Consider the following 115,343-nt stretch of genomic DNA (forward strand, 5'->3'; position numbering starts at 1 on the left):
TAGCATACTCTCCTTTCTTTAATTTAAGATTGATAATGCCCACTAAACATTCCGATAAGTTATATTTTTCTTTTTGGTCTTTTCTATAAATTTGAACCGCTTCTTCCAATAGCTTTTCTGATTCATCGAATCTACTTTGGTAGTAATACAACAGTGCTATATTCTTATTGATCGCTGCATAGGAAAAATGAGTTTCTCCTAATATTTTTTCAATTCTGTTCCTTATTTCCAACATCAATTGCTCTGATTGACTATACTGTCCATCTAGCATAAATGAGACAGCCAAAACCATTTGTGCTCTAGCATAATTGGCTGATTTATCCCAACCCTTATCAGCCAATACCTCCAACTCTTTTTCGATGATACGTATGGCTTCATCTTGACGGTTTGATGCATTATACAGCTTGGCCGTATATATTCTTAAATCAGAAAAATCGTTATCGAAATTAATATTGTTTTCTACCTTTTTGGCAAGGTCATTTGCCTGAGTAAAATAGTTTTCTGACGTTTCAATATCTTCCTCCAATAAGGATAATAACCCTTTGTTGGCATAAAAATGAACTTGATTTGTATTCGCTTCTCCTAAAGTATTGTCTAAAATACTCTGAATTTGAGGCATCAGTTTTTTAGGTTCAATTGTTCTTCCCTGAAGTAAGTAAGAGGTACATAGATAGTTGAGAGAAATGGCATAATCGGGAAACATCCATCCGGTCGTTTCATCAAAAATATCTAATGCATCCTGAAAGTTAACTGTAGCTTCCGAGTATTCCTGTCGGTTAAGACATATTCTACCTAAAACAATTAAAGGTACTGTATTATGAATACTCTTCGGTCCATGAATCTTAGTTTCATAATTCAGCCACTCTTTTGCTTTTGATTTTGCCTCATTTAAATTGCCCTTATTTGATAAGCTAATGATCTCTTTTGCTGAATAGGATTCTTTACTATTATCAGATGAATAACATAGTGAAAAGCTTAGTAAAAATGCTAAAAATAAGAGGAGTTTTTGATGCATAGTTTGAGTTTAATAGATTCATCTTCTTTACCTCATCTAAGATAGTAGTTTAGGTTTTTAAATTAAAATCAGATAGTCTTTCTTATTTTATTTTTTCGACGGTAACATTATGCTAATCAAAAAATAGATGAGTATTGTATCTTAAAAAACCAAAAAATGTTTACCCTCTAACAACTATTTTTAGATATGGTGCGTCAACCTTTGTAACGTATTAAATAATCGTAAATATAACTTCGGTTACTCATCTAAAATTATGCAACAAATAGTCACTATCATTTCCGGCTTGTTATTCATCATCTTTGGCAGTATCAAATTTACTGACATCTACTGTTATCTAGGCTTATTTAAGAAGGAAGCAATTGCTTTAAGTATTGTCACTTCTTTTTTATTGTTTGTTATTTTCGCCAAGATTGTCAGAGAATTGATTGTTATTTTTTAGTCTTCTTGATAGCAGATCGCAATCGTAATTTCATTACCGATCATTTTAGTATCGAACTTCCAAGAATGCGTATCTTCCACCTGAAGCTTCCATTCATTATCCACAAACCAAAAAGAAAAATCAGATAAGACAAAGGATTTATCTGTCGCTTTAATAAATGCCTCTTTCATGGTAAATAACTTGAATAGAGACATTTTTCGTTGGTTTTCGTCCGTTATAGACTCTACCTCTTTTAATTCCTGAGGAGACAAAAACCACTTTAGTTTCTTTTCGTCCAGTTTGGTGATAGGCTCCATATCCACCCCTAGTTCCTTATTGCTAATACCTACCACAAAGTACCCATTACTATGTGATAAATTAAAGAATACAGATGCTCCATAAATAGAAGAAAGATAAGGTTTACCATTTTTAGAATAACTAAATGATATTTGCTTGGGAGGTATGTTTAGATGTTTAGATAAACAATGCTTTAGAAACGTACGGCCCATTAGAAATTCTTCTTTCTTCTGATCAGTTAAAAAGCGTTTATAGCGTTTACGTTCGTCACCATCTAATAAATTGATATCACCTTTAAGACTATCTTCTGCTGTGGTATATAAATCGTAGGGTTTCTTGGTCATTTGGTTTCTGATTAAAATCGTAGCATCAAAAGTAAGAAAAATATAGTTGTTTGATATAAAAAATCCCTGCCATATCTAAACAGCAGGGAAATAATCTTGATATTTTAAACAATTTTCTAGTTCGGTAAAACTGCATAACCAATTTCTTCTCCGTCGGAATCAAGAAGTCTATAATGACCACCTTGTTCCATCATTTCATCGAAAGTGATTTCTTTGTTATTTGGATCCTCATAAGGTGATGTCTCTCTATATCCATGATAATAACGATCTATTGAGATCATATAAGCTACTTTTGATGATGATTGAGATTCATGATCTTTACCAGTATACAATTCAAGATCATGGAAAATATTATCATCAGCATAATCACTACCTTCAACTTCCAATAGAGTGAATCCATTTAAACGTTTATAGATTTTCACATTCATGTTCTCATTCATAAAATCGGGATGAGTAAATGTAATATCAGCCTCATACATTGTATCAGTCAATGCAGCCTGACCAATATCCGACACTGCATATACTTCTTTTCCATTATAATCTGGATCATTAGATTTATTCATTCTTACAGAATAGGTACCTTCAATGATTTGATCATAACTGATAGCACTACCATCTTTTAAACCTTTAACATCTGCATAAGTTACGCCTTCGAAGTTGGCAGGAAACTTTCCTAAACTTGCAACATTTTCACCATGTAGAATATAATTATTATCGTTTAAGTTAACTGCATATGTTGATGATGGAATCACTTCACCAGTCATTTGATATGAGAATAAAGTATTACCATTAACTCTTTCTTCTAATTTCACCCAACCATTAATTCTATCTTCACTACCTGGGCGATCAAAATCATAACTAATAGATCTACCTGTTAATTCATTCCCACCAATATCTGTTTTCGAATAATACTCCTCTCCTTGATGAGTTGGAACTCTATCAATTCTCAAGTAACCGTCTTCAATATCAATCGGTAAGGCATATCCCTCATCAAGGTTGGTATATGAATTCGATTTACTTGTTCTCTCGTTGATATCAATTAAATCGATCAATACATTTTCATTATTTCCTTCAAGGGCTGTACCCGAATAAATATCAATCTCATAACCATATTCAAAATCTTTATAATAAAGTGATACACCGACCATCATTGGTCCATTTTCTCTAGGAATAAAAGCTGATGTTCCCACTTCATCTCCATTGCTTACTATTGGATATGTTTTTATTTCTGATGCTTTGAAAGCATTTGCTCCCAAATCAGTAGCGGATTTTACATCATGATCATTATTTTGAGTCACTCTAAGGTGGATATTTGCTGACATTAATTCCTCATAAGAATACGTATTTGATACATCTGTACTAGAAATCGTATGACCTGATTCTATTGGGGATAAATCTAAAATGGATTGAACTTCAAGGTCAGCGTCCAACATTCCTTCATAAAGTTTTACTTCATAATGTTCTGAAGCAGGCTGAGATAATTCAACAATAATATTCACTGAACCGTCTTCGTTTTTTGCAATATCAACCACTCCATTTTTAGTAAAATCTGTAAACGAAAATAACGAGTTTATCTGAGATTCTACTGGTGCTTGATCAGGTGTTAAGTTTTCATCCTGACTACAACCAAAAAATATAAATGCAGAGATTAGGGTAAATAAAATTTTGATAGATTTCATAATAGTAATTTAGATTCGTGTACTTAATAAAACGCTAATGTTTTGTTTGAGTTCTAACTATTTACCATTATTTGCATTTGTTGTATTCTTCTAAATCAAATATATTCACTTAATTTTTTTAACTAAAACTCTTATTTAATGAACTATTTCAATCTAAAGCATCTTGTATTTTTACTTTTGATCTCTGCATTTTCTTTTTCATGTTCAAAAGAAAAATCTGATAAAGTCAATTTGAATGGCGTTTGGAGACTTACCAACATTAAAGTGAATCTAAAATCTTTTGCAGAAGATATGCCGCCTATGGAAAAGAAAATGCGTGCTCAGTTTTTTGAGGGGATGTTCGAAAACACAATCAAGGAGAACTATAATATCCTTGTATTCGAAAATGACTCTTTGCTGACAAATTACAGACGTCCGACTAATATTGATCCAGACGACTATATGCAGTATAAAAAAGAGTATCTCAAGGATTTTTCAGAACCTTATAAGATTTTGAAAAAGGAAGGCAAGTTTTATTTCAAAGTAGGTGAAAACATTCATCAGCCTAGAATTATCACTTTATCTTCAGATGAATTGGTTATTGAAAACTTTAATGACAACATCACCTACCAGTATTTTGAAAAAGTATCTGATGAGATTTAATCAATTTTGATTTATGAAAAAGACGAGGTGATTTTAATTTTAAATTACCTCGTTTTTTCATGAAAACTTACCATGATATAAACTATCTCCATCATTTAACTAATAAAAAGACCTCCATCCATTCGATTTTACCCTTTCCAAAATCCAACCCCTAGAAACATAAAATTCATCCCCCGACCTTTCCTCTCTTTCTTCTACATTTGATGTATTAATCATCACATCAATTTTTTGAAATGAAATATTACCAATTAGCTATCCTTACCTTATTACTTTTAAGCTTTTCTGTAAAGGCGAAAGATTACTCTATTTTTGATTTTGGAGCAAAGGGAGATGGTATCGCCTTAGATACTAAAGCGGTTCAGAAAGCCATTGACACATGTAATGCTGAGGGAGGAGGAAAAGTGATTATCCCTTCTGGAAAAATAGTTTTGATCGGCACGATTTATCTTAAAGACAATGTCACATTATACTTAGAAAATGGAGCAATTTTAAGAGGAAGTCCCGATATCAATCAGTATGCTTTAGATACGCATAAAAACATGTATAAAGATGAGCCACACATGGATCGATGTCTCATTTTTGCTAAGAATGCACACCATTTCAGTATTGAAGGAAACGGAACGATCGATGGAAATGGTCACCCTAAAAACTTCAACAATAAAACTGGAAGACCTATGCTTATTCGCTTTTTGGAATGTAGCAATATCAAAATGAGAAATGTAAATTTAATTCACCCTGCTGCATGGACGTCTGCTTGGATCAATTGCGATGAAATTGTTGTGGAAGGAATTCTTATAGAAAGTAGAGTCAACCACAATGGTGATGGTCTTGATTTCGATGGATGTAAAAACGTAATGGTTTCCAATTGTTCATTCGACACAAGCGACGATTCTATTTGTCTACAAGCTTCTGATCCAGAAAGGGGGTGCTACGATATTGTCATAAACAACTGTATTTTTGAAAGCAAGTGGGCAGGGATTCGTATTGGTTTGTTATCAAGAGGTAATTTTGAAAGAGTGAATGTATCGAACTGTACCTTCAAAAATATTCAGGATAGTGGATTGAAAATTCAAATGAATGAGGGTGGAATCATGAAAAATATGACGTTCTCTAATTTGACCATGACTAGCGTTCCAAGACCTATCTTCCTTACTTTTTGTCAGCAAAGAGCTTGTGTTGATGCTCATGAGGAATTGTACCCTATGAACTATATGGGTGATATTTCCTTCGAGAACTTCCAAATTGATAACAGCATGTTGGATAAAAATTCGGGAATAGTGATGACGGGGTTACCTAAAGGAATGGTAAAAAATATTTCATTGAATAATATTCAATTCACTATATCGGGTGAAGGAACAAAAGAAGATGCAGAAAAGACCAACATCAACGAATTAACTCCTGAAATTATGAAAGGTTGGTGGCCAGAATTTTCACTTTTAGGAACACTACCAGCTTCAGGAATTTATCTAAGACATATGGAAAATGTATATGTGAAGGACATCAAGTTGACTACTTTGAAAGAGGACCAACGCCCTCCAATTGTTAGTGATGATGTCTCTAAATTACATGTCGACAACTGTTATCTCAACGGAGAAATCATTCATTACTCTCCCATCAAATAATTTGATGTTAATTGAATAAATTAGCATCCATTCCAGCATTAGGGGCCTTTTGAGGTCCCTTTTGGTTTCCTCCACCAATTCTATATCTAAACATCAAACGGACTACTTTCGATTCCCACTCAAATACTTTGTGTTCTGAGAACGTCGGCTGATCTCTATACATCGTGTAGTGTTGAGAGTCCAGGATATCATCTACTGTTAAGATCAAACTTCCTTGCCCTTTATTTACGCTTTGAGATAAAGAGGCTTTCATAAAATAACGTCCATCTACTGTCCCTTGTGGGTTGAATGATGGGGAAATGTAGGTAAACTGCATTTGTAACTGACTCCCTTTCCAAAGCTCCATACTCGATGTTAAAGAGGTTCTCCAATTGACATTTTGTTGGTAATTTCCAGGATCAATTGATGTTCCATCGACTTCAGAATAGAATACAGTAAAATTACCATTCACATTCCACCAATCTAATAGCTTCACATCTCCTACTACTTCTACCCCAGCATCAATTGCATGATCCATATTGATGACAGTATTGACCATATAGTCTCCTTCACCATCGAAAGTATACCAACGTGCAGGATCGGTGTAATACTTGTAAAAGGTTGAAAATTTCAATTGATAATTTTCTTGATCAATACCATATCCTAACTCGACAATATCTAAGAAAGTGGCATCTAGATTTGGATTTCCTTTGTGGATATAATTAGGATTTGATGTGTCCTCAAACGGGTTTATCATTCGCATACTTGGTCGTTCCACTTTTCGAGTGTAAGAAAAGTACAAATGATCGTGTTCCGATAATCCTTGTTTCAAATTGATACTCGGATAAAGGTTAAAGTAGTCGTTTACATTTTTTGTTGCATCGGTTTCCAAGAAAGTATTGATGTATGTATACTCTCCTCTTACTCCTAATTGATAGGAGAACTTATTTTTCTTACCCGACAACATCAAATAAGCAGCGGAAACATATTCGTTGTATGTAAAAACATTGCTACGGTCTTCGTTTGGTAGAAAACCATCTTTGTTTTCACTGTAACCATACACCATCAGACCTTGAGTTTTATTTCTGTAGGTTTGCTTTACACCCGCTTCCCAAGTCATGCCGTTCTTTAACTTTTGCTGATAATCCAATTGGAAAGCAGCATCATTAAAAGTGACATCGGTATCGTTAATTTCGTGTTCTCCAATGTTTTTTTGATGTTCGACCTGACCTGTTGCCCAAGCCAAACTCGTCGCCAATTCCCCGTCGTTATTTGTTTTGTACACATAATCCAAACGGTTGTCCATCACTTGCTTTTCTCCGAAGTGATTGTTGTATTGACTAAAAATATTGTGATCATCACCTTCAAATTCTTCTGTGGCTAATGTTCCTCCTCTATAGAAATTTGTTGTTGCGAAGTTGGAAGAAACACTCAAAGAATGCTGATCATTAAAATCGTATTGACCTCCTACCTGAAAGTTATGTTTTTCGAAGAAGTTATCTCCATAATAATCTTGGTAAGTAGCCTTTTCATAATCATCATCAAAGTTTAGAAGTTCGGCATCCATGGTTTGATATCTATTCTCTTGCTTGTAATTGTAACCTGCATTAATAGATAGTTTTCCCGTGTTTTTGCTGAAGCCTAAACCTGCATCGTATTTATCGTTGTTACCAACACCTAACATCACATTGGTGGTGGTAGAATTCATGTTTTTACGATCAATCTCTAAATTGATAATACCCGCCGTTCCGTCTGCATCGTATCGAGCAGAAGGATTGGCAATGATCTCAATGTATTTGATATCCTGAATAAAGATCTGTTCCAATAAAGGTCCATAATCACCCGACTGACTTGCTGGTCGGTTATTGATAAATACCTGCACGCCTGTATTCCCTCTATAACTTACAATTCCATCTGCATCCACATCCACAGAAGGAATTAGCCTTAGAGCGTCTATTGCATTACCGTCAACTATTTTAATATCCTTACCGATAAAATATCGGTTATCGTCTTCTTGATCTTGTTTTTTAGCTTCTTCTAAATTTTGAGAAATTGAAAACAAAGGGATAAATAAAAAGAACAGTTGTATAATTATTCTTCGTAGCATAATAAATTAGTTTGTTTAAAACTACGAGAGAATTCACGTTAAAGCTACATCTGTTTAATCATATTAATGATTGAAATACAACAGTTAAAATTTAACAATATTCGATCATTATTTGATAAACTTAAAATGAGTGAAATTATATTAACCAACGGTAATTTAAACCATATTTCACTAAAATAATATCAAAAAGGTTTAAAAACACATTAACATATATAAAAAATAAAGTGATTTAATATATTTGTTTAACATCAAATCACTTTGTTCTTTATTTTACCTTTATGGCTTACCAAATTTTCCACCAAGGCTTTTTAACCTCTAGATTTTGATTAGAAACAGAAAAACATCAATACTGCAAATAGAATAGCAAAAAGACCATCCATAAGACCAACACCAGCGTTTTTATCATTTACTAGTTCGTGGTATAAAGCCGATTTAGGAATGATGACTTTATCAAATAAGTAAGTAGATACGAATAGCAAAATAGTAAGCAATGCACAATCAATAAACATGGTGACGAATGTTTCCTTCCATCCAATAAAATCATGTGATAATGTCAACATCACAATCAAACCTATTGCTATAATTTTACCTGTTACGCTTAAGGCAACCGCTACATTGTTATTCTTAATATCGTCTTGAATATGAAAACGAGAGAATTTGATATACCCTTTCAGGTAAGAAACTAAGAATGCTTGTCCAAAAATGAAGAACAAAATAGTTTCTTGCCATCCACCTGTATCTCCAGAAACAGAACTGCCAATCATTAAGCCTGTTGCGACATAAGTACCAAATTGAACAATACCTACTGAGATATTTTTATTATCAATAATTTCCTTCATGTTGTCCACACGATTGAAAATCATAAAATCGTTAATTAAACGAGAAATGAACATCGCTATGATACCTCCGAAGGCATATAAACCTACTGATATCAAATCGTTCATTAACCCTTGTGATGAACCAATGTTTGCTCCAAAAAAGATAATGGCCACCCCTAAAAAATATCCAGATATACTGATGCTATAGGCTAAATTATCTTTATCTGTTAGTTGTTTATTTACATTGTCTTTAATGAAGAGTCCTTTTAATAGTCGTGCTATAACGAGCATAACACTAAAAAGGATAATGTACGCCCCTCTGGCGATCCAAACGTCTAAATTAAATTCTGTAATGTTTTCCATGTCAGTCTATAAATTATGATTTAAGTTCTTGTACGGCAACTATACCGGAATCAATAGCTTCAACTAAAAAAGGTAAACGACCATTATCAACACCTGCAAACACAAAGTTTTTGTATTTACGATCGATATTAAGATCATTGCCCAAATACCCTACGCCTACTTTAGGCATTGCATGTCCCATGAGATGTACAAAAGATTGCTCAATTTTGGGAGTAATATCAGTTGTTTTTAAGTCTAAAAAAGAGGCTATTTTTTCCAAAGTATAACGAACCAATAAGTTAGGAGTTTTCTGTATATCTACCAATTTTTCTTTCTGTTGATGTGCAAAACAATAATAAGCAGTTAGAATTCTGTTTGCCTCCTCATATTGTGTGATGTTGTCCACAAACCCTAAATACTCCCCATCAAAAGTCTCAAGATTTTCGTTTTGCCATAGTCCGCCTAGGAATTCTACTCCTTCTTTAAAAACCAAATTTACAACCACCCAACCCGAGGTTTGCATCAGATAGTCTGTTTTATTTAAGACCTCACTGAAGGTAAACTTTAAGGTGTGTTTTGGGGCAGCGTAAATTACTTTATTTGCTATCACATTTTGAATCTCATTCTTCTCAAAATCAATCAATTCTATTTTAAAGTGATTATTCCTTTCATCAAATGCTATGGAACGACAAATATGGTTGAGATGCTTTTTTTTCTTTGGAATAGCTTGCTCAAATTTATCAACAAAATAGGCATTCCCTTGAGGTGGTGAAAAAACATCTGCCCATTCGTCTTCATGCGGTCGATTGCAATAATAGCTTATCCCTGCCAATGCACTCACTTCGTCTATGGTTGTTCCATAATCATCCAACATATGGTAATTGATTCCATCCCAAAATACATCTGAAAATTCCATTCCTTGTTGAATGAGCCAATCTTTAAACGTAATGTGATTTAAGTCTTGAATAGAGGCATCGTTAAGTCGTGAAGGCAATGTGATCTTGTCATCGAATTGATGCAGAAGTTGATAAAACTGTGTAGCTTCTTCCTCATTAAAGAGGACGTAATTGTGGTATTGATTACCGTATTTACACAACATCAAATCTTTTTGAGGGATGACGTACTTTTTATCTTTAAAATGATAGACCTGTCCTTCTTTCTGAATGATGTTTAGTTGCTCTAAGGACTGTAAGACTTCCTTACCAAACTTCTCCGGGTAACTTAAATCGTAGTGTGCTCCTTGTGCAAAGTAATTTTGGTGATATTTTTCCGCACTACTCGTTCCCCCCCAACGGTCGGATAGCTCAAAAATATGATAATCTTCCTCTCCCAAAGCAAATGCAGCAGACAAACCGGCAATTCCTCCTCCGATAATTATTGTATCTGTGTTTATCAAATGATCTTTATGTAGATAGGGCTTCTTTTGAAACAATGTATGACCTCTTTCCATATCAGAACGAAGTGTTATATCAAAAGGCAACTGATCATCAGAAGACGAACATCCACTTAAATAATACAATAATGCAGAGGAAGATAATTGTAAAAAATGACGTCTATGCATTAAAAAATTAGGAGTTAGAAGTTAGGAATTAGGAGTTTTAGTTTGCCTCCCACTGATATCGGATACAATTTATAGAAATTATCTTGATAAAATAAGTGAGGGTTCCTCCAAAATACTTATTGAAGAAACCCTTACTTTTTCTTTATTACCTATTAGTTATTACTTATTACCTACATTACCCTCTAGTAAACACCCAATCGTTTCCTTTAGACAAGTCTTCGTTATAGATATATCCATCATAATCGAAGCCTTTCAGTAATTCTGGGTCAGTAATGTTATGATCTGCAATATAACGCACCATCAAACCTCTTGCTTTCTTTGCAAAGAAGCTGATCATTTTATATTGATCTCCTTTTCTATCTTTAAAATTTGGAGTAATAATTTCAGCTTTTAACTGCTTTTTATCTACTGCTTTAAAGTACTCATTAGAAGCAAGGTTAATTAATACCTCACCCTTTTTCATTTCTTTGTTTAAAGCAGGTGCTAAAGTTTCTTTCCAATAAGAATATAAGTTCTTATGATCTTCCACACCGAACTTCGTCCCCATCTCTAATCGATAAGGTTGCATTAAATCCAATGGCTTCAACATTCCGTAAAGACCCGATAATATTCTTAAATTATTTTGAAGAAAGTCAATCTGATTTTCATTAAGAGTATAAGCATCTAATCCTACATACACATCACCTTTAAATGCAAAAAGTGCTTGACGTGCTGATTCAGGTTTAAACCTTCTTCTCCATTTATCAAATCGCTCTTTATTTAGATCTGCTAATTTGGGACTAATCGACATTAAATCACCTATCTGCTCAGCAGACAATGTTTTTAAAGAATTGACTAATACTTCAGATTGACCTAAATATTTTGGTTTCGACTCCTGTTTTGTTTGTACAGGTGTTTCGTAATCTAAACTCTTAGCTGGTGATATTACAATTTTCATAAATGTCTTTTTTGAATAATTAAGTTCCTTTGGCTTTATCATTGAACATTACAAAAGTAATTATATCAAACGCATAAAACCAATTGATAATTATGATAGAAGTATAAGTTTGATCTATTCTTGATGTACTACTTTTCCTCCTCCACTTTTCCATGCATCAAAACCACCTTCCAGGTCCACGACATTTTCAAAACCCATTTCTTTTAAAATGCTTTTCGCTTTTGCAGATCTAACACCGCCTTTACAGAAAACCATCACGGTTGCTTCTTTATCAAGATCTTTTACTTCTTCTTTAAAACTACTTGATTTCACATTTATGTTTTGAGCATTTTCCATTGTACCTTGCTCATATTCTCCAGGTGTTCTTACATCAATAATAATAGCATTAGGGTGAGTATTCTTGATTTCTGCAAATTCTGATACAGATACTTGTGGTTCGTTGGAAGATGTTGCACTTTCACAAGAGACCATAAAAATGAGTGAAAGAATGAAGCTGCTTGTCCTAAAAAAGTTTAAAAAAATATTCATACAAAATATAATTAACTGTTTCACAGTAATTTAAAATTAGTGGCATGATTTTAATTTTAATTCCACAACAAAAAGTCCTATTTTTCGTCTGTAATTAACAAAACCACGATGGTGTTGACCATTTTACTCATGCAATATAGTTAATATTTGTTTGCACAAGTATAAATTACCCATCACTTAACTGCTGTTAGCAGCTATTTTTAAGTTGTAATGATTAGTGATAGTTTTTATCAATAATCGTTCTAGAATTTTAAATTTTTTGACTTCAAGACCATGTTAAAACAGGCACAGAAGCTCAAGCAGACACAAACATTATCACCTCAACAAATCCAATTCATTAAACTGTTGCAGGTACCCACAATAGAGCTTGATAAGAGAATTCAAGAAGAGCTTATGGAAAACCCTGTTCTAGAAGAAGGGAAAGAGGCGGAGAAGGAAGATAATGAATTTGGAAATGATGAAGCTACACAAGACGATTTAGACTCTACCGATGACTTTGACATTGATGATGTTCCTGACATTGACCCAATAGATGAAGTAAATATCGATGACTACGTAAGTAACGACGATATTGCTGGTTACAAAATGTATGGCGATGGTGATGTGGCTGAAGATAAAGAGCTCCCAATCCCAATGATGGATACCTTGAGTGACTCTCTGTTATCGCAGCTAAGCTTTCTTAATCTGGATGATGTAGAGCAACAAATTGGTGAGCAACTGATTGGCAGTATAGAAGCTGACGGGTATATTCGTCGCCCTCTAGAAGCAATTGTAAATGATTTGGCCTTTCTACAAAATGTAGAAACTGATTTGAATCAGGTAGAAAAAGTGTTGGCCATGATTCAACATTTTGACCCTCCTGGAATTGGTGCTAGATCTTTACAAGAGTGTCTTGAAATTCAATTAAAAAGAAAAGATACTGAAGATAATATCGTGAAAATTGCCATTAAAATGGTGGTTTTATGTTTCGAAGAATTTAAGAAAAAACATTATACAAAGATTCAAAAACGTTTGGCTATAAACGATGAGCAAATGAAAGATGCCATCGATATGATCACTCATTTGAATCCAAAGCCAGGAGGTACCAACATGATGGTGGCTTCTGCACAATTCCTTACGCCTGACTTTATTGTGAAGGAGGTAAATGGAAGGATTAATATTTCGTTAAATGGTAAAAATGCACCTGACTTACGTGTAAGTAGACAATACGGAGACATGTTGCAAGCATTTGATAAAACGCCAAAGAAAACGAAAAAAATGAGAGAAGAGGTGCGTTTTGTAAAGCAAAAATTAGATGCAGCGAAATGGTTTATTGATGCCATTAAGCAAAGACAAGACACATTACTTCGTACGATGAATGCTATTATTGATTATCAAATGCCATTTTTCTTAAGTGGAGATGAAGGTAAATTAAAACCGATGATCTTAAAGGATATTGCTGAGATTATTCAAATGGATATTTCAACCGTATCACGTGTGGCAAGTAGTAAGGTAGTAGAAACTGATTTTGGTATCTACCCTCTCAAATATTTCTTCTCAGAAAGTATTTCTACAGAAAGTGGCGAAGATGTGAGTAGCAAACAGGTGAAATCTGTCTTGAAAGAAATGATTGATAAAGAGGACAAGCGTAAACCATTATCAGACGATAAACTAGAAAAACTTCTAAGAGTAAAAGGATACAATATTGCTAGAAGAACTGTTGCGAAATACAGAGAACAAATGAATATTCCTGTAGCTCGAATGAGAAAAGAACTTTAATGAACAATACTAAACTATTCCAAGGTATATCAGTATTGCTTCACCCCATTTTTATACCCTGCTTTGTGGCAGGGTTATTCCTTTTTGGGGCTCACGAAGCACCATGGCTAGACACTAAAGCACGATGGTCACTATTTAGTTTAATAGGTACAATAACGACTTTATTGCCTATTAGCTGTTTGTTACTGATGCAAAGATTTGGGATTGTACAAAGCCCACACCTTCACAATCGTGAAGAGCGTTCTTTTGCCCTGTCAATTATGATATTGGCTTTATCTATTGCCTGTTATATTTTACTTCTTAAAATTAATGTAAGCAACAATCTAAATATTGCTTTTATCACCATTACCATCACATTAATTGTTGCCACTATATTCAACTTTTTAGAGAAAATATCTTTGCATTGTATTGGCATGTCAGGCTTTATTGGATTATGTCTTTATTTTATCACTTCAAATATCAACGCCCCAATTGTGCTTTTTGATGCCCTTGGAATTGGTGTTATTTTACTTGGCATAGTCATGACAGCTCGTCTATACTTAAAAGCCCACACGAACTATCAGGTGTATTTAGGTACCTTTATTGGCTTATTCTGTGGTTATTTTGGAGCCATTTTAAGTGCCCTAATTTTAGAAGTTCCTCAATAAAAAAACTGAGCCGATATAATTGCATATCGAACTCAGTTCCGCATTTATTTATTGATTTCTATCTCACTATTATCAACAGTGGTATTAACATCATTTTCTTAGTGTATAATTACTATTCGGATTAATACAAGCTTGGATAATCTGTGTATCCTCTTTCATCCCTTCCTCCAAACAAAGTGTGTGTATCTGTTATTTCTTGAAGAGGTGCATTATGTAAAACTCTTTGAGGGTAATCTGGATTTGAGATGAATTTTCGACCAAAGCCTGCTAAATCAATCCAATCTTTTTCTAATAAATTTTCTGCTTTTTCTGGAGTCATATTCCCCGTCGCAATAATAGTTTGATGAAACTCTTTTCTTAAATCTATTCTAAACTGATCAGAAACTTGAGGCGCATCATCCCAGTCAGCCTCACATAAATGCAAATACGTAATTCCCATTCTATCCAAGTAAGGAACTGCATACATAATCGTATCTAATATTTCAGGATCATCCATATCTTTAAACATGATAAAAGGTGATAATCGAACCCCTACTTTTTCTGCTCCAATTTCGTCGACAACCGCTTGAGTTACCTCTAATAAGAAGCGAGCTCTATTTTCCTTAGATCCACCATACTTGTCCGATCTTTTGTTTGCATTACTTCTTAAAAACTGATCAATTAAATATCCATTTGCTCCATGAATCTCTACACCATCAAAACCAGCTTCTATGGCATTTCTTGCAGCTTTTCTAAAATCTATAATAGTCGTATCAATCTCATCTTGTGACATTTCTTTTGGAACATCCACATCAACAAAAGTGGCGTCTCTATTGTCTCCCTCAAAAACATACACACTTGTTTTATTTGCTTTTAATGCTGAAGGTGCGAGTGGTTGTAAACCATTTACTTTTTCGGACCCTACTCTACCAACATGCCATAATTGAACGAATATCTCTCCTCCTTTTTCGTGAACTGCTTTGGTCACTTTCTTCCAAGCATTCACCTGATCTTGATTATATATTCCAGGAGTTTTTGCATAACCTTGGCTCTGCAATGAAATTTGAGTTGCTTCTGTAATTTCTAACCCGGCACTTGCTCTTTGTTGATAATATAAAGACATCATATCAGTAGGAACTCCGTCCTCATTTGCTCTTGAGCGAGTCATAGGCGCCAAGACCATTCTATTTTTTAGTTGATCATTATTGAAACTATAATCCGAAAATAATTTTTGATAGATTGAATTTTTCATCTTTGTATTGTTTTTGTGATGATACAAAGGTGACTAATCATCTCAATCAATATATGGTATATTTCAAGGTTTGATTAGTATATTTAATGTTAATAATAGGTATATTTAATGGTGAAATAAAAAAGTATGAAGAAGTATCTATTATTTGAAGACATCAATTATCTAGAAATTGATAAAGAAGCTTGGGATCACCCCGTCCACAATCATGACCATTATGAGTGGATAATTGTACTCAAAGGTAATGGCATTCATCAAATAAATGGGGTGAATTATGATTATAACCCGGGAGATATTTTCTTTCTTCGACCCAATGATGCTCACTTCTTCACCTTCCACTCCCCTTCTCAACTTGTTTACTTTCAATTTAGTATTGATTTATCTGTCTTTGAAAATGAACTTGTATTAAAGAAAAAAATGCTATCGATCTTACAAATACATAAAGAGGAAAACGTAGGTAATCTAAAATCTGTTTTTAATAACGATTCTTTGATGTTGCATCAAATACAATGGGCATCGGAGGTGATAAAAACAGGTGATATCTCGAAAGACTTTCTGAGGTATCAATTATTCACCTTCTTGTCTTTCATCAAAAAGAATAATTCTGAAGGAAGTAGTTTACATGAAGAAATGGATGATATTATCATTTATATTAGAAGTAACATCAAGGAGGTTAAGAGACTTAGTGTAGTACATTTGGCTGCTCAGTTTAATAAATCGTCTACCTATTTTGGAGAATACTTTAAGAAAAATATGGGGATCAGTATTAAAAAATACATAGATCGACTTAGAAGTAATTATCTAGAAAAAGAACTTATCTTTAGTTCAAAATCTCTTTCTGAATTAGCCTATGAGTATCAATTTACCGATTTGAGTCATTTTAATAAGTTTGTAAATCAGCATTTACACAAAACACCTTTAAAGATTCGAAAGGATAGAGATCATGTGTAAATTGTTATTGAGGTATAAGTATGGTAAAAACAGAACCTAATCCAACTTCACTCGATACCTGTATATCAGCATTTAATTGAGACAATGATTGTTTGGTAAGATAAAGACCTAAACCGTTTCCAGGGATAGAATCATTCGCTCTTTTAAACATTTCAAATATCATATTCCCATATTTACTAAGATCAATACCCACTCCATTATCTGACACACTAATCTCTACAGCACCCTCTACTCTATGAGCTTGAATAATTAATTCTAATAATACATGTTGATTTCTATAACGAATCGCATTGGATATAAAGTTATCTAAGATGGTCGTTAACTGTTTTATTGAGGTATGTATAATTAAGTCATTGGGAATATCTATCTCCACATCTGCATTAACCTGAACCAATTCAGATTGATATACTTCGATAATATCTAAAACTACTTGTCTTAGAAGATGATCTTCATTTACGACCCCCAATTCACGCTGCTCTATAATTTTAACTAAATCATTGATTTTCGATTGGGCCATCTCTATAGATTTACCCATATAATGAATCGCCTGTTTTGATCTTTCATTTTTGATCTCCTCATCACTCTCTAAAAAGCCTAAGAACGATTGGATGTTAACTATTGGGCTTTTTATATCATGTGTTGTGATGTAGGCAAATTGTTTTAGTTCTTCGTTATGTTTTTCTAATACCTTTTCCTTCTCTTTTTGAGAAGTGATATCAATAAACATAATCATTACACCACCCACTTCTTTGGATATCAATTCCCAAGGATTAATCACTACTTTATAAAAACATTCTTTACCGTTAAATTGAACCAAAAGTTCATCCAATTCTGTTTTTTCATTAACATTAATCGATTGTATAATTTTTTCCTTTAGGTTCATGCCTTCTTCATAAAGGTCATCAAAATCAGCCCCTATTAATTCATTTTTCTGAATATTAAAACATTCTATCCATGCATTACTTGAAGCTATTATTCTTCTTGATGGATCTAACATTATTGTTGGAGCAGGAATATTTTCTACAAATGTTCTTAAGTCATGAATATTGGATTTCTTTTCAGAATGTAACTGTTTTGACCTTTTTAAAAGCTCTTCATCTTCAATAAGTCGTGATACTCCAACTGTGCTAACGATTTCACCAGAACAGTTTTTAATGGGATTTTTAATAGTATGGAAAAAGGACACATTACCTTTACCGTCAGTAACAGGTTCAGAAGGAATATTTAAAGTAATTCCTTTGGTAAACACCTTTTGATCATCAATGACATATTGTATAGTATTATCTGGGTCAGAATGATCTCCATCTATACTATTTTGTAACTCTTCATTCGTCATATTATAATAATCACAAAAGGCTTTATTAGCCCAAAGTAATTTAGACTTTTCACCCTTAACTAAGATTAAATCATTAATCGAATTGAGTACTGATAAATACCATTCTTTGGAATGAAGCATATAAAGAGAATGAGTAAGAAGTTTTTAATATAATTTTCAGGTTATTAGATACTTAATTTAAATAAAATAATATTTTAATCACAACAATAATAAGTTATATATCATTGTCCCTTTAAAAAGCACAAAAAAAAGAGGTCTCGTTAGAAACCTCTTTAAATATGTTTTTGTCGCTCGATTAACCTACAGAACCCTCTAAAGAAAGTGCCAAAAGTTTTTGAGCTTCTACTGCAAACTCCATAGGTAATTTGTTCAATACCTCTTTACAGTAACCGTTAACAATTAACGCAACCGCTTGTTCAGTATCGATACCTCTTTGGTTACAGTAGAAAATCTGATCTTCACCAATTTTTGAAGTAGTCGCTTCGTGCTCCACTTTAGCAGTGTTATTGTCCACTTCAATGTAAGGGAAAGTATGTGCACCACACTTATCACCCATTAGAAGAGAATCACACTGAGAGAAGTTTCTTGAATTCTCAGCACCTTTGATCACTTTTACCAAACCTCTGTAAGAGTTTTGAGATTTACCAGCAGAAACACCTTTAGAAACAATTCTAGATTTAGAGTTTTTACCGATGTGAATCATTTTAGTACCTGTATCCGCTTGTTGCATTTTGTTTGTTACAGCAACTGAGTAGAATTCACCTACAGAGTTGTCACCTTTCAAAATACAAGAAGGATATTTCCAAGTGACAGCAGAACCTGTCTCCACTTGTGTCCATGATAATTTTGCATTATCACCATCACAAATACCTCTTTTAGTTACAAAGTTATATACACCACCTTTACCCTCGTCATCGCCAGGATACCAGTTTTGTACGGTAGAATATTTTACTTCTGCATCTTTGTGAACAAAGATTTCAACTACAGCTGCGTGCAATTGGTTTTCGTCACGTTGAGGTGCAGTACAACCTTCTAAGTAAGAAACGTAAGAATCGTCTTCTGCAACGATTAATGTTCTTTCGAATTGTCCTGTACCAGATGCGTTAATTCTAAAGTAGGTTGATAATTCCATTGGACATCTTACGCCTTTAGGAATATAACAGAACGAACCATCTGAGAATACTGCAGAGTTCAATGCAGAGAAGTAATTATCAGTTACTGGGACTACAGAACCCAAGTATTTCTTTACTAATTCTGGGTGATCTTTTACTGCTTCTGAGAATGAACAGAAAATAATACCTTTTTCTGCAAGTGTATCTTTAAAAGTTGTTGCTACAGAAACTGAATCAAAAACTGCATCTACTGCAATGTTAGAATCTTTAACTCCTGTAAGTCTCTTTTGCTCATCCAATGAAATACCTAGCTTTTCGAAAGTAGCAAGCAATTCAGGATCAACTTCCTCTAAAGACTCAAGAGATGGTTTTTGCTTAGGTGCTGAATAGTAAATAATGTCTTGGTAATTTACTGCTTCATAAACAACATTTGCCCATTCAGGATTCTCCATCTTCTGCCATGCTTTAAAAGCATCTAATCTCCACTGTAAAAGCCATTCCGGCTCTTCTTTCTTAGCAGAAATAAAACGGACGATGTCTTCGTTTAATCCTTTGGGTGCTTGGTCAGCCTCAATATCAACTGTCCAACCGTGCTCATACTCTTTGGAGGTAAAATCCTCTAAAATTTTATTATCCTGATCTGCACTCATATTATTAGAAACGTTTCTACGTTTAGATTTTCTACAAAATAATACCTTCACTACAGAGAACAATAACCTCTACAGGAAGGTTTTGATATAGATATTAAATTTTTGATTTATTATCTATTATCATTCTAAATAACAAAATTAGTAGAATAATTTTAGAAAGTAGGACTTTTACCTAAAAAACTTATCATAAAGTAACGAATAAGTTGTTTAAACATATTTTTAAGTCAATCAAACTCAAATAAATAAAATACATAAAGGTGTTTTAATAGTGGAATAAGAACATTAATACATTATCACATATTTATTAACAAATCGCATTAAGAATTGTACTCTATTCATTACCAACAACTTAAGTGTAGTCACAGAAAATTAATAGTAAATTAGTTTAATATCATCTTAGAAATGTTATATTTACAATTGTAAAGTTGCTAACCACAGTATTTGCCTCATATTGCTGGTTACCGGTATCAAATTCATGACTGTATACCAACTTTTTAATTTTCAGTTTAATACTAAAATATAACATTACAACTGGGTTGTCTCGACGGAAAGGGATGACCCTTTTTTTACCAAACACACTATCAGAGTTCTTTTTTCAAGAAAACCCACTACAAACTATACATCTTTTTACTCCACGCAATTACTTCAACTCCTCTGGAATAATGTGTCAATGCCGGTTGATCCGGTAATAAATCTTTAAATTTTGGGTAATCGGCAACCAACTCTTTTGTCTCTACTTCTTGTACAGGCCATTCGGCATGATGTATCTCATAAGCATTTAATTGATTCCTTGAATCTTGGAATAGTGCATATCTCTCCGTCAACCATATATCTAAATCAGATTTTTCAAGCTTATCTTTTTTCAAAGAATACTTCAAAAGAAAATTACTCTCTAAATCATTATTTTTCGATTTAAAAACATCATTTCCCCTACTCATCATAGAATATTGATAAGGCAATGCTGATATCGATTTTGCCAAAAAACAAGACCATCTCTTTCCCCCTTCAATATTTAAAAAGTACACACCTTGCTTGCCTTTATATTTCACATAGGTTCGGATATTGATTTCATCAAAGTTTGAAATCGGAGGAAATGATGGCAAATATTTAGGCCTTATCCTTTCCATTGTAAAAGCAACAACCGATACCCAAGCTTGCGCCTCAAAGGTATCTATTTCTAAATCTGTAGGCACAAATTTTTGTAATTCTGATGTTTCTACTTGATAATGTAGAAATACCGCATTGTTCCATTCTTGATAAAACGCCCAATCTTCTTTGGGCATTTCCCATGGTCTGTGTTTCGTCTCCTTAAGTAATTCTTTGATGTTCATTGGTTAATCAGTTAGTTCTATTGCATTTCCTTCAGGGTCTTGAATCACACTTTCATAATACCCATCCCCTGTAGTTCTAGGTTCTCCGATGATAGAATATCCATCTGTTCTTAGTCTTTCTGTCAATTTATCTACCTCAGCTTTATCACCTAATGAAATAGCAAAGTGAGTCAAACCTAATTTAGTTTCTCTAGATTGAATAAATTCAGAAACATCCGGTCTGTGCATTAACTCTATTCTCGTTCCACTATCAAATGATAGAAAATAGGAACTAAAATTCTTCTTTGGATTAAAGTATTTTTCGTTTGATGTGAGATCGAAATAGTTTAGATAAAAACTTTTCATTTTCTCTAAATCTGATACCCAAATCGCTAAATGTTCTATTTTCATAATATGACGTTTATATTTTCATTCCTTCTTTTCTCTTATCTCTTGATTCAATAAATGTTTGTATTAGAATAATCACTAACAAACTGATTGTACCATATTGATCATTTTCCCAATTATAGAAAGCAAATAGTAGTGCTCCTAGTAAAGTAAGGTAATACACTATTTTACTTAAAGAGTCCCATACGATTCTATACTTCTTTGGTGTCTTGTTATATATCAATTTACCCAAAAAGGTAAAAGGATAATATATTAGAAAAATGGTAACGGTTCCAATAAGAAGTAGAAAAGCCATAGAAGAGAAGGTTGACAATCCATTAAAAAAGCTTTCTGAAAATATCATTTTCAATGCCATCATTATGATGATGAGATGAAATACCGGCTTTAAATATTTACTCCATAGAGTGCTTAGAAACTGCTTTCGATTCATATTGAAGGGTTGTTATGTAAGTCGAGTTTTAATTTGTCATAAGTTAATCAAAGATCCTTACTTAGTAAAGTCTACTTTACTGCGAATTAACTCAATCACCCCTTCCTTATCTACCTTCAATTTTTCTAAAAAGTCCTCGCTTACATTTAATCCTTCTTTATATTTTGAGGACCAAACAATAATTTCAATTAGTAACGGAATTAGATCTAAACCTTTTTCTGTAAGGGTATAAATCTTCTGAGTTTTCTGTTTTTCATATACTTCTGATTTAATGATTTCCAGCTTTTCTAGTCGTTTCAATCGATCAGAAAGGATGTTGGTTGCAATTTTTTCTTTTGATTTTGAGAACTCTTTATAAAAGCGTTTTCCATCAAAAATAAAGTCTCTTATGATCAATAACGTCCATTTATCACCTAAAAACTCTAGTGCGTAATTAATAGGACAGTCAGATCGTAAAGTATCTTTCTCTTTCATTTACTTGCATTTTAAAAGTGAATATGATTACATTTGTATTACTTGCATTTTGCAAGTTAATAAAATCTCTCAATTTAACCTGTAAATTAATTATGAATACTATTCAAATTGACTTAGAAAAGCTACAAAAATCGAATTGGACAGAAGAGGAATTCAAAAATGCTGAGATTGTTGTTCATTTTATTCAGAAATTGATGAACGATCACGACTTTGATTATATCAAAAAGACCTATTCAAGTCAGCGCTACAAACAGCACAACCAAAGCATGATCGATGGTATCGACGGAGTGCTTGATGTAGTATCTAATTTTGCTAAACGCTATCCAGACTACTGCTACGATGTAAAACACATTTATGTAGACGGGGAATATGTGACGGTTCACTCCCACTCCACCAACAAGAAAAAGCACAGAGGAAACCCTCAGAAAGGTCTAAACATTATGGACACTTGGAGAGTGGTTGATGGAGAAATTGTAGAACATTGGGATGCAGTACAACCAATCCATGGATTTATGAGATTCTTTTTCTGGTTGGTGGGTGGAAAATTTAAAAATCAGAATACGTATTTCTAGGAATACATATTGAAGTATTTAGAGCAACTGCAGTGCTTTAAATGCTTCCATAGTAACTGCTGATCGAACTCTTGGAAAGCCTTTCATATCAAATGTTTCCTGAGGTTCTAAGTTGGTAGCGAAAATGTAGGTGTTATTTTCAAAAGTGATATAACCAACAAACCATCCATTGTTTACATTATTATCCGTTGACCATCCTGTTTTACCTCGAAGGGTATAATTTGGCTTTTCATCAATGACCATAATTTGTTTGATAATCTTTTCTGTTCTATCAGAAATCAACAATTTAGAATCAATCAACCTATTTAAAAAGTCAATTTTCTGGTATTGGGTAATTCTTGATGCTCCAACTAACCAAAACATATCGATGTTTTCTTCACGAACATCCATCCCTTTGTACGCCAATTTTTTGAGGTAATCATTCATTTTATCAACTCCTACTTTACGTGCTATTTCTTGATAACAAGGAACGCAAGAATACTTGAATGCTTTGTAAAAAGGCAAGTCTTGTTCCCACACCTTAATGGCTTTTGGTCGGCCATCCCATTTTAAAATAGTGCTATCATTTTCTACAACACCCGTCTCCAAGGCTATCATAGAGTTAGGAATCTTAAAAGTGGATGCAGGTAATTTCCCTGTTTTTGCCCAATCAAAATCGTTGGAAAGATACGTATCCTTTTCTACATCATAGATAAGGATAGAACCGTTGACTTGAGCAGAATCCAAAATGTCTTGAAAAGTTGATTCATGAATCTCAGAGGCTGTGTTTTGATGTTTTTTCTTTTGATCAGATGATGGGTTACTTCCACAAGAAAAAAGTAAAATGAATAGTGGAAGGAAATAATAAGTTCTCATTTAGTTGTTAGCTTTTAATTTAAAAAAATTATCAATATCAAAGATTCTGATAAATCAATTAGCAATCAAGAAATCTAATAAAAACTCTATTTATAATTTACATTTCACGTTTTTCATTCTTCACTTTTAATTTTTCATTAAAAAAAAGCCTATCTGATATTATATCAAATAGGCTTTTTTGTATGATCAGTTTTAGGGATTAGTAATCGCCTAAAGTCTCTTCTAATTGAGATAAAGCTGCTTCAGTTTGCTCTGCGTTTGGAGCAACACCGTGCCACTTGTGCGTACCTACCATGAAATCGATTGGGAAGCCCATCTCAGTTTTCATGATGATCATGATTGGCTTTCCGTTACCAGAAAGTTCTTTTGCTTGTGTTAAAGCTGCATCTAGTTTCTCCATGTCGTTACCATCAGCAACGATAGTTTCCCAACCAAATGCTTTGTATTTCGCCTCGATATCGATCAAGCTCAATACATCAGATACATCACCATCAATCTGACGGTTGTTGTAATCGATAACACCTACAAGGTTGTCAATTTTATTGTGAGCAGCATACATTGCAGCTTCCCAAATTTGACCTTCTTGTTGCTCACCATCCCCCATTAGACAGTAAACCATTTTGTCATCGCCGTTTAGCTTTTTAGTTAAAGCTGTACCAGCAGCAACAGAAAGACCTTGACCAAGTGAACCAGACGCCATACGTACACCTTCTAAGTGCTCATATGGAGTTGGGTGGCCTTGTAATCTTGAATCGATTTTTCTGTGTGTAGCCAATTCCGATACAGGGAAATAACCTGCTCTAGCTAAAGTACTGTAAAAAACAGCGGAAATGTGACCATTAGAAAGATAGAAAACATCTTCATTTTTAGCATCCATAGAGAACTCTGTATTGTGCTCCATGTGCTTGAAGTAAAGTGCAACTAATAGATCGGCACAGCCTAATGCTCCACCTGGGTGACCATTACCCGCTGCGTTGACCATTCTAACAATGTCACGTCTCACTTGAGACGCAACTCTTTTCAATTCTGCAATTTCTGCCATTTTCTTTGACGTAAGCTATTGATATTTTATAAAAAAGAGGTTTCCCTCATTTAATTCCGATTGCAAACTTAATTAATAATCTGATTAGTATGCTCTTTCGTCTTTACCTTTTTTATAATATCGGTTAAAATTCCCTCTTCATCGATCACAAAGGTGGTTCTGACCGTCCCCATGTACTCTTTTCCGAACGTTTTTTTCAATTGCCAAGTACCATAAGCCTCGTGTACCGTATGGTCTTCGTCTGCAATTAGAGGGAAAGGTAATTCGTGTTTTGCAATAAACTTTTGATGTCTTTCCTTAGGATCTGTACTTACTCCAAGAACGACATACCCTAGAGAAAGTAAACGGTCGTAGTTATCTCTTAAATCACAAGCTTGAGTTGTGCAACCTGGAGTCATATCTTTTGGGTAGAAATATAAAACCACTTTTTTGCCTTTAAACTGAGACAACGTGATCTCGTTACCATCTTGATCAATACTTTTAAAATCTGGTGCTTTTTGTCCTACTTCTAACGACATTTTTATTTAGGTTTGATGTGAAGATAAATTTGTAGATAAAATAATTATCTTTAATCCGAATTTGCAGTTACAATATTGCATTTTTAATCATTCTTAGACAACCTTCGCACTTGGAATTTCTATACTTTATTTTGGTAACTATTTATTCGATACTTTTAATATTACTCATTTTTTCATGGAAAAAACTACCTCTATTTCCGCTAACTGAAGATATTATTTTTAAGGAAGGCCCATCTATTAGTATTGTGGTTGCTTTCCGAAATGAAGAAATGAACATCAAGCAGTTGGTGGAAAGTTTGATAAAACAAAGCTATACGAACTATAACATCATCTTAGTAAATGATCATTCTGAGGATCAATCTTTAGCACTAATCCCCCATCATCCCTTAATAAAAACCATTTCACTTCCCAATGATTTAACTGGTAAAAAACAAGCTATACGATACGGCATCGAGCAATCTGATAGCCAATTGATACTCACAACTGATGCCGATTGTGTACATCATAAAGATTGGGTAACATCTTTTGCTAACACCTATCTTTCTAGAAATGCAAAAATGATTTCTGGTCCGGTACGTTTCAGTTATCAGAACTTTTGGGAAAAATGTATGAACGCCGAATTTGGCAGTCTGATTTTAACCGGAGCAGCAAGTATTGGCATCAAAAAGCCTAACATGTGTAACGCTGCCAACCTATGTTTTGAGCGAGATGCGTTTATTCATCAAAATGATTATGAACAACATGCACATATTCCCACTGGAGATGATGAATTCTTTTTGCATCAAATTGCAAAGGAAAATGCATCAGATATCCTCTTTCTAAAAGATAAAAAAGCGATAGTCACCTCCACACCTCCTAAAAACTTAAAAGAATTTACACAACAACGTATCCGATGGGCAAGCAAGTGGAAGCATTACAAAAACAAAGCTCCCTTACTTGGAAGTCTTTTCGTCTTCTTTTTCCATCTTTCCTTTTTTCTCACATTAATTGATGTTGTCACCACAAATGATGGCTATTTATTATTCTCCTTAACTCTATTTGTAAAAACAATTGTAGAAACATGGTACAACCATTATATCCTCAAGTGGTTTGATGATGATAAAAACATTGTACTTCTCCCCATCATCTCTTTATTCTATCCTTTTTATGCTGTTTCCATAGGTTTTCTAAGTACTTTTGGAAATTACAAGTGGAAGAATAGAAAAATCGTCGGGAAATAGATAGTTTTTATTATTTTTGAAAAGTATTCGAAATTATTTTTTATATGACAGAAAAGGAATACGAATTAATTGATGAATTATATTTCGTAACTGCGTTCGATGACTTACAAAATGAATTGAATTGGACAGCAGAAGATTTAGTAAATGTACTTAGGTCTTGTATCGAAAGCGATTGGATACGTTGCTACTCAGCACCTGATATTGAATTAGAACTTTCTGAAGTAAATATTGATGACAATTTTAAAGATTACTTATATCTTGCATCAAAAAAAGGATTACTAAAGCATAATACTGTATAGTTCGACCAAATAATAGAATTAACTGACTTTTAATGAGTGTTTACGAGATACATAAGTCACCTTCTCATTTCATAAAAAAACGATTTAAGAAGAACAAACTAGCTGTTATTTCAGCTATATATATATTACTCCTCAGTTTTGTGGCTGTGTTGGGTTATTTGATAATGCCCGATAGTTCTCACTTTGCTAATGATGGTTTATTGGAAGTTTCTAAAAAGCCTCCAATGTTTTCAGTCAAAATATTGAAAGAAAAGAAAAACCTTCATATCCCAACTCCTCCAGTATTTAAAAAGATTATTGATGGTGAAGAGAGCCGATACAAAGAATTCCCTATTGTAGGCACACCAAGAGTAGAAAGAGATTCAGTCTTTTTTATCGTTTATCCTGGATTAGAAAAAAGATCTTTACACACCACCTCTCGCTTAGAAATGGGACTCCCATTAATTAGTGTGGTAAAAGGTATATATGCCTCCCCTTCTCAGAAGTTGGGAATTAATTTGGCTCACAACTATGTCATTAGAGATAAAGATGTTATTTACTTGGATGAGCTTCAAAACGTCCGAACTATCTCTAAAGTACAATTAGAAAATGAGTTTTATGAGAAGTGTCTTGCCCAAAAAACCTATGTACTTGGTACAGATAAAATTGGACGAGATGTCTTGAGTCGATTAATCTTTGGATCAAGAGTTTCCCTAACAATTGGATTCATATCATTAATAATATCCCTAAGTATCGGTATTCTATTTGGAGCTACCGCCGGATATTTTGGAGGAATAATAGATAAAATTTCTATGTGGTTAATGACTATCACTTGGTCTATCCCTACCATTATGCTTGTAGTTGCTGTACGATTGGCCCTTCAAAATGAAGATATATGGGTCACTTTTGTAGCTGTAGGTCTTACTATGTGGGTAGAAGTAGCAAGAGTGGTTAGAGGTCAGATTTTATCTATAAAACAAAAAGATTATATTGAAGCTACTAAAGCGATGGGGTACTCTAACTATAAAATTATAGTACATCATATTTTACCCAATATATTAGGTCCATTAGCTGTTATAAGTGCTTCAAATTTTGCTTCAGCCATCTTAATTGAAGCGGGTTTAAGCTTCTTAGGTTTAGGAGGCCCTCCTACTATGCCTTCATGGGGAACTATGATTAAAGACGGTTTAACAGAATTAACACCTACAGGACACTGGCATTTAATCATTTTCCCGTGTCTTGCTATTAGTATTACTGTATTAGCGTTTAACCTGATTGGCAATGGGCTTAGAGATGCCTATGACCCACATTCTAAAACAAACAATTAAAGAGATTATATAATGGCGAATAATATGCAAAAGCGTTTGATGCTTAAAGAGATGCAACTTGAATCGTTATTTGAAACGATCAGTGCCATTAACGCAAATAGATCTGAAGAAGATTTATATACTATATATAAATTAACCCTATCTTCTAACCCAAGTATCACTAATTTGATTCTTTATGTGATTGACGATGATGATCAAGGATTTTCTCGTTTTGTCAATTATGGCACGCATGACGATCAATTAACATCAATATTCCCCCCTCAATTTGAGGTGTATGATGTAAGTTCAAAATTAGAAGGTGATAAACCTGAAGGATACGAGCCTTTTGATACTATCATCCCCATTAAGCATAAAAACGATGTTCTTGCTTATGCCCTTGTAGGAAGCACAAAGGATCGTGATGATTTTAAAGATCAAGGTTTTACAGAAGCCCTTACCAATATCATATTGGTGGCTATTGAAAATAAAAAATTAGCCCGTAAAGAAGAAGTTCAAAAGGAAATGAAAAAGCAATTAGAAATTGCTTCTCATGTACAGCATATGTTGTTCCCTAAAAAGCTTCCTTATGGCAATGACGTACCAGTATCCGTTCACGCAAGTTATATGCCTCACCACTCTATTGGAGGTGATTATTATGATTATGTCCCGTTAAGTGATACTAAGTTTTTAATGTCGATTGCCGATGTTTCTGGTAAAGGTGCACCAGCTGCATTATTGATGTCCAATTTCCAAGGAACAATACGTGCAATGGCTCGAAGAGGTACTGATCTAGAACATATCGTTCATGAAGCCAATACCCAAATTCTTGAAAGTGCCGAAGGCGAAAGTTTTATTACTGCCTTTTTCATGGAATTTGATACTACCACTCGTACCTTAAGGTATATTAACGCAGGGCATAACCCTCCTTTTATGTACAGAAACGAGAAATTTGAGCGTTTAGAGGTAGGAACAACAATTTTAGGATCTTTTTCTCAATTACCTTTCTTAGAAATCGGAGAAATTGATAACTTGCATCAGTTTTTCGTATTTGGCTTTACTGATGGCTTTACTGAAACCTACAACGATGAGGACGAGGAACTCGGAGATGATAAATTACAGGAGTTTTTAGAGTCAAATATCAATTTTGCACAGAAAGAAATGCACGAGAATTTGATCTCTCTTTTAAATACTTTTAAAGGTCATCAAGCATATGCAGATGATATCACTTTATTATCTTGTAAAATAGATTTAGAAAAACTTAAATAAAAACGAAACTTAATTCAATAAGATCAGTTTAATACATCATACGAATTAATTTTCAATTGTTCTTCATCAATAAATTGATGAAGAACAACACACATATATAACATTTATCTTTTATAGAATTATTACTAACCTCTTTAATTAAATGCAAGAACTTGAATTAAAAAGTTTCATGCAGGGTCTAAAAAGGAGAAACCCTGGTCAGCCGGAATTTTACCAAGCTGTAGAAGAAGTAGCTGAAAAATTAATTCCCTTCATTAATGAAAATCCAAAATACTTGGATGCAAAAATCTTAGAAAGAATGACAGAACCTGATAGAACAATCAGTTTCCGTGTAACTTGGCAAGATGATGAAGGAAATATCCGTGTAAATAGAGGTCACCGTGTTCAATTTAATGGTGCAATCGGACCTTACAAAGGTGGTTTGCGTTTTGACAAATCAGTTACGTTAGGTACGCTTAAGTTCTTAGGATTTGAGCAAGTATTGAAAAACTCTTTAACTACGCTTCCAATGGGTGGAGCGAAAGGTGGTTCAGACTTTAACCCTAAAGGGAAATCAGAAGCTGAGGTGATGCGATTCTGTCAGGCATTCATGACCGAACTTTACAGACATATTGGTAAAGATACTGACGTTCCTGCCGGCGATATTGGTGTAGGTGGTCGTGAAGTATCTTATATGTACGGTCAATACCGTCGTATTGCAAACGAATTCACAGGTGTTCTTACTGGTAAGAACCTAGCTTTTGGAGGTTCTAATGCAAGAACTGAAGCGACAGGATACGGTTCTGTATACTTTGGCCGAGAAATGTTAGCAGTAAGAGGAGATGATTACAATGGTAAAGTTGCAGCCGTTTCTGGTTCTGGTAACGTAGCGCAATATACTGTTGAAAAACTTATCCAATTGGGTGCAAAAGTTGTAACTATGTCTGATAGAGGTGGTTTCTTACACGATCCAGATGGTATCGACGCTGAAAAGTTAGCACATATCCAAGATTTGAAAAACGTTCAACGTGTTTCCTTAGCAGAATATGCTACTAAATACCCTAACGCTACTTATACTGAAGGTGCAAGACCTTGGAGCGTAAAAGTAGATTTAGCATTCCCTTCTGCTACTCAAAACGAGTTGGACGATAAAGATGCACAACAATTGATAGACAATGGTTGTATCCTAGTTTGTGAAGGTGCAAACATGCCTTCAACGATTGGTGCGATCAAAATATTTGAGAAAAACCAAATCATGTACGGACCTGGTAAAGCGGCCAACGCAGGTGGTGTTGCCATTTCAGGTCTTGAGATGACGCAAAACTCTATGCGTTTACAATGGTCTTTCGAAGAAGTAGACGAGAAACTTCAAGGGATTATGAAAAAGATCCATGAGAAATGCCAAAAGTATGGTCAAGAAGACGGATGGGTAGATTACGTAAAAGGAGCCAACATTGGTGGTTTTGTAAAAGTAGCTGATGCTATGATTGCTTACGGTGTTATCTAATTTCCTCTTAGAATATAAGTAAAAGGGTGATGTTACTTTGGTGACATCACCCTTTATTATTATCAAAAATCAAACATCAAATTGCTTTCCCTTAAGAAAAATAGTATATTAAATACTCTACATCATAAATAAACAGCATTTTTTTAATCAACACCTCACTTCATCAATGAACCAAAATAACATCAACATCATTGAATGCCCAAGAGACGCTATGCAAGGGTTATCTACTTTTATACCCACTCAAACAAAAATTGACTATATCAATCAATTACTCAAAGTAGGATTTCATACTTTAGATTTTGGGAGTTTTGTTTCACCCAAAGCTATTCCTCAGATGAAAGACACAAGGGAGGTATTAGATGGATTAGATCTATCAGAAACATCCACAAAATTATTAGCTATTATTGCCAACTTGAGAGGCGCACAAGAAGCGGTTTCTTATGACCAAATCTCGTATTTAGGTTTTCCCCTTTCTGTTTCCGAAATATTTCAAAGACGAAATACAAATAGTTCAATTAGTGAAGCATTATGGAATTTAAAAGAAATTGTGACTCTATGTAAGCGACATAGAAAAGAAGCTGTAGTGTATTTATCTATGAGTTTTGGTAACCCCTATGGAGAATATGTCCCTACTACTAAAGTATTAGATTTAGCTGTTCAACTTAGGGAAATGGGGGTGAAAATTATTTCGTTAGCCGATACTATTGGGGCTGCAACCTTAAAAGATGTTGAACATATGTTCGAAAATGCCTCAAAAGTATTGTCAGATACTGAATTGGGTGTACATTTGCATTGTCATCCCTCTGATGCTTACTCTTTTGCTAAAACTGCCATAGATGTTGGTTGTAAAAGAATAGATGCTGCACTTGGTGGACTTGGAGGATGTCCTATGGCCAAAGATGATTTAACTGGAAATTTGGCTACTGAATCTTTAATAAAAGCACTATCGGATTCGAATAGTATTGAATCAAATTTAAATTTAGAACAACTTGATTTAGCCAACGAATTCCGAAAAAAATATATTGGATAATGATTAAAATCGAAACTTGCCTAACGCCTGAAATCCTTCACCTACATCAATTAGAAGGAAAGATTGCAGTCGTTACCGATGTTTTGAGAGCAACTTCTTGTATGGTTGCTGGATTAAATGCAGGTGTAAAAAGCGTTATTCCTGTAAAAAAGGTAGAAGAAGCATTAACTTATGCTGCAAAGGGTTACGTTACTGCTGGAGAAAGAGGAGGCGTAAAGGTGGAAGAATTTACTATTGGCAACTCTCCTTATGAACACATGGAAGAGGCATATCATGGTAAATCGATATGCATGACCACCACAAATGGAACTGTGGCTATTGATGCAGCTAGAAAATCGGCAGATCAAGTAGTGATTGGAGCACTCTTAAATGTTTCTTCTATCGGGAGATACATCAAAGAGCAACAAAAAGATGTGATCATCATCTGTGCTGGATGGAAAGGAAATCCTAGCTTAGAAGATACTCTTTTTGCTGGAGCTTTGGTTGATCAGTTAAAAGATGAGGTTGAAATAACAGATGATGCTACTTACATGGCGTTGAGTCAGTATCAATCAGCTAAAAATAATTTAAGTGAAGTAATTCAAAATCACGCATCACATGCTAAGCGATTAAGCGGACTTAAAGCACAAAATGATTTGGCATTCTGTGCTACAGAAGATTATTGTGATGTATTACCGATATTAAACGGAGACGAAATTACAATTAAGTAGTTATGGGAGGTAAGAAATTAGAAATAAAACAAAAAGTAAAAATAAAGAACCGAAAGGCATCTCATGAATACGAATTTATTGAAAAATTCGTAGCTGGGGTATCCCTAAAAGGTACTGAGATAAAATCTATACGTATGCAAAAAGTAAGTCTTCAGGATGCTTTTTGCCTGTTTATTGGATCTGAATTGATTGTTCGTGCTATGCACATTGCTCCTTATGAAATGGGTGGCAGTTATAACAATCATGAAGCGAAAGCGGATAGAAAGTTATTACTTACAAAGAAAGAATTAAGTAAACTCGATCGTAAAGTAAAAGAGAATGGCTTTACTATTGTACCCACTCAATTATTTATTAACGACAGAGGATTAGCGAAAATAGAAATTGCTCTTGCTAGAGGTAAAAAGTTATACGATAAACGTAATGACTTAAAGGCGAAAGATCAGCAAAGAGAAATGTCTAAAATGAAGTATTAGATTGGTGTTTTTATGAATTACATTCTTCTAAATAAAGAAATCATTAAAACCAACAAAACGAATCTACCTATAACCGATCGTGGCTTTCAGTTTGGCGATGGCCTTTTTGAGACTATGATTACTAAGGATGGAAATATTCGTTTTTTGGAAGATCACCTAGAAAGAATTTCAAAAGGTTTAAAAGAACTTCAAATTAATGTTTTGGACGATTTATTGACTCCAGAATATATTAGAGAGCAATACAAAACCTTAAAGAAAAAGAATGGGATCGAAGGAGAAAGTAGAATTAAGCTCATAGTTTGGCGCTCTGGAGGAGGTTTATATACTCCTCTAAGTAAGATGGGTCATGTTGCTTTACTTACTCAAGAATACCAACAAAAAAGAGAAACAAAAAATCTTAAAGTCGATTTTGCAGAAACTGTAAATGTGGCTCCTACTCCTGTTTCTTCTTGTAAAACACTTTCTTCCCTTACCTACACTTTAGCTGGTTTAGAGAAACAAAAAAGGAAGCTGGATGATGTTATTCTCTTAAATAACGAAGGATATTTAGCTGAAACAATAAGTGGTAACTTGTTTTGGGTAAAGAATAAAGTAGTTTTCACTCCCAAGATTTCTGTGGGATGCGTTTCAGGAATCAGCAGAAAAAATATTATTGCTGATCTTGAATCGAAAGGATACAAAGTAAAGAGGGTATTTGCTAGAAAAGCAGATATTATAGATGCTGATGCGGTACTTACCACAAATGTCACCGGGGTATCTCTGATCACTCAAATTGGTGAACATAATTATAAATGTTTAGACGCTTGGCGAAAGGTTTTTGAAACCGTTTACCACTACTAAACGAAAAGAGCATTTGATGTAGATATCAAATGCTCTTTTTTATTTATAGCTAAATTATAGAGCTTTAAATGCCTCTATAAACTTATTGTTTTCTTCTTTTGTGCCAATTGATATTCTCAAACCTTCATCACAAAGTAAAACATTTGCCCTATTTCTAATGACTACATTAGACTTTATCAGCCTGTCATAATCATTATTGGCATCTTCTACTTGAATCAATAAGAAATTGGCATCAGAAGGATAAATGCTTTTCACTCTAGGCAAACTAGACAATTCGTCTTTAAGGCGTTCTCTTTCTGATATTAAAACAGATACCATTTCCTTTACCTTATCCTCATTATCTAAACATTCTAAAGCTTTCTCCTGTGTTAACTGATTGATATTATAAGGAGGCTTAATGATATTGAAAACTCTAATAATTTCTTTAGAGGCAAACATCATCCCTAACCTTAAACCAGCCATACCCCAGGCTTTAGAAAAGGTTTGCAAGACTACTAAATTTGGATATTGATCTAATTTTTGAGAGAAACTTTCTTGATCAGAAAAATCAATATAAGCTTCGTCTACCACTACTATACCATTAAAATTATTCAGTAAATGCTCTATACGATCAACCGATACCGAGTTTCCTGTAGGGTTATTAGGAGAACATACAAAAATGAGTTTTGTATGCTGATCTATAGTATTTAACACTTCCTCTGTATCAATATCAAGTGATTTGGTTAAAGAAACCTTTCTTAGTTCTACATTATTTAAAGCAGCAGAAACTTGATACATACCATAAGTTGGCGGAAGAATAATGACATTATCTTTACCCGATTCAACAAAAGCTCTAAATAGTAAATCGATAGGCTCGTCGCTACCATTACCTAAGAAGATGTTTTCCGTTGGTACATGTTTTACCTTAGAAAGCTTTTCCTTTACAGCCCTTTGATAAGGATCAGGATATCTATTGTATTTCTCGCCAGTCGCCGTTCCGAAAGGATTTTCGTTGGCATCTAAAAATATAAAATCATCAGAAACTTCTTCAAATTCATCCCTAGCAGATGAATAAGGTGTCATTGTTCGGATATGCTCTCTTAATAAAGAGGATATATCGAAGGTAGATTTTTCCATGTGTAAAAAATGAGATAGTGATCAACTTAACGTCTAACCTTTGAGAACTTTTCCTAAGTCAATCATATATACCGTAGAGGAATAATTAGATTTTCCAGAACCAGACGTTTTGATACCGCCAAAAATAATTAATTTTTCTTTAGAAACGGTAGCCCCCATGCCTCTTAAATCACCAATATTGGTTTGAAACCTCTTTAAGCTACCTTTAGCGGTATCGAAAATAAATAGTTGTCTTTCGCTGAATAGAATAATATAGTCTTTAAATTGAGTCACTGCAGCATCAGTGATAGGCTCAGGTAGTTTCCCTACTTTCACCCAACGATTCACTTTCATGTTATACATAAAAATATCATCGATTTCTTTGTCTCCCTTACCTCCAAAAGTATAAATTTTACCATTAACAGCAGCTCCAAACGTAACCATTTGAATAGGCATACTCGCTAATTGTTTCCATTTTTTCTTTTTGGGATCGTATGAATATAATGTATTAGAATAGGTATCCTCATCAATCATTCCACCAAATGAATATACCATATTTTTATACTCAGCGAGGCAATTTTTATATAAAGGCTCTGGGTTTTCAGATACTTTATTTAAGTAAGGAACCTGAACATTAAAACTGATTTCTCGGACGTTTTCATCTACATCAGAAAAGTCCTCATCGTTTTTATTTTCGTTTCCATTTAATAGTAATAATGAGCCATTAGCTATAATACTATTGATGTTTTTTTCCGCAGTAATATTCACAGGGGTTAATTCGTTCCATTGCTCCTTGTCAACATTAAATACTAAGACGTTATCAAAATTATCACCCGATTTATTTTCTCCACCCACAACAAAACATGACGTTCCATTACTACAATAACCCATATAGGCTCTTGGCTGTGGTAAGGGAGACGATTTCATAAATTTAATCGAGGCATTCTCGTACTCTCTAATATTCACCGAGGCACAACCCTGAATTATTGAAATCAATCCTATTAAGAATAGATAATAATATGTTGAAGAAGATAACTTCATTAACGGAATTCAATTTTATTGTCACAAAAATAACACATAGGTAAGTAGTATCATTGTTTGAAAGTTTCAAATGGTGTTATGTTTAGTTAAAAATAAACTCTTGTTGTTGATTAGGATGATTTTGTGAATCAAATATTTATCCTATAAATAGAAATAAAAGGAAAAAGTTTTAGTTAAATGAAAAATATCAAAGGCATACTTTGCGATCTTGACGGAGTATTATACAACGATTCTGTTTTAATTGAAGGAGTAATAGATAGTATTCAAACCTTAAAAGACAAAGGTTATTCTTTCTTATTTGTCACCAATACTTCAGGAATAACATCAGAAGAATTATTCGATAAACTGATAAAAATGGGTATTCCTGTTGGAAAAGATGAGATTTTAAGTCCTCCTCTAGCCGCATACAATTATGTTTCTAAAATGGGATATAATAATGTAGAAGTACTTGGAGGAACTAGCGTTAGGAACCTATTTTATGATAATATAAAGGAAAATACTATTGACCCAGAAGTCATTGTAGTAGGTGATATTGGAAAAAATTGGGACTACGCTCTTATGAACAACCTTTTCAATAAAATATTGAACGGTAGTAAAGTGGTGGGTCTCCACAAAGGAAAATTCTGGAAAGCAGCTGATGGCCTCCGTATTGATATCGGTGCTTTTATTACTGGATTAGAATTCGCTACCTCTACGCAAAGCGTATGTATAGGCAAACCTGAAAAAGCATTTTATGAATCTGCGATTGAAAAAATTGGTTTATCTGCAGATGAACTATTGATGATTGGTGATGATATTGTCGGAGATATTCAAGGTGCTAAATCAGCTAACTTAACGGCTATACAAGTCAAAACAGGAAAATATCGTAAAGAACTTACAGACAACTCTCCTGTTCAACCCGACTATTTAATTGAAAATTTTAATGATTTAGTAGGTTTACTTATCAAATAATCACCATAAAACCTGATCCATTAGTTTCCGGTATACCTGCACAAAGACTGTCCTGTTGCTTGAGAAACCATACTCCAAGATGGAAAATCAAAAGTAATTACTAAAGCATCTGCAGGAGCAAGTGAAGCCAACGCTTCTCCTGTTAAATATTCAGCTAGAAAACTGAGGGTCGGATTGTGACCAACAATAGCAAAACAATCGGCCTCATCAGATCGCTGATTGATAAAATCCAATAACCTCCCAACGTTTGCATCATAAAACGAACCTTCCTCAAAGGTGGCTTCTTCTGGAATATCCAACGTTTCTTGAAGCACTTGGGTGGTAATTTTTGTTCTAACAGCGTCAGAAAAGAAAATAATATCTGGCACATAAGAACCACTTTTCACTTTTTGAGACATATGCAATGCTTGTGCATAGCCTTGTTGAGTCAATTCTCTATTTTTATCTTCCACCCCAAAATAGGCAGATTCTGCTTCAGCGTGTCTTATTAGTATTAGTGTTTTCATTGTGGTTTAACTGTAAGATCTTTTATCAAGTTACACAAAATTTATTAGTAAACTGAGTTAGATGAAAAATATAAATTATGATAAATCTATTTTCTTGTATATTTATCTCAAAAAGTCAAAAATATTTTTCTAAAAAAGATGAAATATTCTTCTTAAATCATCCTTTAAATATTTTTATCAAATTGATAAAAATATTTTTGAAAAAAGGTTTTTTAAACTAATTATTTTTAATTATTATTACATAATACATAAATAATAAATCAACCATATTAACTTGACAATTTTATGAACGAAATTGAAGAAATAATTTTCAATGCAATCAAAAAAGATAAGGATTATTTAAATAGTCTGAGAAAGCAACTAAAAGACACTAACCCATTTACTGTTGCAGTTCAAATGCAAGAAGATCTTAAAGATGTAAAATCACATCAAGCAATTTATGATACTATTTTCTCTAAAGTAGATTTATACAAAATTGCTCAACAATTGAATCAAAAACGTGCTTACAATAAGAAAAGTGAGTAAGATATCTCAACTCTCTTTATTCCAAAATAAAGAGAGTTTTTTTGTTTTTTCAATTAAAACTAACCATAAATGAATATAATTCGACGCAATTTCCCTTACCTTATAATAGGTATTTTTACGTTACTTTTATTTGGTTGTTCTTCTAGTAATCAAGAAGATGAAAAGAAAATGAAACATCTTTACGATATATCAAGTTCAACAGAAAATATTGAAGACCATAAAATTGTAGTATACCAAATGATGACACGTCTCTTTGGTAACACTACAACAAACAATATTCCTTGGGGAACTCTAAAACAAAATGGAGTCGGTAAATTTGATGATATCAATGAGGCCGCATTAAAAGGAATAAAAGATCTTGGAGCTACTCATGTTTGGTACACAGGAGTCATAGAACATGCAGTAATTACAGATTACAGAAAATATGGTATCCGATTAGATGATGCCGACGTGGTAAAAGGGCGTGCAGGTTCTCCATATGCGATTAAAGATTACTATGATGTCAACCCTGATTTAGCCAACAATGTAAATCAAAGAGTTGAAGAATTCGAAGCCTTAATCAAGAGAACACATGATGAAGGTTTAAAAGTAATCATTGATTTTGTACCTAATCACGTTGCTCGATCATATTATTCTGATAAAAAACCGAAAGGAGTTAAAGACTTAGGTGCTACTGATAACCTAAAGAAAGGTTTTGACCCTAATAATAATTTCTACTACTTACCCGGTAAGCCATTTGTAGTTCCTGAAGGATACAAACCTTTAGGGGGTGCCAAGTTTCCTTTAGCGGATGGAAAATTTAAAGAAGTACCAGCAAAAGTATCAGGAAATGGTGCTGTAACTCCTAACCCTACTGTGAATGACTGGTTTGAAACTGTACGTTTGAATTACGGTGTAAATCATATTTCTGGTAATGGAGAAAAAGTATTTGATATTGATGGTGACGTGCCTTCAACTTGGAAAAAAACCTTAGAAATCCTGACGTATTGGACAGAAAAAGGGGTAGATGGTTTCCGTTGTGATATGGCTGAAATGGTTCCTGTAGAATATTGGGGATGGATGATTCCAAAAATCAAAAAAATCAATCCTAATATCCGATTCATTGCAGAGGTATATAATCCTAAAGAATACGAGAATTATATCTTTAACGGAAAATTTGATTACCTCTACGACAAAGTAGGTGTTTATGATACTTTGCGTGCTGTTATGGAAGATCGTGAGGGTTCTTCTTTATCTCACCTGACAAAGGTTTGGAAAGAGATGGATGGTTTTAATAATCACATGCTTCGCTTTTTAGAAAATCATGATGAGCAAAGAATTGCTTCTAAAGAGTTTTCAAACGATCCACAATTAGGCATACCTGGAATGGCTGTAAGTGCTGCATTAGGAAGTGGCCCTGTGATGATATATTTCGGTCAAGAAGTGGGAGAACCTGGAGAAAATGTTTCCGGCTTTAGTGGTGATGATGGAAGAACTACCATTTTTGATTATTGGGGTGTTCCTGAACATCAGAAATGGGTGAACAATCGTAAATATGATGGCGGCCAATTATCTGCTGAGCAAAGAACATTAAGAAAACAGTATAAAGACATTATCAAAGCTTCTACTGAGTCTTCTGCTATTCGAAGTGGTAAACTTATCGATCTTCAGCAATTTAACCGCACAAACGCTAAATACAATACTGATAAAATTTATAGCTTCATTAGATTTGATGAGAGCGAAAGAGTCCTTGTAATAACCAATTTTTCAGATCAAGAAATGGAGTTGGACTTAATCATTCCATCGATTGTTACAGAGGCTATTGGAGTAGCTAATTTAGACGAAGTCAAAACAAAAGATGTATTATCAGGACAAAGTGTGAGCATTTCGTTGGATAAGGCAAAAGAAAGTGGTTCATCCGTAAGTATCGCCCCTTATTCTGCAATGTATTTGACATTTTAGATAGTAGACAATTCTATAAAAAAACGGCTTATTTATGTAAAATATCATCATAAATAAGCCGTTTTTTTATGAAATCAACTCATCTATTTTCATTCTTTGGAAAGTATTGTAATTTTGACTTTCGTTTAAAGCTTTACTGATTTTACTTTTAGAAGTAAACAGAAGCATCACAAAATAGCTAATCGATGAAAGTTGCTATCATTAAATACAATGCCGGTAATGTACAGTCAGTAAGATATGCATTACAACGTATTGGCATTGAACCTATTCTAACAGACCAAAAAGAGGAAATCTTATCTGCGGATAAAGTGATATTCCCTGGTGTTGGCGAAGCAAAATCAGCAATGGATTATCTAAAGGCTAGAAATCTAGATGTACTGATTAAAGAATTAAAACAACCCACCCTTGGCATTTGTCTTGGATTACAATTAATGTGTCAACATTCTGAGGAAAGAGATACCGATTGTCTAGGTATTTTTGATACTCATGTCAAGAAATTTGAAAGTGATAGTTTAAAGGTTCCTCATATGGGCTGGAACAATATCCATGATCTAAAAACACCTTTGTATACTGGGTTGGAAGATAATGATTATGTCTATTACGTACACAGTTATTATGCTGAATTATGTGAAGAAACTATTGCGGTAACTGACTATGTACATCCATACAGTGCTTCTCTTCATAAAGACAATTTTTATGCTGCTCAATTCCACCCTGAAAAAAGTGGAGACGTAGGACAAAAAATTATTCAAAACTTCATTACAGAGTGCTAAAATGAGCAAACGATTAGAAATTATTCCAGCTATTGATCTTATCGATGGTCAACTAGTAAGGTTATCACAGGGCGATTATGCTCAAAAAACAGTATATGCAAAAGATCCTTTAGACATTGCAAAACAATTTGAAGATGCAGGAATCACACGTTTGCATTTGGTTGATTTGGACGGCGCTAAAGTGAAAAAGGTAGTGAACTACCCTGTTTTAGAACGTATTGTTAAAAACACCAATTTAGTAGTTGATTTTGGAGGAGGTATCCAATCTGATGAAGATTTGCAAAAAGTATTCGATCATGGTGCTGAAATGGTGACATGTGGATCTATTGCAGTAAAAGCAGAAGATAAATTTGTCAGCTGGATTGAAAAATTTGGAGCTGAACGTATGATTTTAGCTGCTGATGCCAAAGACAAAAAAATTGCTGTAAGTGGTTGGCAAGAAGACAGTCAATTGCCTCTTTTTGATTTCTTGAAAAACTATACCTCTAAAGGAATTACAAAAGTACTTTGTACTGATATTTCTAAAGATGGTATGATGCAAGGACCTAATACCGCTTTATACCAAGAAATAATTGCTGAATTTCCAGATATGGAGTTGATTGCAAGTGGCGGAGTAAGTAAATTTGATGACCTCACAAAATTAGACGAGGCAGGTATTCCTGCAGTAGTAGTGGGTAAAGCAATTTACGAAGGTACAATTAGTATTGATCAGATTTATGCACACAATAGTAAATAACTAAAATGCTTGAAACTCTCTCCTTTTCACTTTTAAAAGATGACCCTCTGCATCATTTTATTACCACTAGAAATGGTGGAGTCAGTCAGGTTCCTTTTGATTCATTAAATCTTGGGAATCTAGCACATGATAAAAAAGAAGATGTTCAGGAAAACAGGAAAAGAGTAAAAGAAGCTTTAGGTTGTGATCATCTATTCATTGGGGATCAACAACATACCAATACTATTGGCATTATCAAAGAAGATAATTTAGAGGACTTGATATCGAGTCCTCTTCCTTTTCCTAAAACTGATGGGTTAATTACCAATGTTAAAGGCGTAGGATTAGTAACGTTAGCTGCAGACTGCACTCCTATCCTATTATTCGATCCCATACAAAAAGTAATAGGTGCAATTCATTCCGGATGGAAAGGCACTGAACTAAAAATTCTCACAAAAGGAATTGAGGTAATGATCAATGAATTCGGATGTCTACCTTCTGATATCAAAGTATGCTTTGGACCGTTTATTAAAAAAGAAACCTATGAAATAGGCCTAGAGGTCGCCAAACTTTTTGAGGAAGCATACCCAGAGATTATAGATCAAGTTTTAAGTAAACATCCTGATGTTCAAAAAAGATATCTCGACATTACTGCTTGTCAGAAATATCAATGTAAAATTAATGGTATCTTAGAACAAAACATCGAATTCATGCCCATCAATACCTATACAGATCGTCGATTCTTTTCAGCACGAAAAGCATCACCTAATCAAACCGGTCGATTTGGAGGTGCTATTGTTTTGGTGTAGAAGTTTCTTCTATTCTATTCTTTAATTGTTCTAATGCTTGTTGGTATTGTTCTCCAATTTTGGTTTCATAATCCGACATAAAAGCAACTACTCTAGCAGATAACTGGTAGCCAAAATCTCCCTTTTCATCCCAAACAACCACACTTCCATTCTGATCTCCTTCAATGGTAAATTGAATATCAGAAATAAATGCCCCATCATTTGTTGTCATTTGTAGTTCTACTTTTTCAAAAGGTTCTGAAGCTAAGATCTGAATTTTAGCATTATTCCCATGATAGTCCATCCAAGTATGGATCGCTCCCTCTCCTTCTTCAGGGCCAGAATACATTGGCGACAATCTAGCATTATTTTCATCATCAATAAATGCCCAAGAATTCCATTTTTTTAAATTATTAATAAAAGGAAAAATAGTGCTTGGTTTCTCTTTAATAAAGATTTTTTGATGAACATTATATTCAGATGGAAGCAATAAAGCCCCTCCAATAATAAAGACTAATGCAGTGAATACACCTAAGGAAAAAAATCGAAATATTCTCATTATTTAAATAAATTGATGCTGTAAAGTTACAATTGTAATCATCGATGCAAAATAAATTAGTTATAAAAAATATTATTAAAATCTTATGACTATATTGATGTAAGTTTTTAAAAAACTAATATGACTGAGAATAACTATCCTAAATTTGTAGTTGGCATCGGTGCCTCTGCAGGTGGCCTTGAAGCAATTAACAACTTATTTGAAAAGCTGAATAACAATACCGATATGTGTTTTATTGTTGTTCTGCATTTATCAATAGAACATAAAAGTTTAATACCAGAACTTTTAAGAAAAGTGACTAAAATTCCTATTATTGAAGTGAATAAAGATCATTTTCTTAAGAAGAACCATATATATTTAATTAATAACCATACTACATTAAGCATAGAGAATAATAAGATTGTTGTTAAGGAAAAAAACAGTAAGAGGGATAAATTATCTTATCCTATCAACATTCTTTTTAAAAGCTTAGCCACTACTTATAAAGAAAAAGCCATTGGAATTATTTTATCAGGAACAGGATCTGATGGAACTGAAGGGTTGAGATATATCAATGCCAATAATGGTATTTCTATTGTACAGCACCCGGATTCTGCGAAGTTTAATGGCATGCCATTCTCTGCCATTCAAACCAATCCCATTGATTTTATTTCTAGTATTGAAGATCTATCTCAAATATTAGAGTTTATTTCAACCAATGGAAATTCGAATAGAGCTGGAAAAGGATTTAAAGTACTCGATCATATTATCAGTTTAGTCAGCTCTAAATCGAACATTAATTTCGGTAGTTATAAAACACAGACGTTATATCGTCGAATTTTAAAAATGATGGAATACCAAAACTTCAATTCCATCGAAAAATACTATCAGCATTTAACAACACACCCTAAGGAATTGGATTCACTTGCCAATAGTTTTCTCATTGGGGTGACTTCATTTTTCAGAGATTTAGAAGAATGGGATTTTGTAGAACAGAGCATTATTCCAAAAGTATTTAAGGACAAAGACATTGTTCGTATTTGGTCTTTAGGCTGTAGTACAGGACAAGAAGCCTATACTTTAGCTATTTTAGTACTTGAGGAATTAGAAAAAATAAAAGAAGAGAAAGAGGTAAAAATATTTGCGACAGACCTTAATAATAAGGCGATCCAATATGCTTCTGAAGGCTCATTTACAGAGAAAGAATTAAATGAAATTCCCACAAAGTTCTTAAAAAAATATTTCTTCAAAAATGGAAACAAGTATACTGTCAACGAAAATGTTAGACAGTTAATCACCTTTGTAAAACATGATATCTTAGAAACTCCTCCTTTCTTAAATATTGATCTAATTACGTGTAGAAATCTTTTGATCTACTTTAAAAAGGAAAACCAGTATAAGATATTAAACACCATAAAATTCTCCTTAAATAAAGGTGGGTATTTATTCTTAGGACCATCTGAGAAAAACTTTTCAGATAAATTTTTAAAAGAAATTGATGTCAAGAAAAAATTCTTCCAACTCACCGAAAATTTTAAAATTATAGATATTGATCAACGTCATAAATTCGAAAATCAAAAAACTTTAAGTCCAGTGGAGTTAGAAATTACTCAGTTTAAAGAAAATATTTTTGCTACTGATATAGAAAAAAGATTAATACAGTTCTTTTGCCAACCATTCATCGTCGTAGATTTTGACGAAAACATTATTTATTCAACCAAAGAAACAGGTAAATATCTATTCTTTCCACAAAAAGAATTGGTCCTAAAAGAGGTTTTCGATTTCGAAGTTTACATCGATATTATCAGAGAGATAAAGAAGGTAAAAGAAGATGGAAAGAGTAGAAAACTAAAAAATATTTCCTTCAATAATGTAACAGAAGGATTGGTTTCTGATATCATCATCAGAAAATTTACATTGAATATAGATAGTGATAATATTATTTTGGAGTTTGTTCCTATCAAGAAAGACAATCAAGATAATATTTTAGAGCAGGACAATACCATTCAAAATTTAAAAGATGAGATCAAACATCTTCACTTAGAGCTAAAAAATGCGAATAAGAAAATTGAGGGTATTAATGAGAACTATCAAATTAATAACGAAGAATTGATGTCCTCCAATGAGGAATTACAAAGTAGTAATGAGGAACTTCAATCTGTAAACGAGGAATTATACACGGTTAACCAGGAATATAAAGAGAAACTAACAGAGATTTCTGTACTTAATAATGACTTCCTGAACCTGTTTAAATCAGCAGGTATAGCCAGTTTGTATTTAGATAATGACTTAAAAATTCGTCGTATAGCTCCGAATGCAAGTGACTTTTTTGGTATCGAAAACGAGGATTTAGGAAGAAGTATATTACAATTTAATACGTTCTTTAAAATCAAAGGTAGTTTTTATCAATCTATTGAAGATGCAGTAAAAGTCAACCAAATACAAGAGCAAGAAATCTCTGATAATGAAGGCAAAAAATATCTTCTTAGAGTCTCACCTTGTGTTAACAAAGATTTTGAGGCGGATGGAGTCATTCTTTCATTTATACCAATTTCTGATTTCAATCCAACTAAGAAATTATTGGCCTTAAATGAGGAACACCAAGAGAAGATCTCTCAGTACAAAACTATTTCTAAGCATTTAGACCTACATTCTTGGACTTGGCTTTTCGATGAAAAGAAAGTTTTGATATCCGGGAAAGAATACAATAACATTTCTGCAGAAAACTTTGATTCATTCATAAAGAATAAATACGGAGAAACTGTTCAAAATGAGTCTTATTTATCGTTTAGAAATAAACTAAATGATTGTATTCAATATGGAAAAGAATTTAAAACGAATATACATTTAGAAACAAAAGTGATCTTAATTGATTGCTCATCAATAAATAAAAATCACAAAATTGTAGGCCTTCATGGTATTCTTAAAGATATCACTGAGGAATACAAGAAAGAAAAAGAGATTGGTAATTTGGCAAATACTTATCTTGATTTATTGGATCTAGATCATTTTGGTACAATTAGTATTCCTGACATCAAAAAAGATGCAGTGAATGTAAATGATACTCTTTTAAAATGGCTTGAAATCCAAGATAAAAATATAACAATCGATAAGTCCTTCATTTTGAATATCATTCAGAAAGAAGATGAGAAAAAGCTTTACCAACTATTAAAAGAAAAGCCTAAGCAGTTTGATATAACGTTAAGAATAAATACATTAAACTCAGAAAAACTTCATTTAAGATTAGCTGGGAAGATTACAAAAGAGGATAATCATTTTTCTCTACTTTGTCTTGTTTTTGATATTTCAGAGACTAAATCAATGGAATATCAATGGAAAGAAACGGTGAATTTGGCGGAGAAAACGGCTCAAACCTTGGCTGTTCAAAACGAACAGTTAGAAAGTTATACTTATATTGCTTCTCATAACATACGTTCTCCTTTATCTAATCTATTGTCGTTAGTAGAATTGTATCATAACGAAAATGATGATAAAGAAAAGGAAAAGTATATTCAACTTTTCGAGAAGGCACTTGCTCAGTTAGAAAAAACAGTCAATAACTTAACAGATGCCATCAAAGTACAACAGAAAACTAGTCTTCAGCGCTCTAACATCAACATAAAAGAAGAGTTGATGAAAGTGTTAGATATTTTATCTGGCAACATGAAAAAGCATGGGGTATTAATTAGTATGGATGTTGAAAGGGGACTTACATTTAGTTATCCGGAAGAGTACTTAAGAAGCATTTTCTTGAACTTACTGAGTAATGCAATAAAATACCGCTCAGAAGATAGATTACCTAAAATTGAAGTTGAGGTATATTCAGAAAACAATCAAATTGTTATCTCTGTTAAGGATAACGGAATGGGTATTGATTTAGAAAAATTTGGACAGAGAATTTTTGGAATGAATCAAACATTCCATCACAATGAAGATGCTAGAGGTTTAGGCCTTTTCTTAACTAAAACACAAGTTGAGGCAACAGGTGGAACAATACAAGTGGATTCAAAAGTTAATGTAGGCACTAAGTTTACAATAAAATTACCAAACGATAATTAAATGATATATTCGTATATATATAGTAGTAAAAGTAAAAATGCTTTTGAAATAGACGATCTCTTACAACTTCAATATGATGCTGAGAAAAATAATAGTGTTCATAACATCACTGGGTATTTAACCTATAAAAATGATATTTTCATTCAGTATATAGAAGGAGATGAAGATCAAATCAAACAACTAATTAAAAACCTCCATAAAGACGATAGGCATCAAATAATAAATGAGTTTGTACTTCCCAATAGAAAAGAACGTCTTTTTAAGAATTGGAATATGCGTTACATTGAATACAACAATTTAATAGAAATCGGATTTCATGAACTGTTAGACGCTGTATTCTTTACTATTGATAATAGACTGTTTTCAAATAGCGAAGTATCAAGTAAGATCAATAGAATGTTGTTAAAAGTGGCCGAATATTATTAATAGCCACTTATACTTCTACTTTGTTTTTTGTTATACAGTCTAATAATTTCTGTTTACTTAGAGGCTTTTCAATATATCCGTGTACTAGTGGGTTTGCTTCTGCTCTTTCTTTATCTCGAGGATGAATACTCGAACTTAGAATATATATTTTTAATTCTTTAGAGAAATTAAAAGCCATTAGTTCCTCAAGTACTTGCCACCCGTCCAAACCAGGCATATTTAAATCAAGAAATACATAGTTATCCGTAGAAGTATAGTCATTTATTAATGTGTTTTTTAGGAACTCATCTCCACTCCTATAATAACTTTTTGATAAGTGTTTTGTCTCGTTTAATGTTGATGAGATGATTTTGACTATATCGATCAAAAGCTCATCATCATCAATGAAAATCAGTTTTTTTTCTTTCATAGTTTTTCAGTTGGGTTAATGAATATACAAAATTCATTTATTTTTAACACGTAATAGAAGCAGTAAATAACGATTCAAACTTACCTATGTATATTTAATGTATTATTATTAGATTTTATTGTAATTGAAAAACGTCTATATCAGATCATCTTTCAAATGTTTCTTTGCCTCATTCTAATTTTATAAATTATTATATATATCTAGATTCCTTGAACCTAACTTTTTATACCCTTTACTCAATAAGTTTATGATATACTCCTACATCTATAGCAGTGCTTCTGATGAAAATTTCAATGAAGAACAATTAATTAAACTTCATGAAGCTGCTGCCAAAAAAAACAAAGAATTTGATATTTCTGGATACCTCACATTCAAGAACGATATTTTTATTCAATACATAGAAGGCCCTGAAAAAAGTATCAAACAGTTAATCGAAAATATCAAGAAAGATAAAAGGCATCATATTAAACACGACATTGTTTTGCCCATTAGAGAAGATCGATTATTTGGAGATTGGAGTATGCGTTATATCGATTATAATAGCTTAATAGAAATCGGTTATCATGAATTATTAGAAACCATATTTTTTAGTATTGACAATCAGATATTTTCAGATGAAGAGGTCATTCAAAAAATAAATCAAATGCTTCATCAGATAGCCTCCACAATGAAAGAATAAGAATATCGTAAAATCAAACCCTTTATTTTACTTTTTAAAATCAGAATACCATTATTTAATTTATTACCTTTATTTATAGATTAAACTTTTATAATCCATTTTATAAAAAGGTAAAAATTTAAATGTCGTCACGGTTCTACAGAACTCTAATATCTTTCATTGTTTTATCACTTTTTAATTTCGCTCTTGTTAAAGGCCAAGAGAAGGATTCTGTACTTTATCAAAAAATAAGGATTAAAGCTTATGTGCCTATTGTTATTGGTGATTCTGTAATGAGGTTTAAAAAAGACACCATCATTTTTGTGGAAAAAGACTTAGTTAACTTCGATTCAACAGCCGTTATAAGATCAGATAAATTTTACGATAACCTCCAGAAAACCTTAGAAAAGAGAAGGATTACAAAAGAGATTTCGAACTTCTTCTTAGTAAACAGAAATAACAATAATACAGACGATGTAAATGAAAATACCATTTCTGAAGGAATGTGTTTTGAAAATAAAATCATCAGAAGCATCAACTATATCAGACTAAACCCGTTTGGAGGAGATGTAAAAGATCCCTATCCTGAAAGAACTTCCGGTTTAGGACAATATGCCAATGGTGTACATAATAAAACCAAAGAATATGTCATTCGAAAGCATTTGCTTTTTAAAGAAGGTGATGTAATTACAGATTTTGATCTCTCTGAAACAGAACGTATTCTAAGGGCATTACCCTTTATTAAAGATGCTGAAGTGTATGCATGTGAAATGCCCAATAGTGAAATAGATATCTATGTGGTCACGAAAGATCAGTGGACCATTGGAGCCAGTGTAGACACCTATAACTTTGGTGATTATGGAGGAGGCATCTACAATTCCAATTTTCTTGGAATGGGTCAATATGTATATTTAGGAGGTATACTTCAGCCAGAATCTGATATCCCTTTGGGGTTTGACTTACAATACAGGTACAATAACATTAGTGGTACTTTCATCGATGTTATCGGTAACTTTACAGATAGTGAAAATGAAAGTATATATGGTTTAGCTACCTATAAAGATTTTGTCACGTCTGCAACAAAATGGGGTGGTGAAATGGGGTATTTATATGTACGACAAGCTTTTGGTTATTCAACATCAGATAGTGCTTTTATACCAGGAGTAGAAGATGGACAACGTTTCTGGAAACCTCATAAATATGAAGTAATCACCACTTGGGCTGGACGATCTTTTCAGATTGATAAAGATAAAAACAGAAATATTACTGTATTAGCCGGAAGAGAACAAACCCTTTTTTCACGCAGACCAGAAGAAACTTCAGCAGACACTTTATACAGGTATCAAGATAAAATACAATACACAGCTGGATTAACATTTACTCAAAGGAACTACAGAAAATTAAGTTATTTACAAGGTTTTGGTAGAAATGAGGACGTTCCTCATGGTTGGTTATTTAATTCCACTATTGGTTATGAACAAAACGAGTTTTTAGGTGACCGGCCCTATATTGGTTTTCAAATGGATTACGGTCGCTTTACTCCTTGGGGTTTCTTTAGAGCAAACTATGAATATGGTCAATTCTTTGAGACTAAATACCAACAAAAAATCCAGCATTTTGGGTTACACTATTTTTCTAATCTTTTGGCTGTCCGCCGAAATTTTGTTCGTTTTTTCTTAGATGTTAATATGACTTCTGGTAGTGACTTAGTTCCTGGTCAGTTTTTATATTTCATAAGTGACGATTTTTTTAGTAGTTATAATATTGATACCAATACCAAAAAAGGATCAAGACGTGCTCAATTAAAACAAGAGGCCGTGTGGTTTACTCCTTGGTATTTTTACGGTTTCAAGTTCGCTTTTTATCAAAATATTGAATTGGGAGTGCTTTTAGGAGAAAAAGAAAATTCCATATCCAAAGATGAACTTTTCACAGGTTTTGGTGGAGGTATTCGAACGAGAAACGAAAACTTAGTTTTCAATACAATAAGTTTAGATATAAAACTTTATCCTAACTCTCCTGAGGGAAGAACTCCATATCAAATTACTTTTTCCACAGAAATACAATTACCAATTATAGATTTTAAACCTACAAAACCTAGAATGGTCCCTTTTGAGTAATTGATATGATTCTGATCAAGAAAACAACTTTCTAAATGAAATAATTTTTGTTGAACAAAGGTTTAACTGTATATTCAATATTCAATGGATATTATATGATATTCATCTCAACTTATTCATTTTAATCTGACAAGTAAAACTAAATCTATACTATGGCTATTGATGTCTTCGAAAAATACACTAATGAACAATCCAAATTCCTAGAAATTGACGGCATGAAAGTTCACTACCGTATTGAAGGTGAAGGCTTTCCTTTGGTATTGCTTCATGGTACTTTTGCATCTTTACATACTTGGGATAGATGGACTGAGATTTTATCAAAAAAATATAAAGTAATACGCTTAGATATCCCTGGTTTTGGTTTAACTGGACCTAGACCTGATCGATCGTATTCTGTTGAAATATATCTGAAATTTTTTGAGACTTTTTTCAAGCAACTTGACTTAAAAAAGTTTTATATAGCGGGATCATCATTAGGTGGATGGCTTGCATGGGAATATGCGTTTCGCTTTAAGCAGCAAGTCCGTAGATTAATATTATTAGATGCGGCTGGCTTTAACGATAGAGACTCGATTCCTCTATTATTTAAATTGGTGCAAAACCCAATCCTAAAAGAATTCAAAATGTTTCATGGCGTAGCTGAATATTTAAGTACACCAAAAACAATCATTGAGTTCTTCCTTAAGAATGCTTACGGTAATTCTAAACGCATTGAACCTACCACTACCACTCGTTACCATGAAATGTTCTCTAGAAAAGGAAACAAAGAGGCATTTTTAAATATTGCGACTAGTTCTAATGTAGATCATTCTGATCACCTAAAGGACCTTGAAACTCCTACTTTGATATTATGGGGTGAAAAAGATCGTTGGATTCCATTAGCCAATGCTTATAAATTTGATTTCAACCTTCCCAATTCATCACTTATTATCTACGAAGGTGTTGGTCATGTTCCAATGGAAGAAATACCTGACCGATCTGCTCAAGATGTCATTCACTTTTTGGAAAATCAATCTTTAGATAGTGGAGCAAAAATCAAAACCTCCAACCTATGTGATAGACACCCAAAGGAAGTGACTATCGGGAGACCGTTTTATTTAGAGAGTATCAGTCAGAAGAAATCATTTCATGGTCAAGTAGTTTGCTTCAAAACTAACAACCCTGCCATGATCCTCGAACGCATTGAAGAAGAAAATGGTAAAGGTCGCGTTCTAGTCGTCGATTGGGAATCTGAACTTCCAGATGCCTTAATTGATGATGATCTAGCTTTTGCCCTGCTTCACCAAGAATGGGAAGGTATTGTTTCTAATGCCAACTTCAGACACAAAGAAACCATCTCAAAACTTAGAGTGGGTATTGTAGGCAAACACCCCTACCCTAAAAAAGCAACATTAAATGACGACCCTATAGAAATACACTACCATGCTGAAGTAGCGGGTATCGAATTTGTAGATGGGGACTTTGTTTATGTGGATGAGGATGGGATTGTGGCGAGTAAGAAGAATTTGATTGAGTGGGAGAAATAGGGAGCAGGTAGCAGGTAGCAGGTAGCAGGTAGCAGGTAGCAAATTTAACGCTCGTTTTAAGTAATAAGTAATAACTAATAGGTAAGGGAGAGTGTATCAAAAGCCTAGAAATTGATTCATGGTGGTAGGGTTCTTAGGGAAGAAGTAAAACTGGCGCAAATGTTAAGCGATAGCGACATTTGTGTCTAAAAAACTTAAGAGGTCTCCCGACCTCGTATTTTAAATAAGAAACTAAGAACTAAGGAACTAAGTTGAGATACCTTAATTGTAAGATAGAGAGGTCGTGAAACCCCTCGCTTGAACAACAAAAAAATATCATTTTCTTTTAAAGTAGTTTTTATTCAAGCTCTACTATTTACTCATTTCCCAAGGAGGTGGTGCAACCCCTCCTTTCACGAACTGGGAAACAACCCAATTGAGGAATACTGAGGAATAAGAAAAGCACCGTTCTCAAGTTACACAAACAGAGGAGCGAACCAAACCTACTACCTGCTACCTGCTACCTGCTACCTACTACCTAATATTATTCTTTCTTATCAAACACCTGTTGCGTAATATCATTCAGCTGCTTTACTTTCGCCTGAAAATCACCCGTAAGTTTATCTCTTATGCCTTTGAGGTTATCCAATAATTCTTGCGTTTCGTTGGGTAGTGCATCTTCGAGGAATTCTCTCATACGTTTAGCTAAGGTTGGTGATTTACCATTGGTTGAAATACCTACTTTTAAATCGCCTTTTGTCACCACTGAACCTAAGTAGAAATCACATAATGGAGGGGTATCAGCTACATTGACTATTTTATTTCTTTTACCGCACTCCTCTTTGATCATCACATGCAAATTATAATCGTCGGTAGCACATAAAACGATATGATGATCTTTTAAATCAGCAACTTCAAAACCTCTTTCGATAGTTTTTACATTAGGAAAGTCTTTCGCTAAATCTAATAATGGTTGTCCAAATTCCTTTGACACTACAGTGACAACTGCATCAGGACTATTTTTTAATATGGCTGATAATTTCTCTTCACCAACATTACCTCCACCTACTATTAATGTGGAAATTTCAGACATTTTGATGAAGATGGGGAACATTGTATTCATAGGAGTAACGTTTGTTTTTTGTATAATTTCGAAAAATAAAAATAAAAAAAAGAAGAACAAAGCTTTCGCCCTGTCCTTCAATTCGTATTCAGTTAAAGAGCAATCAGTGGCACGTAACGAAATCTGTTGAACCACTAACCGAATTTTCTGCTTTTAATGTAAAATTAAAACACACAAACGCCACGTTACCACTGATCACTCTATGCTAATTCTTTAACTACCACTTGCGCTAAATTTGAAGGATACTTGGCGTGATGTTTCACGACTTCTCCAACAACAATAACAGCAGGTGATCCTAATTGTTTCTCTATCATCACTTCTTCGATATTTTGAACTGTACCCAATCCAATTTTCTCTTCAGGTGTAGATGCATTTTGTATAATCGCCACAGGTGTATTTGACTTACCTGCACTGGCAAAGCTTTCCATAATCTGACGGATTTTCTTAGTACCCATCAAAATAATCACAGTAGCAGAAGATTGAGCTGCTAAAGCGATATCCGCAGAAACTTCTCCTTCTTTTGTTGTGCCAGTTATTACCCAAAAGCTTTGGCTATCGCCTCTTCTTGTTACAGGAATTCCTTGTAATGCTGGTGCAGCAACTGAACTGCTAATGCCTGGTACAAGATTTACTCTTAAACCATGCTTTTGAGCGTATCGCATTTCCTCGTGTCCTCTACCGAAAACAAAAGGGTCGCCACCTTTCAACCTTACTACATGCCCTCCTGCAAAAGCATGAGAAACAATTAATTTGTTTATATCTTCTTGCTTAAAAGAATGCTGCCCTACTCGTTTACCTACATAAACTTTTTTAGCGTTGGGTGCATACTCCAATAACTCTTCAGATACTAAAGCATCGTATAAAACTACATCTGCACGACGTAGTGCTTTGATACCTTTTACAGTAATCAAATCCGGGTCTCCAATTCCTGCCCCTACTAAAGTCAATTCCGGTTGTATAGTCTTTGTCATGAGATGTAAAAAAGTTTGTTTATCAATGATGCTATATAAAATCTAAGCTTCTTGTAGATCTTCTTTTCTGATTCTGCTTACGTTCTCTAAGAATACTTTGATTTCATCAAAATAAGTTTGAGCGAATTCAGCAGTAGGTTCGTTTTTGTTGATTCTCAACACATGGTCAACAAATGAACCTTCAGCAAACTGAAGCTTTTCATCGTAGTGCTCAGCAAAACGATTAATTACTGTCATGTGAGAGTTCAGCTTCACTTTTTTATCAAGAAGTAAGGCTTTAGCGGCACTCACATAAGCTTGGTAAGTATGGTAAACAGCATCAGCGAATAATCCTTTTGAGATCGCTTCATTTGCCCAACCTACTTTTTCTTCAGCTTCAAGAATTAATGTTTGTACTAGGTCAATAATTACACCCGCACATTCACCAACAGCTTTATGCAATTCGAATTTATCTACCTCAGTGTACCAATCTAAGTAGTCTTCTGGTATAAGCGTAGATAAATCACCTAAGTGCTTTAATAAGTCGTAGAAGTACTCCTTACCTTGTGCCTTGTAATAATCTACAAAATACTGTCCTTCTGGAGCATTTTGATCGTAATCATCTACCACAGCTCTAAACGCATCTTGGATACGCTTACTAGGGATTTTGATGACTTTATCTGCAATATGAGGGTTACCTTCACCATCAAATCCACCACCAAGTAGAATTTGAGCTGCTGGCAACAACATTTTGTTTTCTTTGTTTCTTAAAGATGATCCATGGATACCAAACTGTGCAATAGTATGCTGACCACAAGCATTAGGACACCCTGAGATTTTGATTTTAAACGTATCGTCCGTCAATAAATCTGGATATTCTACTTTAATAAGATCACCTAATACTCTTGCTAAACCTGTACTTGATGAAATACCCAATACACACGTATCTGTACCAGGACAAGCAGTGATGTCTGCAGTTGTATCGTAACCCGGCTCAGCAAATCCAATCGCATCTAAAACGTTGAATAATGCCTTAAGGTTTTCTTTTTGAACGTATTTCAATAAGATACCTTGACGGATAGTTAGACGGATATCGTCTGCTGCATAGTCAGTGACTATTTGAGATAAAGTTCTAGCAGTTGTAGTATCAAAGTTACCAAGTGGTAATCTTACTAACACTCCATAATAACCTTCTTGTTTTTGTTCGAAAACATTCGCTTCAGACCATTTATCGAATTTTGCTTGATCTTTAATCTCTACTTCAACAGCAGCTCCTTTCTTTGGTAATTCAGTTTGATCTACCTTAGAACGGTCTACCCAAATTTCTTTATTTTCAAGAGAATTGAACTCTTCTTGAGCTAATCTTAATAACTCCTCTTTACCTATATCCTGAATCAAGAACTTCATTCTTGCTTTCATTCTACGGTTACGCTCACCGTGTCTATCAAATACTCTGATTAATGACTCAGTGAATGGAATTAATTTTTCTTCTTCTAGGAATTCGAAAGCGGTCTCAGCCATGTAAGGTTGTGCACCTAAACCACCACCGATCAATACTTTGAAACCTCTTCTTTCTTCACCATCAATAGTTTTAACTACTGGAATAGCTCCTACGTCGTGAATGAAAGCGAAAGCTGTATCCTCAACTGAAGAAGAGAATGCAATTTTGAACTTTCTGCCCATTTCCTGACAGATAGGGTTTCTTAAGAAGTACTCAAAAGTAGCGTGTGCGTATGGTGTTACGTCAAATGGTTCGGCTGGATCAATACCCGCTAACTCTGATGCCGTAATATTACGAACAGTGTTACCACAAGCTTCACGAAGAGTTACTTCATCCTTTTCTAATTCATGCCATAAACGTGGAGAATCATCCAAGCTTACATAGTGAATTTGAATATCTTGACGAGTAGTAATGTGAAGTTTTCCGTTTGAATATTCATCAGAAACATCACATATTCTATTTAATTGTCTAGTCGTTAATTTACCGTAAGGAATTTTTATTCTGATCATTTGCACGCCAGGCTGACGTTGACCATACACTCCTCTAGCTAAACGTAAACTTCTAAATTTATCGTCGTCGATTTCTCCATTGTGGAATAATCTAATTTTCTTTTCTAAGTCGAGTATGTCTTGTTCTACAACAGGATTCTCTAGTTCAGTTCTAAAACTTTGCATAATGCGTGACGTGGTTATGTTATATTTATCCTTTACTCTATCGAATTACTATACTAATTGTATAAAATAAAAGACCATCGGGATGATCTATGTCACAATATTAAATACAATATCATTGAATTAAAAAGAAATGGAGTGATTTTTTGCAAATCACTCCATTTTTCACTCTATTATTTAAAAATTTCACATAAAGCAGTGAATTTTTGAAAATTTTCTAAGACTGTTGTGCATCTAAGTTGGCGATCGTAATCATGTCCAAGATTTGTTGCACATTTGCTCCAATCTGAAGAACGTGAGCAGGCTTTTTCATTCCCATAACGATAGGACCCACTAGAGTTGCATCAGCTAATTCGTCCAACAAGTTCAGTGCAATATTTGCAGCCGATAAGTTAGGGAACACCAATACATTCGCCCCTTTGTCAGCCAAATCTGAGAACGGGAAACTCTCTTTAGTAATGTCTGGATTCAAGGCAAAGTTTGCTTGAATATCACCATCTACAGGGAGCTGTGGATTTCTCTCTTTGATGATTTGACGAGCCTTCTTCATTTTATTCGAATCCACACCTTTCTTAGATGAACCAAAGTTTGAGTAACTCAATAATGCTACTCTTGGATCAATTTTGAAGAAGTCTTTTACTCTTTTCACTACTGCTTCAGTAATCTCAACGATTTCCTCTGTTGTAGGATTCTCGATCATGGTCGTATCTGCTAAGAATAATGGTCCTTTTTTAGTCAGTACCATATACATTGTAGCGATCGACTTATTGTCTACTGTCCCGATGACACGAAGTGCTGGAGCCAAAGATGAGATATAGTTTCTATGTGCACCTGAAATTAATGCGTCTGCATCACCTTGCTCAACCATCATGGCAGCATAGTAAGAACGCTTATTCATCAAGTCATTTGCTTCATAAATAGTAGCTCCTTCTCTCTGACGTCTTTCGTAGTAGATCTTCGCATAACGCTCTCTGACTTCATTAGTTTCATCAGCACGAGGGTTTACAATTGGCACGTTTAATAATTCGTCTAGCTCTAAAGCTTCGATCATGGCACGGATTCTAGATCTTCTACCCAACAAGATTGGATCGATAATTCCTTCATCCATGGCGATACGAGCAGCACGAAGAATATGTGGGTTGTCCGCTTCAGCAAATACCACTTTCTTACGAACGTTACGGGCTTTCACACCTAAACGTCTCATGATATCGTTACCTGTACCCATACGACGTACAAGTTCTTCTTTGTAAGCTTCCATATCGTCAATTACTGACTTAGCCACACCTGTATCCATCGCTGCTTGTGCAACGGCAGGTGCCACAGTCGTTAAAAGACGAGTATCTAATGGTTTTGGAATAAAGTAATCTCTACCGAAAACCAAACGATCTACATTGTATGCTTGAGTTACTGTTTCTGGAACAGGTTCTTTTGCCAAAGCTGCAATTGATCGAACACAAGCCAACTTCATCTCTTCGTTGATTTCTGTTGCTCTTACATCAAGCGCTCCTCTGAAAATGTATGGAAAACCTAGTACGTTATTCACTTGGTTAGGATGATCTGAACGGCCCGTAGCCATCATCACATCACTTCTAGTGTCCATTGCTAATTGATAATCAATCTCAGGTGTTGGGTTTGCCAAAGCGAAAACGATAGGATCTTTTGCCATAGACAATAACATCTCTGGTGTCATCAAATTACCTCTTGATAAACCTAAGAATACATCAGCATCAACCAAAGCTTCCTCTAATGTGTTCACATCGATATCTGTTGCCAATTCTTTCTTAGATCCTGAAAGGTTATCACGATCAGTACGGATCACACCTCTACTATCGCAAACAATAGCATTCTTTGGATCTACACCTAACTCAAAGAAAATCTTAATACAAGAAATTGCCGATGCACCTGCACCAGAAACTACTACTTTTAAGTCTTTAAGGTCTTTTCCAATAATTTCAGCAGCATTAATTAAGGCTGCACCTGAAATAATTGCTGTACCGTGTTGGTCGTCGTGCATTACAGGAATATTCATTTCCTTTTTCAATGCCGTTTCGATTTCAAAACAGTCGGGAGCTTTAATATCTTCTAAGTTAATACCACCGAACGTTGGCTCAAGTGTCTTAACTGCTTCAATAAATTTCTGTGGGTCTTTTGCATTGACTTCAATATCAAATACATCAATACCTGCAAAGATTTTGAAAAGTACACCTTTACCTTCCATTACTGGCTTTGATGCTTCAGGACCAATATCTCCTAACCCTAATACGGCAGTACCGTTTGAGATTACACCGACAAGGTTACCTTTTGCTGTATATTTATAGACATCTTCAGGGTTTTCAGCAATTTCAGTACAAGGATCTGCAACTCCTGGTGAATATGCTAAAGAAAGATCTCGTTGTGTTTTAGTTTTTTTAGTAGGAACTACCTCAATTTTACCTGGAATTGGATTCTCATGATATTCCAAGGCATCTTTCTTTCTGATAATATTTTCTGGCATATAAAAATTTATTTATAAAATGTCTTAGTATGTGTTGGACGATTAGCGTCCAAAGGTATTGATTTATTTACATAAATAACTAAAAAAATCGGATGTTATCACCTTAAATTGACGATTTCTATCATCATTTTTCGACTAGAAATTGATTTTGTAAAACATTAATCTTTAAATTGATGTTTTGTTCAAGGGTAAATACCAACTTTTCATCCTCAGCTTATATTTCTTTTTTATGAATTTTTGTAGCCAATGTGGAAGTGACCAGCTTCAATTTATCGTTCCTGAAGGTGATCATAAACAACGTTTTGTTTGTGACAATTGTGGTACTATTCACTACCAAAATCCACGCATAATTGCGGGTTGTCTTCCCGTCTTTGAAGGAAAAATCCTTCTTGGCAAAAGAGCTATTGATCCAAGAAAAGGATATTGGGGATTACCTGCTGGCTTTTTAGAAAATGGTGAAACACCAGAGGATGGCGCATTACGTGAGCTTTACGAGGAAACTTTAGCCAAAGGTCACATCAAACACTTACAATCGGTTTTTTCCCTACCACAATTCAATCAAGTATACCTCATCTATCTTGTTGAGCTTGTATCTGATGAGGTTGGACCTACATCAGAAACACTTGAATCAAAATTATTCGAAGTCGAGGATATTCCTTGGGAGGATATTGCCTTTGAATCAACCACTTTTGCATTGGAAGAGTATTTGAAGAACCCTGAGGCGAAGATGACGAAGAGAGGGAGTTTTGTTTGGGAAAAGGAGAGGAAGTAATAGGTAGTAGGTAGTAGGTAGCAGGTTTGGTTCGCTCCTCATTATGTAGATTTCAACACCTCTCAACTTTAGAAAGTTATTGCCCCTTAGTTTCTTATTTCCTTAGTTAAAAAAACGAGGTCGGGAGACCTCTAACGTTTTTGGGCACAAATGTCGCTAGCGCTTAACATTTGCGCTAGTTTTGATACTGCGATAATTCCGCAACTCCTAACTCCTAACTCCTAACTCCTAACTCCAAAATAACTAAATCAAAAATCTACCCCTTACCTTTTACTTCTTACCTCTTACCTTAAAACCACCCCTTGTTTCTCAAGCCCAAATGGCTGCCACTCACCATCCCACAACCCATATACTTCTTTCAGGCCAAGAGATAATAGTAATTCAGCGGCTTCATCAAATCCTTTGGTGATTTCGAAAGTAGTATGGCTATCAGAATTTAAAGAAATGGGAATTTTTCTATCGATCAGCTCTTTGATGATCCATGGGCTTGGATAGAGGTCTTTAGAGAACCCTTTGTATAATCCTCTAGTATTTACTTCAACGATTACACCACTTTCTTTTATTACTTCAATGTATTCCATCACCATTTTTTTATACCATTCCTCTTCTCCAGAAAACCAGTTTCCTGTGCTGTTATGCATTTTGAATTTGTCCATATGACCCAATACATCAGGAGTATCTTCTTCCAGCATTTCTATGGATAAATCATAATATCTTTTAAACGCTCTTTGAATGTTTCCACCGAAGATTTCTTGTAATCCCCGATCGAAAATGGTTTTAGTGTTATCAATTTCCCAATAGGTGCCATCTTCAAATGTATCCACGAAATGGACTGATCCTACTGAAAAGTCAAGTTGTGGAAAGTTATGGACGCCACATTTTCCGCTAACAAAATCAACTTCTAAGCCTGTATATAATTGTATTTGATCTTGGTATTTCTCTTTCAATCGTTTGGCTTCATTCATGTATTCATTCAACCGATCCATTGGCATGTTCCAAGTTGTGGAAAAAGGTACTGGAGAATGAGATGAAAATCCATACGATTTTACATTTTGGTCAATAGCTGCTTGTACCATTTCCTCCAATGAGGGTTTACCATCACAAAAATGAGAGTGAGAATGAAAATTAGTCCAAAAGGTTTGCATATACATCAATTTAGAGACGCCAACGCACGGTTAGCCCTACTAAAGATGGTATTAAAATATTGATTCCCCAAACGATTAATGAAGACATTAATGCAATATTGGTATCAGCACCATAATGAAGAAAAATATAGTAGGCCGACAACTCTCTGGCACCAATATCCATCATCATGTTCATTACAGGCGTCAGAGTCTTTATCAAATAGATGATGCTCACCCATTGAAAATATATCCACCATGCTTCCCCTTCACTAAAGGTGTAAAGAATAATGACAAATTGAAGGGTAAAAATAAAATACCTTAAACCGCTACATAATGTAATCGAGGCTAATATATTGATATCATATTGTCGGATGAGCTCTAATTGATTGATCAATTTCTTCTGTATAGAAGGCGTTTTTATCACAAAAAATAAAACGATACCAACGAGTAAAATTATGAATGCAATCAAAAATAAATATTCATATTTCAATTGCACAACATTTATTTGATGTATCCCCAACATTAGAATAGAAATGCCTCCAAATAAATAAGTAAAGATTCCTTGAATCCATTGACCTAGTAATACAGGTGCTATTATTTTTGATCTATCTTCTTCTTTAGGAAGGGACCAATATCTGCCCATAATACTCCCCACAGCACGACCAGCTATCAAACTCCCCCCGACACCAGAAAACACACCTAAAAGGGCCTCTTTAAATGATATTTGCCATTTAGGGGATATCAACTTTTTCCATTTTAATGCTTCCAAACTCCAATTAATAGGCATCAATAAAAATGCAAAAAGGATATATATAGGATGTTCAAATTGCACCTTTTCCCAAGGTGAAAGAACAAAAAATTTATGGAGAGCAAAAGCAAATAAAATACCTCCAATTACTTTCAAAAGTAGAGAGAGATACTTTTTCATTACCAAACGTCAAAATATAAAGGACCAAGCAAAAGAACTCCTGCCACCAACATTAAAATCAATAATAGAGGCCCCATCCATTTCACCCAAGTACCGTATGGTATTTTTGCAATTGATAATACCCCCATGGTAACACCACTTGTTGGAATAATTAGGTTGGTTAAACCATCACCAAATTGGAATGCTAAAACAGCCGTTTGTCTAGATATTCCTAATAAATCGCTTAAAGGAGCCATAATAGGCATTGTGAGTGCTGCCTGACCAGTTCCTGAAGGTAAAAACGTATTTAATGCACTTTGAAAAACAAACATTGCTTCCAATGACAATACCTTTGGTAGGTCTTTCACGACAGATGAAATTCCAAATAATACAGAATCGATAATTTTTCCATCAGATGCCACAATCAGAATACCTTTACAAAAAGCGACCACTAATGCGGCTGTCATCATTTCTTTTGCCCCATTTGCGAACCCCTTACTTATTTTGTCAACATGTATTCCACATATCAAGCAACTGATTAGTCCTATTGCAAAGAATAAAGCACCAATTTCGATCATATACCAATCATACTCGGTAACACCTATTCCTAAACCAATAATCCCAACGGCAAATAAAATAAGTACCAATTTTCGTTGTATGTTGAAAGGTATTTTTTCTGTTTCCTCTAATTCAATATCATCTGTGTTATTAGAAAGTAAAGATGCTGAGGGATTTGCTGTAATCTTCATGACATAAGACATGATATACACTATTGTTATCGTGGTAAAAATAATCCAAACGAAGATTCTATATTCCATCCCACTAAAGAGTGGAACATCAGCTATGCCTTGTGCTATTCCTATGGTAAACGGATTATAAACCGCTCCTGCAAAACCAGCTCCTGCTCCTACAAAGGGTATGGCCACCCCTACAATTGGATCAAGTTTCATGGCCTTTGCCATTGGGATAGTAATTAAAATAAATACCAATACTTCCTCAGACATACCAAATGTAGCTCCAGCAATAGAAAAAACGATGATTAATAGAGGGATGATTATTTTTTTATAAACGGTATGTTTATTCGAAAACTCCACCAATTTTTGCAATCCTGCTTCTATCGCTCCCGTTTTGTTGAGCATCCCAAAAGCGCCACCAACAATAAAAATAAAAGCAATTACATCGCTTGCAGAAATAAATCCTCGCATAGGTGCAGAAAAGAAGGCTCCTATCCCCTGAGGGGTTGCATCAACAGATTGATAAGAATCGGGTATTAATACATTTCTATCATTAATTAATTCCCTACTGTATTCACCTGCAGGTATTAACCAAGTTAAGCCAATAAATATTAATAGAATCGTTGTGACAATTACTAAAGTATCTGGAAGTTTCTTCATTTCTTTAACTAAGCGGTATTATTTAAGTACAAACTTATTGAACACATATTAAACAAACTAAAAAAAATCACTTTTATTAATGCGTACTATTGACTATTTTTCCTAGACAATTATAAAAATTGGACACATTATAAAATGAAAATTAAAGAATTAAATGAAATTTTTGATGATTATGAAAGTTATAAAGCATTAGGAGAAGATAGTTATATAGTTGGGGCTCAGCACCCTGAGAATTTTAAGCAACATAAAAAATTTATAATACCACTATTTTATTTTGATGGCGAAGAATGGTTTAAGTTAGATATTAATAAGTTAGGTGAAACTATATTTTTAGCTAGTGCACCGTACACATTAACGACTGATTTTAAGTTAGAGGAATTAATAAAAGTTAAAGGCGTACGTCCAAATAAACAACTTACGGACGATGACTCCTACAATAAAGAAAATTCCTTAACGAAACATATTACACATGCCGACCGCTTAAGTTCTTTATCTGAAGATCAACTATTAGAAATTTTCCCTGGTGAGATTGACTTTGAACTTCATCTCTTCCACCCTGATAAGCAGTACTATGACATTATCAATGAGGTGTATGTTGCACAGGAGAGAAAATTCTTTGCTCAAACCAAGCAAGGCTTAATTTACGGTCCTTTCGTTGGCGTTAAAACTAGTTCGGAGGCAAAGTCAGTTCGACTTTCTGCTACAGGAGTTAGAAAAAGTGTTGAAGCTTACGAAATTCCATCAGATGCATATTTAGAATTTAATATGCCTGATGAAGGATTGAAAAGAAAATTAATACGTTCTACTCATGACATTGAATATCATATTGTTGATACTGTAGACTTTATCAGCAGAAAAGATCTATTCACTTGGGCTGAAGAACAATTAAACAAGAAGCAATCTTTAGAAGTTGCCGACAAAGTATGGCAAGCAATATCTAAAGACAATTCTATTCACTCATTTAAAGAAAGGTATTCTCGTTTAGAGAAGTTATTTTCTAAACCACAGGAAAACCTTCAATACCTTCAACAATTTATCACCTCATTAGCTGAGAACGATTTCTTTAAGGCAAGTTTGGACGGTTTGCAAACTGAAAAATTAGACCTTGATAATCAAATAGCACAGCTAAAAAGAGAGAAGGACAAATTCAGAAAGGATTCTGCACGTCTCCAAGAAGAAATACAAGATCTTGAAGATGGCGTTCAGAATTTAAGAGATAATGAGCAAAAAATTAGAGATAGTCTTCAAAAAGAAAGAGAGTCTGCAATTACTCGAGAAATCGAAGAAGGTCTCAAAAAATTGGAAAAGGTTAGAGAAGAACTCTCTGATAAAGCGGAAGCTATCGAGTTAGCTCATACCTTCGATAACCTTGCTCGTTTGAATGAAGAAATTGATAATGCTAAAGGTGAAAAACATAATCTTTCTGTCGCTATTAGTGCACTAAAAGAGGAGTTTACTCAAGCACAAGAGGACGCCGACAATGCATTAAAGAATTTACTGAAAACGAAAATGCAATTTGATGCTTTCAGTAATTCATCAAAAAATCCACATCAAAATACAGAACAAGAATTTGAGATTAAAGATCATACAATTGAGAATGAAACAAGTATCAATTCTTTAAAAGATCTTACTCAAAAAATTCATAAACGATTAGGTCGATTGGGACGTAACTATCCTGATCACTTTATCGCCAACATTTTGATTGCCATGCATCAGAATTCCTTGACGCTTATTTGGGGCCCTCCAGGTTCTGGTAAGACGTCACTTGCTAGGTATTTGATGCAATCGATCACCAAAAAGCCAAGATTCTCCGAAATCTCTGTGGCTCGAGGTTGGTCATCTCAAAAAGATTTAATTGGTTTTGCCAATCCATTATCAAAAAGATTCCAAAGAGCGAATACAGACATGTATGACCTCCTAAAACAATTGGATGGTGAATTTGATAATTCTGCTTACCAAAAATCGCCTATGGCTTATTGTCTATTAGACGAAGCCAATCTAAGTCCTATAGAGCATTATTGGGCTTCATTCTATTCATTAACTGATGCGAAGGCACAAGTGAATAATGGTTTGAAAATTTCATTAGGGAATAATGAAACCATAGAATATGCCAATAACCTTAGATTCTTAGGTACTTTAAACTTAGACTCTACTACAGAGCAAATCTCTGCTCGATTATTGGACCGTTCTCACATTATCCGTTTGGATTTACCAAAGAACGACACTCCTTTAATCAGTTCTGAGATTATTATGCCTGAGCCTTATGAAATCAGTTATGAAACGGTTAGAAAGCTTTTCGACCTAAAAGATTTCAAACAAGAGTTGGCTCCTGATGCTTTAGAATTTATCGACTCTGAATTAGAAGAACGATTCGGAGAAATAAATAATGAACTTCAGAACTTAGGTATACAAGTAAGTCTTCGTACAAGAAAGGCAATTATTGAGTATTGTAATCTTGCCCACTCAGCAATGAACGAGCAGTTTAGACCATTAGATTACTGCCTAGCACAACGTATTTTCACCAGAATTAACCTTCAGGGACCTGAAGTTAGGGAAGGTATCAAAACGTTATTAGGTATTGTAAAAGGCTTTGGACTAAAAGATTCTCATGCAGAATGGACATTACAAAAAATGTTGGATAAAGGGGGTAAAGAAGGATTTAATCATCACTTCTATAATTACTTCTCTATAGATGGATAATACATGGAGTTTAAAGTTTTTCATATAAGAAAAGAAAATACTCCACCTTACAATACAACCAGAGAAGAGGTGTTGCTAATGGATGGCTTAATTGTCACGTTAGAACACCACTTCTATGAGTTGGAATTCCATTATTACGAACTCCCTTTAGATACAAGTATCAGTATCGATGGTACAGAGGTAGATCCTTCTTTAATATCAAATGATATTCAAAAAGGGATTATAACCGTTGGCTTAAGTCAACATTTCTCTAATCAACTTGGACTTGTAAAAGTCACTTGTGGAAAAGAATCCTTTCAAGTTAGAGTAGATGCGTCTAAACTAAGTAGTGAGGATGCTGAGGGTATGATCACTTATTTATACAAGAAAAATAAGTCGATCATCTTAAAGCTTTTTACCAAAGATGAGGAGGAATCCATCGATCAAAAAAATAAATCTAATTTACTATCCACCACTCGTTTACAACCTTTAGAGAATTTTCTTCAGAATATGGAAAACCTACTTCCAGAGCTATCACATAGCCCGAGGTATTCTACTATTCAAGCAAGGGAAATTCAAGATTTTGCATCAGCAAATATTGATAATACGAGTATAGATTGGTTGATAGAACATTTAGATGAGTTGTACTTTGATGATGCATTAAAAGATCATCCTGATGCTATTGAGATCAATGGCATGTACACTGTAATTGATCACATTGATGCTCCTGTGGTTAAAATGGAATATGCTACTTATGAAAATGAGTGTATTCTCGGAGGCTTTTATTGGGCTAGAAAGCTTATTGACGATCTCCTATCACATTTGGAATATATCAATCATCAAAAACAGATTACTCAGAACGATGGAAATGGTTATGCTACCTTTGAATCAGCTCAGGTAATTATTAATGCTCAAGCTGTAGAGGATGTAACAGAACTGAAAACACGCTTGTTTAGGGTAGAGAGAAAGTATAGGCAGTTACTTCCGAATACTCAACCTAACTTTCATCCCCCAAAACTTACCAAGCGATTTAGTTCTGTAAATGTATATTCTAAGATTTTCTTATCGTTACAACAAGTCTACAACTTAAAAATTGATACTAATGGAGAGAGCGGGTCTTTAAAGACATCTTTCTTAGATCAAATCTATGAACTATTTACATATTATAGATTAAAAGATGCTCTAGAAGACTGTTTCAGGGATTATAATGTTCGTATTGAAGAGGAAGATTTACAAGAAGGTGAGTTTATTCCTAAACGTATTAGTATTCAGCCAAACCAAGGTAAATGGATGCTTAATTTCCTTTATCAGCCTCAAATTGGACGAGAACCTAAGGATACACATTTAGTGTTACATGGAAAGCCCCATAGAGATAGTTTCTACTATACTCCCGACTTTGTCGTGGAATATATGGATCCTAAGCTATCTTTAAGGTATGCTATTCTTGACGCGAAGTACAAAATGGCTAAAACCGTTTTGGAACAAGACCTTAAAGAATCTTCGTTTAAGTATTATACATGTGTGAGAGTAATTGGAGAAAAGAGAGATCATCAGAAACCTGATTTCTTATGGTTAATCTGTCCAAATGCTTGTTATGGTAAACCGGTATGGACCATGAACTATGACGAGAATTTCTTACCTATCATCGGTATTGTGATGAACAATGCAGAAAATAATGATCCGATTAAGCAAAGTATTAAGAAGATGATTAAAGAATGGAAGGTGGGGATTTAGGAGGTAGCAGGTAGCAAAGTAAACGCTCGTTTTTAATTAGGAGGTAGGAATTAGGAGGTAGGAGTTGCTGAGTTAACGCTCGTTTTTTAAGTAAGAGGTAAGAGGTAAAAAAACTAGCGCAGATGTTAAGCGATAGCGACATCTGTGCTTAAAAACTTAAGAGGTCTCCTGACCTCTTTTTTTATTGAAATAAGGAACTAAGGAAAGTTACTTTGTTGATGATCTTAATCAAATTATGATATTGTTATTTCCCCGTCTTCAACGAGGTGGCCTTGGCCACTCGACTACGATCTGGTCTTAGATATGGGATGTATGATGTGGGATGTTTGATGTAAGAGGGCAAAAGAAAATAAATAATAAAAGAAAAAAGCACCGAGTCTGTCGGTGCTTTTTTGATTATTCAAGTCCTTTATCTTCCATGTCTGATTCATCGAAAGCAAGAGGTCTGTTGAATTTCTCTTCTAGAGAGATAAATGTTTCTGTTCTCGATATTCCAGGAATACTTTGGATTTTGTCGTGTAATACTTGTCTTAAGTGATTTGTATCTCTACAAGCTATTCTAACAAAAATACTCCAATCACCAGTGGTATAGTGAAGGTTTAATATTTCTGGAATTTTTGCTAGTTCAGCACACACTTGTTCGTACAAACTACTTTTTTCTAAATAGATGCCCAAGAAAGAAGTGATGTCATATCCTAGTTTAGTGAAATCAAGGTCCAATGTTGATCCTTTTACGATCCCCATCTTCTCCATTTTTTTCATACGAACATGAACAGTTCCTCCCGAAACAAAGATCCTTTCAGCGATTTCTGTGTAAGGAGTCTTCGCATCTTTCAGTAATTCTGACAATATTTTTATATCGACATGATCAATTTCAGGTATTTTTTCCATTAGTTATGCCTATTCGTTAAATTACATTCATCAATACCCCAAATTTATTACAATTATTGAAAAGTTGAATTAATAAATTTAAAAAGATTTCAAATTTTTGAAATATCTAGTAAATTTGTAAATCTAAAGAGAGATCTAAAGCATGAAATTGATGGGAAACTATGGAATTTCTTAGGGTTCGAGTCCCTTCATGACTTCAAGCATGTGTTTATTTTATGTGTTGTTTATTGGTTAAGGTTAAAGGTATGTGAATATTTCGCGTACCTTTTTCATTTTATATCAAAAAGTAAATTGATAGAAATATCAGATGCTCGATAAAATAAATGATATGCTTAAATCTTAGTACAAAAAAAAGGCAGCAAATATATGCTACCTTTCCTTTTGATATTTTCACGAGAATTAATTCGCTGCAGAAATAAATCCTTTTTTAATTAACCACTCATCCACTTGACCATCAAATGGTGTTCCATACTGTTCAGTGATATAAGCATTCACTTCTTTAGAAATACGCTCGTCATTACCTGATATATTAAGCGCAGAAATAATCGTACTTACTTCCTTCATTAATCCTTTAGTGTTGACATAACATAAATGGAATTCCGCCAATTTGATAGATTTTTTGGAAATCACATTCGTAAAATAAAATTCAACTTGAGATCCATTTTCTGGAATGTTGTAATCTTCTACCGGATAAAGTGCTTTCTTATCAAAATTAATTTTACCCTCAGTAATTCGAATCACCTTATTTACGGCATCCTTTCCTATATAATACTTGTAGATGTAGCTGCTTCCTCCCTTCTTTTTAAATACTTTAGGGTCGCCATTAATCGTATATACATCACCAATAATCGCTCTTGGTTCTTTACCAATAAATGATTGTAGGTCTGCTACATCTTTGTTCTCTGTGATTGTTCTAGTACTTAAGCTTTCGTTTTTTTGAATGGGGAATAAAACGCTTTGTACTAAATCAATAAATTCTCCTTTGTAGGACTTTTTACTCTTGCTGCCATCAATAAGCATTCTACCAGATTCCTTACTGATCACAACTACTTTTGCACCTTCAGTAAGAAATTCTAATTCTGTATCACCTTTAAGCTGATCTCCAACCATTAAATTTCTTTGAGAAGCTGTTTCTTTTACTTTTCCCGAGAGATGTAGCACATAGTAATCTTGAGAAAACACAATTGACGTAAGCAGCACGCCGATGAGGGTTAAAATGAAAGTCTTGTTCATTATTATTAGTGAAAATTAATTCAAAAAAAATAGAATCCTATTTTGTAAAAAACGATACTAAATTGATTCTAAGCAGGTAAATACAAAGATAATCGTTTTTCTTTAGAACGATAATATTATTGATTTGTTATGTACCTCATTCGTTTATTCTAAACAAAAAAGGCTTTTTCTTAGTAGAAAAAGCCTTTTTCTTTATAATTATAAGATCCTAGTGATTCTTTAAATAATCAGCTACACCATCACGTGTTGGTTTCATAGAATCTTTACCTTCTTCCCAGTTTGCAGGACAAACCTCACCATGCTTTTCAGTAAACTGTAAAGCGTCTACCATACGAAGTGTATCATCAATATTACGACCCAATGGGAAATCGTTAATTACTGAATGTCTCACGTTTCCTGCTTTGTCGATTAAGAATGTTCCTCTTAAAGCAATTGGAGCACCTTCGAAAGACCACTGCATAGTGTCTTCATCGTAAGTATACTCACCGCCAAGAACACCATAGTTCATTGCGATAGTTTTAGAAGCATCTGCAACTAACGGGTAAGTAACACCTTCAATACCACCTTCAGCTTTTGGAGTTAATAACCAAGCTAAATGAGTTTCTTCAGTATCTGTAGAAACACCAATTACTTGAACACCTCTTTTTTCGAACTCAGGTAATTTTTCTTGGAAAGCCAAGATTTCTGTAGGACAAACAAAAGTAAAATCTTTAGGGTAAAAGAAAAGAACTACTTCTTGCTTTCCAATGAACTGATCTAATGAAAAGTCCTCAACGATTTCTTCACCGTTAATTACAGCACCTGCAGTAAACAAAGGGGCTTTTTTATTCACTAATGACATAGTCAAAAAAGTTTAATTAAGTGTATGTTTTTTTAGTTACACAAATCTAAGATTTATATCACTATTTCCTAATATTAATCATCATTAATTAATATCTTTTAAAGAGTATAGAATATGAACTTAAATCCAGTGCTAAAGTTTAATTAAACAGGCTTATATAATATAAAATCATCCATCACGTAACCTTGCCCAATGTCTGCTACAACTTCATCAATTACCTTAAAACCATATTTTTCGTAGGCCTTAATCGCAATTTCATTGTATTTATTCACGGTTAATTTCACCCCATTTAATTGATGCTTTTTTACTTCTTCAAAGATAAAACGAAGTGACTGTTGACCTTGCCCTTTTCCTCTTTGTGCATTCAATAAATAAAGCTTGCTTAAAAACAAATCTTGATTTTCGATTTTATAACCAATATAGCCGACTGAGGCATCGTTTTGTTGGATTAAATAATAAACAAAACCTTCAGATAATTGATCTTTCATCACTTTAAAGTTTTGAAACTTATCCAACATATAATCTACCTGATCTTTACCGATAATAGGAATATAATGTTCGTTCCAAATTTGATGTGCCAATTGATCGACTAATTCAATTTCTTTGTCTGTAGTTACTAATTTAAATGTGATATCCATTTTTTTAAGGATTCGTGCTCCAAATACTTACTTGTGGTATAAATGCTCTTCTTGGAAGTTCTAATTGATTGATAATGACTTTTGCTATATCAGATGCGGTTAATCTTGATTGGTCCAAAGGTATCTCTCCTCCTTTGTTATTATTGTTTGTTCCAGTAGTCCAAGAAGGGTCAATATGATATACTCTAATATTATCTTGACGAACTTCTTTCATTAATGTTTGAGAAAAATTAAGCAAAGCCGCTTTACTTGATGCATAGGCCGCTCCTTTTTCAAAACCATAACTACCTCCAGTGGCTCCAATATTTACTATATCTCCCTCTTTTTTTGATTTAAATGAGGGAAGAAATTTTTGAGTTAATAGAGCTGGAGCAATGACATTGATGGCATACATCAATTCAAAATCTTCTCTCTTCAATTCTTCCAAAGGAGCAACAACAACATACCCAGCGTTATTAATTAGTATGTCTATCTCTCCTAATTCCGAAGTAACAAAATCATAAAATTGTTCGATACCTTCTTGTTTAGATAAGTCAACACAAATTCCTTTTGCTTTAGTTTGATTGTTCACTAAAGACACTAACTCATCTTCTTTCCCACAAAAAACAACATCAGCACCTAATTTCAAACATAGTTCTAATGTTGCTTTTCCTATTCCGGAAGTACCGCCTGTAATTGCTATTTTTTTATTGGACCATATCATACTATATAACTACGTACTTGTTCAATCATTTCATCAGCTTCAAAATACCCTGCCGCCATTTTTTCGACAGTCATACCAGTATCTAAAAACAAGCTTGGGAAACCTGCTGCCATTTTTCTAGACTCATTAATTTCGTCAATTGTTTCTTTTTGATTTTCCTCACTACCAAACTGATCCATAAAAGGCTGAGGATCGATATTTAAGTTCTGAAGAACCGCCAAATAAGTTTTAAAATCGTCGAATCTTTGACCAAAATAGAATTGAGCTCTTTGTAACTCAGAGGCAAACTTCAAAGCTTTTTCTGGTGCAATATTTTTTACAATTTTAATCGCTAAGCACGCCTCAAAACTAGACATTGTGTACGTCTCATCTTTAGAAAGCTCATAAAATTCTGTTGATAAAAGGGCACCTGTTTTTTGTTCCATCCCTGGAGCATGTTTTTGAAGATAGGCAAACATATCATCGCCACCTTTTGGTGCTTGATCTCCTACCCACATACCTCCAACCATAATTTCGAAGTCCAATTCAGGAAAAGCTTCCACTAATTTTTGGATATTATTGCTATTGCCATAACACCACCCACACTGTGGGTCCATTACATAAATAAGTTTCATCATTTTTGTTTGTTTCAACAAAGATGATGAAACTATTTCTAATTTTATTAATTGATGACAATTTTCTGGTTGTGGATCATTTTTCCATTAGCAAAGATTTCAACAATATATATTCCAGAGTTGACACTATTTACATTATAGATCATTTGATCATAATCAAAAGAACCATGTAGTATAGACACTCTTCCTGTGGTTGCTTCGACTAACTTTAATCTCACATCTTCCATATCTTGATGAGTGATTTGAACATGTAAGACATCATCGGCTGGGATGGGGAAAATTCGAACATTCATTTCATCAGATTCTATTAAATGAACAGAACGTACCCAAGTTTCTGACCTACCATCAAAGTCTACTTCTTTTAAACGATAGTATGCTGTCCCTACTGATGGTGGATTTTCATCCACAAAGCTATAAGACAATTCTGTATTTGAATTTCCAGATGCTTGAATTTTATCAGAAATCTCTTCATAATTTCTTCCATCAGTTGATCTTTCTATTACAAAATGTGAAGCATTTATTTCTTGTTCATCTACCCAAACAAGGTTCACATGATCCCCTTCTACTTCTGCTGAAAATCTTGATAATGTAACGGGCTGATCTTCATATAATGGCACCCAAAAGGATGGAGAAGAAACTTTTAGCTTATCGCTATGCTGATTGATCATATTAGAGAAAAAATCTCCTCCGCTAGTTGGATTTGATGTACTTGTACTTATTCTTCGATGACCTGATCCTGTATTGGATGTTCTTGCACCAGAACCCGACATTGTGAGAGGTCTCCTACTACCCACCACTATATATTGAACAGAATCTTGGGCTCCTAAATGATTAAGATGATCATCTACAAATTGAAAAGTAAAAGTCCCTTTTTTTCTACTTACATCAGAAAAACTTGCAGGGGTATACTTTTGCTTATTTTTAGTATCCCTCCTTAAAACATAGAGTGATTTCATTTTTGCATTATGCGGTAGGGTGCACTTTACTTCTACCTTCTTCTTACTTTTCTGCTTTTTAGCCTCTATTTGCAACAAGCCGAGACCAATCGTATTCATCAAAATAGTATCTACTTGAGCTATTCTCTCCTGGTTAACCCCACTACATTGTTGCGAAATTTTCAAATACGAATCTATTGCTTCCTCTAATTTTTCGTCTTTTCCAATATTTTCAATATCCCCAATAGCATTAATTTGAAAGATGTTAGAATCATCTCCTATTTCTTCCAACCATTGGTTATTCGTTTTACTGTGTTTAAATACTTTACCTAGAATAAAAGATCTACCTGCATCAGAAGAAGCGAAACCAGGATAGCTTTCGGTCATTATATCAACTCCTTTAAAATCTCCCCCTACAACAATATTCCCGATGTTTAATGCTTTAAATTGAATACTCGTCATCGGATTATTATTCTCAAGAATCAGATCTCCTGTGACAATTAAATTACCATAATTGGACATATAGAAGTTTCCATCTAAGACTAAATCACCACAAATTGTGAGAGTCGTATCCTGTCCAATGTGAAGAAACTTCTGAACATATTGTCCGGATGATAATATTTGAGAAGCTTGTAATTCGAAGTTTTTACCGTCCTGAAATCCCAAATTACCAGCACGTTTTACCAAATCAGGAGGGTAAATATTCTCTACTGATTTTCCTCTTGTCCTTTCTCCATCTGTTATTTTATCCTCTATTAAGTGAAAATCAGAACCTTGACATTTCTGTGAATCTTTGATAGAATTCTTATAGGTATACAATGCCATTTTAACGAGTTCTCGATTAAGTTTCGTAGCATTTTGTGGTACTGCAAACTCTTTTTCTATAAAACTGGATTGTTCAAATATACCATGTATAATTCCTCCATGCACCTGAAAATAAGAATCTACCCATACTCCATCATTAGACTGTTTGCTATTCGTCGTGAAATTATGACCTACTAACATTAATCCAATCTGCTTCGTTAGTTGCCTTCTGATATCTGTACTAGGGTTGGCCATATCGGCATAATCACGGCCTACTAAAATTACCCCTTTATTCGAGAAGCTATAGGTTCCTTTTGTATATAATGGAGGTTTTTGAGTGAACTTAAAATCTCTAGTTACCCCTAAAATTCCTCCTTCAAAAATCTTCACGTCAACCCCATCGCTATTCACAATCAAGTCACCACAGACTATAAGCATTTCATTAGGGTAAACATCAAATGAAATGGTCGAGTTGCGACCTTTGTTTAAGGTAAGTACACCTTGATTCGGTTTGGCTAGAAATACTGAATATTTTTGACCGTTGGGGGCAGTCACATAATTAGGAAGTTCAATCACATCATTCCCAAACTTATACTTAAAATATTGAAGTCTTGGTTGAGCACCTTTAAGGATTACTTCATCAACTGTTCCATCATTCTTTACTACCACAAATTTGTAGTATTTCTGAATAAAACGATCATTATCTTTATTAGGGTCTCTTACTTCAAACTTTGACTTATCCCTACTTGGTATCACCTCAGATATTGTCTTGAATGTGGAAGTATCTTTTGATACCTGCACGGTAAAATTCTTAATGGTTACATTGGTATTATAATTCGGGTGCCATAAAATTTTAGTAGTTAAGTCAAATTCCAATTCTGAATAAACAGAATAATCGTGCATTAATTGTTTATTTTTCGAGGAATTATATATTGTTTCTAGGTTTTGATGATTCAATGCATCCTCAATTTCTGCTATCCCATCTGAAGAAGATGCATCACATTCCTTGGTTTTAAGTTCTTCAAAATGATGAATGATATCTTTCATTTGAGGCATATTAGCGACTACTTTCATCAAATCACCCACTAAATTAACTCCAGCGATAGTTGCATAAGAATGTGAATTGACTGCAGTCGCCCAAATTAAACCTGAAGAAACCACTTTATCATGATCTTTTATTGATCCTTTTACTAACATATACCCCGAATGTAATGTTTGTGGACCACCGTTAGTAGAGTAGCTTGAGTTCATGGCATTCACCTCATCTTTGCCTAATAAATCCCCTCCAATAATCACGTTACCAGAATTGGAAAACTTATATGGGTTAACATGAGATGTTTTTACATTATCTACTTTTAATGATCCCTTAATTATTAAATTACCTTCATTAAGAAGGATCATATTTGAATTAATAATTAAGTCGCCACAAACAGCAACGGTTTGATTTGGTCCTATCAAAAGTTGTTTATTGTCAAATGCATTTCCTTTAACAAATACTAGATCTTGATCAAATTCATAGATATCTCCCCTTTTCTGTCCATTAAATGACTTTAATAGATCATCGGGACTAACTCTTTGTCTTGATTGGGAAAAAGAATAACTAAATAGTCCACTAAAAAATAATAGTAAGCTTAAAGTGACAATAAGTCTCTGAGGGTTCATAGTCATTAGGTTCTATATTTTGAGCAATAGTAAGCTTAGCTAAAATAATTAATTTACCCTCTAATGTTGAATCTGTATAAATTGAATTGAAAAGGTTCTTGATTTATTTATACAATCATGAATGCTTTACCCGTAAATCCACCCCTTTAAACTGCATCACAGCACTACTACCAGAACAAGTAATAGCATAAGTTCCTCCCAATAATATCGGAGTATTTGGCGTTTCATGACCGCAACTTACGTCTGTAATAACTGGTACATTTACTTTCTCTTTGATGATTTGTTTGATCGTTAATGGAAAAAATGGAGGCTCTTCGTTTGGAACGCTAGAGAACTGCCCCATAATCAACGCTTTGATATGTTTTAAGGCACCCGATCTAAGCAACCTCGTCATCATACGGTCTATTTGATAAGCCTTCTCGCCTACCTCTTCGATAAACAATATTTTATTTTCTAAGTCTAATTCGGAAGATGTGCCTATTTGGTCGGCTATCAAACATAAATTTCCACCTACTACTTCACCTTCTATTGTTTGGTCGGAAAACTCTTCTTTTACTTTTCCTATAATATCAGGTGCTTCATTAAAGAACAATATCCCTTGAAGTTGATTCACACTTACCTCCAATTCTTTATCATTGAATTGTGACACCATTGGAGCATGTATACTTGCAAACCCCAGATTATTAATCGCAGAATGCAAAGCTGTTACATCTGAAAAACCAATGACCCATTTTGGATGATCTATAAACCCTGACCAATCTAGTGTATCAATTATTCTGGTGATTCCATAACCGCCTCTTGCTAAAAAAATAGCTTTTATTTCGGGGTTATTAATTGCCTTTTGTAATCGACTTGCTCTTCTAATATCAGCACCTGCTAAGGAACCCCACTCAGCCCCCCATTCTTGTTCATCAGAGACCACTAGTCCCCAAGAACGTAACAATTCAATTCCTTGAAGTACCGATTCGATGTTTACCACACCTGAGGCAGCGACAACAGCTACCTTATCACCTCTTTTTAACGTTTCCATAATACACGTATTCAGGTTTGTTTCTCATTAGAGTTTCTCACTCTCGTTTCCAGCTAAACGAAAATAAAAAAGCCTAGATCAAATTTATATGATCTAGGCTTCTTTTTACAAAGGTTTCTTTAAATTATACAGAAACCTCGGCTTTAATATGTGGATGAGGGTCATAACCTTCCAATTTGAAATCTTCGAATTTAAACTCAAACAAGTCTTTCACATCTGGATTAATAGACATTGTTGGTAATGTTCTAAAATCTCTAGTTAACTGAAGTTCTGCTTGCTCAATGTGATTATTATACAAGTGTGCATCACCTAAAGTATGCACAAAATCACCCGGCTCAAGGTCACAAACTTGGGCAATCATCACAGTTAACAAGGCATATGATGCAATATTAAAAGGCACACCTAAAAATACGTCTGCACTTCTTTGATATAACTGACAAGATAATTTTCCATCAGCAACATAAAATTGGAATAGTGCGTGACAAGGCATTAATGCCATTTTAGATAATTCTCCAACATTCCAAGCTGAAATGACTAATCTTCTAGAGTTTGGATTGGTCTTGATCTCGTTGACTAACCAAGAAATCTGATCGACCACTTCTCCATCAGCTCCTGCCCAACTTCTCCATTGCTTACCATATACAGGACCTAAGTCGCCATTCTCGTCAGCCCATTCGTTCCAGATTCTAACCCCGTTTTCAGTTAGGTATGAGATATTAGTATCTCCCTTTAAGAACCAAAGCAATTCATGAATTATAGAACGAAGGTGAAGTTTTTTTGTTGTCAACACCGGGAACCCTTCTGATAAATCGAACCTCATTTGATGACCAAATACAGATCTTGTACCTGTTCCTGTTCTGTCTCCTTTCTCTGCTCCTTCTTTCAGGATTCTTTCTAATAACTCGTGATACTGCTTCATAGGGATGTTTGTTAAAAATCGGATACAAATATGATTAATTTCTTCCGATTAAAAAACTCTTTTCTTCATCATAATAGTACTCCGTTCTCATGGCCCCTCCATAGAATTGATAAGGCAATTGTTCATCATCAAATTTTTGTAAACCTCTTAATACTTTCTTCCCTTCCGACGATAAAACCAAATGATCATCCTCTTCTTTTTCGATTAGTGATGAAGATAATTGCTTAAGAATTTTTTCATATTGAAGATCCCCAAAACCTTCATACGTTTGTCTTCTCAATAACTTTCCAATCAATTTATGTTCTGTAAGTGGCTCATCATTAAGAAATTTGAGAATTCTTCTTTCTAGCTTGTTAATGCCCGATTCTTTCTGAGGAAACTGCTCCATATAAGTGGTCATCACCTCCTTAAGAAGCGGTAAAAATTTTGGTGATCTTTTGATATAAGTAATGAAATTATCAAGATCTGCTTTGGTGTAGAGCTCCCAGAATTTAGAGGCAAATGCAAGATCATCTGCGTCCAGTTTTACTTTTTGATGATACAACTTACCGAATGCTTCCTTGGTATATTCTCCTAATCCCTTCGTTCCCTCTCCCAACACTAGGTAAACCTCAACATCATTCATATTTAACTGATGAATAAAATGAAGGGACGCCATTAGATTAATATGACAAAACAAATCGTTCTCGAACCACAATGTTATGGTAGTGGCATTGATCAATTGATTCATTTTCTGAAGTTCAACACCCGATTTACTATTGTAATCTTCAAAAGAGACTCCATAGTTGGTTAAGAAAAAGTGTTTTCTTTTCTCGAAAAATCGGTGTGTCCATAATTCTATCATGCTTTCCCCTTCCACCAACATTTCTCTAAATACGATAGGTTCTGCATCAAAATTCTGATGTCTCCATGCTTCAAGTATACTGTCGCCATTAAGTATATGATAGTTTTTCATTCGTTTGGGTTACATTATCGTTAACATTTGTTGATTTACACTAAATTACAAACCTTATTAAATACATGTCAACAATTATTATCAGTTATGTATTTTTTCTAAAGAATTATGTTTTCTTTTAAATTTTAATTATAATGCGAGTTGAATATAATCAATGACATAAGTCATTGTTTGAGATTGTGTTAATAACAAGTAACTTATAACGACTATCATGAGACCACTATCAAAAAGAGAGCAAGATATCATCACTGTGATTAAATCTAGCTTAAGAGAAGCTATGAAATTCGGTTTTGTATCTGATTATACCTCATTGCTGATTGAAAATCATAAAGAACAAGTTCAGGCAACTTTAGAGAAATTATGTCCCCATCTAGGTGCTCAAGAGCATGAATTAAACAAATCAGATGTGGAAATTATTATGAAGACTATGGATCTAATTTCTGATCCAACATTACCTTTCATCAATAAAATTCATCCATATCACAGAGATTTGGCATTAAACTACTCTATATCATGGGTATATAACCTTGCTGAAGTAGGTACTCCGATGGTAAATGTACCTTCTTATTTGAAGAAATAAATAATACTATTTATATAAATATTTGAGACTATCAAACTTCTTCTTTCATTGAAAGAGTTTGATAGCCTTTTTTTATTCTCGACTACTTAATCTACAGATATTTTCGTATCTTATTGACTATCAATCAGAATACTACTAACCCCTAACTATACCTAATTTGCATGTATCTAATTAAAAGACAATTCATTTCCATCTTTTTCTACCTCATACCTATTATCAGTTTTGGATTGAATGCAGAAGATCCTAAAACTAAAATAATTTTAGACCTCGAAGATAATGGTGCTTTAAATGAAGCATTACAAGCTTCGGAAGATTGGATACAATCTGAAAAATCGAAGTATGGAGAACAATCTGTACATGTACTTTTACCTTTACTTGTTTATGCTGAGCTGACCAAAAACAGAAAAGAATTTCAATACTCTATCGAAGCACTTGAGGAAGCAAAAGAAATTATGAACATCTCTTCCGGATGGTTATATCCTGATTACGCATTAGTTAATAATTATATGGCTTTTGCGTATATACAAAATAATCAGGTGGAAATGGCAAATCGGCTCATTAACGAGGCAGAAATGATTTATGTAAAAACACTCACCAAACAACACCCTGATTATTTGTTCTGTCTGATCAACAAAGCTTTACTAAAAAAAGAAGGTGAATATTTTGAAAAAAGTATAGAGTTATTCGATGAGGCGCTGGCCTTATATTCATCAAACGCTCAACAAGTCACGTTTTTACATCAAGTACTCGATGAGAATTGGATCAAAGTTCAAAAAGCTAAAGTATATGTTGATTGGTTTGAGTTCGAAAAGGCAAATCAATTATTAAGTGAAGTACAAGAAAAGTTAATCAAAAATTCAAAAGAAAAATCACCACTTTATACTGAAACGTTATTATGTATTGCGGATAATTTTTACAACGATCATCAGTACAAATTATCTTATAGCTTTTACGATAAATATAAAAACCATCTCAACACTTACTTAGGGAAATATCATCCTTACACATTAACTGCTTATTATAAATTGGGGCATATTCTAAAATCGGAAGGATTCTTAAAAAAAGCCACTCAATATTATACGATCATAGAGAAGAATTACAATGCTAAAAATGGAGATAAAAATGTCTATGCCAAAACCTTATTAGGAATGGCTGACATCTATTTGAAAAGAGGAAATACCAAACAGGCAAGCGATTATTTAAGTAAAGCAGATCAAGTGGCATTTACTGACAAAGACATCAATTTATTGTCATTAAGGTTAAGCGGTGAACTGAGTTACATTGAAGGAAATTATATCACTTCTGAGTTACAATTGATGGAATTGATCTCTATTGTGCGTCAGGAAAGAATATTTTTCACTCGACATTATTCAGATGCTGTCACCATTTTGGGTGAACTCTTTATTACGCTTGGGAGGAGTACCGATGCTATAAATATTTGTGATAGTGAAGTCCGTTTTTTAACCAAAAGAGAGATGACGAATAGTTATAGTTTTTTTGATATTCAACTCACTAAAATCTATGCACATATACACCATGGTGATCACGAAAATTATGAGGAGCAACTAAATGAAATTGAGAAAAAAATAATTGGGTATTTAAGTCCTAAACATCATTTTCTGGTCAAATTAAATTACATCAGAGGATATCTAGAAATGAGGGATGGGCATTATGATAAAGCAAATCAAGAGTTCAATAAGGCAAATACTATTGCACATCATCACCAGTTTTTAGACAAACAATCTGAACGTTTAAGAATAATTGATGCTAAAGCGAATATTTACTTAAAACAATTAAAGTTAGACAAGGCATTAGATCAATATCATCTTCTTCAGAACTCCTTTGAATCTTCCTCTATTTATCAACCCTATTTATTGGCTCGTATTGCCTACATTAAAGCATTACAACAAGATTGGGATGATGCTGAAGATTTAATCATTAAGGCAGTAAATATGAGGTTGACCCAATACGATGAACAGCTAAAGTTTACGAGCGAAGACGAAAAAATCAATTTTATTCATCATTCGAGCGAAGTGTTTGAGTATTTCTTCAGTTTACTTTCAACTGAAAAAGGAATGGCTTCTACAAAAATGATAAAGCAAGCCTACAATCTTCAAATTAACTACAGGAAGTACTTCCTAAATGAAGCTATTGAAAGAAAAGAGGAAATTGCTTCACTTAATAAGTACAGAAATGAGCAATTATTTTCTAATTATGCAGCTAATTTATATCAACAAAAATCACGTTTAGCCACTGCAAATTTTCTTTCTGTAAGCGATAGAAAAAAGCTAAAACTAGACAGTTACATGACCATTGATAGAATCAAAAACTTAGAAAAGTCTTTGGTATTTGCAAGTGACAAGAAAGCTGATATTAAAGTAGATAAATCATTAGAAAAGTGGGAAGAAATTAAAAACAAACTATCTGATGATGAAATAGCTATTGAAATTATCAAGTTGAAAAATATTGAAAAAGAAAAGGATAAATACATTGCTTTAATTCTAGACAACAAAATGAAACAGCCTTTTCTATGTGAGATTGGTTTAGCAGACAAACTAGAACAAGACATTATTAAGGAGTATAAAAATTGTACATCACTGCATGCTAAAGCTTATGTGATGTTTGACGATAAAGAATATGTCCCTCCTTATAATCATTTTTGGAAGCCAATATCAGATGCTCTCTTGGAATTGGGATTAGAGAAAAAAACACTCTATGTAAGCCAAGATGGTATTTATAATGTGATCAATTTAAATATTCTTCAAAATCCAATCACCAAAAAATACCTCATTGAGGAGAACGACATACACCTTGTCATCAGTACATCTAACTTAAAAAAGGAGGCAAATACCATTAAATCATCCAAAGAAATTTTATTGATTGGTAATCCTGTTTTCAAAAAGGAAGAGGAAGATGCTTTGCAAAGTAGAGGAATCGATGATGTTTATGCTTTTGAATTAGATAACCTACCGGGTACTGCCGTTGAAATTGACAATTCAGCAGAATTATTTAGAAAAAAGGGATGGAATGTAAAGGTATTGTCCAAAGACCAAGCGACGGAAGAGAATATCAAGAACATTAGTGTGGCACCCAACATACTGCATATTGCTACTCATGGATTTTATCTAAATCAATTAAAAGATCCAATTCTAAATCATCAGTTATTAAAATCAGGATTGTTTCTTTCAGAAATTGCTCATAAAAAAGAACGAGATGTGTACGAGATCTACCAATCGGGCAATGATGGAATTCTTACTGCCTATGAAGTGAAAGGAATCAATTTAAATAATACAGAACTTTTAGTACTTTCTGCATGTCAATCGGGTGTTTCAGATGTATCTGATGGAGATGGAATATCTGGACTTCAATATGCTTTTAGCATTGCAGGAGTGCAATCCATTATCATGTCATTATGGAATGTTGATGATAAAGCCACTCAAAAGTTGATGAATGAATTTTATCAGCAATGGTTTTTAACGGGTAATAAATCTTTAGCATTTAAAAAGGCACAATTAAAACTTAAGGAAGAATATGAGATTCCTTATTATTGGGGAGCGTTTGTGATGATACAATAGTTATAGACTTTTTTGAGAAGGAAAAGAATAATTTGATAAATAACCCCTATTTTTGAAATATTACATTCACCTCCACCATAAATTTGATCACATATTTAATGATAAATCTAACCATAAAGCCCTACCGAGAACTTGATAAAGACGAACTCTATGAAATACTCCAACTAAGAGCTGAAGTATTTGTAGTAGAACAAGATTGTGTTTATAATGACCTGGATAACAATGACCAAGAAGCTTATCACCTAATGGCTAGAAAAAATGGAAAACTTGCAGGTTATCTAAGAATTCTACCCTCAGGCACCCGTTTCAAATATCCGTCTATTGGAAGAGTAATTGTACATCCTTCTCATCGAAAGGAAGGTATAGCTAGAGATATCATGACCACAGCTAACCAATTTACTTTTGATCAATGGGAAAGTGATTTAATACAAATAAGTGCACAAAAATACCTTACGGAGTTCTATCAGAGTCTCGGTTATGTGATTAAGTCCGACGAATATTTAGAAGACGGTATTCCTCATTTTAAAATGGAGCTTCTTCGTTAAATATCGTATTCCAATACCTTTACAGCGCCTAAAATATTATATCCTTCTATTATGACTGAGCATTTTACAGTTTGTACTGTTGAGTTCAGGTTTTGTTGTGGTTTACCAGAAAATCTTCTTTGGATTTGTTTTGTCCAATTCTTACTTCTCTTTTTAAAGGTATTCTCAGACATTATTTTATGAGTTTGATCGATCACTTGAGTTCCTGGAGCAACTTTAATTTTTATATCTCCAAGAGTACACATTACTCTCAGATTTATTTTTGCTCCATCTAAACATTTATTGCGTAGATCTATTGTTGTTTCACCTAATACATTAATCGTTTCAAACCTACTTTCGGTATTTCTAAATTCTGGACTTTGCAAATCTATTTTAGTTTCTCCTAGTAAAGTAAAAAAGCGTGATGGTGAATTTTCAATATTTGATAATACCTCTCTACGTCCAGATAATACTGCTAAAGCTAATTTATTGGGATCTTGTTGTACTTGTGCTCTATCAAAAATATACTTTTCTGATGACTTTGCAGAAGGTTCTACAGGTCGATAATGAGAAGGAAAGTCCGATAACACATCATCCAATTCAGATTTTGATTTTGCGGCAAGTGCTACTTCTAAACGATGTTCGTAGTCATGCTGATCTAAATCGCCATCTGCAAAGGCTTTTTCTAATATATCTATAGTCTTTTTTCTTTTTTTAGGTAACCCAAATTCAGAGATATGGTTCATGGAGATAAAAAATAGTTTATTTATTTATAATTTGATCACTTGCTATTAAAGTTACGAAAATTGTTCAAATCTATTGATACTCAAAAAGGCAACTTTAAGTTTTTCTATACATCAATTAAAAAATTAAATCATTTTATTAAATTTATTTTTCACATTTAATCTATAACGCTAACTAAAATCGAATGAAACACATTGCAACACTTCTATCATTTATTATTCTCTCTCACTTTTCTATTGGTCAAAATGTGAGATTTCAAATTGTCGACCCTCATCAAAAAGGTATCCCTTATGTCAATTTCTATAGTCAAAAAGCTAAAATTGGAAAAGTATCAAACCAAGAAGGATGGATAGAATTACCCTCTGAAAATTTATCAACTAATAATGAATTTACTATCTCCTGCATTGGCTTCATAAAGAAGAAATTAAAAGGTAATGAGATATTAAACGGTAATAAAAGAATCGTACTCGAAGAAGACACCAAAGAATTATCGGAAGTTTCTATTCAAGCAGAGAAAATTAAATTTAAAAAGAAAAAACTTGGTGTCGATGTAAAATCAGGAATGTTTCAGATTGGCTTTATGAACATCAATTCTAAAGAAGGAGGTTCAATTGCACAAATTATGAATAATAAAACTTTGCATATCTTGAAAAAATTGGGATGAACATAGGATTTAGTTATCAAGATTCTCTCAAGTTTGAAGTTATTTTTTATTCTGTAAAAGATGATATGCCTTATGAAGTACTAAATCAGAAAAGATTATTTTGGGGAATTTCTAAAGATGAAATTGACAATGGTAAGGTGGAACTGAATTTATGGAAAGAGAACATCTATATGGAAAAGCCCTTTTTTGTTTCCATTAAAATGATTGAAACGATAAAGGGAAAAACTTATGGTGTCATGCTTAACGCTAACGCTTTTGGAAAATCAAAATTTAAAAAGAAAATTTTGATCAATGGCAGAATGAATCGTTAGGAGTTTCAATCTACTCTGTGATGAAATATTCCAAAGAATCAGAATTAAAATAGATAAATAACAAAAGGCTGTCAAATGACAGCCTTTAATGTGTGTGTGTGTTTATATGTTTATTTATGGTGTAGTTTTCTTATATCGAAAGTGCGAACGCAATCACGAAACCGGCTACGATTACTAATGATGCTATTGTGAAATTTTTCATAATCTTATATGTTTTGTATGTGGTAAGTGCTATTTGATTACACTTCAAATGTATATTTTACGCTTTTTAAAACCAAACTTTATTGAGGGTATTTTTTTACAACAAATTTTCATGATTTTGTGATTTTTCAACGATTTGTTGAGAGATTTAAAAAAAACAAAATGGTATAAACGGTTTGATTAATCAAAATTGAAAAAATAAGTGTAATTATTACGGAAAAAATAATTTTCTTATTTGAGATAAATAATGTTAATTAGAATTAATGTTTTAATTTTAGCATTAGTTCAAACTTGAAGCACTCATAAAAAACGTATTGCTTAAATTTTTTGTTTGCTTCTAATTTTTAGTTTAGCATATATGATATCAATAATTCCTTTCGGAAAAACCAATAAATATACATCAAGAGTTGGATTAGGATTAGCAGCTCTTGGAAGACCAGGATATATTAATTTAGGACACGGAAATGACCTGAACAATGATTATCAAATAGAACATATGCAGCAACGTTGTGTAGATATGCTTGACCTTGCCTACGAAAAAGGAATAAGATACTTTGATGCTGCCCGCTCTTATGGAAAGGCGGAACAGTTTTTAAATAAATGGATTGGTGCCCACCCTGAACAACAAGCGGTAATCGGCTCAAAGTGGGGGTATGAATATACTGCTGAATGGAACGTGACAGCAGAACATCATGAAATTAAAAACCATAACCTCCAATTATTAAAAAAACAATGGGGTGAAAGTGTAGACTTATTACACGATCATTTAGATATCTATCATATCCACTCGGCCACCTTAAGTTCTGCTGTGTTAAACAATGAAGAAGTTATTGAGCAACTTTGGAACATCAAAAACAAAGGGGTAATAGTTGGACTATCTTTAAGCGGTACCCAACAAGCTGATACTTTAGAAAAGGCACTTGAAATCCAAAGAGATGGAGAACACCTATTCCAATCCGTTCAAGCCACCTATAACATTCTAGAACGTTCTGCTGCAAAAATGCTCCAAGAAGCGAAATATCAAGGATGGGGAGTCATCATAAAAGAAGTTTTTGCCAATGGACGCCTAACTTCTCGAAACTCTAATCCTGCTTTTGAAAGTTCAAAACAAAAACTTCAATTCATAGCACAAAAACATAATGTAAATATTGATGCAATTGCTATGGCTTTTGTTCTTTCTCAACCATGGGTAAGCGTGGCATTAAGCGGTGCTACAACTAAAGAAATGCTTGAAAGCAACTTGCAAGGCGTTGGTCTTCAGTTAGATCTTATGGACTTCCAAATGTTGGATGAAATCCAGGAAGAAGCGGAAGTATACTGGGAGACGAGAAGTGAATTGGAATGGAACTGAATTAGGTAGCAGGTAGCAGGTAGCAGGTAGCAGGTAGCAGGTAGCAAAGTTAACGCTCGTATTTAATTAGAAGTTAGGAGGTAGGAATTAGAAGCTACAAAGTTAACGCTCGTTTTTAGTAAGAGGTAAGAGGGAAAAAGTAAAACTGCCCCAAATGTTAACGATAGCGATATTTATGTTTAAAAACTTAAGAGGTCTCCCAATCTCGTATTTTAGAAACTAAAAGGTTTCATCGTTAATCAAAGTGAGGTGGTGCAACACCTCGTTACACAAACAGAGGAGCGAACCAAACCTGCTACCTGCTACTTACTACCTGCTAACTATTTTGTTTTGCCGAATCGTTCTAATTGATTAACTTCCATTAATAATCAATTATACTTTTCATACATGAGAACCTCTCTCTTGGCTATTATTCTATTAGCCTTTTCTATTACTACTTCTTTTGCACAAAAAAAGAAGAAGAAATCCTCTTCAGACAAACCTAATATTCTCGTTATTTGGGGAGATGATGTTGGTTGGGGTAACATCAGCAAATACAATCATGGTATGATGGGATATCAGACGCCCAACATTGACCGTATTGCCAACGAAGGTGCTATGTTTACCGATTGGTATGCACAACAATCGTGTACAGCCGGTCGTGCAGCTTTTATCTTAGGGCAACATCCATTCAGATCAGGGTTATTGACTATTGGTATGCCAGGTTCTGAACAAGGTATTCAGGATGATCAACCCACTATTGCAGAATTACTGAAACCTCTTGGTTATACATCAGGTCAGTTTGGCAAGAATCACTTGGGTGATCGCGATAAACATTTACCTACCAACCATGGTTTCGACGAGTTCTTTGGCAACCTTTATCACTTAAATGCTGAAGAAGAACCTGAAACGTATTACTATCCTAAAGACGAAGAATTCCATAAAAAATTTGGCCCTAGAGGCGTTATCCACTCTTACTCAGATGGTCGTATTTCTGATACTGGTCCTTTAACTAGAAAAAGAATGGAAACTGTAGATGATGAATTTACAGGTGCTGCTTTAGAATTTATCGAAAATGCACACAATGCAGGTAAACCCTTCTTTGTTTGGTTAAGTGCTACAAGAATGCACGTTTGGACAAGATTAAAAGAAGAATCAGTAGGTGTAACTGGTATTGGTCTTTATCCTGATGGCATGGTAGAACACGACAAAAACATTGGTGTTGTACTAGCGAAACTAGAAGAATTGGGCATTATCGATAATACAATCATCATGTATTCTACGGATAATGGAGCGGAGAAATTCACATGGCCTGATGGTGGTTCTACCCCTTTTGCAGGTGAAAAAGGTACTACTTGGGAAGGTGGTTTTAGAGTCCCTTGTGCTATCCGTTGGCCAGGCGTAATCAAACCCGGAACCATTGATAACAACATCTATTCTCATGAAGACATGATGCCTACTCTTTTAGCTGCAGCAGGTGTAGGTGATGTTAAAGAAAAAATGCTTTCAGGATATTCAGCTGGAGATAAAAACTTCAAATGTCACTTGGATGGTTACAACATGCTTCCTTTCTGGAACGGATCAACTGATGTTGCTCCAAGAAATGAGATCTTCTATTTTGATGCAGCAGGCAACTTAAATGCGCTTCGTTACAAAGATTGGAAACTTCATTTTGCCATTATGGAAGGTGCAATCAATACTGCCTACAGAAAAGTACCGTCATGGCCTATTTTGATTAACTTAAGAGCAGATCCATACGAAGTATCTTATAAGTCTGCATTATATATCAGATGGTTTGCAGACAATATGTGGACTTTCGTCCCTGCTCAGGCATACACTGCTAAATTCCTTCAAACGTTTAAAGAATTCCCTCCTGTTCAAGGTTCATCCCTAAGTATAGATGGAGTGATGCAAACGCTGAAAAGTAAACCTCAGAATTAATAAAAAACATTAGATGTCGAAAAAACCTCTTCCCAAAAGGAGAGGTTTTTTAAACATCAATTATTCGTCAATCATTTACTATTTTTTATAAGTAATAGGTTATAGGTAATAAGTAATAGGTTTGGATCGCTCCTAACTCCTAACTCCTAACTCAAATTTCTATTTTTAGAAATTCTTCCCTATTCGTTATTAGTTATTACTTATTCCTTATCCTTTAAAGCTCTACTCCTAAGACCAAAACATCATCCGTCTGCTCATTGCTTCCCTTCCACTTATCAAACACTCCTTCGAGCACTTTTTTCTGTTTGATCATATCGAATCCATTTGTTCGATTTAGAGCATCTATAAATCTTTTTTGAAGGAATTTACTTTCGTTGTTTCCACCAAATTGATCTTGGAATCCATCAGTCACAAGATAAAGTCGATCACCCTTTTGATACGTTAGAAGTGTGGGTTCAAACTCCTTTTTCGTGTCTTTTGTATGGTAACCAATAGTTGATTTTGATCCTTCTATTTTCTTTACCTCCTCGTTTCCTGAAGCCACGTACAATGGACGTTTTGCTCCAACAAATTCGATTTCTCTTTTTTCAGAATTGATAGTTACTAAACCGATATCCATACCATCAGAAATCTTCTCGACATTTTTTAGATTCATAAGGGCATAAAGCTCCATATCCAAGAAGTTTAATATTTCTTTTGGTGAAACTACTTTTTGATTCACCACGATATCGTTTAATAAAAGATTACCAATGATAGTCATAAATGCAGCCGAAACACCATGTCCTGTACAATCTGCAACGACAATAAATCTAATGTCGTCTTTACTGTAGTACCAATAGAAATCCCCAGAAATAATATCTCTTGGTTTATCGATGATAAATCCATCCACAAATTGCTCTAAAATATCTTCACGTTTACTGAAGATCGATTGCTGCAATTTCTTAGCATAACTGATACTATCTGTTAGTTTCTTATTTACTTTAGAAACTACTTCATTCTGCTCTAATAGCTCATTACTTTGCTGAAGAATTTCTTCTTTTTGATCTTCAATTTCTCTGGTTCTTTCTTCGATTTTATCTTCAAGATCTTTATTGTAACTCAACTGCATATTGTGATTCATCTGCAGTTGTTCAAAAAGTTCTTTCTCTACTGTTTCTTTTTCTAAGTTAGAAGTCAATAAACTTTGATGTGCTTCTTTAAGTGCCAAGCCTCTCTGCATAGTTTCATTCAAGAATTTATCAATGGCAGCAACAGCTGGACGGAAGATAAAAAAGGCTTCCAATAAGATCGAAATCAATGTGATAGCTAGTAGAATGGTTTCTATATTTTCTACTTCCTTAATTCTACTTGTCGATTCATGATCGTATTGGAACGTAATCACATTCATCTGACGTAAAAATGAGGCTTCATTCTGAAGTATGATATTCACATATTCTTCAATTCCATCTGGCGATTCAAATTCTAATATCTTGTTCGATGCATCAAAGATACTTTCATAGTTTACGGCAATACCTTCGAACATTTTTGTTACAGTTTCAGAATTTTCACCCTGAAGATCCATTGCTTCAGACCTTTCTTTTAAGCCATGATGAGAAGATGACCACAATTCAATGACTTCGATGAATTCTGATTTCAATTCTGCAAACTGACTTTCACTCTTGGCTGTTTCAAGCTGTAATGCCATTTTACTAATTTTCTGAGACAACATCCTTTGTCGACCAGAAATGTTAATTACCCTAGCATCTTTTTCCTGTTTAGCTAATACAGTTCTAATAACTACCTGAGATGCGATACTTAGTAATGCAATGAGAGATAGCGCAATTACGTAAGAGGTAGTTAACCGTTTTTTCGGACTTTTTTGATAGTTCATAAGAGAATGATTTGTCGTATGACTTTAGTTTGAGTTTGCTTGTTAGTGACAAAGATTAATGATTCAAGAAATCCATTAAATATCCTCTGTATTGGTAATAGTCAGGATGTTCCAAAATGTCCTTACGGTTTCTAGGACGTTCAAATGGAATCGCTAATTCATCACCAATTTTTGCGAATGGACCACTAGTCATCATAATGACTCTGTCGGCTAGGAAGATTGACTCATCAACATCGTGAGTAATCATAATAGCAGTAATTTGTTCTTTTTGCCATACTTCAAGTAATACATCTTGAAGCTCACCTCTCGTTAAGGAATCCAACATACCAAAAGGTTCATCCAATAAAAGTACTTTTGGCTTTAAGGCGAAGGCTCTAGCAATACCTACCCTTTGTTGCATACCCTGAGAAAGTTCTGAGGCTCTTTTATTAAAATCATTACCCAAACCTACTTTGTCTAAGTAATACTTACAGATATCTTGTTTTTGTTTTTTTGTTGCATGAGGGAACACTTGCTTCACACCAATCATTACGTTTTGTAAAGCAGTCATCCAAGGAAATAAACTAGGCGATTGGAACACTACCGCTCTATCCGGCCCTGCCTCTCTCACCTCTTCTCCGTCTACATAAACATGACCTTTACTGATGTCGTTCAAACCAGCAATCATGGTTAATAATGTAGATTTACCACAACCTGAGTGACCAATAACAGAGATAAACTCTCCTTTTTTTACTGTTAATTGAAGATCTGATAATACTGTGTAATCACCTTTTGGTGTAGGATAAATTTTAGCGATATCCTTACACACTAACATATCAGGTCTTGTATCTTCCACAATGTTTTTTTGTGGGTTGATGATGTCTTTAGTGACACCTACGATTGGATTTACAATATTTTGATTCATGAGATGACGTTTTATTGATGTTGACTTAGAGGTTGATCAAATGATCTGTTGGTTAGAAGAATTTTTGTTTGTCTTTTTTCTTACGAATGCCCCATTTGATTCGACCCGGCATTACCGGTTTCAAATCAGGTAATTCGTAGCTACTCGATTCCTCCGATTTTCTTGATGCCCCTACCTCAATAAGGTATTCCAAGACTTCATTTCTCAAGTGCTTGTATTCTTCCAACTTGTTGATTTCGGCAATCACTCTCGGTCTAGGAAGATTCACTTTAAAGTCTGGACCTAACGATGCTTTTGGACCTGGGTTCAATGGAATAATTCTGTCAGCCATGACAATTCCTTCATCTACATCATTGGTAATCAACAAACATGTCTTTTTGTCTTCACTCCAAATATTGACAATCTCTTCTTGAAGCGTACCACGTGTTAAGGCATCCAATGCAGATAAAGGCTCGTCCATTAATAACATTTTTGGACTCATCGCCAAAGCTCTCGCTACCGATACTCTTTGACGCATACCACCTGATAATTCCGCTGGCTTTTTATCAATCGCATGAGAAAGGTGTACCATCTCCACATACTTTACAATTAAAGCGTCTTTCTCTGTTTTAGACTTATCAGGAAACACCTCGTCTACCGCTAGTTTTACATTCTGACGAACGGTTAACCAAGGTAACAGAGAGTAATTTTGGAAAACCACTCCTCTATCCGGACCAGGACCAGTAATTGGTTTGCCCTGTAATAAAACCTCTCCTTCATCAGGAAACTCCAATCCATTGATTAGGTTGATAAGCGTCGTTTTACCACTACCAGTAAATCCAACAACCGCTAAAAACTCACCTTCTTCAACTTTTAAATTTATATTGCTTAGTACTTCCACTCGGTCTTTACCAGTACCGAACGATTTACTTACATTTCTTAATTCTAAATAGGCCATAATTCTAATTTTTTGATTTTGTTTCTGTGTACATCAAATGCTGAGGTAGTGATTAAGCTACCTCTTTGTTGAATGACATCATCTTCTGAATCACCATCATGATTCTATCCAACATGAAACCAATCAAACCAATAACGAACATGGCTACAATGATTTTCGCATTCGAGTCGTTTGCACCATTTTGGAATTCTTCCCATACAAATGATCCTAAACCTGGAGATTGTGCTAATAATTCAATCGCAATTAATACCATCCAAGCTACTGAAAGTGTAATTCTTAAACCTGTAAAAATCATTGGTAAAGATGATGGTAAAACTACTTTGAATATATTTTGACCGATGCTTAATTTTAATACTCTAGCTACATTCACAAAGTCTTTATCTACTGTAGAAACTCCCATCGAAGTGTTGACAAGCGTTGCCCACATCGAACATAAACCTACTGAGATAAATGAAATCATAAACGATTTATCCATATCTGAATCAGACATTAATGTTTTCACAATCATGAATACCAATAACAACCAAACTACGGGAGATACGGGCTTCAAAATTTGAATCAACCAGTTCATCGACGTTCTTAATGTTGGGGATAAACCGATGATAATACCAATTGGAATAGCGATTAATGCTGCTAATAAAAATCCTGCAAATACTGTTTTTAAACTTGTACCAATTTGGTCGACGAAAGATGGACGACCTGTATAAGTAATTGCTGCCTTTCCTTCTGCTACACGTTTGGCATTTGTCTTTGCAACTTTCTTTTCGAAAGCTTCTTTCTTACCAGAAATAATTCTGTGATCTGCTAATAAAGAAAGGTAAGCATCCCAAACTTTTGCTGGGGAAGGTAATGTGTTTGGCTGACAGCTTACATCTCCTGAGAAAATACAATTTTGCATCTCTAATGCAGCTGCTTCTCCTCTTTCTGTTCTTGCTTTTTCTATTTTAGCTGTAGCTTCCTTGTTGTAAAGGTAAGTTGCACCAGAGTGCCATACTAAAATAAATAACAGAATAGATAATAGAGGGAATATATAAGATCTTAATAAAATATTGACGTTTTTCTTAGTCTCTTCTCCTTTGAAGATATTCATCCAAGGTGCTAAAAATGCCTGGATACCTGTTAGTTGTAAAATTTTCTCTTTCATGACTGTTGATCGTTTAAGTGCCTAAGTAATTGATGTTATATTGAGAACTTTGTTTGTATTTGAAACTACTTTATTTAATAAGGTTCTTGTATGTTACTCTTGCCATTTGATCATCAATTTGATGTTCAAGTGATGTCCTGTACGGACGTTGCAATGCAACGTCCCTACAAGTCATCCTGCAAAATCATACAAGATTTTTATTTTACATTGCTTCGTCTTTGTTACCAATTTGGAAGCTATTGATGTACCCGATAGGATCTTTACCATCATAAGAAACACCATCGATAAAGTCTTTAGTAGGTGCTTTGTAACCATCAGTTTCAGGAATATCTGAAGCAGATAAGTGACCTTCTTCTACTAACAATTTCGCTGCTTGGTTCCAGATATCTGGACGGTAAATCTTCTTGATCGTTTCGTCGTACCAACCTTTTGATTTCGCTGTAGGAATTTGTCCCCATCTTCTCATTTGAGTTAAGAACCACACACCATCAGAATAGAAAGGATACGTTGCATTATGGCGGAAGAACACGTTAAAGTCAGGCATAGAACGCTTGTCGCCTTTTTCGAATTCGAAAGTACCTGTCATAGAGTTTGCAATAACTACTGAGTCAGCACCAACGTACTCTGGCATAGATAAGATACCTACTGCTTTTGCTCTGTTTCCTGGCTCGTCTAACCACTTACCTGCACGGATTAAAGCTTTAGTAACAGCTACAGATGTATTAGGATATTTCTCAGTGAATTCTTTTGTCATTACGAATACTTTTTCTGGGTTGTTTTTCCAGATATCGTAGTTTGTAGTTACAGGAACACCAATTCCTTTAAATACCGCTTGTTGGTTCCAAGGCTCACCTACACAGTAACCGTAGATCGTACCTGCCTCTAAAGTAGCTGGCATTTGTGGTGGTGGAGTTACAGATAATAATACGTCTGCATCTACCTGACCTTGGATATTGTCTTTAGTATACATACCTGGGTGAACACCTGCTGCTGCTAACCAGTAACGGATCTCATAGTTGTGCGTTGATACGGGGAATACCATACCCATTTTAAACGCTTTACCATCATTTTTATATTCTTTTATTACCGGAACCAAGGCATCTGCTTTGATTGGGTGAATCGGCTTACCATTTTCGTCTTTTGGTACATTTGGCTTCATCTTCTCCCAAACGTCGTTCGACACTGTAATACCATTACCATTCAAGTCCATTGAGAATGAAGTCACTAACTCAGCTTGACGACCAAATCCTGCTCCTGCAGCAATTGGCTGACCTGCTAACATGTGCGAACCATCTAACTGACCATCGATCACTCGGTCCAATACGTTTTTCCAGTTAGATTGTGCTTCGATAGTTACAAACAATCCTTCGTCTTCGAAGTAACCTAGTTCCTTAGCAATGGCTAAAGGAGCCATATCTGTTAATTTGATGAAACCGAAAGTTAACTGTGGTTTTTCGATGTCCAACTGATTCGTTGATGAAGTCTCCTCAGTCACATCGCTTTGTGTTTCCGAAGAAGTTTTTGATGATCCACAGCTATAAATCAACCCTGATAATGCCAAGCCAATTATTGCTTTAGCAACCGAATTAAAATTCAATTTTTTCATGAGTAATATTGTTTTGATATAAAAAATATAGGTGATGTAAATGATTAGTTAACCTCCGCTTTCTTTGCTTTCGAAGTAAATAATGTTGGCTTGAACGTTAACATTACGAATGCCCAGTTGTTGATCATACTTGCGTTACCACCTTTCAATACTTCCATTGATTCTGTAGCGAACATTTGAGAATATCCTACAACTAATGAAGCTTCTTTACCTAATGATCTAGCATAGATTAAATCGATCTCTGTACCTAAGTTTGATGATACTTTTTCGAACTGACCATCTGTAGCAGTAGTGTTGTAAACATCTACAGCAGAGAAGAATTGGTGAAGTTGTGCTTTGAATGTTCCTTTACCTACTTTGAAAGCAGTATTTAAATAGATGTCTTGAAGACCAACGTTGTTTCCTTTCTTATCGTTATGTGCATTACCTACGTAGAAGTAATCCATAAAACCATTGAATTTGTGGTTTGTACCGTAAGCTGGAGTAAAGTTCTTGATCTCACCTGATTCCTGATCACCACCTGAAAGTGTTTGGTAACCTAATGTGATAGGAGTGATTTTCGTTTTAAGTGTAAGATTAAGATCTAATAAGTAAGCATTGATTGAAGTTTCCGCCATTTTACCAGTTTGGTAGTAACCTTCACCTGCAACTGTAAAGTTTCCGAACGTTTTAGAACCTACTAAACCTAAAGTCTGTCTATTAGAAACACTATCTGATGTTGCACCATACTGGAAACCGTCGTTAAACACTAAAGCTGAAAGCTTACCTGTTTCCCAAGTCTTGTTTGCCCACAAATACTGCATAGTTTTATAGTTGTTCACACCTGAATAGTCGTTACCCACTAACATACCTGGCTCAAAACCTACTTGGTTGAACGCAAGACCTAAATGCACTTTTAATTTTGATTCTTTGTCGTTGTACACGAATAAAGCCGCATCGTGTCTTCTACCTTGTTGTGCCCACTCAAGACCACCTAAAAATCTTTGATTATCGTAAGAGATAATTTGACGACCTACTTTTAAACCGAACTTACTGTTGAAGTTGTACTGTGCCCAAGCTTCAGAGATGTTTGATAAAGAGTTTGGATCAGTCTTGTAAATTTGGTTAGTTGAACCCCAAACACGAACATCTTGAAGAGAGAGTCTCATGATGATTTTTTCCGATTTGTAATCCAAGTTTAATCTCGATCTTTGCTCAGTAAAGAAAGCTGGCTCTTGAGATTCAGTTCTCAATTTCTTGAAACCATTTCTTAATTCTGATCTCGGACGGATCTCTGCTGATAGTTTAAACTCCTGGGCTGTTACCTCTGATACAGCTCCACACAATAGCAACACAATAGCGTAAATTAATTTTTTCATCTGTTATACGTAGTTTTAATAAGTATTATTACTTAGTTGATACACAAACTTAAAGTGATTATTAAAACATATTTAGGGAATATCACAGATTAAAAAATGTTTTTAAATCATATCAAAAACTGCCATAAAACAGTTTTTGATATGACCGCTACTGATTACCAGATACTTACAACTTATTTACGTAGTTACACCTACTTAAAAACAAAAAAATACGTAGTTAAATTTTCTACGTATTTTTCACTATTTCATAAAAAAACCCACTAAAAAGTGGGTGAAAATTTTTCGATTCTTTCTTTTGCGTCTCTTTGGGCTTGTTTTACCCAACGCTGGAATTGTTTCATTTTCTTATCTAATTCTGATGGCTCTGCATCAACAATCGAAGAATAAACCACCAAATCGTTATGATTGACATCTTCGATACCGAAGTTTTCTCTAAACTTACTGTTAGATAATAATTCTCTATGTATTCTCTCAGAACGCTTTCGGCTCTCTTTTATATTATGTGATAAGACTTTAAATGCAAAAGTAGCTGCATGTACTGAACCTCTTTTTAATTTAAGACTCCATTTAAAGTCAAGCCGAGTAGGAGAATATAACTCAGTGTTTACTTGGCTCATTATAGTGTTTATGTATGTGGTAAATGCCTATCTGTGTTTAATAACTTAGGATAAACAAATATAACTAATATCAATATTAAAAGTAAGTATTGATGATTATTTAAACGTATTTTTTACACTTAGGTTATATTATCAGAACATTAATTTCTAAATAAGAGTTTATTTAGGCTTTAAATTTTCTTTTTCCGACTTATAAAAACCCCTTCTTTTTAATCTTTACACATAAAAAAACCTTAGGTCGCCCTAAGGTTTAAATATCTTTCTCTAGCTTTTATTAAGTCGAAACCATTGGTTCATTTTTTAAAGACTTCTCACGTAATACAGACAATTGACGTAATGCTTCTTCAAAATCGACCTTTTCTCCTGCTTCATCGATAAAAGTGACTCTTTTATTTTGAATTAATCCATCTCGATACGATTTACTTAATTCAATAAAGTCTTTAATGTTTATCAAGTTATAGCCTTTACCCGAAACTTTTAAAGAGGCATATTGAATTTTAGCTCCTTTTTCTTCTTCATAAAATTCTTTAGGCATTTTTCTACCTGCCATCATTCCACCCAATTCTTGTTCAGGAGAAACTCTTAAGCCGTAAATCATTTTTATCACTTTAAACATAATAAAAGAAACAATTACGGTATAAGCTATACAAACTTCTATGCCAATGGCCTGTACTAATAGTTGTTCCCATCTTGGTAACACCAATAGTTCTTCTTTTCCAAAAAGAGCTACACACAATGTTCCGAAAATACCACCAAATCCATGAACAGGAATCGCTCCAACTGGATCATCCAATTTAAATACTTTTAGAATAAGGTCGAATGAAAGGTTATGTATAACTCCAGCCAATAAACCAATGATTAACGCACTAGAAGGAGAAACCACATTACAACAGGCAGTAATCGCCACTAATCCTGTTAAAGCTCCACCCATCATTTTTTCCATCAGCTCATCTCTTCTTTGGAAGAAGTAGCACATAATAAAAGCAGAAAAGCAAGCTGAAGCACCTGCTACGTTTGTATTTAGAATAATAGTGGAAACATCATTTCCGAAGGTTAAAGTACTACCTCCATTGAATCCCCACCATCCTACCCAAAGTAGAATAACTCCAAGAACAGAATAAGAATAATCTGAAGCCTTAATTGGAAGAATCTTACCATGCATATCAAACCTCCCTAATCGAGGTCCCACAAGTATAATTCCTACTAATCCTACAGTCGCACCTAAAGTATGCACTACTGTCGATCCTGCAAAGTCCATAAAACCAATCTCTGCCAACCATGCATGGTTATCTTGATCTAATAAATTACCCCAAGCCCAATGTCCAAATACTGGATAAATTAGAATAGCTGTAACAATTGAACCTATTAAATAAGGCAATAAACCTGTTCTACCAGACATTGCACCTGATACAATTGTTAATGCAGTACCAGCAAATGCCACTTGAAATAAGAAAAATACAGGACCCGGAATACCTAATTCTGATTTTGATAAGTCGGTACCTGCAAATAAGTTTAGATCAAATCCAATAATTCCAAAGTGGGAACTACCAAACATAAACCCATAACCAAGTAGAAAGAAACCTAATAAACCAGCGACCATATCCATAAGGTTTTTAGCCCCTACACCTGCACGGTGCTCTCTTTTCACAAGTCCAGTTTCTAGAGTTTTGAAACCTGCCTGCATTAAAAATACTAAGATGGCACAAAGTAAGACCCATAAACTGTCAATACTATGAAACTCAGCTGTAGTTTGCCCAGTCTGTTCATTGGCGATTAAAAGAGTAGGCATAATTATGCCTATCAATAGTAGTTTTGCTTTTAACATAACTGTTAATTGTTAGTTGTTATAAGGTGAAAATTAATGAGACGCACACAAGTTGAATAATTGATACGCAATTATACGTAACACTAAATTAATATCGCAAAAAATCTGAGTACTTTTTCTTAAAAAGTGACATTTATTATTAACAAATACTTAATAATAGTCATAAAAAAAGCGATTACCTTAAGTAATCGCTTCTTAAAATTAAGTAATTCTTCTAATTACTCTTTTCCATCCACATAATCTTGTAGATAAGAGAATTTAGGTGTAAGTGCTTTGTTCTGCGTAATTCTAGCACGTTCAATTACTCCTTTATCTTCAATAAATAGATCTTCTAAAACGTTATCAATCATTTGGCGACCAAAAGCTTCAGAGGCATCACGTGGCAATTCATTCGGAAGATTATCTACCGCCATCACCGTAATATTCTCTTTGCTTGACAAGGCATCTTCCACTTCACCTGATTTTGGATTGTAATCATACAATGGATCTGCAATGGTTGATGGTTGCTTGGTAGATGGAATAGAACCTTCAATATCACAAGTAATATCAGCGATTACTTTAATATTGAAATCCTCTTTCTGCATGTCTTCCTTTGTAAATAACACAGGTGCTGCTGGATGCCAAAACGCACCGGCTACAAGCATATCAGCTATATTGTTTAATTCACCAAATGTAGATACATAATCTTGAGGCTGATCAAAGAATTCTTTTAAAACAAATGGTTTACCGTCTTTTTGATCGTGGTAATCTTTAGATCTCAATTGAACAAAAACAGGTTGATTAAATTCTTTATCAATAAAATCTTGCTTACTCACCTTTTTGATTCCAGCAGCTAGGAGTGTTTCCACCGCACCATTTGATACTCTACCAGAACCAGTCAAAGCAATTTTATAATTATTAGGCAATTTCACTTTTTTGCATTCGATCCACATTTCGTTGAGGTCGTGACACAAATGTGCTGGCTTCAAATCGAAAGTACCCATTCTTTTACCATAAGCCAACAAACCGTTGTAAGCACCTACTAAACCTGCAAATCGACCAAATGCAATTACTCTTGATCCATCTTCTCTAGTCAAGACCTCATAATCCATAATCTCGATATTGTTATCAAGAATTGCGTTTAACAACTCTCTATTATAAGGTTGCTTTTTGATAGTATGCGAAAAGAAAAAGTATTTTTTATTGGGCACTAATTCTGGAATCGGCACTTCTTTAATACCTAATAAGATATCACAATCAGATACATCATCGACTAAGGCAATGCCTAGCTCTTCATATTCCTCATCTTTATAACATCTGATTGGGCTTTTCTGAACATAAATCTCCACTTCAGGATACTTTTCTAAAACTTCCTCACATTGTTCAGGAGTCAAAGCCACTCGTTTATCTTCTGGTATTTTGCCTTCTTTAATTATTCCAACTTTCATGTTTATGATGTGTTTTGAGTTTATGTCTTTAATTTTCGCGAAGATGTAAAAAAATTTGATATCGCCCAAAAGCTTTTATAATTCAGGGATAAATTTATCTACATAACCCTGAAGCCCAATTTTAGTTCCTTTTTCCGTAGGTAAAAACTTCCACCCATCATCCTCTCTAACTAGGCGGGCAAATTCTACTTCTGTATCATCGCTAAATTCGGCATCCAAATCGTAATGAAGAATTTCCTGACTGTTCTCTAAATTTACCATTCTGATATAAGCATCTTCCAAATGGCCAAAGTTATGTCTTCTTGCCTGTGCATCGTAGATACTTACTACAAACCTCAGTTCTTTCACCACTGGCGAGATAAAAGATAAATTAATTAATATCTCTTCATCATCACCTTCTCCATCTCCTGTTCTATTATCTCCTTTATGTTTTACCATTCCATCTGGAGAGGTGAGATTATTGTAAAAAACAAAGTATTCATCACTAGGTAATTTCCCATCCTCCCCTAGCATAAATACCGATGCATCTAAATCAAGCTGTCCACCTTTTCTTACTTCCCAACCTAACCCTACCTTCACTTTGGAGAGTTTTGCATTGGAAGAAGATTGTAATTTTACCCCTTTTCCTTTTTTGACAATTTCAGTTGGCATAAAAAAATATTATTTTGCGATTTAGATAAACAAGTGAGTTAAAACGTCACCATAATTTACAAATTACTGAAATGACCGGATATATTTAATTTTTCTTCCGAAAAGAAAAACACTTCCACTTTATTTCAGTAATCTATATAAACACATCATAAATCAAACCATACCAACAAACACATGATCAGCTTTTGGGAAAAAGAGAGTTTTATGCAATACCACCTTATTGTTATTGGTAGTGGTATTGTTGGCTTGAGTACAGCTTTTGAATACAAGGAAAAGTATCCTAATAAAAGAGTTTTAATTTTAGAAAAAGGCATCCTCCCTTCAGGAGCTAGTACAAAAAACGCTGGCTTTGCTTGTTTTGGCAGCCTTACTGAAATATGTGATGACTTAGAAAATTATTCTGAAGAATTTGTTTTACAAACCGTACAAAAAAGATACAATGGTTTACAGCGTCTAAGACAAAGAGTAGGCGATAAAAAAATGGATTTCTATGCGTATGGTGGGTATGAACTTATTTGTAAAGAACAACTATTTTATTTAAATCAACTCCATGAGGTCAATGACCTATTGTCTCCAATTTTTCATCAAAAAGTCTTTTTGGAAAGAGGTTTTAAAACGCCTCGATTTGGTTTTGATGATCATCAGGTAAAAGAATTACTTTATAATCCTCTTGAAGGACAAATTCATACAGGAAAAATGATGACTGCATTGCTAAAAATAGCTCGATCAAAAGATATTGAGATTTTAACGGGCATTGAAGTAAAACAGTTAAACGAGGAAAGTAAAAATGTTTTAATTACCACTGATAAGAAATTAGAATTTAAAGCAGAACAAGTGGCCGTATGTGTGAATGCTTTTGCTTCTAAACTTTTACCACAATATAAAATCCAACCTGGTCGCGGACAGGTAGTCATTACCAAACCTATACAAAATCTCCCTATTGAAGGAACCTATCATTACGACAGAGGCTATTATTATTTTAGGAATGTTGGAGACAGACTATTAATTGGAGGTGGTCGCCATCTTGCCTATGAAGCCGAGACTACTACAGAATTTGCTACAACTACTCAAATAACACAACCAATAAATGATTTACTAAAGGAAGTGATTCTTCCAGGAGTAGATTTTGAAATAGAACAAGAGTGGTCCGGAATTATGGGTTTTGGTGATAAAAAGGCACCTATTATAGAAAAACTAAGTGATAAAATTGCAGTAGGAATACGTATGGGAGGAATGGGTATTGCAATTGGAAGCGAGGTAGGTCACGAATTATCGAATTTGATATAAATTTGAGATGTAATCGATGAAAACAATATCTTCCGTTGTATGTTTTTAAAATTATGATGCATATTGCATCAGAAAATAGATTTTTTTAAAAAGTGTCAGTGAGAAACACCACTAATCTTTAAACTTTACATACAAATTATTTTATACAATGTCACACGTTTTTTTGACGCATAAGGTAGTCGTAATTCTGTTTTTCCTTATTTACTTGATCAAAACGATCTTATTATTTATCAGCAATGAGAAGTTTGATAAGTTTGGAAAAATCGTCAAAGTACCTGAAATGATTATTTCATTTACTTTCCTTGCAACAGGATTAGCGATGCTATTTATATATGATAGTGCTACATCTAGCTTATTATACATCAAATTTGCTTTAGTCGCAGCTTCAATTCCTTTGGCAGTAATTGCGACTAAAAAGCACAATAAATTCTTAATGTTAGGTTCTTTTCTTTGTTTATTCTGTGCCTACGGTTTGGCTGAAGCACATAGAGCAAAAGTAAAAAGAGGTGAGATTACTGTTGACGACGGTGCTAGCACTGCTCCTAAATCAATGAGAGAATTAACGGAAGTAGAAAAACAAGGACAAATCACTTATGACAAAAAGTGTTCTAACTGCCACGGACCTGACGGTAACGCTCAAAGAAGTGGTGCGGCTAGATTATCAGAGAGTCAGTTAAACCAAGAAGGTATTTTAAAAGTGATTAGAGAAGGTAAAGGGTTCATGCCTAAGTACTCAGAAAGGGAGATTTCTAATGAAGATGTAGAAGCATTATCTAAATATGTTTTAACTCTGAAGAACTAGTCATAAAAAAATATTGCATTTTTAGATGTTATATTTATATTTGTATCAACATCATGGAAAGCATCTAGAAGGGAGCGAAAATCGTCTCCCTTTTTTGTTGACTTTTTTTCGTGATTTGAGCAAGTGCACCTACGATTAACCTCTAGTTATCAACCACTTACCACTAAACGAAAAAGAATAGATGAAATGATCTTTCCACCATGTTTTTTAGAAAAACAGATTATTTTTAAAAAAACTATGGGTTTAGTAGAACAAATAAAAAGTATCGTTGAACAACATCTTCCTGATGAATCTCTATTTATTGTTAAAGTAGAGGCGAAAGGGATGAAACGCTTAAAAGTACTAATTATCTTAGATGGCGATAATGGAGTAACAATTGAACAAGTTACTACTGTTTCTCGTGAAGTGGGTAGAGAATTAGACGAAAGAGAGTTGATCAAGGATGAATATACATTTGAAGTTACTTCTGCTGGCGTAGGAGAGCCTTTGGAACAACATAGACAATATATTAAAAATGTTGATCGCAAAGTAAAAGTAACTAGAGGCAACGAAACAAAGTTTGTAGGTAAATTAAAATCAGTTACCGAAGAGCATATTGTCATCGATGCCGAAATTAAAGAAAAAGGAAAAAAGAAAGTAGAGATTAAAGAGATGGAAATTCCATTCTCTGATATCAAACAGACAGTTGTCGAGGTATCATTTAAGTAATCTTTATTAAAAATATTAAAACAAAACTCTTGCAGATATGAACAGCTCAGAATTAATCGAATCGTTTAAGGAATTTGCAAAAATGAAAGGGATTGACCGTCCTACTATGATCAAGATCTTAGAAGACGTGTTCAAGACAATGATTCGTAAACAATATGGTGATGATGCCACTTTCGACGTAATTATTAACGTGGATGCTGGTGATTTGGAAATTTGGCGTTACCGTCAGATCGTTGCAGACGATGCTGAGGATTTCGACGCTCAAACTCAAATTCACCTTACAGATGCTAAGAAAATCGAAGAAGATTTTGAAGTAGATGAGGAAGTAGCTGAAGCAGTAGAAATCGACTTCTTCGGTAGAAGAATGGTACAAACTGCTCGTCAGACTTTAATCCAAAAAGTAAAAGATCTAGAAAAGAAAGTTCTTTTCGATCAATATAAAGAAAGAGTTGGTGAATTGATTATGGGTGAAGTGTACCAAACTTTACACCGTGAATTCATCATCATCGATCAAGATAACAACGAATTATCTCTTCCAAGAAACGAGATGATTCCTAAAGATCGTTACAGAAAAGGTGATCACATCCGTGCGGTCATCGATCGTGTAGAAATGAACAATAACAATCCTAAGATTGTATTGTCTCGTACTTCTCCACTTTTCTTACGTCTTTTATTCGAAAACGAAGTTCCTGAAATTTTTGATGGTCTGATTGCTATCAGAAATATCGTTCGTGAGCCAGGTGAAAGAGCAAAAGTATCTGTGGAATCTTTCGACGAAAGAGTTGACCCAGTAGGTGCTTGTGTTGGTATGAGAGGATCTCGTATTCACTCTATTGTACGTGAATTACAAAACGAGAATATCGATGTAATTAACTACACAGAAAACATGGATCTTATGATCCGTCGTGCTTTATCTCCTGCACACATTGCTCACATTAGCATCAATGACGAAGAAAAAAGAGTTGAGGTAACTTTACCACAAGACCAAGTTTCTTTAGCAATTGGTAAAAATGGTCAAAACATTAAGCTTGCTTCTAAATTAGTAGGTTACGAAATCGATGTATTCCGTGAAATGGTTGGCGAACAAGACGACGACATGGATTACGATGTTATGGAGTTCAACGATATGTTCGAAGACTGGATGTTACAAGAATTCAAACGTATTGGTTTAGATACTGCAGGAGCCGTTCTTGATCACAATGTACAAGAGTTAGAGCGTAGAACTGAACTTGAAGAAGAAACGATTATTGCTATTATGGAAGTAATGCGTCGTCAATTCGAAGAGGACAAGAAATCTTCAGCTCAACCTAACCGTCCACAACCACAAGCTGCAAACGACACTGTAGAAGAGGATGACATGGATGATTTAGTAGATTACTCTGATGATATCGAAGAATATAATGAGACTGAAACTTCTGTTTCTGAAGATGTCGATTTATCTTCTTTCAATAATGTTATCGAAGAATGGATCATTGATGAATTCAAAAAAGCTAAATTAGGCACTGTGAATTCTATCTTATCTATTTCTAGAGAAGAAGTGATCGAAAGAACAGACTTAGAAGATGAAACTGTTGATGAAGTGCTTACTGCCATCAAACAATAGTTCATACTTATAATATATCAACTTCCTTATGAAGTTGGAATGGAGATTATTTTTTGATAATCTCCATTCATTTTGTCTTGATTTTTTATAATTCAGAAAAAAAAATGCCTTTCAAAAGTGCATTTCTGATGAAAACAAGACATAATACCTATAATAAGTGCAAAAAGGTGAAGATGAATAGCAATTAAATTTAAGATTTAAAAAGTAACTCATATCTTTGCATCTTAGAAGTGTTTATGTAGGCGTTCGTCATGAACATTTTTCTTAAGCTAACAGCTTAAATATTTTAATTGCTGTGATAGCAATATATTACGAACAAAGTATTACGAAAAAGAATATATGGCAGATCAAAAGATGATCAGAATTAATCAGGCGGCCAAAAAATTAAACGTTGGACACCAAACACTCATCGAGCAGTTGAAGAAGAAAGACATTGATGTCGGGTCTTCTCCAAACGCTAAGATCACAACCGAACAATTCGAGTTGCTGAAGAAGATGAATGCAAAGTCTATGCAAGACAAAGAAGAGGCATCACAAATCTCTATCTCGTCTCAAGTGGGAAATACTGTTATTGAATCTAAGAAATCTAACAGAAAGAAATCTACTGAGCAGGAAGACGAACATCTGATCATCAAAAATAATACTGCCGAGAAGCCAGCCGCTCCTAAAAAGGAAAAAGAAGAGGCTCCTAAAGCTGAAAAAGATCCTGAAACTTTCAGTGGAAGACCTGGTCTTAAAGTGGTAGGCAAAATTGATCTGGACGATAAGAAAAAGCCAGCATCTAAAGATAAAAAACCAGCTGCTGAAGCGAAGAAACCAGCTGAAGACAATAAAAAGCCTCAAGCTCCTGCTAAGAAAGAAGCTCCAAAGCAAGAAGCTCCAAAAGAAGCTCCTAAAAAAGTTGAAGAACCAAAACCTGAGAAAAAGGTAGAGGCTCCTAAACCTGCTGCAAAGGAAACAGCTCCGCAGAAGCCTGATGTATCTGAAAAAGCTCCACAACAACCAAAAGAGGAGCAACCAACAAAAGAAGTGAAGAAACAAACGACGAAACCAGCTGCTCAGAAAGAACAAGCAGCTCCTTCTGAAACACCTAAAGAGACACCTAAAGAAAGTGCTCCAACTTCAGAAGATCAATCAGCTATTTCTGCGAAAGCTGACGAATTAAAAGGTCTTACTGTAGTCGGTAAAGTTGACCTATCTTCTTTTGAAAACCGTCGTAAGAAAAAACAACGCCCAGTTGCTTCTTCTGATGATAAAGGTGGACAAAAGAAACAACGTAAGAAAAAGAGAGTACCTGTTGGAAACTCTGAATCTGGAAATACGCAAGGCGGTAACCGTCAAGGTGGAAACAGAGGTCAAGGTGGACAAGGTGGTAACCGAGGACAAGGCGGACAAGGTGGCAACCGTAACCAAGGTGGACAAGGTGGTAACCGTAACCAACAAGGTGGACAAGGTGGCAACCGTAACCAAGGTGGACAAGGTGGTAACCGTAACCAACAAGGTGGACAGGGTGGCAACCGTAACCAACAAGGTGGACAGGGTGGCAACCGTAACCAACAAGGTGGACAAGGTGGCAACCGTAACCAAGGTGGACAAGGTGGTAACCGTAACCAACAAGGTGGACAAGGTTCAGGAGAAAAAACATTCCGTAATGCAGATGCTACTTCTTCAAGAGGTCAAAGTAACAAGAAAGGAGGTAACAAGAAGAAGGGTAAACCATCTGAAAAGGACATCCAATCAGGAATGAAGAGAGCCAACGCTCAATTGAACCAATCAGGTTTCAAATCGACGCGTGGTAAACATAAACAAGCGAAAAGAAATAAACGTGAAGCGGAAAACGAAGCACGTTTACAAAAAGAAGCTGCAGAACAACACATCATCACAGTTACAGAATTTGTTTCTACAAGTGAATTAGCGTCAATGATGGAAGTGTCTGTTTCTGATGTGATCATGACATGTATGAACAGTGGTATGTTCATCTCGATCAACCAGCGTCTTGATAAAGAAACAATTGAGCTTATCTGTGCTGAATTTAACTTCGAACCTAAATTTGCTTCAGCTGAAGAAGAAGTTGATGCTCCTTTAGAAAAAGAAGATAAACCAGAAGATTTATTAGAAAGAGCGCCAATTGTAACCATCATGGGTCACGTAGACCACGGTAAAACGTCATTACTTGACTACATCCGTGATGCAAACGTTGCCTCTGGTGAAGCAGGTGGTATCACTCAGCACATCGGTGCATACGATGTGAAGACGAAGACAGGTAAGAAAATTGCCTTCCTAGATACTCCAGGTCACGAAGCCTTTACAGCGATGCGTGCTCGTGGTGCAAAAGTGACTGACGTTGCAATTATTGTAGTTGCAGCCGATGATCAAGTAATGCCTCAAACAAAAGAAGCAATCAACCACGCATTATCTGCTGAAGTTCCAATCGTTATCGCGATTAACAAGGTAGATAAGCCAAACGCAAACGTAGAAAATATTAAAACTCAACTTTCAGCAATGAATATCCTTGTTGAAGATTGGGGCGGTAAATACCAAGCGTTCGAAATCTCAGCCAAAACTGGTCAAGGTATCGATGACTTATTAGAAGGTGTTCTTTTAGAATCTGAAGTATTAGAACTAAAAGCCAACCCTAATAAGAATGCTGTAGGTACTATCGTGGAAGCATCACTTGACAAAGGTCGTGGTTACCTTGCAACAGTACTAGTTCAAGCTGGTACGATGAAAGTAGGTGATGTAATGCTTGCAGGTGGATACTATGGTAAAGTGAAAGCAATGCTTGACCATAGAGGACACAGAGTAAAAGAGGCTGGTCCTTCTACTCCAGTTCAGGTACTAGGTTTATCTGGTGCTCCACAAGCAGGTGATAAATTAAATGTTCTTGATACTGAACGTGAAGCTAGAGAAATTGCTAACAAGCGTGAGCAATTAGCTCGTGAGCAAAGCTTGAGAGCTTCACAACGTCCTAACCTAGATCTATTCAAACGTCTAGCTCAAGGTGAGTTACAACAATTGAACATGATCATCAAAGGTGATGTGGACGGTTCTGTGGAAGCATTATCAGATTCATTACTGAAACTTTCTAACGATGAGGTAGAAGTAAGAATCATCCACAAAGGTGTAGGTGCCTTAACGGAATCAGATATCTTGTTAGCGGCTGCCGATAAGGAGAACCCAACAATGATTATCGGTTTCCAAGTTCGTCCTACTCCAAACGCAAGAAAGCTTGCTGAGAAAGAAGGTATTGAAGTACGTCACTACTCAGTAATCTACAACGCAATTGACGATGTGAAAGCTGCTATGGAAGGTCTACTTAGCCCTGACATGGAAGAGAAAATCGTTGGTAACGTTGAGGTTCGTGAAGTATTCAAAATCTCTAAAGTGGGTACAGTTGCCGGTTGTTACGTTACAGACGGTTACATCAAGCGTAACTCTAAAATCCGCCTAATCCGTGATGGTGTTGTTATCTACGGTGGTACTGAAGGTGGTGAAGTTGGTGCCTTGAAGCGTTTCAAAGACGACGTGAACGAAGTGAAGTTCGGTTACGAATGTGGTTTGAGTATCACGAACTACAACGATATCAAAGAAGGTGACGTTGTTGAGGTATTCGAAATGACAGAAACAAAACGTACTTTAAGCTAAGCTGAAGTATTGTAAAATATAAAATCCCGTAAGTTTCAGCTTACGGGATTTTTTTATGTCTCTATTTTTATTTTGTCTGTGGATTTAATGTTTTATAGAAATCATCCATAATGGCCTCAGAATCGAAAAATTGCCAAAGTATTACTTTTCTTTTCCCTTTTCCGATAGTATTCCATCTTTCATTTTCAAAAATAAAAGGGGTTATTTCTGAACGTTCAGCCCAATTGTTATTCTTTATCACAGCTACTGCTACCATATCAAACAATGAGCGTGAAGGAGGATTATAATAATATTCAATATGCTCGAATAAACTACTTAAATAATCTCCTAAATTATTGAATTCTCCACCATGTCGACCTTTAATCATCGTATTCACTGTTGGACCCATCCCTTTCATCTTTTTAACGATGGCCTCTTTATACACTTTCACATGAGCGGCACCCGATTCCATATTATATCGACAAGGCATAATCTCAAAATGAGCGTTGGTTCTCATGATATAGTTCATAGAGGGAATATCGTTGACGAAATTGTATTCTCTGTAATTAGGGTAATTCGTCCCTAACCAAACAATTCTAATGTCATTGATGATACTAGGGTCTTTCGCCATCGCTAAAGCTACATTGGTTAATTTCCCAACGGCTAAGATTACTACATCCTTCTTATACTTTTTTACAGATTTGATGATAAAATCGACCGCTTCGTACCCATCGTGCTTATCGTTATTTAGATCAGGTAAAATTCGATCAAAATTATCATTTACTCCCATAATCAATTTTGTTTTTGGTCGATCACATAAAGTGATGATTCTCTCTGCTTCTTTGTAATGTTCTGTTACATTACCTCCATTTCTAGTGGCATTCACAGTTACTCCTAAAACATCAAATGTTTGATCGTTTAGTAACAAATAAGCCAAAGCATTTTGATCATCCACTTCGTTATTTGTGTCTGTATCAAAAATGATTTTAGTTTTTGTTTGTCCGTGGGTTGGGAGATTTAGTAATAGTACCGTAAGTAGGCTATAAAAAAAGATTTTCATTTTCATTCTTTATTGTGAAAAAATTAATACCCTAGTAAGTTAGTTTATCATTATGTTTATAGTATTTGATTTTATAAATTAGAACTAATAATAGTGTCAAAACAACAAAATACCCCATTTTATGTGGATGTCTCTCTTTCAACTAAGAGGTAAACAAATCTATCGTATCATTTTAGAACTAGGAAAAATTCGCATTCCACTCTACTTATTAGGATTGGCTTTTTTCTATAGAATTTATTTTGATATTGCCTCCAATTCTGATTTCAATGTATTTGTTGCACTTGGTCTTTGTTTACTATTACTGATTGTTCAATTAAAGAGAAATGACATCGGCTTTCTCTCCTCTGTTTTATCAAATTATCGACTTTATTTATTTACAGAATATCTCCTTTTTTCTTTACCGTTTTCATTCATTTTTTTACTCCATAAAGAGTTTCTGATGTTTGCAGGAATCATTGGTTTTAGTGGTTTGCTTACCTTCATCAAGAAACCTCAAACGAACACTCCTTCGATTTTTAACCGATTGATTGATATTATCCCTGATGAAAGTTTTGAATGGAAGTCTGGAATTCGACAATCTTTGTTCTTAATTATCCCTCTATATATTGCTGCAATTATTGGAAGTTATCAGATGCCGGTAATTCCTATTGCAATACTCCTCCTTTGGCTCATCACTTTTAGTTTTGTTGAAAAAGGAGAGCCCCTCTCCCATTTAATTGCCTTGGAACTATCGCCAAAAGAATATTTGATACATAAAATAGGCAAGCAAGTCATCTTGTTTAACTGTATGGTTGCTCCCCTAGCACTCATTTATATCGTTTTACATTATAATGAGTGGTTTCTGATCATTGGTATTTTATCTGTTCAGTGCTTTCTGAACATCTATATCGTGATCGTCAAATATGCCTTTTATACTCCAAATGAGGAGTCCAAAGCCGTTCAGACCATGTCTGGGTTGGGTGTGATCAGTCTAATCATTCCATTTTTCATTCCAGTAGTGATCGGATTAAGCATCAAATATTATTTTCAATCTATTCAAAACCTAACCACTTATTTACATAATTTCGATACAAGAACTTAATATCAGCTTTCAAAAAAATGTAGTGATCAACGATTTATCACTAACACTTAAGGAAGGTTGCATTCATGGCTTAGTGGGATTAAATGGTGCTGGAAAGACGACTTTGTTAAAAGGCATCTATGGCTTATTATCATTTGATAAAGGACACATTTCATGGAATGATCAAACACTTACAAAAAAAAGTATTGGATATTTGAGTACGGAAAATTATTTCTATTCTCACATCACAGGGAAGGATTACTTGAAGTTGTTTTCAAAGGATATGTCAAGAATTGAAGAATTGAATCAATTGTTTGGTATTCCCCTCAATCAACTTATCGATGACTACTCCACAGGAATGATGAAAAAAGTAGCATTGATGGGTGTTTTTCTAAAAGACCGACCGATCTATATTTTGGATGAGCCTTTTAATGGTGTGGATCTGGAATCATCAAGGGTGATACATCTTATAATAGAACAGCTCAAAAATAAAGGGAAAACGATATTAATTACTTCTCATATTCTTGAATCCTTAACTTCTTTGTGTGATCAAATACACTATTTAGAAAACGGTAAAATCAAGACCTCGAAAGTAAAAGAACAATTTGATGAGTTGGAAAATGAAGTATTCGGTGAGATACATCAACGTAATGAGGAACACATCAAAAAGTTATTTTAGATTACGTTTTGTCACGATAAAATAAAAAAGCCGTACAAAGAAAACTTTATACGGCTATACAAATCAATCAAAAACAATATTTTTAGTAATTAAATTTAAGGGTAAACACATGTTCTCTAGGTGCTTGGATGGTTCCAATCATAGGATTTGTGTACACATTATTAATTACTTGCGTATCTTCTTTATTTACATTTGGAAGACCGATAATGCTCGATGCTCCTGTTCTATTTAATACATTCAACATTTTATAAGACAAGGAGAAATGTTTGGTCAATTTATAACTCACCCCTGCCTGTGTAAACAAATAAGGAGCTGAATAGAAGACATTTTTCTTATCCAATGCTTTTCTCGATTGGTATCTCACCAAACCATTCACTTTTAATTTTGGTGTGATGGAATAGTTGGTATTGAACTCAATGATATGCTTTGCAATACCGGTTGGCATATTATCAGAATAAATAATCGGGGCAGTTGGATTTCCAGCACCATCAAAAGTCGGAAGCTCGTAATTTTTATACTTCGGTTCTTGATAAGTATATTGAATAGCCACATTCCAATTTTTTAATGGTTTAGCAAATACATTTACATTGTAACCAAATGTGGTGATATCGTGAGGAACTCCCTGTGACGTACCATCAGGTAATGATATGGCTTCGTAGTCGTTGGTTTTTGTTATGTAGTTAATACCGGTTCTCACACCATATTTACTCTTAATATACCCCACGTTAAACTGACCTACATACACCTCGTTGACTTGATCTGAGTTGAAGTTTCTATCTGGCTTAATACCTGCAATTGTAATTCTCTGAGGCATAAAACCTTTACTTGCCGATCCATCGAAACGCCAGTTATTTAACTGATAAACAAACCCAAGGTAAGCACTATGCATTACATGTACTTGGTTATAATTTAGTCGCTCTGCTGGTGTTTGATATGTTTTTACGGTAACAAATTGGTTGGCTAAAGGTTGTGTTGTATCAATATCGGGAGTACCATCAATAATCTTATTGTATTTATCCATAAAGATATCGAAACGATAACCATAGTCTACACTAAAACGATCTGTGATTTTCCAGATATCATGGGCATAGAATGATGTGGTGAAAGAAGACACCTCGTCCATCGCTTGAATCTGACCATTATAATTGATGATACCGTCTTTGGTATACACTTTCCCAGTATTATCTACTATATCCACCGCTTGTATATCCGATCCATCTCCTATGGCATATAAACCTTGTTGTTGAATGAATGCTCTATGAGGGAATTCGACATATTGAAGGTTCATACCAAATTTTAGCAAGTGATCTCCAAACTGCTTACTCAAAGAAGTAGTGTTGTACCAATGTTGAAAATTCTCTGGGTGGTAAAGTGTTTGATATCTTTCTTTTATCAAATAATCCCCACCATTGATTTTCTCTCCTGTATTGGCATTTTGAAAATAGATACTTCCAGGTGACATCCCCATCATTCCAGCATATTTATCACCATACTCATTGGCTGTTTTAGGAACGGTCAGTGCTTTATTAAAATTGGCTGTTTGATAAGAATTTTCGTATCGTGCTACAAAATGAAGCTTCCAGTCATTGGCAAATTTATAATCAAAATTGGCATCAATACCAGTGGTTTGGATTCGAGTACCTAAAACATCACTTTTATGAATCAGCTCACCTGAAAACGGATCGACATAACTGATACTTTGTGAGGCAGGCAAGAGCAAGTTATTATAATCGGAGAAATTGGTATTTTGCACATTCCCGTCCTTATCCAATAGGAAAATCATTTGTTTGGTCGTGTTTGTAGTAATGTCATTATGGAAAACATCGACATGGAATTCACCATTTTTAAACTCTTTCCCCACTCGAGCAGCATAATTCTGACCATTCGTTCCTATCCATCCGTCAGCATAATGAAAAGGTCCATCTACTTGTTTATTGACCAATCCTAGACCTGCATACCATCCTTTTTTACCAATCTTATGCATGGCCTGCACATCAATATATCTTGTTCCTCTTGTAGACCCAGAGATCGTACCCTTTAAGAAGTTGCCCACTTTTACCGGTTCATAATTCACCACAAAACCGGAATAACCGTATTCAATTACAGATTCACCACGTTCTGCTTGTGACCTTTTACCCGATAGTAAGAAGTTTCTATAGGCAATTGCTGTACCGTTATTAAAATCGAAATAAGAGCCATTATACACTTGTTTTAAGCTAATACTTGGCACCCCTGTATTTAATTCTCTAGGTACATCGTTTGTGGCTCCACCAGACTCGAATACATTAATTTGTTTTGTTAATGCATTGTTCTCTTTAGTAGAAACTTTAGTAGAATCAGATTTAATGCCTTGTGCATTTACATTATTTAGTGTTAAGCAAGCGATAGATGCTAATCCAAGAAGTATATTTTTTGTCTTCATTGAACCATTTAAATATTTAAGCAAAAAGCTGTTTATTAAAGCTTTCTGCATTGAAGTTATTTTTAATTATTTGTTTAGTAGAGTGTAATAATTCCACACTTCGAGAGATTGATTTACTTACTAAGTCATCTTAGTTTATTATTTAGCGATTGTTAAAAACACACTTGTAATTTTAACGTTGTTTTTGGATTATTGGTCGACCAATACCCAATTATATTCTTAATAAACGTTTATAACACACTTCTATCACTTTACCTTCATGACCACTGTCACCAAAACAGAGTGTTTGATTTAAAAATTTAGATTTGATCGAGATCTATAGTAGTTGAATTTAACACATAAAAAAGGTCATCTCAAATGAATGAAATGACCTTTTAAGGGTTTCTAAAAATTTTATTTAATCTCTTTGATTAAACTAAACTTATTGTATGATAATCTTCTTATAAATGTTATTGTTTTCATTTTCCAAGACAATAATATAATGCCCTGCTTCAATGCCATCAATTAATAATTTACCATTGATAGAATAACCTTCGAATACTTTTTTACCTATCAGATTAAATAGTTGTACACGAACATCCTCACCTACTGTTAGTTCTTCTCCATTTCTAACGGGGTTTGGATAAATTGTTTTGTTATAATATTCAGAATCAATACTTGTAACAATATTATCTAATCCACTACAATCTCCATCGTCTGTCAGGCTTTCTTCTGATAGACCTGACTGTGACATTACTATATCAGAGATAATAACACCACCTTTTTTGGCATTGGAGAAAATACCGTAGTTAATATACATTCTCACACCAGAGACTTGAGTACCTGCTTGATCAAACGTATGTGTATATCTCCAGAAGTTACAATCTTGTTGTAATTCAGAAGAATACCATCGACCAAAACCTGAAGTAATGGCATTACCTTGACCATCTAACAATTCTATACGAAGTGCATCAGGTTCTTTTCCTTCAGCATTTTTTAATACTACAGAAAACTCTTGGTGAGCACTGAAGTCATAGATCTCATCGAATTCATAATCTATATATGGATTTGTCGAAGGATCTTTCACATCGAAAGT

Annotated in this window: 96 protein-coding genes and 1 pseudogene (2 of these 97 only partly in view); 43 read left to right on the forward strand and 54 right to left on the reverse strand. The window is 34.4% G+C overall.

Annotation, left to right across the window (positions count from 1 at the left end; genetic code table 11):
• The 3 genes from MY04_RS09095 to MY04_RS09105 all read right to left on the reverse strand — a co-directional run.
• Positions 1-1,015: the beginning of a CHAT domain-containing protein gene (locus MY04_RS09095; RefSeq protein ID WP_066208846.1), read on the reverse strand. The gene continues 2,393 nt to the left of window position 1, outside the view; the window shows 1,015 of its 3,408 coding nt (coding positions 1-1,015); its start codon is at positions 1,013-1,015; the stop codon falls past the left edge of the window.
• 435 nt (positions 1,016-1,450) lie between these two features.
• Entirely contained in the window at positions 1,451-2,074 is a 624-nt protein-coding gene (locus MY04_RS09100; RefSeq protein WP_066208848.1) for a 4'-phosphopantetheinyl transferase family protein, read from the reverse strand.
• A 116-nt stretch (positions 2,075-2,190) separates the two neighbouring features.
• Entirely contained in the window at positions 2,191-3,753 is a 1,563-nt protein-coding gene (locus tag MY04_RS09105) for a hypothetical protein (protein ID WP_066208850.1), read from the reverse strand.
• 138 nt (positions 3,754-3,891) lie between these two features.
• On the opposite strand from MY04_RS09105, the gene MY04_RS09110 reads away from it, so the two are divergent.
• Together MY04_RS09110 and MY04_RS09115 are read left to right on the forward strand one after the other, a co-directional pair.
• Positions 3,892-4,395, forward strand: coding sequence for a hypothetical protein (locus MY04_RS09110; protein WP_066208851.1), 504 nt, complete (start codon positions 3,892-3,894; stop codon positions 4,393-4,395).
• A 233-nt stretch (positions 4,396-4,628) separates the two neighbouring features.
• Positions 4,629-6,017 (forward strand): glycoside hydrolase family 28 protein, encoded by a 1,389-nt coding sequence (locus tag MY04_RS09115; RefSeq protein WP_066208852.1) that lies wholly within the window; start codon positions 4,629-4,631, stop codon positions 6,015-6,017.
• Between the two features lie 7 nt (positions 6,018-6,024).
• Here the strand turns inward: MY04_RS09115 and MY04_RS09120 are convergent, their stop codons facing one another.
• The 5 genes from MY04_RS09120 to MY04_RS09140 form a co-directional block, all read right to left on the reverse strand.
• A complete protein-coding gene (locus MY04_RS09120) occupies positions 6,025-8,103 on the reverse strand; it encodes an outer membrane beta-barrel family protein (RefSeq protein ID WP_066208856.1) in 2,079 nt (692 codons plus the stop codon).
• 326 nt (positions 8,104-8,429) lie between these two features.
• The gene (locus tag MY04_RS09125) at positions 8,430-9,284 is read right to left on the reverse strand and encodes a DUF350 domain-containing protein (RefSeq protein WP_066208858.1); all 855 of its coding nucleotides are present in this window, start codon (positions 9,282-9,284) and stop codon (positions 8,430-8,432) included.
• Between the two features lie 13 nt (positions 9,285-9,297).
• Entirely contained in the window at positions 9,298-10,824 is a 1,527-nt protein-coding gene (locus MY04_RS09130; protein WP_066208860.1) for an FAD-dependent oxidoreductase, read from the reverse strand.
• A 175-nt stretch (positions 10,825-10,999) separates the two neighbouring features.
• The gene (gene yaaA / locus MY04_RS09135) at positions 11,000-11,761 is read right to left on the reverse strand and encodes a peroxide stress protein YaaA (RefSeq protein WP_066208861.1); all 762 of its coding nucleotides are present in this window, start codon (positions 11,759-11,761) and stop codon (positions 11,000-11,002) included.
• 114 nt (positions 11,762-11,875) lie between these two features.
• Positions 11,876-12,232: a rhodanese-like domain-containing protein gene (locus tag MY04_RS09140; RefSeq protein ID WP_066213167.1), complete on the reverse strand. Its 357-nt coding sequence runs from the start codon at positions 12,230-12,232 to the stop codon at positions 11,876-11,878.
• Between the two features lie 330 nt (positions 12,233-12,562).
• Between MY04_RS09140 and rpoN the strand changes: the two genes are divergently transcribed.
• Together rpoN and MY04_RS09150 are read left to right on the forward strand one after the other, a co-directional pair.
• Positions 12,563-14,047, forward strand: coding sequence for an RNA polymerase factor sigma-54 (gene rpoN, locus MY04_RS09145; RefSeq protein ID WP_066208863.1), 1,485 nt, complete (start codon positions 12,563-12,565; stop codon positions 14,045-14,047).
• On the forward strand, positions 14,047-14,694 hold the full coding sequence (locus MY04_RS09150) for a hypothetical protein (RefSeq protein ID WP_066208865.1): 648 nt from the start codon (positions 14,047-14,049) through the stop codon (positions 14,692-14,694). Before rpoN ends, MY04_RS09150 begins: the two co-directional genes overlap by 1 nt.
• Before the next feature lie 121 nt (positions 14,695-14,815).
• Here the strand turns inward: MY04_RS09150 and MY04_RS09155 are convergent, their stop codons facing one another.
• Positions 14,816-15,925, reverse strand: coding sequence for an alkene reductase (locus tag MY04_RS09155; protein ID WP_066208867.1), 1,110 nt, complete (start codon positions 15,923-15,925; stop codon positions 14,816-14,818).
• Between the two features lie 126 nt (positions 15,926-16,051).
• Here MY04_RS09155 and MY04_RS09160 point away from each other — a divergent pair, with 126 nt between their 5' ends.
• Complete coding sequence (locus MY04_RS09160) at positions 16,052-16,873, forward strand: AraC family transcriptional regulator (RefSeq protein ID WP_066208869.1); 822 nt, start codon at positions 16,052-16,054, stop codon at positions 16,871-16,873.
• Between the two features lie 4 nt (positions 16,874-16,877).
• On the opposite strand, the gene MY04_RS09165 is transcribed toward MY04_RS09160, so the two are convergent.
• The 6 genes from MY04_RS09165 to MY04_RS09190 all read right to left on the reverse strand — a co-directional run bounded on the left by MY04_RS09165 (position 16,878) and on the right by MY04_RS09190 (position 22,593).
• Positions 16,878-18,329 carry a PAS domain-containing sensor histidine kinase gene (locus MY04_RS09165; RefSeq protein WP_066208870.1) on the reverse strand — a complete coding sequence of 484 codons (1,452 nt, stop codon included), beginning with the start codon at positions 18,327-18,329 and terminating at the stop codon, positions 16,878-16,880.
• Between the two features lie 175 nt (positions 18,330-18,504).
• The gene (gene sufB / locus MY04_RS09170; protein WP_066208871.1) at positions 18,505-19,971 is read right to left on the reverse strand and encodes a Fe-S cluster assembly protein SufB; all 1,467 of its coding nucleotides are present in this window, start codon (positions 19,969-19,971) and stop codon (positions 18,505-18,507) included.
• Positions 19,972-20,579: 608 nt separating this feature from the next.
• Positions 20,580-21,302, reverse strand: a complete 723-nt coding sequence (locus MY04_RS09175; RefSeq protein ID WP_066208872.1) for a YqjF family protein — start codon at positions 21,300-21,302, stop codon at positions 20,580-20,582.
• Positions 21,303-21,305: 3 nt separating this feature from the next.
• Complete coding sequence (locus MY04_RS09180; RefSeq protein WP_066208874.1) at positions 21,306-21,692, reverse strand: VOC family protein; 387 nt, start codon at positions 21,690-21,692, stop codon at positions 21,306-21,308.
• Positions 21,693-21,702: 10 nt separating this feature from the next.
• Entirely contained in the window at positions 21,703-22,119 is a 417-nt protein-coding gene (locus MY04_RS09185; protein ID WP_066208876.1) for a hypothetical protein, read from the reverse strand.
• A 57-nt stretch (positions 22,120-22,176) separates the two neighbouring features.
• Positions 22,177-22,593 (reverse strand): winged helix-turn-helix transcriptional regulator, encoded by a 417-nt coding sequence (locus tag MY04_RS09190; protein ID WP_066208877.1) that lies wholly within the window; start codon positions 22,591-22,593, stop codon positions 22,177-22,179.
• Between the two features lie 92 nt (positions 22,594-22,685).
• Here MY04_RS09190 and MY04_RS09195 point away from each other — a divergent pair, with 92 nt between their 5' ends.
• Positions 22,686-23,165 (forward strand): nuclear transport factor 2 family protein, encoded by a 480-nt coding sequence (locus tag MY04_RS09195; protein ID WP_084005814.1) that lies wholly within the window; start codon positions 22,686-22,688, stop codon positions 23,163-23,165.
• A gap of 18 nt (positions 23,166-23,183) precedes the next feature.
• On the opposite strand, the gene blaOXA is transcribed toward MY04_RS09195, so the two are convergent.
• From blaOXA to bcp, 3 genes are all read right to left on the reverse strand, one after another.
• Positions 23,184-24,020 carry a class D beta-lactamase gene (gene blaOXA / locus MY04_RS09200; protein WP_066208880.1) on the reverse strand — a complete coding sequence of 279 codons (837 nt, stop codon included), beginning with the start codon at positions 24,018-24,020 and terminating at the stop codon, positions 23,184-23,186.
• A gap of 199 nt (positions 24,021-24,219) precedes the next feature.
• Positions 24,220-25,062 (reverse strand): transketolase, encoded by an 843-nt coding sequence (locus tag MY04_RS09205; RefSeq protein WP_066208882.1) that lies wholly within the window; start codon positions 25,060-25,062, stop codon positions 24,220-24,222.
• 68 nt (positions 25,063-25,130) lie between these two features.
• Complete coding sequence (gene bcp, locus MY04_RS09210; protein ID WP_066208884.1) at positions 25,131-25,580, reverse strand: thioredoxin-dependent thiol peroxidase; 450 nt, start codon at positions 25,578-25,580, stop codon at positions 25,131-25,133.
• Between the two features lie 131 nt (positions 25,581-25,711).
• On the opposite strand from bcp, the gene MY04_RS09215 reads away from it, so the two are divergent.
• The 9 genes from MY04_RS09215 (at position 25,712) to MY04_RS09255 (ending at position 34,190) form a co-directional block, all read left to right on the forward strand.
• Positions 25,712-26,800, forward strand: coding sequence for a glycosyltransferase (locus MY04_RS09215; RefSeq protein WP_066208886.1), 1,089 nt, complete (start codon positions 25,712-25,714; stop codon positions 26,798-26,800).
• A gap of 44 nt (positions 26,801-26,844) precedes the next feature.
• Positions 26,845-27,099, forward strand: a complete 255-nt coding sequence (locus tag MY04_RS09220) for a hypothetical protein (RefSeq protein ID WP_066208888.1) — start codon at positions 26,845-26,847, stop codon at positions 27,097-27,099.
• 32 nt (positions 27,100-27,131) lie between these two features.
• The gene (locus tag MY04_RS09225) at positions 27,132-28,406 is read left to right on the forward strand and encodes an ABC transporter permease (RefSeq protein ID WP_066208890.1); all 1,275 of its coding nucleotides are present in this window, start codon (positions 27,132-27,134) and stop codon (positions 28,404-28,406) included.
• A gap of 12 nt (positions 28,407-28,418) precedes the next feature.
• Entirely contained in the window at positions 28,419-29,651 is a 1,233-nt protein-coding gene (locus MY04_RS09230; protein WP_066208892.1) for a PP2C family protein-serine/threonine phosphatase, read from the forward strand.
• Positions 29,652-29,793: 142 nt separating this feature from the next.
• Positions 29,794-31,137 carry an NADP-specific glutamate dehydrogenase gene (gdhA, locus tag MY04_RS09235; protein WP_066208893.1) on the forward strand — a complete coding sequence of 448 codons (1,344 nt, stop codon included), beginning with the start codon at positions 29,794-29,796 and terminating at the stop codon, positions 31,135-31,137.
• 166 nt (positions 31,138-31,303) lie between these two features.
• Complete coding sequence (locus MY04_RS09240) at positions 31,304-32,167, forward strand: hydroxymethylglutaryl-CoA lyase (protein WP_066208894.1); 864 nt, start codon at positions 31,304-31,306, stop codon at positions 32,165-32,167.
• A complete protein-coding gene (locus MY04_RS09245) occupies positions 32,167-32,877 on the forward strand; it encodes a 2-phosphosulfolactate phosphatase (RefSeq protein ID WP_066208896.1) in 711 nt (236 codons plus the stop codon). Before MY04_RS09240 ends, MY04_RS09245 begins: the two co-directional genes overlap by 1 nt.
• Positions 32,878-32,879: 2 nt before the next feature.
• A complete protein-coding gene (gene smpB / locus MY04_RS09250) occupies positions 32,880-33,350 on the forward strand; it encodes an SsrA-binding protein SmpB (protein ID WP_066208898.1) in 471 nt (156 codons plus the stop codon).
• A gap of 12 nt (positions 33,351-33,362) precedes the next feature.
• Positions 33,363-34,190: an aminotransferase class IV gene (locus MY04_RS09255; protein WP_066208900.1), complete on the forward strand. Its 828-nt coding sequence runs from the start codon at positions 33,363-33,365 to the stop codon at positions 34,188-34,190.
• Between the two features lie 54 nt (positions 34,191-34,244).
• Here the strand turns inward: MY04_RS09255 and hisC are convergent, their stop codons facing one another.
• Positions 34,245-35,306, reverse strand: a complete 1,062-nt coding sequence (gene hisC, locus MY04_RS09260) for a histidinol-phosphate transaminase (protein ID WP_066208901.1) — start codon at positions 35,304-35,306, stop codon at positions 34,245-34,247.
• Between the two features lie 33 nt (positions 35,307-35,339).
• The gene (locus MY04_RS09265; RefSeq protein ID WP_158297629.1) at positions 35,340-36,212 is read right to left on the reverse strand and encodes a Kelch repeat-containing protein; all 873 of its coding nucleotides are present in this window, start codon (positions 36,210-36,212) and stop codon (positions 35,340-35,342) included.
• Between the two features lie 291 nt (positions 36,213-36,503).
• On the opposite strand from MY04_RS09265, the gene MY04_RS09270 reads away from it, so the two are divergent.
• Positions 36,504-37,277, forward strand: a complete 774-nt coding sequence (locus MY04_RS09270) for a TIGR01458 family HAD-type hydrolase (protein WP_066208903.1) — start codon at positions 36,504-36,506, stop codon at positions 37,275-37,277.
• Between the two features lie 20 nt (positions 37,278-37,297).
• On the opposite strand, the gene MY04_RS09275 is transcribed toward MY04_RS09270, so the two are convergent.
• Complete coding sequence (locus tag MY04_RS09275; RefSeq protein ID WP_066208905.1) at positions 37,298-37,783, reverse strand: SixA phosphatase family protein; 486 nt, start codon at positions 37,781-37,783, stop codon at positions 37,298-37,300.
• Positions 37,784-38,068: 285 nt separating this feature from the next.
• Here MY04_RS09275 and MY04_RS09280 point away from each other — a divergent pair, with 285 nt between their 5' ends.
• The 5 genes from MY04_RS09280 (at position 38,069) to pgeF (ending at position 42,546) form a co-directional block, all read left to right on the forward strand.
• A complete protein-coding gene (locus MY04_RS09280) occupies positions 38,069-38,308 on the forward strand; it encodes a hypothetical protein (RefSeq protein WP_066208907.1) in 240 nt (79 codons plus the stop codon).
• 69 nt (positions 38,309-38,377) lie between these two features.
• Complete coding sequence (locus tag MY04_RS09285) at positions 38,378-40,249, forward strand: alpha-amylase family glycosyl hydrolase (protein ID WP_066208909.1); 1,872 nt, start codon at positions 38,378-38,380, stop codon at positions 40,247-40,249.
• A 185-nt stretch (positions 40,250-40,434) separates the two neighbouring features.
• Positions 40,435-41,022: an imidazole glycerol phosphate synthase subunit HisH gene (hisH, locus tag MY04_RS09290; protein WP_066208911.1), complete on the forward strand. Its 588-nt coding sequence runs from the start codon at positions 40,435-40,437 to the stop codon at positions 41,020-41,022.
• A 1-nt stretch (position 41,023) separates the two neighbouring features.
• Entirely contained in the window at positions 41,024-41,758 is a 735-nt protein-coding gene (gene hisA / locus MY04_RS09295; RefSeq protein ID WP_066208913.1) for a 1-(5-phosphoribosyl)-5-[(5-phosphoribosylamino)methylideneamino]imidazole-4-carboxamide isomerase, read from the forward strand.
• A gap of 5 nt (positions 41,759-41,763) precedes the next feature.
• The gene (pgeF, locus tag MY04_RS09300; protein ID WP_066208915.1) at positions 41,764-42,546 is read left to right on the forward strand and encodes a peptidoglycan editing factor PgeF; all 783 of its coding nucleotides are present in this window, start codon (positions 41,764-41,766) and stop codon (positions 42,544-42,546) included.
• On the opposite strand, the gene MY04_RS09305 is transcribed toward pgeF, so the two are convergent.
• A complete protein-coding gene (locus tag MY04_RS09305; RefSeq protein WP_066208916.1) occupies positions 42,530-43,084 on the reverse strand; it encodes an SRPBCC family protein in 555 nt (184 codons plus the stop codon). The two genes, pgeF and MY04_RS09305, sit on opposite strands and share 17 nt — an antisense overlap.
• A 120-nt stretch (positions 43,085-43,204) precedes the next feature.
• Here MY04_RS09305 and MY04_RS09310 point away from each other — a divergent pair, with 120 nt between their 5' ends.
• Together MY04_RS09310 and MY04_RS09315 are read left to right on the forward strand one after the other, a co-directional pair.
• Complete coding sequence (locus tag MY04_RS09310) at positions 43,205-47,122, forward strand: CheR family methyltransferase (RefSeq protein WP_066208917.1); 3,918 nt, start codon at positions 43,205-43,207, stop codon at positions 47,120-47,122.
• Complete coding sequence (locus MY04_RS09315) at positions 47,123-47,548, forward strand: BLUF domain-containing protein (RefSeq protein WP_066208918.1); 426 nt, start codon at positions 47,123-47,125, stop codon at positions 47,546-47,548. It begins immediately after the preceding gene.
• 7 nt (positions 47,549-47,555) lie between these two features.
• On the opposite strand, the gene MY04_RS09320 is transcribed toward MY04_RS09315, so the two are convergent.
• On the reverse strand, positions 47,556-47,957 hold the full coding sequence (locus MY04_RS09320) for a response regulator (protein ID WP_066208919.1): 402 nt from the start codon (positions 47,955-47,957) through the stop codon (positions 47,556-47,558).
• 247 nt (positions 47,958-48,204) lie between these two features.
• Between MY04_RS09320 and MY04_RS09325 the strand changes: the two genes are divergently transcribed.
• The 3 genes from MY04_RS09325 to MY04_RS09335 all read left to right on the forward strand — a co-directional run bounded on the left by MY04_RS09325 (position 48,205) and on the right by MY04_RS09335 (position 52,261).
• Positions 48,205-48,636: a BLUF domain-containing protein gene (locus MY04_RS09325; RefSeq protein WP_066208921.1), complete on the forward strand. Its 432-nt coding sequence runs from the start codon at positions 48,205-48,207 to the stop codon at positions 48,634-48,636.
• A gap of 122 nt (positions 48,637-48,758) precedes the next feature.
• Positions 48,759-50,735 carry a hypothetical protein gene (locus tag MY04_RS09330; RefSeq protein ID WP_158297630.1) on the forward strand — a complete coding sequence of 659 codons (1,977 nt, stop codon included), beginning with the start codon at positions 48,759-48,761 and terminating at the stop codon, positions 50,733-50,735.
• A 152-nt stretch (positions 50,736-50,887) separates the two neighbouring features.
• The gene (locus MY04_RS09335) at positions 50,888-52,261 is read left to right on the forward strand and encodes an alpha/beta fold hydrolase (RefSeq protein ID WP_066208924.1); all 1,374 of its coding nucleotides are present in this window, start codon (positions 50,888-50,890) and stop codon (positions 52,259-52,261) included.
• A gap of 523 nt (positions 52,262-52,784) precedes the next feature.
• Here the strand turns inward: MY04_RS09335 and MY04_RS09340 are convergent.
• From MY04_RS09340 to MY04_RS09355, 4 genes are all read right to left on the reverse strand, one after another.
• Positions 52,785-53,363, reverse strand: coding sequence for a precorrin-2 dehydrogenase/sirohydrochlorin ferrochelatase family protein (locus MY04_RS09340; RefSeq protein WP_066213169.1), 579 nt, complete (start codon positions 53,361-53,363; stop codon positions 52,785-52,787).
• A 200-nt stretch (positions 53,364-53,563) separates the two neighbouring features.
• Entirely contained in the window at positions 53,564-54,334 is a 771-nt protein-coding gene (gene cobA / locus MY04_RS09345; RefSeq protein ID WP_066208925.1) for a uroporphyrinogen-III C-methyltransferase, read from the reverse strand.
• Positions 54,335-54,376: 42 nt separating this feature from the next.
• Positions 54,377-56,488 carry a HEPN domain-containing protein gene (locus tag MY04_RS09350; RefSeq protein ID WP_066208927.1) on the reverse strand — a complete coding sequence of 704 codons (2,112 nt, stop codon included), beginning with the start codon at positions 56,486-56,488 and terminating at the stop codon, positions 54,377-54,379.
• A 214-nt stretch (positions 56,489-56,702) separates the two neighbouring features.
• A complete protein-coding gene (locus MY04_RS09355) occupies positions 56,703-58,979 on the reverse strand; it encodes an NADP-dependent malic enzyme (RefSeq protein WP_066208929.1) in 2,277 nt (758 codons plus the stop codon).
• A 229-nt stretch (positions 58,980-59,208) separates the two neighbouring features.
• On the opposite strand from MY04_RS09355, the gene MY04_RS09360 reads away from it, so the two are divergent.
• A complete protein-coding gene (locus MY04_RS09360) occupies positions 59,209-59,751 on the forward strand; it encodes an NUDIX hydrolase (RefSeq protein WP_066208931.1) in 543 nt (180 codons plus the stop codon).
• 284 nt (positions 59,752-60,035) lie between these two features.
• Here the strand turns inward: MY04_RS09360 and MY04_RS09365 are convergent, their stop codons facing one another.
• Genes MY04_RS09365 through MY04_RS09375 form a run of 3 tightly spaced genes read right to left on the reverse strand, consistent with a single transcriptional unit; the run spans position 60,036 to position 63,176 of the window.
• Positions 60,036-60,896, reverse strand: coding sequence for a histidinol-phosphatase HisJ (locus tag MY04_RS09365; RefSeq protein ID WP_066208933.1), 861 nt, complete (start codon positions 60,894-60,896; stop codon positions 60,036-60,038).
• A 10-nt stretch (positions 60,897-60,906) separates the two neighbouring features.
• On the reverse strand, positions 60,907-61,803 hold the full coding sequence (locus MY04_RS09370) for a lysylphosphatidylglycerol synthase domain-containing protein (RefSeq protein WP_066208935.1): 897 nt from the start codon (positions 61,801-61,803) through the stop codon (positions 60,907-60,909).
• Positions 61,803-63,176: a YfcC family protein gene (locus tag MY04_RS09375; protein ID WP_066208937.1), complete on the reverse strand. Its 1,374-nt coding sequence runs from the start codon at positions 63,174-63,176 to the stop codon at positions 61,803-61,805. The genes MY04_RS09370 and MY04_RS09375 overlap by 1 nt, the downstream gene beginning before the upstream one ends.
• 135 nt (positions 63,177-63,311) lie before the next feature.
• Between MY04_RS09375 and MY04_RS09380 the strand changes: the two genes are divergently transcribed.
• Together MY04_RS09380 and MY04_RS09385 are read left to right on the forward strand one after the other, a co-directional pair.
• Complete coding sequence (locus MY04_RS09380; protein ID WP_066208939.1) at positions 63,312-65,876, forward strand: ATP-binding protein; 2,565 nt, start codon at positions 63,312-63,314, stop codon at positions 65,874-65,876.
• A 3-nt stretch (positions 65,877-65,879) separates the two neighbouring features.
• Entirely contained in the window at positions 65,880-67,589 is a 1,710-nt protein-coding gene (locus MY04_RS09385; RefSeq protein ID WP_066208941.1) for a hypothetical protein, read from the forward strand.
• Positions 67,590-67,985: 396 nt separating this feature from the next.
• Here MY04_RS09385 and MY04_RS09390 read toward each other — a convergent pair whose 3' ends face one another.
• From MY04_RS09390 to MY04_RS09435, 10 genes are all read right to left on the reverse strand, one after another.
• Entirely contained in the window at positions 67,986-68,480 is a 495-nt protein-coding gene (locus MY04_RS09390) for an Lrp/AsnC family transcriptional regulator (RefSeq protein ID WP_044218482.1), read from the reverse strand.
• A 399-nt stretch (positions 68,481-68,879) separates the two neighbouring features.
• On the reverse strand, positions 68,880-69,713 hold the full coding sequence (locus tag MY04_RS09395) for a hypothetical protein (RefSeq protein ID WP_158297631.1): 834 nt from the start codon (positions 69,711-69,713) through the stop codon (positions 68,880-68,882).
• Between the two features lie 208 nt (positions 69,714-69,921).
• Positions 69,922-70,554, reverse strand: coding sequence for a peroxiredoxin (locus MY04_RS09400; RefSeq protein ID WP_066208946.1), 633 nt, complete (start codon positions 70,552-70,554; stop codon positions 69,922-69,924).
• 143 nt (positions 70,555-70,697) lie between these two features.
• Positions 70,698-71,192, reverse strand: coding sequence for a GNAT family N-acetyltransferase (locus MY04_RS09405; RefSeq protein WP_066208947.1), 495 nt, complete (start codon positions 71,190-71,192; stop codon positions 70,698-70,700).
• Positions 71,193-71,196: 4 nt separating this feature from the next.
• On the reverse strand, positions 71,197-71,895 hold the full coding sequence (locus MY04_RS09410) for an SDR family oxidoreductase (protein WP_066208950.1): 699 nt from the start codon (positions 71,893-71,895) through the stop codon (positions 71,197-71,199).
• On the reverse strand, positions 71,892-72,512 hold the full coding sequence (locus tag MY04_RS09415) for a DsbA family protein (RefSeq protein WP_066208952.1): 621 nt from the start codon (positions 72,510-72,512) through the stop codon (positions 71,892-71,894). Before MY04_RS09415 ends, MY04_RS09410 begins: the two co-directional genes overlap by 4 nt.
• Positions 72,513-72,556: 44 nt before the next feature.
• A complete protein-coding gene (locus MY04_RS09420) occupies positions 72,557-75,910 on the reverse strand; it encodes a T9SS type A sorting domain-containing protein (RefSeq protein ID WP_158297632.1) in 3,354 nt (1,117 codons plus the stop codon).
• Positions 75,911-76,025: 115 nt separating this feature from the next.
• Positions 76,026-76,940 (reverse strand): S66 peptidase family protein, encoded by a 915-nt coding sequence (locus MY04_RS09425; RefSeq protein WP_066208956.1) that lies wholly within the window; start codon positions 76,938-76,940, stop codon positions 76,026-76,028.
• Positions 76,941-77,064: 124 nt separating this feature from the next.
• Positions 77,065-77,859, reverse strand: a complete 795-nt coding sequence (locus MY04_RS09430) for a thymidylate synthase (RefSeq protein ID WP_066208958.1) — start codon at positions 77,857-77,859, stop codon at positions 77,065-77,067.
• A 34-nt stretch (positions 77,860-77,893) separates the two neighbouring features.
• The gene (locus MY04_RS09435; RefSeq protein ID WP_066208960.1) at positions 77,894-78,814 is read right to left on the reverse strand and encodes a hypothetical protein; all 921 of its coding nucleotides are present in this window, start codon (positions 78,812-78,814) and stop codon (positions 77,894-77,896) included.
• Positions 78,815-79,025: 211 nt separating this feature from the next.
• Here MY04_RS09435 and MY04_RS09440 point away from each other — a divergent pair, with 211 nt between their 5' ends.
• From MY04_RS09440 to MY04_RS09450, 3 genes are all read left to right on the forward strand, one after another.
• Positions 79,026-79,394 (forward strand): hypothetical protein, encoded by a 369-nt coding sequence (locus tag MY04_RS09440; protein ID WP_066208962.1) that lies wholly within the window; start codon positions 79,026-79,028, stop codon positions 79,392-79,394.
• Between the two features lie 161 nt (positions 79,395-79,555).
• Positions 79,556-82,969, forward strand: coding sequence for a CHAT domain-containing protein (locus tag MY04_RS09445; RefSeq protein ID WP_066208964.1), 3,414 nt, complete (start codon positions 79,556-79,558; stop codon positions 82,967-82,969).
• A 98-nt stretch (positions 82,970-83,067) separates the two neighbouring features.
• A complete protein-coding gene (locus MY04_RS09450; RefSeq protein WP_066208966.1) occupies positions 83,068-83,514 on the forward strand; it encodes a GNAT family N-acetyltransferase in 447 nt (148 codons plus the stop codon).
• Here MY04_RS09450 and MY04_RS09455 read toward each other — a convergent pair.
• Positions 83,511-84,239, reverse strand: a complete 729-nt coding sequence (locus MY04_RS09455) for a DUF1707 SHOCT-like domain-containing protein (protein ID WP_066208968.1) — start codon at positions 84,237-84,239, stop codon at positions 83,511-83,513. The two genes, MY04_RS09450 and MY04_RS09455, sit on opposite strands and share 4 nt — an antisense overlap.
• Positions 84,240-84,421: 182 nt before the next feature.
• Here MY04_RS09455 and MY04_RS09460 point away from each other — a divergent pair, with 182 nt between their 5' ends.
• The 4 genes from MY04_RS09460 (at position 84,422) to MY04_RS09475 (ending at position 88,684) form a co-directional block, all read left to right on the forward strand.
• The gene (locus MY04_RS09460) at positions 84,422-84,901 is read left to right on the forward strand and encodes a hypothetical protein (protein ID WP_066208970.1); all 480 of its coding nucleotides are present in this window, start codon (positions 84,422-84,424) and stop codon (positions 84,899-84,901) included.
• Positions 84,898-85,212: a hypothetical protein gene (locus MY04_RS09465; RefSeq protein ID WP_066208972.1), complete on the forward strand. Its 315-nt coding sequence runs from the start codon at positions 84,898-84,900 to the stop codon at positions 85,210-85,212. The genes MY04_RS09460 and MY04_RS09465 overlap by 4 nt, the downstream gene beginning before the upstream one ends.
• A 559-nt stretch (positions 85,213-85,771) precedes the next feature.
• Complete coding sequence (locus tag MY04_RS09470; RefSeq protein WP_066208974.1) at positions 85,772-86,764, forward strand: aldo/keto reductase; 993 nt, start codon at positions 85,772-85,774, stop codon at positions 86,762-86,764.
• Between the two features lie 387 nt (positions 86,765-87,151).
• Positions 87,152-88,684 carry an arylsulfatase gene (locus tag MY04_RS09475; protein ID WP_084005816.1) on the forward strand — a complete coding sequence of 511 codons (1,533 nt, stop codon included), beginning with the start codon at positions 87,152-87,154 and terminating at the stop codon, positions 88,682-88,684.
• Positions 88,685-88,898: 214 nt separating this feature from the next.
• Here MY04_RS09475 and MY04_RS09480 read toward each other — a convergent pair whose 3' ends face one another.
• The 10 genes from MY04_RS09480 to MY04_RS09525 form a co-directional block, all read right to left on the reverse strand.
• Positions 88,899-90,554 carry a SpoIIE family protein phosphatase gene (locus MY04_RS09480; protein ID WP_066208976.1) on the reverse strand — a complete coding sequence of 552 codons (1,656 nt, stop codon included), beginning with the start codon at positions 90,552-90,554 and terminating at the stop codon, positions 88,899-88,901.
• Positions 90,555-90,609: 55 nt separating this feature from the next.
• Positions 90,610-91,458, reverse strand: coding sequence for an ABC transporter ATP-binding protein (locus tag MY04_RS09485; protein ID WP_066208978.1), 849 nt, complete (start codon positions 91,456-91,458; stop codon positions 90,610-90,612).
• Between the two features lie 52 nt (positions 91,459-91,510).
• Entirely contained in the window at positions 91,511-92,395 is an 885-nt protein-coding gene (locus MY04_RS09490) for an ABC transporter ATP-binding protein (RefSeq protein ID WP_084005817.1), read from the reverse strand.
• 52 nt (positions 92,396-92,447) lie between these two features.
• The gene (locus tag MY04_RS09495) at positions 92,448-93,539 is read right to left on the reverse strand and encodes an ABC transporter permease (RefSeq protein ID WP_066208984.1); all 1,092 of its coding nucleotides are present in this window, start codon (positions 93,537-93,539) and stop codon (positions 92,448-92,450) included.
• A gap of 202 nt (positions 93,540-93,741) precedes the next feature.
• Entirely contained in the window at positions 93,742-95,145 is a 1,404-nt protein-coding gene (locus MY04_RS09500; RefSeq protein WP_066208987.1) for a CmpA/NrtA family ABC transporter substrate-binding protein, read from the reverse strand.
• Positions 95,146-95,189: 44 nt separating this feature from the next.
• The gene (locus tag MY04_RS09505) at positions 95,190-96,503 is read right to left on the reverse strand and encodes an alginate export family protein (protein ID WP_066208989.1); all 1,314 of its coding nucleotides are present in this window, start codon (positions 96,501-96,503) and stop codon (positions 95,190-95,192) included.
• A gap of 260 nt (positions 96,504-96,763) precedes the next feature.
• Positions 96,764-97,120 carry a hypothetical protein gene (locus MY04_RS09510; protein WP_066208991.1) on the reverse strand — a complete coding sequence of 119 codons (357 nt, stop codon included), beginning with the start codon at positions 97,118-97,120 and terminating at the stop codon, positions 96,764-96,766.
• Between the two features lie 274 nt (positions 97,121-97,394).
• Positions 97,395-98,945: an ammonium transporter gene (locus MY04_RS09515; protein ID WP_084005818.1), complete on the reverse strand. Its 1,551-nt coding sequence runs from the start codon at positions 98,943-98,945 to the stop codon at positions 97,395-97,397.
• Positions 98,946-99,163: 218 nt separating this feature from the next.
• Positions 99,164-100,372 carry an NAD(P)-dependent oxidoreductase gene (locus MY04_RS09520; protein ID WP_066208997.1) on the reverse strand — a complete coding sequence of 403 codons (1,209 nt, stop codon included), beginning with the start codon at positions 100,370-100,372 and terminating at the stop codon, positions 99,164-99,166.
• Between the two features lie 75 nt (positions 100,373-100,447).
• Complete coding sequence (locus MY04_RS09525; protein ID WP_066208998.1) at positions 100,448-101,023, reverse strand: TerD family protein; 576 nt, start codon at positions 101,021-101,023, stop codon at positions 100,448-100,450.
• A 174-nt stretch (positions 101,024-101,197) separates the two neighbouring features.
• Between MY04_RS09525 and MY04_RS09530 the strand changes: the two genes are divergently transcribed.
• From MY04_RS09530 to infB, 5 genes and pseudogenes are all read left to right on the forward strand, one after another.
• Positions 101,198-102,310, forward strand: a complete 1,113-nt coding sequence (locus MY04_RS09530) for an NAD(P)/FAD-dependent oxidoreductase (protein WP_066209000.1) — start codon at positions 101,198-101,200, stop codon at positions 102,308-102,310.
• 148 nt (positions 102,311-102,458) lie between these two features.
• Complete coding sequence (locus tag MY04_RS09535) at positions 102,459-103,112, forward strand: c-type cytochrome (protein WP_066209002.1); 654 nt, start codon at positions 102,459-102,461, stop codon at positions 103,110-103,112.
• A 237-nt stretch (positions 103,113-103,349) separates the two neighbouring features.
• Positions 103,350-103,820 (forward strand): ribosome maturation factor RimP, encoded by a 471-nt coding sequence (gene rimP / locus MY04_RS09540; protein WP_066213174.1) that lies wholly within the window; start codon positions 103,350-103,352, stop codon positions 103,818-103,820.
• A gap of 37 nt (positions 103,821-103,857) precedes the next feature.
• A pseudogene (gene nusA / locus MY04_RS09545) lies at positions 103,858-105,102 on the forward strand (transcription termination factor NusA); the annotation flags it as partial.
• Between the two features lie 660 nt (positions 105,103-105,762).
• Positions 105,763-109,068, forward strand: a complete 3,306-nt coding sequence (gene infB, locus MY04_RS09550) for a translation initiation factor IF-2 (protein ID WP_066209006.1) — start codon at positions 105,763-105,765, stop codon at positions 109,066-109,068.
• A gap of 67 nt (positions 109,069-109,135) precedes the next feature.
• Here infB and MY04_RS09555 read toward each other — a convergent pair whose 3' ends face one another.
• Complete coding sequence (locus MY04_RS09555; RefSeq protein WP_084006008.1) at positions 109,136-110,107, reverse strand: nucleoside hydrolase; 972 nt, start codon at positions 110,105-110,107, stop codon at positions 109,136-109,138.
• Positions 110,108-110,228: 121 nt separating this feature from the next.
• Here MY04_RS09555 and MY04_RS09560 point away from each other — a divergent pair, with 121 nt between their 5' ends.
• Positions 110,229-111,188, forward strand: coding sequence for a hypothetical protein (locus tag MY04_RS09560; RefSeq protein ID WP_066209010.1), 960 nt, complete (start codon positions 110,229-110,231; stop codon positions 111,186-111,188).
• 22 nt (positions 111,189-111,210) lie between these two features.
• Entirely contained in the window at positions 111,211-111,846 is a 636-nt protein-coding gene (locus tag MY04_RS09565) for an ABC transporter ATP-binding protein (RefSeq protein ID WP_158297634.1), read from the forward strand.
• A gap of 82 nt (positions 111,847-111,928) precedes the next feature.
• Here MY04_RS09565 and MY04_RS09570 read toward each other — a convergent pair whose 3' ends face one another.
• Positions 111,929-114,319, reverse strand: a complete 2,391-nt coding sequence (locus MY04_RS09570; protein ID WP_066209014.1) for a TonB-dependent receptor domain-containing protein — start codon at positions 114,317-114,319, stop codon at positions 111,929-111,931.
• A 370-nt stretch (positions 114,320-114,689) separates the two neighbouring features.
• On the reverse strand, positions 114,690-115,343 hold the 3' end of the coding sequence (locus MY04_RS09575) for a family 16 glycosylhydrolase (protein ID WP_066209016.1). 1,152 nt of this gene lie beyond the right edge of the window; 654 of the gene's 1,806 nt are visible here — the last part of the coding sequence; the start codon falls outside the window, past its right edge; it ends in the stop codon at positions 114,690-114,692.

Source organism: Flammeovirga sp. MY04 (genome assembly GCF_001682195.2).
GTDB classification, from domain to species: domain Bacteria; phylum Bacteroidota; class Bacteroidia; order Cytophagales; family Flammeovirgaceae; genus Flammeovirga; species Flammeovirga yaeyamensis.

What these genes read in the sequence shown, in the direction of transcription:
- MY04_RS09395 (WP_158297631.1), bottom strand. Translation starts at nt 69,713, where the DNA reads ATGAACAAGACTTTCATTTTAACCCTCATCGGCGTGCTGCTTACGTCA.
- MY04_RS09400 (WP_066208946.1), bottom strand. Translation starts at nt 70,554, where the DNA reads ATGTCATTAGTGAATAAAAAAGCCCCTTTGTTTACTGCAGGTGCTGTA.
- MY04_RS09305 (WP_066208916.1), bottom strand. Translation starts at nt 43,084, where the DNA reads ATGAGAATATTTCGATTTTTTTCCTTAGGTGTATTCACTGCATTAGTC.
- MY04_RS09275 (WP_066208905.1), bottom strand. Translation starts at nt 37,783, where the DNA reads ATGAAAACACTAATACTAATAAGACACGCTGAAGCAGAATCTGCCTAT.
- MY04_RS09445 (WP_066208964.1), top strand. Translation starts at nt 79,556, where the DNA reads ATGTATCTAATTAAAAGACAATTCATTTCCATCTTTTTCTACCTCATA.
- MY04_RS09165 (WP_066208870.1), bottom strand. Translation starts at nt 18,329, where the DNA reads ATGCTTCATTCCAAAGAATGGTATTTATCAGTACTCAATTCGATTAAT.
- MY04_RS09140 (WP_066213167.1), bottom strand. Translation starts at nt 12,232, where the DNA reads ATGGTCTCTTGTGAAAGTGCAACATCTTCCAACGAACCACAAGTATCT.
- MY04_RS09390 (WP_044218482.1), bottom strand. Translation starts at nt 68,480, where the DNA reads ATGGAAAAAATACCTGAAATTGATCATGTCGATATAAAAATATTGTCA.
- MY04_RS09240 (WP_066208894.1), top strand. Translation starts at nt 31,304, where the DNA reads ATGAACCAAAATAACATCAACATCATTGAATGCCCAAGAGACGCTATG.
- MY04_RS09525 (WP_066208998.1), bottom strand. Translation starts at nt 101,023, where the DNA reads ATGCCAACTGAAATTGTCAAAAAAGGAAAAGGGGTAAAATTACAATCT.
- MY04_RS09175 (WP_066208872.1), bottom strand. Translation starts at nt 21,302, where the DNA reads ATGAACATCAAAGAATTACTTAAGGAGACGAAACACAGACCATGGGAA.
- MY04_RS09360 (WP_066208931.1), top strand. Translation starts at nt 59,209, where the DNA reads ATGAATTTTTGTAGCCAATGTGGAAGTGACCAGCTTCAATTTATCGTT.
- MY04_RS09190 (WP_066208877.1), bottom strand. Translation starts at nt 22,593, where the DNA reads ATGAAAGAGAAAGATACTTTACGATCTGACTGTCCTATTAATTACGCA.
- MY04_RS09105 (WP_066208850.1), bottom strand. Translation starts at nt 3,753, where the DNA reads ATGAAATCTATCAAAATTTTATTTACCCTAATCTCTGCATTTATATTT.
- MY04_RS09150 (WP_066208865.1), top strand. Translation starts at nt 14,047, where the DNA reads ATGAACAATACTAAACTATTCCAAGGTATATCAGTATTGCTTCACCCC.
- MY04_RS09415 (WP_066208952.1), bottom strand. Translation starts at nt 72,512, where the DNA reads ATGATGAAACTTATTTATGTAATGGACCCACAGTGTGGGTGGTGTTAT.
- MY04_RS09220 (WP_066208888.1), top strand. Translation starts at nt 26,845, where the DNA reads ATGACAGAAAAGGAATACGAATTAATTGATGAATTATATTTCGTAACT.
- MY04_RS09450 (WP_066208966.1), top strand. Translation starts at nt 83,068, where the DNA reads ATGATAAATCTAACCATAAAGCCCTACCGAGAACTTGATAAAGACGAA.
- MY04_RS09475 (WP_084005816.1), top strand. Translation starts at nt 87,152, where the DNA reads ATGAGAACCTCTCTCTTGGCTATTATTCTATTAGCCTTTTCTATTACT.
- rpoN (WP_066208863.1), top strand. Translation starts at nt 12,563, where the DNA reads ATGTTAAAACAGGCACAGAAGCTCAAGCAGACACAAACATTATCACCT.
- MY04_RS09530 (WP_066209000.1), top strand. Translation starts at nt 101,198, where the DNA reads ATGATCAGCTTTTGGGAAAAAGAGAGTTTTATGCAATACCACCTTATT.
- MY04_RS09355 (WP_066208929.1), bottom strand. Translation starts at nt 58,979, where the DNA reads ATGCCAGAAAATATTATCAGAAAGAAAGATGCCTTGGAATATCATGAG.
- MY04_RS09420 (WP_158297632.1), bottom strand. Translation starts at nt 75,910, where the DNA reads ATGAACCCTCAGAGACTTATTGTCACTTTAAGCTTACTATTATTTTTT.
- MY04_RS09160 (WP_066208869.1), top strand. Translation starts at nt 16,052, where the DNA reads ATGAAGAAGTATCTATTATTTGAAGACATCAATTATCTAGAAATTGAT.
- MY04_RS09320 (WP_066208919.1), bottom strand. Translation starts at nt 47,957, where the DNA reads ATGAAAGAAAAAAAACTGATTTTCATTGATGATGATGAGCTTTTGATC.
- MY04_RS09425 (WP_066208956.1), bottom strand. Translation starts at nt 76,940, where the DNA reads ATGGAAACGTTAAAAAGAGGTGATAAGGTAGCTGTTGTCGCTGCCTCA.
- MY04_RS09435 (WP_066208960.1), bottom strand. Translation starts at nt 78,814, where the DNA reads ATGAAAAACTATCATATACTTAATGGCGACAGTATACTTGAAGCATGG.
- infB (WP_066209006.1), top strand. Translation starts at nt 105,763, where the DNA reads ATGGCAGATCAAAAGATGATCAGAATTAATCAGGCGGCCAAAAAATTA.
- MY04_RS09480 (WP_066208976.1), bottom strand. Translation starts at nt 90,554, where the DNA reads ATGAACTATCAAAAAAGTCCGAAAAAACGGTTAACTACCTCTTACGTA.
- MY04_RS09285 (WP_066208909.1), top strand. Translation starts at nt 38,378, where the DNA reads ATGAATATAATTCGACGCAATTTCCCTTACCTTATAATAGGTATTTTT.
- MY04_RS09315 (WP_066208918.1), top strand. Translation starts at nt 47,123, where the DNA reads ATGATATATTCGTATATATATAGTAGTAAAAGTAAAAATGCTTTTGAA.
- MY04_RS09280 (WP_066208907.1), top strand. Translation starts at nt 38,069, where the DNA reads ATGAACGAAATTGAAGAAATAATTTTCAATGCAATCAAAAAAGATAAG.
- MY04_RS09410 (WP_066208950.1), bottom strand. Translation starts at nt 71,895, where the DNA reads ATGATATGGTCCAATAAAAAAATAGCAATTACAGGCGGTACTTCCGGA.
- cobA (WP_066208925.1), bottom strand. Translation starts at nt 54,334, where the DNA reads ATGACAAAGACTATACAACCGGAATTGACTTTAGTAGGGGCAGGAATT.
- MY04_RS09385 (WP_066208941.1), top strand. Translation starts at nt 65,880, where the DNA reads ATGGAGTTTAAAGTTTTTCATATAAGAAAAGAAAATACTCCACCTTAC.
- MY04_RS09255 (WP_066208900.1), top strand. Translation starts at nt 33,363, where the DNA reads ATGAATTACATTCTTCTAAATAAAGAAATCATTAAAACCAACAAAACG.
- gdhA (WP_066208893.1), top strand. Translation starts at nt 29,794, where the DNA reads ATGCAAGAACTTGAATTAAAAAGTTTCATGCAGGGTCTAAAAAGGAGA.
- MY04_RS09350 (WP_066208927.1), bottom strand. Translation starts at nt 56,488, where the DNA reads ATGCAAAGTTTTAGAACTGAACTAGAGAATCCTGTTGTAGAACAAGAC.
- rimP (WP_066213174.1), top strand. Translation starts at nt 103,350, where the DNA reads ATGGGTTTAGTAGAACAAATAAAAAGTATCGTTGAACAACATCTTCCT.
- MY04_RS09405 (WP_066208947.1), bottom strand. Translation starts at nt 71,192, where the DNA reads ATGGATATCACATTTAAATTAGTAACTACAGACAAAGAAATTGAATTA.
- MY04_RS09230 (WP_066208892.1), top strand. Translation starts at nt 28,419, where the DNA reads ATGGCGAATAATATGCAAAAGCGTTTGATGCTTAAAGAGATGCAACTT.
- MY04_RS09265 (WP_158297629.1), bottom strand. Translation starts at nt 36,212, where the DNA reads ATGAAATCGTCTCCCTTACCACAGCCAAGAGCCTATATGGGTTATTGT.
- MY04_RS09225 (WP_066208890.1), top strand. Translation starts at nt 27,132, where the DNA reads ATGAGTGTTTACGAGATACATAAGTCACCTTCTCATTTCATAAAAAAA.
- MY04_RS09115 (WP_066208852.1), top strand. Translation starts at nt 4,629, where the DNA reads ATGAAATATTACCAATTAGCTATCCTTACCTTATTACTTTTAAGCTTT.
- MY04_RS09440 (WP_066208962.1), top strand. Translation starts at nt 79,026, where the DNA reads ATGAGACCACTATCAAAAAGAGAGCAAGATATCATCACTGTGATTAAA.
- MY04_RS09470 (WP_066208974.1), top strand. Translation starts at nt 85,772, where the DNA reads ATGATATCAATAATTCCTTTCGGAAAAACCAATAAATATACATCAAGA.
- MY04_RS09495 (WP_066208984.1), bottom strand. Translation starts at nt 93,539, where the DNA reads ATGAAAGAGAAAATTTTACAACTAACAGGTATCCAGGCATTTTTAGCA.
- MY04_RS09430 (WP_066208958.1), bottom strand. Translation starts at nt 77,859, where the DNA reads ATGAAGCAGTATCACGAGTTATTAGAAAGAATCCTGAAAGAAGGAGCA.
- MY04_RS09195 (WP_084005814.1), top strand. Translation starts at nt 22,686, where the DNA reads ATGAATACTATTCAAATTGACTTAGAAAAGCTACAAAAATCGAATTGG.
- MY04_RS09125 (WP_066208858.1), bottom strand. Translation starts at nt 9,284, where the DNA reads ATGGAAAACATTACAGAATTTAATTTAGACGTTTGGATCGCCAGAGGG.
- MY04_RS09500 (WP_066208987.1), bottom strand. Translation starts at nt 95,145, where the DNA reads ATGAAAAAATTGAATTTTAATTCGGTTGCTAAAGCAATAATTGGCTTG.
- MY04_RS09330 (WP_158297630.1), top strand. Translation starts at nt 48,759, where the DNA reads ATGTCGTCACGGTTCTACAGAACTCTAATATCTTTCATTGTTTTATCA.
- MY04_RS09270 (WP_066208903.1), top strand. Translation starts at nt 36,504, where the DNA reads ATGAAAAATATCAAAGGCATACTTTGCGATCTTGACGGAGTATTATAC.
- MY04_RS09100 (WP_066208848.1), bottom strand. Translation starts at nt 2,074, where the DNA reads ATGACCAAGAAACCCTACGATTTATATACCACAGCAGAAGATAGTCTT.
- MY04_RS09180 (WP_066208874.1), bottom strand. Translation starts at nt 21,692, where the DNA reads ATGAAAATAGAACATTTAGCGATTTGGGTATCAGATTTAGAGAAAATG.
- MY04_RS09130 (WP_066208860.1), bottom strand. Translation starts at nt 10,824, where the DNA reads ATGCATAGACGTCATTTTTTACAATTATCTTCCTCTGCATTATTGTAT.
- bcp (WP_066208884.1), bottom strand. Translation starts at nt 25,580, where the DNA reads ATGTCGTTAGAAGTAGGACAAAAAGCACCAGATTTTAAAAGTATTGAT.
- MY04_RS09380 (WP_066208939.1), top strand. Translation starts at nt 63,312, where the DNA reads ATGAAAATTAAAGAATTAAATGAAATTTTTGATGATTATGAAAGTTAT.
- MY04_RS09510 (WP_066208991.1), bottom strand. Translation starts at nt 97,120, where the DNA reads ATGAGCCAAGTAAACACTGAGTTATATTCTCCTACTCGGCTTGACTTT.
- MY04_RS09555 (WP_084006008.1), bottom strand. Translation starts at nt 110,107, where the DNA reads ATGAAAATCTTTTTTTATAGCCTACTTACGGTACTATTACTAAATCTC.
- pgeF (WP_066208915.1), top strand. Translation starts at nt 41,764, where the DNA reads ATGCTTGAAACTCTCTCCTTTTCACTTTTAAAAGATGACCCTCTGCAT.
- blaOXA (WP_066208880.1), bottom strand. Translation starts at nt 24,020, where the DNA reads ATGAGAACTTATTATTTCCTTCCACTATTCATTTTACTTTTTTCTTGT.
- MY04_RS09505 (WP_066208989.1), bottom strand. Translation starts at nt 96,503, where the DNA reads ATGAAAAAATTAATTTACGCTATTGTGTTGCTATTGTGTGGAGCTGTA.
- MY04_RS09560 (WP_066209010.1), top strand. Translation starts at nt 110,229, where the DNA reads ATGTGGATGTCTCTCTTTCAACTAAGAGGTAAACAAATCTATCGTATC.
- MY04_RS09520 (WP_066208997.1), bottom strand. Translation starts at nt 100,372, where the DNA reads ATGAAAGTTGGAATAATTAAAGAAGGCAAAATACCAGAAGATAAACGA.
- MY04_RS09465 (WP_066208972.1), top strand. Translation starts at nt 84,898, where the DNA reads ATGAACATAGGATTTAGTTATCAAGATTCTCTCAAGTTTGAAGTTATT.
- MY04_RS09515 (WP_084005818.1), bottom strand. Translation starts at nt 98,945, where the DNA reads ATGTTAAAAGCAAAACTACTATTGATAGGCATAATTATGCCTACTCTT.
- MY04_RS09490 (WP_084005817.1), bottom strand. Translation starts at nt 92,395, where the DNA reads ATGGCCTATTTAGAATTAAGAAATGTAAGTAAATCGTTCGGTACTGGT.
- MY04_RS09110 (WP_066208851.1), top strand. Translation starts at nt 3,892, where the DNA reads ATGAACTATTTCAATCTAAAGCATCTTGTATTTTTACTTTTGATCTCT.
- MY04_RS09485 (WP_066208978.1), bottom strand. Translation starts at nt 91,458, where the DNA reads ATGAATCAAAATATTGTAAATCCAATCGTAGGTGTCACTAAAGACATC.
- MY04_RS09455 (WP_066208968.1), bottom strand. Translation starts at nt 84,239, where the DNA reads ATGAACCATATCTCTGAATTTGGGTTACCTAAAAAAAGAAAAAAGACT.
- MY04_RS09120 (WP_066208856.1), bottom strand. Translation starts at nt 8,103, where the DNA reads ATGCTACGAAGAATAATTATACAACTGTTCTTTTTATTTATCCCTTTG.
- MY04_RS09155 (WP_066208867.1), bottom strand. Translation starts at nt 15,925, where the DNA reads ATGAAAAATTCAATCTATCAAAAATTATTTTCGGATTATAGTTTCAAT.
- MY04_RS09365 (WP_066208933.1), bottom strand. Translation starts at nt 60,896, where the DNA reads ATGCAAACCTTTTGGACTAATTTTCATTCTCACTCTCATTTTTGTGAT.
- sufB (WP_066208871.1), bottom strand. Translation starts at nt 19,971, where the DNA reads ATGAGTGCAGATCAGGATAATAAAATTTTAGAGGATTTTACCTCCAAA.
- MY04_RS09570 (WP_066209014.1), bottom strand. Translation starts at nt 114,319, where the DNA reads ATGCAGAAAGCTTTAATAAACAGCTTTTTGCTTAAATATTTAAATGGT.
- smpB (WP_066208898.1), top strand. Translation starts at nt 32,880, where the DNA reads ATGGGAGGTAAGAAATTAGAAATAAAACAAAAAGTAAAAATAAAGAAC.
- MY04_RS09325 (WP_066208921.1), top strand. Translation starts at nt 48,205, where the DNA reads ATGATATACTCCTACATCTATAGCAGTGCTTCTGATGAAAATTTCAAT.
- yaaA (WP_066208861.1), bottom strand. Translation starts at nt 11,761, where the DNA reads ATGAAAATTGTAATATCACCAGCTAAGAGTTTAGATTACGAAACACCT.
- MY04_RS09310 (WP_066208917.1), top strand. Translation starts at nt 43,205, where the DNA reads ATGACTGAGAATAACTATCCTAAATTTGTAGTTGGCATCGGTGCCTCT.
- hisA (WP_066208913.1), top strand. Translation starts at nt 41,024, where the DNA reads ATGAGCAAACGATTAGAAATTATTCCAGCTATTGATCTTATCGATGGT.
- hisH (WP_066208911.1), top strand. Translation starts at nt 40,435, where the DNA reads ATGAAAGTTGCTATCATTAAATACAATGCCGGTAATGTACAGTCAGTA.
- MY04_RS09375 (WP_066208937.1), bottom strand. Translation starts at nt 63,176, where the DNA reads ATGAAGAAACTTCCAGATACTTTAGTAATTGTCACAACGATTCTATTA.
- MY04_RS09185 (WP_066208876.1), bottom strand. Translation starts at nt 22,119, where the DNA reads ATGAATCGAAAGCAGTTTCTAAGCACTCTATGGAGTAAATATTTAAAG.
- MY04_RS09460 (WP_066208970.1), top strand. Translation starts at nt 84,422, where the DNA reads ATGAAACACATTGCAACACTTCTATCATTTATTATTCTCTCTCACTTT.
- MY04_RS09340 (WP_066213169.1), bottom strand. Translation starts at nt 53,363, where the DNA reads ATGAATACAATGTTCCCCATCTTCATCAAAATGTCTGAAATTTCCACA.
- MY04_RS09370 (WP_066208935.1), bottom strand. Translation starts at nt 61,803, where the DNA reads ATGAAAAAGTATCTCTCTCTACTTTTGAAAGTAATTGGAGGTATTTTA.
- hisC (WP_066208901.1), bottom strand. Translation starts at nt 35,306, where the DNA reads ATGGAAAAATCTACCTTCGATATATCCTCTTTATTAAGAGAGCATATC.
- MY04_RS09245 (WP_066208896.1), top strand. Translation starts at nt 32,167, where the DNA reads ATGATTAAAATCGAAACTTGCCTAACGCCTGAAATCCTTCACCTACAT.
- MY04_RS09535 (WP_066209002.1), top strand. Translation starts at nt 102,459, where the DNA reads ATGTCACACGTTTTTTTGACGCATAAGGTAGTCGTAATTCTGTTTTTC.
- MY04_RS09205 (WP_066208882.1), bottom strand. Translation starts at nt 25,062, where the DNA reads ATGGCAGAAATTGCAGAATTGAAAAGAGTTGCGTCTCAAGTGAGACGT.
- MY04_RS09335 (WP_066208924.1), top strand. Translation starts at nt 50,888, where the DNA reads ATGGCTATTGATGTCTTCGAAAAATACACTAATGAACAATCCAAATTC.